Source organism: Rhodococcus sp. DT1, from assembly GCF_049844875.1.
Taxonomy (GTDB): Bacteria; Actinomycetota; Actinomycetes; order Mycobacteriales; family Mycobacteriaceae; genus Rhodococcus.
Window position 1 is genome coordinate 127394 of record NZ_JBNCLW010000003.1, and the last position, 113710, is coordinate 241103.

The 113710-nt window shown below is 67.2% G+C and carries 107 protein-coding genes and 1 pseudogene (1 of these 108 only partly in view); 52 read left to right on the top strand and 56 right to left on the bottom strand.

The window, feature by feature from the left end; translation table 11 throughout:
* Positions 1–101 precede the first annotated feature (101 nt).
* The gene (locus tag ACLQ3J_RS08340) at positions 102–302 is read right to left on the bottom strand and encodes a CsbD family protein (RefSeq protein ID WP_425902810.1); all 201 of its coding nucleotides are present in this window, start codon (positions 300–302) and stop codon (positions 102–104) included.
* Between the two features lie 137 nt (positions 303–439).
* On the opposite strand from ACLQ3J_RS08340, the gene ACLQ3J_RS08345 reads away from it, so the two are divergent.
* Positions 440–601: a hypothetical protein gene (locus ACLQ3J_RS08345; RefSeq protein ID WP_169621528.1), complete on the top strand. Its 162-nt coding sequence runs from the start codon at positions 440–442 to the stop codon at positions 599–601.
* Positions 602–627: 26 nt separating this feature from the next.
* Here ACLQ3J_RS08345 and ACLQ3J_RS08350 read toward each other — a convergent pair whose 3' ends face one another.
* Together ACLQ3J_RS08350 and ACLQ3J_RS08355 are read right to left on the bottom strand one after the other, a co-directional pair.
* A complete protein-coding gene (locus tag ACLQ3J_RS08350) occupies positions 628–1647 on the bottom strand; it encodes a magnesium transporter CorA family protein (RefSeq protein WP_425902811.1) in 1020 nt (339 codons plus the stop codon).
* Between the two features lie 115 nt (positions 1648–1762).
* Positions 1763–5248, bottom strand: a complete 3486-nt coding sequence (locus ACLQ3J_RS08355) for a protein kinase domain-containing protein (RefSeq protein WP_425902812.1) — start codon at positions 5246–5248, stop codon at positions 1763–1765.
* Between the two features lie 161 nt (positions 5249–5409).
* On the opposite strand from ACLQ3J_RS08355, the gene ACLQ3J_RS08360 reads away from it, so the two are divergent.
* The 7 genes from ACLQ3J_RS08360 to ACLQ3J_RS08390 all read left to right on the top strand — a co-directional run bounded on the left by ACLQ3J_RS08360 (position 5410) and on the right by ACLQ3J_RS08390 (position 14050).
* Positions 5410–5769, top strand: coding sequence for a hypothetical protein (locus ACLQ3J_RS08360; RefSeq protein ID WP_240952338.1), 360 nt, complete (start codon positions 5410–5412; stop codon positions 5767–5769).
* A complete protein-coding gene (locus ACLQ3J_RS08365; RefSeq protein ID WP_425902814.1) occupies positions 5763–6890 on the top strand; it encodes a class I SAM-dependent methyltransferase in 1128 nt (375 codons plus the stop codon). The genes ACLQ3J_RS08360 and ACLQ3J_RS08365 overlap by 7 nt, the downstream gene beginning before the upstream one ends.
* Positions 6891–7008: 118 nt before the next feature.
* Positions 7009–7860 carry a Bax inhibitor-1/YccA family protein gene (locus tag ACLQ3J_RS08370; RefSeq protein WP_169652512.1) on the top strand — a complete coding sequence of 284 codons (852 nt, stop codon included), beginning with the start codon at positions 7009–7011 and terminating at the stop codon, positions 7858–7860.
* A gap of 110 nt (positions 7861–7970) precedes the next feature.
* Positions 7971–9356, top strand: coding sequence for a cystathionine beta-synthase (locus ACLQ3J_RS08375; RefSeq protein WP_425902815.1), 1386 nt, complete (start codon positions 7971–7973; stop codon positions 9354–9356).
* Between the two features lie 14 nt (positions 9357–9370).
* A complete protein-coding gene (locus tag ACLQ3J_RS08380; protein ID WP_169652511.1) occupies positions 9371–10522 on the top strand; it encodes a cystathionine gamma-synthase in 1152 nt (383 codons plus the stop codon).
* 108 nt (positions 10523–10630) lie between these two features.
* On the top strand, positions 10631–12541 hold the full coding sequence (locus tag ACLQ3J_RS08385; protein WP_425902816.1) for an SEC-C domain-containing protein: 1911 nt from the start codon (positions 10631–10633) through the stop codon (positions 12539–12541).
* A gap of 150 nt (positions 12542–12691) precedes the next feature.
* Entirely contained in the window at positions 12692–14050 is a 1359-nt protein-coding gene (locus ACLQ3J_RS08390) for an NlpC/P60 family protein (protein WP_169621535.1), read from the top strand.
* A 75-nt stretch (positions 14051–14125) separates the two neighbouring features.
* On the opposite strand, the gene greA is transcribed toward ACLQ3J_RS08390, so the two are convergent.
* Together greA and ACLQ3J_RS08400 are read right to left on the bottom strand one after the other, a co-directional pair.
* Positions 14126–14620, bottom strand: coding sequence for a transcription elongation factor GreA (greA, locus tag ACLQ3J_RS08395; protein WP_072700355.1), 495 nt, complete (start codon positions 14618–14620; stop codon positions 14126–14128).
* 225 nt (positions 14621–14845) lie between these two features.
* The gene (locus ACLQ3J_RS08400) at positions 14846–15274 is read right to left on the bottom strand and encodes a DUF4307 domain-containing protein (protein ID WP_169621536.1); all 429 of its coding nucleotides are present in this window, start codon (positions 15272–15274) and stop codon (positions 14846–14848) included.
* Between the two features lie 180 nt (positions 15275–15454).
* Here ACLQ3J_RS08400 and mca point away from each other — a divergent pair, with 180 nt between their 5' ends.
* Genes mca through ACLQ3J_RS08415 form a run of 3 tightly spaced genes read left to right on the top strand, consistent with a single transcriptional unit; the run spans position 15455 to position 18682 of the window.
* Complete coding sequence (mca, locus tag ACLQ3J_RS08405; protein WP_169621707.1) at positions 15455–16315, top strand: mycothiol conjugate amidase Mca; 861 nt, start codon at positions 15455–15457, stop codon at positions 16313–16315.
* Positions 16312–16653, top strand: a complete 342-nt coding sequence (locus tag ACLQ3J_RS08410) for a hypothetical protein (protein ID WP_240955116.1) — start codon at positions 16312–16314, stop codon at positions 16651–16653. Before mca ends, ACLQ3J_RS08410 begins: the two co-directional genes overlap by 4 nt.
* Before the next feature lie 34 nt (positions 16654–16687).
* Positions 16688–18682, top strand: coding sequence for a thioredoxin domain-containing protein (locus ACLQ3J_RS08415; RefSeq protein ID WP_425902817.1), 1995 nt, complete (start codon positions 16688–16690; stop codon positions 18680–18682).
* A gap of 19 nt (positions 18683–18701) precedes the next feature.
* Here ACLQ3J_RS08415 and ACLQ3J_RS08420 read toward each other — a convergent pair whose 3' ends face one another.
* The gene (locus ACLQ3J_RS08420) at positions 18702–19397 is read right to left on the bottom strand and encodes a TetR/AcrR family transcriptional regulator (protein WP_425902818.1); all 696 of its coding nucleotides are present in this window, start codon (positions 19395–19397) and stop codon (positions 18702–18704) included.
* 145 nt (positions 19398–19542) lie between these two features.
* Here ACLQ3J_RS08420 and ACLQ3J_RS08425 point away from each other — a divergent pair, with 145 nt between their 5' ends.
* Positions 19543–21627: an ABC transporter permease gene (locus tag ACLQ3J_RS08425; RefSeq protein WP_425902820.1), complete on the top strand. Its 2085-nt coding sequence runs from the start codon at positions 19543–19545 to the stop codon at positions 21625–21627.
* Positions 21628–21675: 48 nt separating this feature from the next.
* On the opposite strand, the gene ACLQ3J_RS08430 is transcribed toward ACLQ3J_RS08425, so the two are convergent.
* Positions 21676–22605 carry a mechanosensitive ion channel family protein gene (locus ACLQ3J_RS08430; protein WP_169652507.1) on the bottom strand — a complete coding sequence of 310 codons (930 nt, stop codon included), beginning with the start codon at positions 22603–22605 and terminating at the stop codon, positions 21676–21678.
* A 75-nt stretch (positions 22606–22680) separates the two neighbouring features.
* Complete coding sequence (trhA, locus tag ACLQ3J_RS08435) at positions 22681–23352, bottom strand: PAQR family membrane homeostasis protein TrhA (RefSeq protein WP_425902821.1); 672 nt, start codon at positions 23350–23352, stop codon at positions 22681–22683.
* Between the two features lie 159 nt (positions 23353–23511).
* Here trhA and ACLQ3J_RS08440 point away from each other — a divergent pair, with 159 nt between their 5' ends.
* A complete protein-coding gene (locus ACLQ3J_RS08440) occupies positions 23512–24279 on the top strand; it encodes an isoprenyl transferase (protein WP_378527258.1) in 768 nt (255 codons plus the stop codon).
* Between the two features lie 18 nt (positions 24280–24297).
* Here ACLQ3J_RS08440 and coaA read toward each other — a convergent pair whose 3' ends face one another.
* Positions 24298–25230, bottom strand: a complete 933-nt coding sequence (gene coaA / locus ACLQ3J_RS08445) for a type I pantothenate kinase (RefSeq protein WP_169621542.1) — start codon at positions 25228–25230, stop codon at positions 24298–24300.
* Positions 25231–25404: 174 nt separating this feature from the next.
* Here coaA and ACLQ3J_RS08450 point away from each other — a divergent pair, with 174 nt between their 5' ends.
* From ACLQ3J_RS08450 to ACLQ3J_RS08460, 3 genes are all read left to right on the top strand, one after another.
* Complete coding sequence (locus ACLQ3J_RS08450; protein ID WP_169652506.1) at positions 25405–26595, top strand: DUF885 domain-containing protein; 1191 nt, start codon at positions 25405–25407, stop codon at positions 26593–26595.
* A 94-nt stretch (positions 26596–26689) separates the two neighbouring features.
* Positions 26690–27985: a serine hydroxymethyltransferase gene (gene glyA, locus ACLQ3J_RS08455; protein ID WP_169652505.1), complete on the top strand. Its 1296-nt coding sequence runs from the start codon at positions 26690–26692 to the stop codon at positions 27983–27985.
* A gap of 248 nt (positions 27986–28233) precedes the next feature.
* Positions 28234–29595: a PhoH family protein gene (locus tag ACLQ3J_RS08460; RefSeq protein ID WP_425902822.1), complete on the top strand. Its 1362-nt coding sequence runs from the start codon at positions 28234–28236 to the stop codon at positions 29593–29595.
* 87 nt (positions 29596–29682) lie between these two features.
* Here ACLQ3J_RS08460 and ACLQ3J_RS08465 read toward each other — a convergent pair whose 3' ends face one another.
* The 3 genes from ACLQ3J_RS08465 to ACLQ3J_RS08475 are packed head-to-tail and all read right to left on the bottom strand — an operon-like array spanning position 29683 to position 32225.
* Positions 29683–30102, bottom strand: a complete 420-nt coding sequence (locus ACLQ3J_RS08465) for a carboxymuconolactone decarboxylase family protein (RefSeq protein ID WP_425902824.1) — start codon at positions 30100–30102, stop codon at positions 29683–29685.
* Positions 30103–30153: 51 nt separating this feature from the next.
* Positions 30154–30597 carry a limonene-1,2-epoxide hydrolase family protein gene (locus ACLQ3J_RS08470; protein ID WP_378527263.1) on the bottom strand — a complete coding sequence of 148 codons (444 nt, stop codon included), beginning with the start codon at positions 30595–30597 and terminating at the stop codon, positions 30154–30156.
* A complete protein-coding gene (locus ACLQ3J_RS08475) occupies positions 30594–32225 on the bottom strand; it encodes a serine hydrolase (protein WP_169652502.1) in 1632 nt (543 codons plus the stop codon). Before ACLQ3J_RS08475 ends, ACLQ3J_RS08470 begins: the two co-directional genes overlap by 4 nt.
* Positions 32226–32413: 188 nt before the next feature.
* On the opposite strand from ACLQ3J_RS08475, the gene ACLQ3J_RS08480 reads away from it, so the two are divergent.
* Complete coding sequence (locus tag ACLQ3J_RS08480) at positions 32414–33013, top strand: LGFP repeat-containing protein (RefSeq protein ID WP_169621547.1); 600 nt, start codon at positions 32414–32416, stop codon at positions 33011–33013.
* 21 nt (positions 33014–33034) lie between these two features.
* Here the strand turns inward: ACLQ3J_RS08480 and ACLQ3J_RS08485 are convergent, their stop codons facing one another.
* Positions 33035–34453 carry a class II fumarate hydratase gene (locus tag ACLQ3J_RS08485; protein ID WP_425902827.1) on the bottom strand — a complete coding sequence of 473 codons (1419 nt, stop codon included), beginning with the start codon at positions 34451–34453 and terminating at the stop codon, positions 33035–33037.
* An 84-nt stretch (positions 34454–34537) separates the two neighbouring features.
* Complete coding sequence (gene glpX, locus ACLQ3J_RS08490) at positions 34538–35575, bottom strand: class II fructose-bisphosphatase (protein WP_169621549.1); 1038 nt, start codon at positions 35573–35575, stop codon at positions 34538–34540.
* Positions 35576–35758: 183 nt separating this feature from the next.
* Here glpX and ACLQ3J_RS08495 point away from each other — a divergent pair, with 183 nt between their 5' ends.
* Positions 35759–36328 (top strand): DUF4245 domain-containing protein, encoded by a 570-nt coding sequence (locus ACLQ3J_RS08495; RefSeq protein WP_169621550.1) that lies wholly within the window; start codon positions 35759–35761, stop codon positions 36326–36328.
* Between the two features lie 6 nt (positions 36329–36334).
* Here ACLQ3J_RS08495 and ACLQ3J_RS08500 read toward each other — a convergent pair whose 3' ends face one another.
* The 3 genes from ACLQ3J_RS08500 to ACLQ3J_RS08510 are packed head-to-tail and all read right to left on the bottom strand — an operon-like array spanning position 36335 to position 38543.
* Entirely contained in the window at positions 36335–36619 is a 285-nt protein-coding gene (locus tag ACLQ3J_RS08500; RefSeq protein ID WP_422423898.1) for an exodeoxyribonuclease VII small subunit, read from the bottom strand.
* A complete protein-coding gene (gene xseA, locus ACLQ3J_RS08505) occupies positions 36616–37863 on the bottom strand; it encodes an exodeoxyribonuclease VII large subunit (protein WP_425902829.1) in 1248 nt (415 codons plus the stop codon). The genes ACLQ3J_RS08500 and xseA overlap by 4 nt, the downstream gene beginning before the upstream one ends.
* Positions 37860–38543, bottom strand: coding sequence for a lipid droplet-associated protein (locus tag ACLQ3J_RS08510; protein ID WP_425902830.1), 684 nt, complete (start codon positions 38541–38543; stop codon positions 37860–37862). The genes xseA and ACLQ3J_RS08510 overlap by 4 nt, the downstream gene beginning before the upstream one ends.
* A 78-nt stretch (positions 38544–38621) precedes the next feature.
* Here ACLQ3J_RS08510 and ACLQ3J_RS08515 point away from each other — a divergent pair, with 78 nt between their 5' ends.
* Entirely contained in the window at positions 38622–39620 is a 999-nt protein-coding gene (locus tag ACLQ3J_RS08515) for a 4-hydroxy-3-methylbut-2-enyl diphosphate reductase (RefSeq protein ID WP_169621554.1), read from the top strand.
* Between the two features lie 33 nt (positions 39621–39653).
* Here the strand turns inward: ACLQ3J_RS08515 and ACLQ3J_RS08520 are convergent, their stop codons facing one another.
* Both ACLQ3J_RS08520 and ACLQ3J_RS08525 read right to left on the bottom strand, forming a co-directional pair.
* Positions 39654–40577 carry a DUF6542 domain-containing protein gene (locus ACLQ3J_RS08520; RefSeq protein WP_425902831.1) on the bottom strand — a complete coding sequence of 308 codons (924 nt, stop codon included), beginning with the start codon at positions 40575–40577 and terminating at the stop codon, positions 39654–39656.
* Between the two features lie 24 nt (positions 40578–40601).
* Complete coding sequence (locus ACLQ3J_RS08525; RefSeq protein WP_169652497.1) at positions 40602–41765, bottom strand: DNA recombination protein RmuC; 1164 nt, start codon at positions 41763–41765, stop codon at positions 40602–40604.
* Positions 41766–41843: 78 nt separating this feature from the next.
* On the opposite strand from ACLQ3J_RS08525, the gene ACLQ3J_RS08530 reads away from it, so the two are divergent.
* On the top strand, positions 41844–43028 hold the full coding sequence (locus ACLQ3J_RS08530) for an exonuclease SbcCD subunit D (protein ID WP_425902832.1): 1185 nt from the start codon (positions 41844–41846) through the stop codon (positions 43026–43028).
* Complete coding sequence (locus ACLQ3J_RS08535) at positions 43025–46003, top strand: AAA family ATPase (RefSeq protein ID WP_425902833.1); 2979 nt, start codon at positions 43025–43027, stop codon at positions 46001–46003. Before ACLQ3J_RS08530 ends, ACLQ3J_RS08535 begins: the two co-directional genes overlap by 4 nt.
* Positions 46004–46019: 16 nt before the next feature.
* Here the strand turns inward: ACLQ3J_RS08535 and ACLQ3J_RS08540 are convergent, their stop codons facing one another.
* The gene (locus ACLQ3J_RS08540; RefSeq protein ID WP_169621559.1) at positions 46020–47264 is read right to left on the bottom strand and encodes an AI-2E family transporter; all 1245 of its coding nucleotides are present in this window, start codon (positions 47262–47264) and stop codon (positions 46020–46022) included.
* A gap of 139 nt (positions 47265–47403) precedes the next feature.
* On the opposite strand from ACLQ3J_RS08540, the gene ACLQ3J_RS08545 reads away from it, so the two are divergent.
* Positions 47404–47859: a hypothetical protein gene (locus ACLQ3J_RS08545; RefSeq protein WP_425902835.1), complete on the top strand. Its 456-nt coding sequence runs from the start codon at positions 47404–47406 to the stop codon at positions 47857–47859.
* Positions 47860–47895: 36 nt separating this feature from the next.
* Positions 47896–48975, top strand: a complete 1080-nt coding sequence (gene ychF / locus ACLQ3J_RS08550) for a redox-regulated ATPase YchF (RefSeq protein ID WP_296549473.1) — start codon at positions 47896–47898, stop codon at positions 48973–48975.
* A gap of 6 nt (positions 48976–48981) precedes the next feature.
* Here the strand turns inward: ychF and ACLQ3J_RS08555 are convergent, their stop codons facing one another.
* The 3 genes from ACLQ3J_RS08555 to ACLQ3J_RS08565 form a co-directional block, all read right to left on the bottom strand.
* On the bottom strand, positions 48982–49584 hold the full coding sequence (locus ACLQ3J_RS08555; RefSeq protein ID WP_425902836.1) for a YdhK family protein: 603 nt from the start codon (positions 49582–49584) through the stop codon (positions 48982–48984).
* A 430-nt stretch (positions 49585–50014) separates the two neighbouring features.
* Positions 50015–50965: a pseudouridine synthase gene (locus ACLQ3J_RS08560; RefSeq protein WP_425902838.1), complete on the bottom strand. Its 951-nt coding sequence runs from the start codon at positions 50963–50965 to the stop codon at positions 50015–50017.
* Positions 50966–51027: 62 nt separating this feature from the next.
* Positions 51028–51816, bottom strand: a complete 789-nt coding sequence (locus tag ACLQ3J_RS08565) for an alpha/beta fold hydrolase (protein ID WP_425902839.1) — start codon at positions 51814–51816, stop codon at positions 51028–51030.
* A 197-nt stretch (positions 51817–52013) separates the two neighbouring features.
* On the opposite strand from ACLQ3J_RS08565, the gene ACLQ3J_RS08570 reads away from it, so the two are divergent.
* Positions 52014–53279: an alpha/beta fold hydrolase gene (locus ACLQ3J_RS08570; protein WP_425902841.1), complete on the top strand. Its 1266-nt coding sequence runs from the start codon at positions 52014–52016 to the stop codon at positions 53277–53279.
* A 136-nt stretch (positions 53280–53415) separates the two neighbouring features.
* On the opposite strand, the gene ACLQ3J_RS08575 is transcribed toward ACLQ3J_RS08570, so the two are convergent.
* The 3 genes from ACLQ3J_RS08575 to ACLQ3J_RS08585 all read right to left on the bottom strand — a co-directional run bounded on the left by ACLQ3J_RS08575 (position 53416) and on the right by ACLQ3J_RS08585 (position 55696).
* Positions 53416–53688 carry a hypothetical protein gene (locus ACLQ3J_RS08575; RefSeq protein WP_169621565.1) on the bottom strand — a complete coding sequence of 91 codons (273 nt, stop codon included), beginning with the start codon at positions 53686–53688 and terminating at the stop codon, positions 53416–53418.
* Positions 53689–53782: 94 nt separating this feature from the next.
* On the bottom strand, positions 53783–54589 hold the full coding sequence (locus ACLQ3J_RS08580) for a hypothetical protein (RefSeq protein WP_425902842.1): 807 nt from the start codon (positions 54587–54589) through the stop codon (positions 53783–53785).
* Between the two features lie 201 nt (positions 54590–54790).
* Complete coding sequence (locus tag ACLQ3J_RS08585) at positions 54791–55696, bottom strand: LysR substrate-binding domain-containing protein (RefSeq protein ID WP_425902844.1); 906 nt, start codon at positions 55694–55696, stop codon at positions 54791–54793.
* 94 nt (positions 55697–55790) lie between these two features.
* Between ACLQ3J_RS08585 and mqo the strand changes: the two genes are divergently transcribed.
* Positions 55791–57245 (top strand): malate dehydrogenase (quinone), encoded by a 1455-nt coding sequence (mqo, locus tag ACLQ3J_RS08590; protein WP_425902846.1) that lies wholly within the window; start codon positions 55791–55793, stop codon positions 57243–57245.
* Positions 57246–57298: 53 nt separating this feature from the next.
* Here the strand turns inward: mqo and ACLQ3J_RS08595 are convergent, their stop codons facing one another.
* Together ACLQ3J_RS08595 and ACLQ3J_RS08600 are read right to left on the bottom strand one after the other, a co-directional pair.
* A complete protein-coding gene (locus ACLQ3J_RS08595) occupies positions 57299–57823 on the bottom strand; it encodes a CarD family transcriptional regulator (RefSeq protein ID WP_169621569.1) in 525 nt (174 codons plus the stop codon).
* 221 nt (positions 57824–58044) lie between these two features.
* A complete protein-coding gene (locus tag ACLQ3J_RS08600; protein ID WP_169621570.1) occupies positions 58045–58599 on the bottom strand; it encodes a TetR/AcrR family transcriptional regulator in 555 nt (184 codons plus the stop codon).
* A 150-nt stretch (positions 58600–58749) separates the two neighbouring features.
* Here ACLQ3J_RS08600 and ACLQ3J_RS08605 point away from each other — a divergent pair, with 150 nt between their 5' ends.
* The 3 genes from ACLQ3J_RS08605 (at position 58750) to ACLQ3J_RS08615 (ending at position 61517) form a co-directional block, all read left to right on the top strand.
* Positions 58750–59799, top strand: coding sequence for an ABC transporter permease (locus ACLQ3J_RS08605; RefSeq protein WP_206037049.1), 1050 nt, complete (start codon positions 58750–58752; stop codon positions 59797–59799).
* Positions 59800–59882: 83 nt separating this feature from the next.
* Entirely contained in the window at positions 59883–60371 is a 489-nt protein-coding gene (locus ACLQ3J_RS08610) for an FBP domain-containing protein (protein WP_169652484.1), read from the top strand.
* Positions 60372–60545: 174 nt separating this feature from the next.
* On the top strand, positions 60546–61517 hold the full coding sequence (locus tag ACLQ3J_RS08615) for an alpha/beta hydrolase (protein ID WP_296549479.1): 972 nt from the start codon (positions 60546–60548) through the stop codon (positions 61515–61517).
* Between the two features lie 27 nt (positions 61518–61544).
* Here ACLQ3J_RS08615 and ACLQ3J_RS08620 read toward each other — a convergent pair whose 3' ends face one another.
* Both ACLQ3J_RS08620 and ACLQ3J_RS08625 read right to left on the bottom strand, forming a co-directional pair.
* Positions 61545–62249, bottom strand: coding sequence for a type 1 glutamine amidotransferase domain-containing protein (locus ACLQ3J_RS08620; protein ID WP_169621572.1), 705 nt, complete (start codon positions 62247–62249; stop codon positions 61545–61547).
* A gap of 141 nt (positions 62250–62390) precedes the next feature.
* Positions 62391–63347, bottom strand: a complete 957-nt coding sequence (locus ACLQ3J_RS08625; protein ID WP_169621573.1) for a ferritin-like domain-containing protein — start codon at positions 63345–63347, stop codon at positions 62391–62393.
* 304 nt (positions 63348–63651) lie between these two features.
* Between ACLQ3J_RS08625 and ACLQ3J_RS08630 the strand changes: the two genes are divergently transcribed.
* The 6 genes from ACLQ3J_RS08630 (at position 63652) to ACLQ3J_RS08655 (ending at position 74434) form a co-directional block, all read left to right on the top strand.
* Entirely contained in the window at positions 63652–63930 is a 279-nt protein-coding gene (locus ACLQ3J_RS08630; protein WP_169621574.1) for a hypothetical protein, read from the top strand.
* A gap of 117 nt (positions 63931–64047) precedes the next feature.
* Positions 64048–64239 carry a hypothetical protein gene (locus ACLQ3J_RS08635; RefSeq protein WP_169621575.1) on the top strand — a complete coding sequence of 64 codons (192 nt, stop codon included), beginning with the start codon at positions 64048–64050 and terminating at the stop codon, positions 64237–64239.
* 159 nt (positions 64240–64398) lie between these two features.
* Positions 64399–67689 carry an exodeoxyribonuclease V subunit gamma gene (gene recC, locus ACLQ3J_RS08640; RefSeq protein ID WP_425902848.1) on the top strand — a complete coding sequence of 1097 codons (3291 nt, stop codon included), beginning with the start codon at positions 64399–64401 and terminating at the stop codon, positions 67687–67689.
* Between the two features lie 14 nt (positions 67690–67703).
* Positions 67704–71033, top strand: a complete 3330-nt coding sequence (locus tag ACLQ3J_RS08645) for a UvrD-helicase domain-containing protein (RefSeq protein WP_425902850.1) — start codon at positions 67704–67706, stop codon at positions 71031–71033.
* Entirely contained in the window at positions 71030–72925 is a 1896-nt protein-coding gene (gene recD / locus ACLQ3J_RS08650; protein ID WP_425902851.1) for an exodeoxyribonuclease V subunit alpha, read from the top strand. The genes ACLQ3J_RS08645 and recD overlap by 4 nt, the downstream gene beginning before the upstream one ends.
* 75 nt (positions 72926–73000) lie before the next feature.
* Entirely contained in the window at positions 73001–74434 is a 1434-nt protein-coding gene (locus ACLQ3J_RS08655; protein WP_296549485.1) for a lipase maturation factor family protein, read from the top strand.
* Positions 74435–74480: 46 nt separating this feature from the next.
* Here ACLQ3J_RS08655 and ACLQ3J_RS08660 read toward each other — a convergent pair whose 3' ends face one another.
* Both ACLQ3J_RS08660 and ACLQ3J_RS08665 read right to left on the bottom strand, forming a co-directional pair.
* On the bottom strand, positions 74481–74981 hold the full coding sequence (locus tag ACLQ3J_RS08660; RefSeq protein WP_425902852.1) for a hemerythrin domain-containing protein: 501 nt from the start codon (positions 74979–74981) through the stop codon (positions 74481–74483).
* A 129-nt stretch (positions 74982–75110) separates the two neighbouring features.
* The gene (locus ACLQ3J_RS08665) at positions 75111–75536 is read right to left on the bottom strand and encodes an ATP-binding protein (protein ID WP_169621580.1); all 426 of its coding nucleotides are present in this window, start codon (positions 75534–75536) and stop codon (positions 75111–75113) included.
* 282 nt (positions 75537–75818) lie between these two features.
* On the opposite strand from ACLQ3J_RS08665, the gene ACLQ3J_RS08670 reads away from it, so the two are divergent.
* The 4 genes from ACLQ3J_RS08670 (at position 75819) to ACLQ3J_RS08685 (ending at position 78961) form a co-directional block, all read left to right on the top strand.
* Positions 75819–76292 (top strand): VOC family protein, encoded by a 474-nt coding sequence (locus tag ACLQ3J_RS08670; RefSeq protein WP_169621581.1) that lies wholly within the window; start codon positions 75819–75821, stop codon positions 76290–76292.
* A 58-nt stretch (positions 76293–76350) separates the two neighbouring features.
* Positions 76351–77682: an MFS transporter gene (locus ACLQ3J_RS08675; RefSeq protein ID WP_296549482.1), complete on the top strand. Its 1332-nt coding sequence runs from the start codon at positions 76351–76353 to the stop codon at positions 77680–77682.
* Between the two features lie 74 nt (positions 77683–77756).
* Entirely contained in the window at positions 77757–78368 is a 612-nt protein-coding gene (locus ACLQ3J_RS08680; protein ID WP_169621583.1) for a ClpP family protease, read from the top strand.
* Positions 78365–78961, top strand: coding sequence for an ATP-dependent Clp protease proteolytic subunit (locus ACLQ3J_RS08685; RefSeq protein ID WP_296549483.1), 597 nt, complete (start codon positions 78365–78367; stop codon positions 78959–78961). Before ACLQ3J_RS08680 ends, ACLQ3J_RS08685 begins: the two co-directional genes overlap by 4 nt.
* A 1-nt stretch (position 78962) precedes the next feature.
* Here ACLQ3J_RS08685 and ACLQ3J_RS08690 read toward each other — a convergent pair whose 3' ends face one another.
* Positions 78963–79337 (bottom strand): helix-turn-helix domain-containing protein, encoded by a 375-nt coding sequence (locus ACLQ3J_RS08690; RefSeq protein ID WP_169652475.1) that lies wholly within the window; start codon positions 79335–79337, stop codon positions 78963–78965.
* A gap of 224 nt (positions 79338–79561) precedes the next feature.
* Between ACLQ3J_RS08690 and ACLQ3J_RS08695 the strand changes: the two genes are divergently transcribed.
* The 6 genes from ACLQ3J_RS08695 (at position 79562) to ACLQ3J_RS08720 (ending at position 85162) form a co-directional block, all read left to right on the top strand.
* The gene (locus tag ACLQ3J_RS08695) at positions 79562–80959 is read left to right on the top strand and encodes a uracil-xanthine permease family protein (RefSeq protein WP_425902855.1); all 1398 of its coding nucleotides are present in this window, start codon (positions 79562–79564) and stop codon (positions 80957–80959) included.
* Entirely contained in the window at positions 80940–81995 is a 1056-nt protein-coding gene (locus ACLQ3J_RS08700; RefSeq protein WP_425902856.1) for an isopenicillin N synthase family dioxygenase, read from the top strand. Before ACLQ3J_RS08695 ends, ACLQ3J_RS08700 begins: the two co-directional genes overlap by 20 nt.
* Positions 81992–82753 (top strand): alpha/beta fold hydrolase, encoded by a 762-nt coding sequence (locus ACLQ3J_RS08705; protein WP_169652473.1) that lies wholly within the window; start codon positions 81992–81994, stop codon positions 82751–82753. Before ACLQ3J_RS08700 ends, ACLQ3J_RS08705 begins: the two co-directional genes overlap by 4 nt.
* A 73-nt stretch (positions 82754–82826) precedes the next feature.
* Positions 82827–83762, top strand: a complete 936-nt coding sequence (locus tag ACLQ3J_RS08710) for an ABC transporter ATP-binding protein (RefSeq protein ID WP_169621589.1) — start codon at positions 82827–82829, stop codon at positions 83760–83762.
* A 30-nt stretch (positions 83763–83792) separates the two neighbouring features.
* The gene (locus ACLQ3J_RS08715) at positions 83793–84593 is read left to right on the top strand and encodes an ABC transporter permease (RefSeq protein ID WP_169621590.1); all 801 of its coding nucleotides are present in this window, start codon (positions 83793–83795) and stop codon (positions 84591–84593) included.
* Positions 84590–85162 carry a TetR/AcrR family transcriptional regulator gene (locus ACLQ3J_RS08720; RefSeq protein ID WP_169652583.1) on the top strand — a complete coding sequence of 191 codons (573 nt, stop codon included), beginning with the start codon at positions 84590–84592 and terminating at the stop codon, positions 85160–85162. The genes ACLQ3J_RS08715 and ACLQ3J_RS08720 overlap by 4 nt, the downstream gene beginning before the upstream one ends.
* On the opposite strand, the gene add is transcribed toward ACLQ3J_RS08720, so the two are convergent.
* The 6 genes and pseudogenes from add to ACLQ3J_RS08750 all read right to left on the bottom strand — a co-directional run.
* Positions 85159–86175, bottom strand: a complete 1017-nt coding sequence (gene add / locus ACLQ3J_RS08725; RefSeq protein ID WP_425902858.1) for an adenosine deaminase — start codon at positions 86173–86175, stop codon at positions 85159–85161. The two genes, ACLQ3J_RS08720 and add, sit on opposite strands and share 4 nt — an antisense overlap.
* 4 nt (positions 86176–86179) lie before the next feature.
* A complete protein-coding gene (locus ACLQ3J_RS08730; RefSeq protein WP_296551742.1) occupies positions 86180–87205 on the bottom strand; it encodes a BMP family protein in 1026 nt (341 codons plus the stop codon).
* A 60-nt stretch (positions 87206–87265) separates the two neighbouring features.
* Positions 87266–88228: an ABC transporter permease gene (locus tag ACLQ3J_RS08735; RefSeq protein WP_169621593.1), complete on the bottom strand. Its 963-nt coding sequence runs from the start codon at positions 88226–88228 to the stop codon at positions 87266–87268.
* Positions 88225–89304: an ABC transporter permease gene (locus ACLQ3J_RS08740; protein ID WP_425902860.1), complete on the bottom strand. Its 1080-nt coding sequence runs from the start codon at positions 89302–89304 to the stop codon at positions 88225–88227. Before ACLQ3J_RS08740 ends, ACLQ3J_RS08735 begins: the two co-directional genes overlap by 4 nt.
* Entirely contained in the window at positions 89301–90104 is an 804-nt protein-coding gene (locus ACLQ3J_RS08745) for an ATP-binding cassette domain-containing protein (protein ID WP_425903154.1), read from the bottom strand. The genes ACLQ3J_RS08740 and ACLQ3J_RS08745 overlap by 4 nt, the downstream gene beginning before the upstream one ends.
* Before the next feature lie 213 nt (positions 90105–90317).
* Positions 90318–90728: pseudogene (locus ACLQ3J_RS08750) on the bottom strand (ATP-binding cassette domain-containing protein); the annotation flags it as partial.
* A gap of 279 nt (positions 90729–91007) precedes the next feature.
* Here ACLQ3J_RS08750 and ACLQ3J_RS08755 point away from each other — a divergent pair.
* A complete protein-coding gene (locus ACLQ3J_RS08755) occupies positions 91008–91586 on the top strand; it encodes a helix-turn-helix domain-containing protein (protein WP_169652587.1) in 579 nt (192 codons plus the stop codon).
* Positions 91587–91675: 89 nt separating this feature from the next.
* The gene (locus ACLQ3J_RS08760) at positions 91676–92632 is read left to right on the top strand and encodes an isopenicillin N synthase family dioxygenase (RefSeq protein ID WP_169652588.1); all 957 of its coding nucleotides are present in this window, start codon (positions 91676–91678) and stop codon (positions 92630–92632) included.
* 46 nt (positions 92633–92678) lie between these two features.
* Here the strand turns inward: ACLQ3J_RS08760 and ACLQ3J_RS08765 are convergent, their stop codons facing one another.
* The 11 genes from ACLQ3J_RS08765 to ACLQ3J_RS08815 all read right to left on the bottom strand — a co-directional run bounded on the left by ACLQ3J_RS08765 (position 92679) and on the right by ACLQ3J_RS08815 (position 103622).
* Positions 92679–94172, bottom strand: a complete 1494-nt coding sequence (locus ACLQ3J_RS08765) for an aldehyde dehydrogenase family protein (protein WP_169652589.1) — start codon at positions 94170–94172, stop codon at positions 92679–92681.
* Entirely contained in the window at positions 94169–95059 is an 891-nt protein-coding gene (locus tag ACLQ3J_RS08770) for an aromatic ring-hydroxylating dioxygenase subunit alpha (protein ID WP_425902862.1), read from the bottom strand. The genes ACLQ3J_RS08765 and ACLQ3J_RS08770 overlap by 4 nt, the downstream gene beginning before the upstream one ends.
* Entirely contained in the window at positions 95056–96609 is a 1554-nt protein-coding gene (locus tag ACLQ3J_RS08775; RefSeq protein ID WP_346765144.1) for a GMC family oxidoreductase, read from the bottom strand. The genes ACLQ3J_RS08770 and ACLQ3J_RS08775 overlap by 4 nt, the downstream gene beginning before the upstream one ends.
* Complete coding sequence (locus tag ACLQ3J_RS08780; RefSeq protein ID WP_240955133.1) at positions 96596–97219, bottom strand: thiamine pyrophosphate-dependent enzyme; 624 nt, start codon at positions 97217–97219, stop codon at positions 96596–96598. Before ACLQ3J_RS08780 ends, ACLQ3J_RS08775 begins: the two co-directional genes overlap by 14 nt.
* A complete protein-coding gene (locus ACLQ3J_RS08785; RefSeq protein ID WP_169621600.1) occupies positions 97216–97716 on the bottom strand; it encodes a thiamine pyrophosphate-binding protein in 501 nt (166 codons plus the stop codon). Before ACLQ3J_RS08785 ends, ACLQ3J_RS08780 begins: the two co-directional genes overlap by 4 nt.
* Positions 97717–97736: 20 nt before the next feature.
* On the bottom strand, positions 97737–98321 hold the full coding sequence (locus ACLQ3J_RS08790) for a glutathione S-transferase family protein (protein ID WP_425902864.1): 585 nt from the start codon (positions 98319–98321) through the stop codon (positions 97737–97739).
* Positions 98318–98974 carry a Rieske 2Fe-2S domain-containing protein gene (locus ACLQ3J_RS08795; protein ID WP_425902865.1) on the bottom strand — a complete coding sequence of 219 codons (657 nt, stop codon included), beginning with the start codon at positions 98972–98974 and terminating at the stop codon, positions 98318–98320. Before ACLQ3J_RS08795 ends, ACLQ3J_RS08790 begins: the two co-directional genes overlap by 4 nt.
* Positions 98971–99225: a hypothetical protein gene (locus tag ACLQ3J_RS08800; protein WP_169621603.1), complete on the bottom strand. Its 255-nt coding sequence runs from the start codon at positions 99223–99225 to the stop codon at positions 98971–98973. Before ACLQ3J_RS08800 ends, ACLQ3J_RS08795 begins: the two co-directional genes overlap by 4 nt.
* A 370-nt stretch (positions 99226–99595) precedes the next feature.
* Positions 99596–100630: an ABC transporter substrate-binding protein gene (locus tag ACLQ3J_RS08805; protein ID WP_425902867.1), complete on the bottom strand. Its 1035-nt coding sequence runs from the start codon at positions 100628–100630 to the stop codon at positions 99596–99598.
* Between the two features lie 11 nt (positions 100631–100641).
* Positions 100642–102225 (bottom strand): ABC transporter permease, encoded by a 1584-nt coding sequence (locus tag ACLQ3J_RS08810; RefSeq protein ID WP_425902869.1) that lies wholly within the window; start codon positions 102223–102225, stop codon positions 100642–100644.
* 41 nt (positions 102226–102266) lie between these two features.
* Positions 102267–103622, bottom strand: a complete 1356-nt coding sequence (locus ACLQ3J_RS08815) for an 8-oxoguanine deaminase (protein ID WP_425902871.1) — start codon at positions 103620–103622, stop codon at positions 102267–102269.
* A 429-nt stretch (positions 103623–104051) separates the two neighbouring features.
* Here ACLQ3J_RS08815 and ACLQ3J_RS08820 point away from each other — a divergent pair, with 429 nt between their 5' ends.
* Together ACLQ3J_RS08820 and ACLQ3J_RS08825 are read left to right on the top strand one after the other, a co-directional pair.
* Positions 104052–104798, top strand: coding sequence for an ABC transporter ATP-binding protein (locus ACLQ3J_RS08820; RefSeq protein WP_425902872.1), 747 nt, complete (start codon positions 104052–104054; stop codon positions 104796–104798).
* Between the two features lie 119 nt (positions 104799–104917).
* Positions 104918–105304, top strand: coding sequence for a hypothetical protein (locus ACLQ3J_RS08825; protein ID WP_425902874.1), 387 nt, complete (start codon positions 104918–104920; stop codon positions 105302–105304).
* A 72-nt stretch (positions 105305–105376) separates the two neighbouring features.
* Here ACLQ3J_RS08825 and ACLQ3J_RS08830 read toward each other — a convergent pair whose 3' ends face one another.
* Positions 105377–107074, bottom strand: a complete 1698-nt coding sequence (locus tag ACLQ3J_RS08830) for a fumarate hydratase (RefSeq protein ID WP_169621609.1) — start codon at positions 107072–107074, stop codon at positions 105377–105379.
* A gap of 242 nt (positions 107075–107316) precedes the next feature.
* Between ACLQ3J_RS08830 and ACLQ3J_RS08835 the strand changes: the two genes are divergently transcribed.
* On the top strand, positions 107317–108096 hold the full coding sequence (locus ACLQ3J_RS08835) for a CPBP family intramembrane glutamic endopeptidase (RefSeq protein WP_425902875.1): 780 nt from the start codon (positions 107317–107319) through the stop codon (positions 108094–108096).
* Between the two features lie 50 nt (positions 108097–108146).
* On the opposite strand, the gene ACLQ3J_RS08840 is transcribed toward ACLQ3J_RS08835, so the two are convergent.
* Together ACLQ3J_RS08840 and ACLQ3J_RS08845 are read right to left on the bottom strand one after the other, a co-directional pair.
* Positions 108147–108362, bottom strand: a complete 216-nt coding sequence (locus ACLQ3J_RS08840; RefSeq protein WP_169621611.1) for a maltose regulon activator MalT — start codon at positions 108360–108362, stop codon at positions 108147–108149.
* Positions 108363–108457: 95 nt separating this feature from the next.
* A complete protein-coding gene (locus ACLQ3J_RS08845; protein ID WP_425902876.1) occupies positions 108458–109237 on the bottom strand; it encodes a helix-turn-helix domain-containing protein in 780 nt (259 codons plus the stop codon).
* An 85-nt stretch (positions 109238–109322) separates the two neighbouring features.
* On the opposite strand from ACLQ3J_RS08845, the gene ACLQ3J_RS08850 reads away from it, so the two are divergent.
* A complete protein-coding gene (locus ACLQ3J_RS08850; RefSeq protein ID WP_425902877.1) occupies positions 109323–109673 on the top strand; it encodes a DUF1330 domain-containing protein in 351 nt (116 codons plus the stop codon).
* On the opposite strand, the gene ACLQ3J_RS08855 is transcribed toward ACLQ3J_RS08850, so the two are convergent.
* Both ACLQ3J_RS08855 and ACLQ3J_RS08860 read right to left on the bottom strand, forming a co-directional pair.
* The gene (locus ACLQ3J_RS08855) at positions 109645–110232 is read right to left on the bottom strand and encodes a mismatch-specific DNA-glycosylase (RefSeq protein ID WP_425902878.1); all 588 of its coding nucleotides are present in this window, start codon (positions 110230–110232) and stop codon (positions 109645–109647) included. The two genes, ACLQ3J_RS08850 and ACLQ3J_RS08855, sit on opposite strands and share 29 nt — an antisense overlap.
* Positions 110233–110258: 26 nt before the next feature.
* Positions 110259–111647 (bottom strand): carotenoid oxygenase family protein, encoded by a 1389-nt coding sequence (locus ACLQ3J_RS08860; RefSeq protein ID WP_425902880.1) that lies wholly within the window; start codon positions 111645–111647, stop codon positions 110259–110261.
* A 188-nt stretch (positions 111648–111835) separates the two neighbouring features.
* Between ACLQ3J_RS08860 and ACLQ3J_RS08865 the strand changes: the two genes are divergently transcribed.
* Both ACLQ3J_RS08865 and ACLQ3J_RS08870 read left to right on the top strand, forming a co-directional pair.
* The gene (locus tag ACLQ3J_RS08865) at positions 111836–112768 is read left to right on the top strand and encodes a winged helix-turn-helix domain-containing protein (protein WP_296551734.1); all 933 of its coding nucleotides are present in this window, start codon (positions 111836–111838) and stop codon (positions 112766–112768) included.
* A 112-nt stretch (positions 112769–112880) separates the two neighbouring features.
* The gene (locus tag ACLQ3J_RS08870; RefSeq protein WP_425902881.1) at positions 112881–113603 is read left to right on the top strand and encodes a DUF1906 domain-containing protein; all 723 of its coding nucleotides are present in this window, start codon (positions 112881–112883) and stop codon (positions 113601–113603) included.
* Here ACLQ3J_RS08870 and ACLQ3J_RS08875 read toward each other — a convergent pair.
* Positions 113590–113710 carry the final stretch of an MFS transporter gene (locus ACLQ3J_RS08875; RefSeq protein WP_425902883.1) on the bottom strand. 1319 nt of this gene lie beyond the right edge of the window, so the window shows 121 of its 1440 coding nt (coding positions 1320–1440); the start codon falls outside the window, past its right edge; it ends in the stop codon at positions 113590–113592. The two genes, ACLQ3J_RS08870 and ACLQ3J_RS08875, sit on opposite strands and share 14 nt — an antisense overlap.

Sequence of the window (113710 nt, forward strand, 5' to 3'; positions counted from 1 at the left end):
GCTTCCCCGACCCCTCGGCCGCGCCTTGTGGGTTCCCCCCGCCACCGGGGCGGGGCCCCGCGCCCGCGGCGCCCCCCCCGGCCCGGATGTTGTCAGGGATGTCAGTCCTGTTTGAACGACCTCTTGACGTCCTCTGCGGCGTCGGTGACCTTGTCGCCGGCCTGCTTCATGCCGCCCTTGGTCTGCTGCCCCTTGCCTTCGGCTTCGAGGTCACGATCATTGGTGGCCTTGCCGCCGTGCTCCTTGGCCTTGCCGGCCAGTTCTTCTGCCTTGTGCTTCGCCTTGTCGATGAAATCGGCCATAGTTCGGTCCTCCTTGTTTGACGGACGGTTCTCTGTCCGGGTACCCGGGCGGCACGCAGCGAAACCACGAACCCGCAACCGGCGCCGAATGCTGCCGACCGTGTAACACTGCCTGGGTAGACCCATGAGGAGGAGAAATGTCCGACCCGAACAGCGGCGACCCCATCGGCGATGCCCCCGATGCCGATCCCGAACTGACGCGCAACCGATCCGGTGGGGGCGCAGCGGCGGTGTGGCGCGTGGTCACGGTGCTGGTGATCATCGCGCTGATCATCGCGCTGATCATGGTCTTCCTCTAGCGATCGCCCGAGCGGAGAGCGGTCACCTAGAGCCAGTCACGGCGTTTGAACAGCACGTACAGCACGGTCGCGGAGAAGAAAACGATGACAGCGACCGCGAGGACACCCATTTCCTCTCCCGAGCCGGGAAACGGCACGTTCATCCCGAACCAGCCGGTCACAGCCGTCGGCACGGCGATGATTGCGGCCCAGCCGGTCAGCTTCTTCATGACGGTGTTGAGACGGGCATCCTGCAGCGACAGATTCGTCTCGAAGACGGTCGTCACCATGTCACGCAGCGATTCGGTCCATTCCGTGGCACGGAGAACGTGGTCGTAGAGGTCGGTGTACCAACTGTCCAGCCCGGGCGCGATACCGTGCTCGGTGCGAAAGTGCATCACCGCGTTGACCACCTCGCGCATCGGCAGCACGACCCTGCGCAGCTGAACCAATTCCTTGCGGAGCCTGTAGACAGCCCGCTGGATCTGCTTCGGCTGGGCCTCGTCGGCGAACAAGCCGTCCTCGATCTCCTCGATCGCGTCGTCGAGGTCACGGATGGTGTCGAATTGCCCGTCGACGACTACGTCGAGCAGGCCGTGCAGCAACGCAGCGGTGCCGAGTTTCAGCAGGTCGGGGTTTGCGTCCCAGCGGGTCACCACATCGTCCATGTCGAACGGGCCGCGGCTACGAACGGTGACCAGACACCCGGGCAGAAGGAATGCCGAGATCCGCGTCGTGCTCAGGCGGGATTCGTACGCCTCGACCGCGGGATCAGGGCCGGTCGCGAGGTGCGTCGCGTAGACGGTGAGGAAAGTGTGCGTCGTGTAGCGCGTAGCTTTGGTGCGTTCGCCGCGCGCGAGCGCATCTTCCACCGCATGCGGGTCGAAGCTCAGCTCCTCCGCCAGCGCGAACAGCCTCTCCGGTTTCGGATCGAGAAGATCCACCCACACGAGACAGTCGGGGTCCTGCAGGTGGTCCGAGATGTCGGCGAACGGGAAGTTTTCACCCTCGACTTTTCCGCTCCGCCACACCCGTGTGCGGACCTGCCCGTCGTGGATGGTGGTCATTCTCGCAGTCTGCCCGACTCGCTCCCGGTGTGTGCGGGGTCGAGCGCGTGTTCTCGAACCCGTTCGTCGCGGGAGATGGCAGGGCGCGTGTCCCTGCGTGCAGCCGTTCCGGCCGTCACATTCGGGTGCCGACACCTCCGGCGTCGGCCAGTCGGAGCATTTCGGCGAGGAATGCCTCGTCGACGATGGGCCACCCTCCGGGCAGCGTGCCGGTGCGCACCCTGTCCTGCAACGACTGGAGCACCGCGACCACGTGCGGGCCACCGTCGATGAGATGCCGCACCAATCCGCGCTCCCCGCACAGCGCGACGAGCGGCGCAACGGTTCGCTCCGCTTCCTCGTACCGCCCGGCGGCGTGGAGGCATGCCACGACGAGCCGGGTGTAACTCATGTGAGTCCGCGGGCGACGGCCTGCGGTCCGGCGTTGCCACCACCGCGCCCACTCCACGGATTCGGCCACGGCGGCCGGCTCGCCGGTGCGGTAGAGCAGACGGATCGCGGTAGCGTCCTCGTATTGCGCGGTGACCTCTTCCGGTCCCACCGCGAGGGGCGTATCGGGATCCGGCATCGTTCGGTGCGGCGGTACCTCGGGGTCGAAACCCAAACGCAGACGTTCGTTCTCGATTCGTGCTCGCAGGCGCGGAAGTTCGTGTGTCGACGCCGCCCGAAGTCCTTCGTCGAGCAGTTCGAGGGCGGCATCCCTGTCTCCGCGCAGTAACTTCAGCCGAGCTGCGGTGGCAAAGCGAGCCATCATGAAATCGGCTATGCCACCCTCGATTCCGAGTAATTTGCTCTCGTCGAGCAAGGCTTCCGCCTCAGTGATTCGTCCCTGCTCGTACATCATCTCGCCGAGCATCGCAGCCGACAGCCGACCCGCGTGGCTGTGGATTCCGCTGCTGTTCCGAGCCGCGCGCAATGCCCTGCGGAAGTACTCCTCGGCGCCCGCAACGTCGAGTTGTTCGTTCGCGGCCATGCCGCACAGGCACATCCCGTAGATCGACGCGAACTGCCCGCGTGCGCGCTCGTGGTAAGGCCGGGCCCACTCCTGACGGCGCCGCGCACTGTCGAATTCGAAACACAGGAGGTCCGCGTAGGACGCGAAGACGGACGCGGAGCCTACCGCCCAGGGACGGGCATCCTGGGGTTCGGCGAGGACCGGTTCCACCAACTCTGCGATCCCCCGGACCTGATCGGCGTTCATCAGGAGCGCCGCTTCGGCCACGCGGGTCTCGACGAGGAGCGCATCGAGTTCGGACGAGGGGAGAGTGCTTCGGGCGCATGCGGCCGGAATGGCGGCAAGCGCCCCCCGTGCCTCCGAGAACCGCTGCAGCGCAGCGTCGGCCCAGCTTCGACTCAACAGCAGACGGGGGTCGTCGGCGACCGCCCGAGGTGGCAGCTTGTCGATCTGGGCCAGGAGAGTGCCCATATGCCCCTGCTCCATCAGGGACATGCCGTCCGTGGCCACCAGATCCACCGCGAATGCCGTGTCACCGGCGGCGAGCGCGTGGTCGACGGACTCGCGGATCAGGTGGTGCCGCGCGCACCACTGCGCGGCGGCGCGGTGCAGTGCGGGGATGCGCTCGGGATGGTCGCGTTCGAGGCGTCGGCGCAGGAACTCGCGGAACAGGTGATGGAAGCGGAACCAGACGCGTTCGTCGTCCACCGGACGAAGGAACAAGTCGCGTTGTTCCGCGTCCTCGAGCATCGCCTGGCTGTGCGGCTCGCCGGACAGTGCTGTGGCGAGTCCGGCACAGATGGAGTGCGTGACCGAAATCGCCGTGAGGAACTCGTACATCTCCGGCTCGAGCGTGGAAAGTACGTTCTCGGCGAGGTATTCACCGATCGCGTGGTGGCGACCGCTCAGATTCTCGATCATGGCCGACGGATCGTCGCTGTCCCGCAACGACAACGACGCGAGCTGCAGGGCAGCGGCCCAGCCTTCGGTGGTGTTGTTCAATCGCTGTACGTCGTCGGGAGACAGATGCAGGCCCCCGACGTCGCGAAGAAACGCCTCGGACTCCTGGTCGTCGAAACGCAATGCGGCCGAGTCGACTTCCAGCAGCTCGTCGCGCACGCGCATGCGGCTGAGCGGTAATCCGGCCCGGCTGCGGCTGGTGACGACGACGTGCAGGTTCGGCGGCCCTTGCTCGATCAGAAGTTCGAGAGCCGCAACGGTTTCCTGTGAGGTGACACGATGCCAGTCGTCGACCACGAGGGTCGTCGGCTCACCGGTCCGGAAGATCTCGTCGATGAGCGTACTCAGGACGTAACGGGTCGCCTCGTCACCGTGCGCCTGCAGAATCTGCGCGAGGTCGCGGGCGAGCGCGGGGTGGAGTTGCTTGACGGCTTCGATCAGGTGCGCGAGAAACCAGGTGACGTCGTTGTCGTCGCTGTCCACGGTGAGCCACGCGACGGGAACACCTTCGGCTGTGAGCACGTCCCGCCATTGCGCCGCGAGAGTCGACTTCCCGAAACCGGTCGGGCCGTGGATGGCAGTGAGCCGCCGACTCTGCCCGGAGCGGAGCAGGCGAAGCAAGCGGGTTCGGTGGACGAGCGGCCGGGCAGGCAGCGGAGGACGGAAACGGGTGGCGGGGGCAGTCGACCGCGGCGTGACGGCAGCGGTAGGCGGGTGGCCCGTCTCCGGAGGTGCGTCCGCCCGCGCGTCCGTGAGATCCGCAGGCGGCGACGAGGGCAGCGCCATGTCGTCGACCTTCAGACCGTGACGCCACTCGATTGCACGGAGAAGCTCACCGAACTCCGCGGCGGACGCCGGACGATCCTCGGGGTCGGGCGCCATTCCGCTCTCGAGGGCGACGCACAGATCATCCGGGATACCGGAGCCCCGAAGGTCCGGGACGGGCTCGGACGTCATCCGCACGAACTGGGCGACGACCCGCTCACCCTCCTTGCGTTCGAAGGCCGCGTGACCTGTGATCGCGCAGAACAAGGTGGCGGCGAGCCCGTACAGATCCGACGCCGGTGTCGGCTGCCCGCCGCGCAGGACCTCGGGGGCGGTGAACGCGGGCGATCCGGTGATCATCCCGGGTGTCGTGCGGAAGCCGCCCCCCACGTGCGCGATGCCGAAGTCGGTGAGCTGGGGCTCGCCGTATTCGGTGATGAGGATGTTGCCGGGCTTGACGTCCCGGTGCAGGACGTCTGCACGGTGGGCGGTCTCGAGTGCCCCGGCGACTTTCACGCCGATCCGTATCGCCTCCGGCCACGGCAACGGGCCGTGCTTGCGGATCCGCGTGTCGAGCGAGTCGTGCGGGTGGTAGTGCATCACCAGGTACGGCTGGTTCGAGTCCGTGGTCCCGGCCTGCAGCACGTTGACGATGTTCGGGTGGCCCGAGAGCCGGCCCATCGCGCGCTGTTCCCGCAGGAATCGTTCGAGGTTGTCGGGATCGAGGGTCGTGCGGAGCACCTTCACCGCGACCGTCCGGTCCAGCGACTCCTGTCGGCAGCGGAAGACGATTCCGAAACCGCCGCGGCCGATTTCTTCGGCGTCGGTGAATCCCGCATCGGCCAGCGAACGCACGATTTCGGCAGTGTCCACCGTCGGCGCCGGGGCGCGCTGGGTGGAGATCAACTCGTAATCGGGCATCGTTTCGATCACCTCGCGGGGCCGTTTCTTCAGCGTAGTCCCGAAATGTGCACTCCCGACGCGGATCGTTCGCACGCCCTCGTTTACCGTGATCCGACCGGACCCTGGCAACGATGCCAACGGACCGGTCCAACAACACTGCTATCAGAAGTGGGACATCAATGAAGAAGACTGTCGCGGCGCTGTTCGGCGCAGGCGTGGTCCTGCTCGCGTCGGCGTGCGGATCCTCGGACGGAACCGCATCGGCCGACGAGACCACCACCACGACCACCACAACCACCACGAGCGCCTCGTCGGCGCAGGGTGGTGCAGGTGTGCAGCTCGGCAACAGCTACGACGAGAACTGCGACGCTCTCGTTCCGTACCTCGACGAGCTCGAGGAATGGGGACAGGATCGTGCCCAGGCAGCGCAGGCCGTCGCGGATGCGCAGCAGCAGCTCCCGCAGTGGCAGGAGCTCGACGTAGAGCAGCAGGCAGACACGCTCCGCGCCATCGAGAACGCCGGCAAGGGCGAGTGCTGACAGACCCGCTGTTCGACAGGTTGCGGCGCTTCCCGGATGTGGAAGCGCCCAATCTGTTCGCTGTCGATGCCGCGGACCGGCTGATCCTCGACGAAGCCGGCCCGGCCCTCGAGGCGGCTCCCGACGGCACCGTCGTCGTGATCGACGACCAGTACGGTGCCCTGACCCTCGGCGCGGCGGTCCGCTACGAGATATCCGGCCTGCGCGTCCATCAGGATTCGATCGTGGCCGAGCGCGCCCTGGCCGCCAACGCTTCCCGTGAGAACCTCGCGGACCGGTACGCGTCACACGGTCTGGACGAACAACTCCTCCGCGGCGCCCGCGTCGTGCTCCTGCGCCTGCCGCGTTCGCTCGGTGCGCTCACCGAGACAGCCGAAGCGATCGCCCGGCACGCCGACCCGGAAGTCGTCGTCTTCGCCGGTGGCCGGGACAAGCACATCACCGTCGCCATGAACGACGTGCTCGCACGATCTTTCGCCGAGGTCCGGGCGTCACGGGGGAGGCAGAAGTCGCGCGTGGTCACCGCGCGCGGGCCGATCCCGGGCCCGAGCACCTATCCGGTACGGGAAACCCTCCCCGAACTCGCCCTGGTCGTCGTCGCGCACGGCGCCGCGTTCGCCGGCCCGCGACTGGATATCGGCACCCGCTTCCTCCTCGACTTCCTGCCGCGAACGGCACCGGACGCATCCGTCGCCGTGGACCTCGGATGCGGCACCGGCATCCTGGCGACCGTGCTCGCGCGGCAGCACCCGGACATGCGGGTGATCGCCACCGATCAGTCGGCCGCCGCGGTGGACTCGGCCGCGGCGACCGCATCCGCGAACGGCGTCGCCGACCGCGTCGATGCGCTGCGCGACGACGTCGCAGGCTCGCTGCCCGACGCCTCCGTCGACCTCGTGGTGTGCAACCCGCCCTTCCACATCGGTGCGGCCGTCCACACCGGCGCCGCGGAGAAGATGTTCGCCGCGGCGGGTCGCATCCTGCGTCCGGGAGGAGAGATGTGGACGGTGTACAACTCGCACCTGCGCTACCGCCCCATCCTGAAACGGGTGGTCGGCGCCACGAGCGTCGAGGGCCGCAACCCCAAGTTCACCGTGACTCGATCGGTGCGCACCCGGTAGAGTCCGATTCGTCCGGGGTCTGCTCTGCGGCGACCGTCACAGCGGTCGGAGGGAGGGAACTTCTGCCCCGGCTTACGCGTTGAGCGGACAGAAGCGACCACCAGAAGGGAAGTGCACGGTGCGCACCACCAGTAACCCGGTGTTCCGTAACCTGCCCAAGCAAGAGGGCGGCGGATACGCCAGTTTCGGCTCTGCGTCGGCAGGCGCCGCGCAGGTCACCCAGCAATTCGGCCAGCCGCAGTATTCTCCTACGGACCCGTGGGCGCGGCCCACGACCGAGCGGTCGATGACCATCGACGACGTCGTCACGAAGACCGGTATCACGCTCGGCGTGCTCACCGTCTCTGCGCTGATCTCCTACGTCCTCGTCACCATGAACACCGGCCTGGCCGCACCGTTCGTCATCGGCGGCGGTCTCCTCGGTCTCGTCCTGGTGCTCGTAGCCACCTTCGGCCGCAAGATGGACAATCCGGCGATCGTGCTCGCGTACGCCGTGGCGGAGGGCTTCTTCCTCGGCGCGCTGTCGTTCATGTTCACCGACATCACGTTCGGTGGCGCCGGTGGCTCGACACTCATCGCTCAGGCCGTCCTCGGCACGTTCGGTGTCTTCTTCGGCATGCTCGTCGTGTACCGCACGGGCGCGATCCGGGTCACGCCGCGTCTGACCAGGATGATCGTCGGCGCTCTCGTCGGTGTCCTGATCCTCGCGCTGGGCAACATCATCGCGGGCTTCTTCATCGACGGCGGCCTCGGGCTGCGTGACGGTGGCCCGCTGGCCATCATCTTCAGCCTCGTGTGCATCGGCATCGCGGCGTTCAGCTTCCTGCTGGACTTCGACTCCGCCGATCAGCTGATCCGCGCTCAGGCTCCGGAGAAGGCCGCGTGGGGCGTCGCCCTCGGCCTCACCGTGACCCTGGTGTGGCTCTACGTCGAGATCCTGCGTCTGCTGAGCTACTTCCAGAACGACTAGCAACAACCACGAACGAAGGCCCCGGGCGATGCGCCCGGGGCCTTCGTTCGTATCGGGCATCCCCGCGACCGTCCCCGCAGCGCCGGAGGCGGCCGTGGGATCATGGGGACATGCGCATTGCGGATTCGGTCGTCGACCTCATCGGAAACACCCCACTCGTCAAACTCAACTCCGTGGTGAAACCGGGGTCCGGCCTGGTGGCAGCGAAAGTCGAATATCTCAACCCCGGCGGTAGCTCCAAGGACCGCATCGCGGTGAAGATGATCGACGCTGCCGAAGCCTCGGGCGAACTGAAGCCGGGCGGCACCATCGTCGAGCCCACCTCCGGTAACACCGGCATCGGCCTTGCCCTCGTCGCCCAGCAGCGCGGATACAAATGCGTGTTCGTGTGCCCCGACAAGGTAGGCGAGGAGAAGCGCAACGTGCTCCGCGCGTACGGCGCAGAAGTGGTCGTGTGCCCGACCGCTGTGCCGCCGGAGCATCCCGACAGCTACTACAACGTCTCCGACCGGCTCGCCGCCGAACTGCCGGGAGGCTGGAAGCCCAACCAGTACTCCAACCCCGCCGGCCCGGAAAGCCACTACGAGAGCACCGGCCCCGAGATCTGGGCCGACACCGACGGCAAGATCACGCACTTCGTCGCGGGCGTCGGTACCGGTGGCACCATCTCCGGTGCGGGCCGCTACCTCAAAGAGGTCTCGGACGGCAAGGTCAAGGTCGTCGGCGTCGACCCCGAGGGCTCGGTGTACTCGGGCGGAACCGGTCGCCCCTACCTCGTCGAGGGCGTGGGCGAAGACTTCTGGCCCAGCGCGTACGACGCGTCCATCCCCGACGAGATCATCGCCGTCTCCGACGCGGACTCGTTCGAGATGACTCGCCGGCTCGCCCGGGAAGAGGGTCTGCTCGTCGGTGGCTCGTGCGGCATGGCCATGGTCGCCGCGCTGCAGGTCGCCGAGCGGGAAGGCCCCGACGCGGTGGTGGTCGTGCTGCTGCCCGACGGCGGTCGCGGTTACCTGGCGAAGATCTTCAACGACAAGTGGATGGCCAGCTACGGCTTCCTGCGCGCGCCGCTCGACGGCAAGCCCGACGCCTCCACCGTCGCCGACGTGCTGCGGGGCAAGTCCGGTGACCTGCCCGATCTCGTGCACACCCATCCCTCCGAGACGGTCCGCGACGCGATCGAGATCCTCCGCGAGTACGGCGTGTCCCAGATGCCCGTCGTCGGCGCGGAGCCGCCCGTCACCGCCGGTGAGGTCGCCGGGTCCGTCAGCGAGCGGGAATTGCTCAGCGCCGTCTTCGAAGGTCGTGCGAACCTCGCCGACCCGGTCGCGAAGCACATGAGTGCGCCGCTGCCCAACATCGGCGTCGGCGAGTCCGTTGCCGACGCGACGAAGGCGTTCGGCGACACCGATGCGCTCATGGTCATCGACGACGGCAAGCCCGTCGGCGTCATCACGCGGCACGACCTCCTCGGATTCATCTCCCAAGGCCGATAGGAAACAGATACTCCATGACCGATCAGAATCAGCACGGTTTCGCCACCCGCGCCATCCATGCGGGCTTCGAACCCGACCCGCAGACCGGTGCCGTCAACGTCCCCATCTACGCGTCGTCGACCTTCGCGCAGGACGGCGTCGGCGAGATGCGGAACGGTTTCGAGTACGCGCGCACCGGTAACCCCACCCGCCGTCCCCTCGAAGCCAATCTGGCGGCGCTCGAAAGCGGCACGTACGGGCGGGCTTTCGGCTCGGGTATGGCCGCCACCGACTGCCTCCTGCGGTCGGTGCTGCGCCCCGGCGACCACCTCGTGATCCCGAACGACGCCTACGGTGGCACGTTCCGGCTCATCGACAAGGTGTTCACGCAGTGGGGCATCGAGTACACGCCGGTCTCCGTCAACGACGCGGACGGCGTCCGGGCCGCACTCCGTCCCGAGACGAAGCTGGTGTGGCTCGAGACCCCGACCAACCCGTTGCTCAACATCGGTGACATCGAGGCTCTCGCCGGTGTCGCACACGAGGGCGGCGCCAAGCTCGTCGTGGACAACACCTTCGCCTCGCCGTACCTGCAGCAGCCGCTCACGCTCGGTGCCGACGTCGTGCTCCACTCGACAACCAAGTACATCGGCGGTCACTCCGATGTGGTCGGCGGCGCCCTGGTCACGAACGACGAGGAACTCGACACCGCGTTCGCGTTCCTGCAGAACGGTGCGGGCGCGGTGCCCGGTCCGTTCGACGCGTTCCTGACCCTGCGGGGCATCAAGACCCTTGCCGTCCGCATGGAGCGGCACTGCGACAACGCCGAGAAGATCGTCGAACTGCTGTCGGGTCACAAGGCCGTCACCAAGGTGCTCTACCCCGGTCTAGACGACCATCCGGGTCACGAGTACGCGGCCGCTCAGATGCGCCGTTTCGGCGGCATGATCTCCGTACGACTCGCCGGCGGCCGACAGGCGGCCCTGGACTTCTGCAAGCGCACCGAGATCTTCACGCTCGCCGAGTCGCTCGGCGGGGTGGAATCGCTCATCGAGCACCCGGGTGCGATGACGCATGCGTCGACCGCCGGTTCCGCGCTCGAGGTGCCGGACGATCTCGTCCGTCTCTCGGTCGGTATCGAAGACGCCGCCGACCTGCTGGCCGACGTCGAGCAGGCTCTCGGCTGATCCTGCTTCTCCCGGCATCACCACGACGAAAGGCGCCCTTCGGGGCGCCTTTCGCCGTCGATACCGACGTGGCGCCGACCAGGTGGCCGACCCCGTACGATCACGAACGTGACGGACAGTGCAGCCCCCGAAGACGCCCTGATGCACGCCGCTCTCGAGGTACTGAGGATGAACGGTCCCCTCGCTACCGAAGAGCTGGCCGAGCACCTCGAGGATGCGGGTCTGGGCCAGGCCGACGCCCTGGTTCAGGACCTCGAGGAGCTACCCCCGCATCCCCTCGTCCTGTCTCTGCCCGACGGCCGGTTCGCGGCTCTCGATGCGTTGTTCGAAGGACGTGTCTTCACTCATCGGCTCTCGGCCGACGAGATCACCCGTGACCTCATCGCTGTCGACGACGTCGAACCGTTGCTGCTGCTCGTCTCCGAGGACGACGACTTCGAACTCGTCGCGGTGGACGAGCAACGCGACCGCCTCGCCGAGCGCGGCGTGACCTACGACGATCCGCTGCCGCCGGAAGTCCTGCTGTTTCCGCGCGGGACGTTCGCGGGCCGGTCCCCGGGTGATCTCGTGGCGCTCACCGCCGGTGGTGGCAGGCTCTCGCTGGTGCCGGTTGTCGCCGATCCCACTCCCGTGCCCGCTCTGCTCGCCGTCCTCGGACGCCGGAGCGCCGACGGCGCCGCCGCGAGTCTCGACGACGAGCTTCTCCAGGTGCTGGCCGACACCCCGTCGGCGTTCACCGAACCGGCCCCGCCGTTGACCGAGGCGATCGAAGCGGCCGGTCTGGAGCGGTCGGGTGACCTCGTTGCTCCCGAAGGGTTCGATTTCGAGGGGTACATCAGCAGGACGATGTTCGACGAGTACGCCGACCAGCTCGGTATCCCCGTCGACGCGGTCCCGGGTGTCGCTCTGTTCGCATCGCTCGTCGACGCGATCGACTCCGGTGACGATGCCGATCTCGAAGAACGTTTCGCAGAGGGCAAATCCGGTTTGTTCGCGGTCCTGGCAGACCCCGAGATCGCCGAGACCGTACTGGACGAGTTGATCGGCGAGGAGTTCGCTTCCGCGTCCATCGAACAAGCCGCGTTGTGGCTGCTCGATCATGCGCCCCGCCGATCGGCCGCTGCCGCGTACTGGTTCGCCGCGCGTGCGGCCGAGGCCGATGGCCGGATCACGGACGCCGAGCGACTGTACGAGAAGTCCGCCGACGAGGGCGGCGAGTTCGACCTCGCGTTGTTCGATCTGGCTCGCTATGCGTCGGATCGGGGGGACGCGGTACGCGGCCTGTCGCTGCTCTCCCGGATTCCGGGAGGGGACGAGCATCCGCTCTACGACGTGCTCCAGCACTTTCAGCCTGTCGAGCGACCCGGCCTGGGGCGCAACGACCGGTGCTGGTGCGGGTCGGGCCGGAAGTACAAGGTGTGCCATCTCGGCAAGGCGGATCATCCGCTCTCGGAGCGGGCGGAATGGCTGTACGTCAAGGCGACCATGCACGCGCTCGATCCGTCGTGGGCCGACGAACGGGTCGCGCTGGCGGAGGCGCGCGCCGGATACGGAGACGACGACGCGGTCGCCGATGCCGTCCACGACCCGTTGGTCGACGACGTACTCCTCCACGAGGCGGGAGCTTTCGCGGACTTCGTCGAGCGCCGGGGTGTGCTTCTTCCCGAGGACGAGGCGGAGCTGGCGCGGCGATGGACCGGTGTCGCGCGGTCGGTGTTCGAGGTGCTCGACGTCCGTCCAGGCGAGGGCATGACCTTGCGAGATGCCCGGAGCGACACGGTAACCGAGGTCCACGTGCCGACGATCACGGGCGAACTCCCGGCCGGGACGCTGCTGTGCGCGCGGGTCCTTCCTGCCGGCGAGTTGCACGTGATGCCGGGCGGCGCGGAGGTGGTCACGGAAGAGCAGCGCGAGGTGCTGCTCGAGATGCTCGGCGACGATCCGGTGGACGCGGTGGACCTCGTCGAGTCCCTCACCGGGGCCGATGCGGCCGACTTTTTCGCCTCCGTGGACGAGTAACTTTCAGCCCTCCCGTCCCAGTGATCTCACCAGCCCCAAAACTGAAACCTGTTCTCGAATATATGTGATATGAAGTAGCAGTATTCGTACCGGTGACGGGCGTCACAAGTACGGTGAGGGTGTTCGGTCATCGGGATGTGGGGGTTGTGGATGTCAGTCGACCCGTCTGCGGTCATCGTGGCGGTGGCCACGGCAGCAAGCGCACTCGTGCAGGGAGCCGACATACCAGCGGAAGTAAAGGACCAGGCCACACAGGTAATCGAGTCTTTCGAAGCTGCGGCTCCGGCAACGGATACAGGTGTTCAGGACTTGGTGGCCGCGCTGCCCGAGCCGATGCAGGAGAGTGCGCAACAGGCCGTCGCAGACGCAACGCAGTCGGTCGCGGAGGCCATCGAGCCGCACCTTCCCGCCGAGGCGGCAGCCGCACTGGAACCCGCGCCGCCACTCGTACCGGCACCGCCTGCCGCTCGGCCGACGCCGTTCGGAGTGACACCGTCCCTTCCGCTTCCGCCTCCGCCTCTCGCGCCGAATCCCGGTCCGGGCACGGGATCCGCGGCTCCCGGAGGTGGCGGCGGGGTCACCCTCCCGTCGATGCCGGCGACCCTCCCCGGCACGACGCTCGCCCCGATCGGCGCGATCGCGGTATTCGCTCCGTGGCTGAAGAAAGCAGGTGCGCTCTGTGACGGTGTCACCGCACCGGTGCTGGCCGCGCTCTACTCGGCGGAGAACGGATTCCGGTACGGGTCCACCGCACCCGTCTCACCGGTGGGCGCCAAGGGGCCCGGGCAGTTCATGCCCGGAACCTGGGATCAATACGGCAAAGATGTCGACGGCGACGGCAGAGCCGACATTCTCGGCATCGCCGACCCCGTGATGGCCTCGGGCAACCTGCTCTGCGACAACTACAAGCTCATCGACGACTGGAAGCGGCGCGGACTCGTCCAGGGCGACACCCTCGACCTGACGCTCGCCGCCTACAACGCGGGAGTCGGCGCCGTGCGCCGATCCGGGGGTATGCCGTCCGGGCATCCCGACTACGAAAATCAGACCAAGCCCTACGTCGCGAAGATCCGCGCGTCGGAACCGGTCTTCGCGCGCATGCTCTCGCCGTTCCTGGGGCTGGGGATCGGTGGCTCGACCGACACCGGCAATCGCATCGTCGACCTCGCGTTCAAGTTCCTCGGCCTTCCGTACGTCTGGGGCGGCGGCAACATCCACGGCCCGTCGGGCGGCGGGTTCGACTGCTCGGGACTGACGTCGCACGCGGTGTTCGCGGCGACCGGAATGACGCTCCCGCGTACATCCGAGACGCAGTGGCGCGTCGGCACCGAGATTCCGCTCCAACTCGCGCAGCCGGGCGACCTGCTGTTCGGAAACTGGCAGGCAGGCGGTCCGGGACACGTGGCGATCTACATCGGTGGAGGACAGATGGTGCACGCACCCACCACCGGAGACGTCGTCCGCGTCGGCGCGGTCTTCCCGGATATGAAGGCACGCCGCATCATCTGAGAGTCGGCAGTTCGCCGGAAACGACAAGGACCAGGCCGGAAAATCCGGCCTGGTCCTTTTTGTGCGACTCAGGGATCAGCCCTGGTACGGCTCCGCGCTGACGAGCGTCACCTTCATGGTGTTGCCGTTGGGCAGCGTGTACTCGCGGGTCTCGCCGACCTTGGCCGAGATCAGCGCGCCACCGATGGGCGAACCGGGGGAGTAGGTCTCGAGGTCGCCGTTGCGGGCGCCTTCTTCGCGCGTCGCGATCAGGAACGTTTCCGTGTCGGTCTCGTCCCCGTCGTAGTAGACGGTGACGACCGAACCGGGGAGTGCGACACCGGACTGAGTCGGTGCCACTCCCACCTTGGCGGCGCTGAGCAACTCCTGGAGCTGACGGATGCGGGCTTCCTGCTGGCCTTGCTCTTCGCGCGCCGCGTGGTAGCCGCCGTTCTCCTTGAGGTCACCCTCTTCGCGACGCTCGTTGATCTCGGCCGCGATGACGGGACGATTGGCGATGAGCTGGTCAAGTTCGGCCTTGAGTCGGTCGTACGACTCCTGGGTCAGCCAGGTCACCTGGGTCTCGGTCATCTCGATCACTTCCTTCGGGTTGGAGCCCCCGGCTCCGTGGACAAGTCGTGCACGTGCAACGACTACGAGCACGACCCTCGCAATCCCCCCGGTATGCAGGTGAGCAGGGCCGCACTGTGCTTCTATGCAGCAATACACGGCCCCAATGGGTGGAACCGTGTATCCCGATATTCTAGCACCATCGCGGTGAGGTGCCGGGAAAACCGCTGCTGAGAGCGATGAAACTCAGGGCGCGCGCAGGTAGTCCGGGGCGTCCGTGCTGCAGCCGTACTCGTCGGCCATTCCGGGGCGTTGTGTGGTGGTGATCCGCGACGTGAGGACGACGGTGGGGGAATCGGATGCGGGGATCAGAACCTCGCGCCGGCCCGTCTCGCTGCCGTCTTTCGACCGCGCGCGGATGACGCACACCGCGTCCTGCGTGGGATCGTCGCGGGTGACCTTGAGTTGCACGTCGATGGCGTGATCGTCGACGACATCGAACGCCACGATCTCCGACTCGATCGGCGCCGAGTTGTTCTGGAACAACACGAACGCGAGCAGCAGGCCCGCGACGAGACCCGCCGCGGTGAAGCCCCAGCGTCTGCCCCGCATCGACCCCTTCTTCGAGGGGTAGCGATCGGAGGGGTAACGGTCGGTCGTGGTGGTGTTGCTCATCACTTTGCCTTCGAGCCCGTGCAGGCGGGCGGGCGGTGCCGCGGGGTCACGGCTGACGGAGGGATTATCAGGTGGAACTATAGGGGAAGGACCCGAACGGCCCGCGAGGCGGTCGCCGGTGCGGTCACGACCATGCACAAGACGTGAGGTGGAGGAAAACACGTGAGCGGACTACGGCTCATGGCCGTGCATGCCCATCCCGATGACGAGTCGAGCAAGGGTGCGGCCACGATGGCGCGTTATGCGGCAGAGGGTCACGATGTTCTCGTCGTCACGCTCACTGGCGGCGAACGCGGTGACATCCTCAATCCGGCGATGGACGTCGCGGGCGTCCGCGACCGGATGAGCGAAGTGCGACGCGAGGAGATGGCCGAAGCCGCCCGCATCCTGGGCGTTCAGCAACTCTGGCTCGGCTTCGTCGACTCCGGGCTGCCCGAGGGAGACCCCAAGCCCCCGGTGCCCGAAGGCAGCTTCGCGGCGATCCCGCTCGACGAACCGGTACGCAGGCTCGTCAAGGTCATCCGCGAGTTCCGGCCCCACGTGATGACCACCTACGACGAGAACGGCGGCTACCCGCACCCGGACCACATCCGGTGCCACGAGGTGTCGGTCGCCGCGTTCGACGCCGCAGCGGACCCCGAGTTCCATCCCGAACTCGGTGAGCCGTGGGAAGTGGCCAAGCTCTACTACTCGCACGGCTTCATCCGCAAGCGGATCGAGCTCTTCCGCGACGAGTACGTGCGTCGCGGCGAGAAGTTCCCGATGGACGAATGGCTCAGCCGGTGGAAGACCGAGCAGGGCGACCTCATGGCCCGGGTGACAACCCAGATAACCTGTGGTGACTACTTCCCGCAGCGTGACGATGCGCTGCGGGCACACGCCACGCAGATCGATCCCAATGGCTCCTTCTTCGCGGTGCCGTTGGACATCCAGCAGAAGGTCTGGCCGACGGAGGAGTTCGAGTTGGCCAAGACCCGCGTGGTCACGCAGATTCCCGAGACGGATCTGTTCGCGGGCATCGAGGACGGACGGGTGAAATGACGGTAGACACGCTGGCGGTCGCGGTCCTGGCACAGGACCCGACCGGTCCCGAGTTCGGCAAGGCGTCGCCTTTCGGTCTCGCGCTGGTCGTGGTGCTGCTGATCGCGACGGCCCTGCTGATCTGGAACATGAACAAGCGTCTCGGCAAGCTGCCCGAGACCTTCGAGCCGGAGAATCCCGAGCCCGACCAGCTGGTGGACGACGGCACCCTGCCGGGCGTCGTGCAGGCCGGCGATGCGGCATCTCCGTCCACCACGACGGGAGCCACCGCCGTCGAGCTCGGAAAGACGGAGTCGCCGGCGGATCCGGAGCGCACGCCTCCCACCGCGTCGAACTGACGTCGTCGCCCGCGCTTCGACGTAACGTGGGGGAATGGCGAATCTCCTTGCGGATTCACTGAGTCCCTACCTGCGGCAGCACGCCGGTAACCCGGTCGACTGGCACGAGTGGGGCGAGGCAGCACTCGCGGAGGCGCGTGAGCGCGACGTGCCGATACTCCTGTCCATCGGCTACGCCGCGTGCCACTGGTGTCACGTCATGGCGCACGAGTCCTTCGAGGACGAGGCGACCGCTGCGGTCATGAACGAGCACTTCGTGTGCGTCAAGGTCGACCGGGAGGAACGTCCCGACCTCGACGCGATCTACATGAACGCGACCGTCGCGACCACCGGGCAGGGCGGATGGCCGATGACGTGCTTTCTCACTCCCGACGGTGCGCCGTTCTATTGCGGCACCTACTACCCGAGCACGCCGCGCGGGGGGATGCCGTCCTTCCAGCAGCTGCTCCACGCGATCACCGACACGTGGCACCAGCGACGCGACGACGTCGGAAAGGCCGCGGCCGCGATCGTCGGGGAGTTGCAGCGCAGCAGCGGTGGACTGCCACCCGGCGCGGGCAGAGTCGACGCCGCACTGCTCGACGCCGCCGTGTCGGCGGTCGCGCGTGACGAGGACCGCGAACACGGCGGATTCGGGGGAGCGCCGAAGTTTCCGCCGTCGAATCTGCTCGAAGGTCTCCTGCGGGGGTACGAGCGCACGCGCCGCACCCACACGCTCGATCTCGTCTCCCGTACCGCGGAGGCGATGGCGCGCGGCGGTATCTACGACCAGCTCGGGGGCGGATTCGCGCGCTATAGCGTCGACGCCGGCTGGGTGGTGCCGCACTTCGAGAAGATGCTCTACGACAACGCGCTGCTGCTGCGGTTCTACGCCCATCTCGCCCGGGTTACCGGTGCGGTGCTCTTCCGGCGGGTAGCGGAGGAGACCGCCACCTTTCTCCTGCGCGACCTGCTGACCGCCGAAGGCGGCTTCGCCTCGGCGCTCGACGCCGACACCGACGGCATCGAAGGCCTCACCTACGCGTGGGCACCCGCGCAGCTCGCCGAGGTGCTCGGGCCGGACGACGGCGCCTGGGCGGCGCACGTCTTCTCCGTGACTCGGGAGGGAACCTTCGAAGCCGGCACCTCCGTGCTGCAGTTGCGCGACGATCCCGACGACGCGGAGCGGTTCGCGCGGGTGCGCGAACGGCTGTTCCTGTCGAGGCAGACCAGGCCGCAACCAGCCCGCGACGACAAGGTCGTCACCGTCTGGAACGGTTTCGCCGTCACCGCGCTCGCCGAGGCGGGAGTGGCCTTCGGCGTCACCGAGTGGATCGAGGCCGCCGCGACGTGCGCCCGGACGCTGCTGGACCGGCACCTGGTGGACGGCCGTCTGCGACGGGCATCGCTCGGTGGGGTGGTGGGTGAGCCTGCCGGGGTGCTCGAGGATTACGGAGCATTCGTCACCGCGCTCGTCGCGCTGCACCAGGCAACCGGCGATGCGAGCTGGCTCGCTCCCGCCCGCGGGCTCGCCGATACTGCTCTGGCCGCCTTCGCCGACCAGGAGAAATCGGGTAGCTGGTTCGACACCGCACACGACGCCACGACACTCGTCGCGCGGCCGCGAGATCCGATGGACGGCGCGACTCCGGCGGGCGCGTCGCTGATCGCCGAGGCGTTGCTGTCGATGTCGGCACTCGAGGACGGTGACGGCCGGTACGCCACCGCTGCCCATGCGTCCCTGGCCGCCGCGTCGATACTGCTCGAGCGTGCCCCCCGGTCGGCGGGCCATTGGCTGACCGTGGCGGAGGCGGCCGTTCGAGGGCCTCTCCAGATCGCCGTCGCCGGCGGCGGCGACCTCCTGCAGGCCGCACGGCACGCCGCACCCGGTGGCGCGATCGTCGTGGGCGGTGATCCGGGCTCGTCACCGCTGCTCGTGGACAGGCCGCTCGTCGACGGCGTAGCCACCGCCTACGTGTGCCGGGGGTTCGTGTGCGACCGTCCGGTGACGTCGGTGCCCGATCTCCTGGACGTACTCGCGGCCTCGTGAACGACGCGCGACGCGCTCGTCATGCCCAGGTGGACTCGGCTCGGGAGCCGAGGAAGTCGCCTTCGCTGGTCACGGGTGCCTCGAGCATGCCCGCGCACGCGTCGACGAGGAAGTAGGCGAAGCCGGTCCAGTTCGGCTCGAGGGATTCGCGCTCGAGACGTTCTTCGTACTCGGCGCACGCGTCGATCACCATGTGCCCGAGAAGCCACGACCGGCCGGTGATGACCGACGCGGGAAGATCCGACACGGTCGCGCGCGCCCGGCCGATGAGGTGGACGATGTCCGGGTCCGCCGTCGTGTTCGCGGCCACGGTCGCGACCATGGAGGGCACCGTGCGCAGTTGCCGGAGAAATCGCGCTCGCCAACTCGGGGAGGGAAGCGAAGCCAGCTGGTCCGTCAACGGAACGATGAGGCAGCTCAACAGGTCTCGTAGTCCCGGCTCCGGACCGAGCAACTCGACGAGTTCCCGCCGCCGACGTCGCGCGTCCTCCGAATACCGCATCATCGTCGCGCGCACGAGAGCGTCGCGACTGCCGAAGTGGTAGCTGACGGCGGAATGGTTCGCGTTGCCGGCGTGCTCGGCGATGCGCCGGTTCGACACCGCGTCCACTCCGAACGTGGCGAAGAGTTCCTCGGCCGAATCGAGGAGCGCCTGTCGTGCCTGGTCGCCGTATGTGCCCACGGTCGTTGCCGCCGCCTTTCTGTGTCGGGTCACCAGTGTGCCCACTGCCGATGGGACGAAGGTCACCAACGTTCGGCTTGTCGAGTTTAAGACATGCCGCGTAACTTTTTAAGTCGGGCAGCGTATTTCTGGAGCACACCGGGAGCCGCGTCAGCCCGGACACCCGAGGAGATACGAATTGACCGACACACTCGCGCCCGAGAAGAGCGGCCCGCCCGGAGGTGACGCCGACGAGGCCGACCTCGCACGTGCTCGCAAGGAACACATCGGCCGCTACGTCGCGATGATCCTGCTGCCGTTCGTGATGGTCTCGATGATGATCACGGGCTACCTGGCCGCGATGCACTCGCCTGCCCCCAACAACATGCCGATCGCCGTGGCCGGGCCGGCCCAGCAAGCGGAGCAGTTCGCTCGCGCCCTCGAGGACGCCGACCCCGACGCTGTGGACGTCCGTGTCGTCTCCGGCGCCGACGCCGCTCGCGATCTCGTTCTGGCCCGCGAGGTGTCGGGCGCGGTGGCACTCGCCGAGAACGGCACCGCGACGGTGTACACGGCCGGTGCCGCCGGTGCCTCGCAGTCCTCCATGGTCAGCGGCCTGCTCGCACCGCCGGTGCTGGGACAGGGCCTCGATCTCGTGGTGGAGGATCTCGCCCCGCTGCCTGCGCACGACACCGCCGGACTGGCGGCGATGTTCATGGCCACCGCACTCATGCTCGCGGGCTACATGCCGTTGAGCGTCATGCTGTCGAACTCTCCGGAACTCCTGCGGATCCGACGTGTGGTCCCGTTGCTGGCGGGATGGTCCGCCCTCATCGCCTTCCTCGTGTGGCTCGTGGCCGGCCCGGTCCTCGGCGCGGTCGAGGGCAACACCGCCGCAGTCCTGGGCATCTCGTGGCTGTCCGTCTTCGCGGTCGGTGCGGTGCAGTTGTTCCTCACCCGCATCCTCGGACCGATGGCCGTCATCGCCGGCATGTTGTTCCTGATGGTCCTCGGCGTTCCGGCATCCAACATGGGCATGTCGGTGCATGCGCTGCCGGGGCTGTACGCGACGCTGCACGGTTTCCTGCCGACCGCGGCCACCGGTGAAGCGCTGCGTTCGGTCCTGTACTTCGGAGGTGACGGCCTCGGCGGTCACTTGCTGGTTCTCGCCGTCGGAGCCCTACTCGCGCTCGTCGCGACCGTGGGCGTCGACGCGCTGAAGCGTCGTCGCAACCCTGACGCGGGCGACCCCGAGATCACGCTGCCGTCGCTGACCGCCGGACCGCGTCCGGCCAGCAACCGCGTCCGCTATGTGACGCTGGCGTTCTTCCCGCTGGGCATGGTCGTGATGATGCTCTCGTTCATGCTGGGTGCGATGTACCAGCCGGCTCCGCGCGACATGCCCGTCACGGTGGTGGCCGCGACCACCGAGCAGGCCGAGCAGGTGGTTGCGGGTCTGGAAGAGAACATGACCGGCCTGTTCGCCCTGGAGGCATCCGACTCGGTGGACGCGGCACGCGCCGCCGTCCAGGACCGGACGGCCGTCGCCGCCTACGTCCTCCCGTCCGCGACGTCGCCCACCGCGACCCTCGTCACCAACGAAGCCGCGGGTGTGAGTCAGCAGCAGGTCGTGACGACGGTCTTCGGTCAGGTGGCCGCCGGTTCCCAGATGCCGCTCACCGTCGAAAACCTCGCGCCGCTGCCGGGTGCCGACTCCATGGGGACGGTGACGCTCTACGTCGCGATGGGCTGGATCATGTCCGGGTTCATGCTCGTCGTGGTGGCGAGCAGCGCGCAGCCCGCCGCGATGCGCCTGCGTCGGCTTCTGCCCATCGCCGCCGGGTGGTCGGTGTTCATGTCGACTGTCATCTGGGTCATTGCCGACCCGATCGTGGGAGCCGTCGACGGCCACTTCTGGCAGCTGTTCGCCACGGGTATCGTCGCGATCTTCTCGACGGCGCTGTTCACCGCGGTTCCGGCTCGACTGTTCGGGCTGCTGGCGGTGCTCCCGGCGGTAGCCATCCTCATGTTCCTGGGTGTCCCCGCGTCCAACGGTGCGCTGTCGGTGTACATGACGCCGGAGATCTTCACGACGCTGCACGCGGTGCTGCCGATGCCGGCCGCCGTGGAGTCCGTCCGGTCGATTCTCTACTTCGGCGGCGACACGGTCGGGGGCCACCTCGTCACCTTCGCGATCTGGGGCGCGGTCTCGCTCGTGTGCGTCGTCGTGATCGACGCCGTGCGGGCGCGGTCGGCCGCACGGAAGCAGGCCGTCGACGCCTGACCCCGGTTGTCCCACCCCGGCCGGCGATGCGCACCCGCGCGTCGCCGGTCAGGTGTGTGCGGGCGTGAGCATCACCGACGCCGAGTCGATGTCCTCCTTATCGAACGCCTCGAGTACGGCACGGGTGAGCGAGCGACGTACGCCCCACTGCTTGCCGGCACGCACCCGCACCGTCAGCCGCAGCGTCACGACACCGGCGCTCACAGAGTTGACCCCGAGCAATTCGGGCTTGTCGAGCACGTCGGCCACGATGTCGTCGCCCTCGACCCGGTCGAGCACCGCACGCAGCGCCACCTGACAGGCCCGGTGCACGTTGGCCGTCGGCGCGATCGGGATGTCGACCACGGCGACCGCGTGTCCCTGGCTCATGTTGCCGACCCTGAGGATTTCGCCGTTGCGGCAGAACCACAGGGTGCCGTCGATGTCGCGGATCGTGGTCACACGCAGACCCACCGATTCCACCGTGCCCACGGCGTCGCCCACGTCCACCACGTCGCCCACGCCGTACTGGTCCTCGAGAAGCATGAACATTCCGGAGATGAAGTCGCGGACCAGGTTCTGTGCACCGAAACCGAGCGCAACGCCCGCGATGCCGGCGGAGGCGATGAACGGTGCGACGTTGAAGCCGAGACTGTCGAGCGTCTGCAACACCGCCCAGACCAGCACGATGATCGACACACCCGATTTGAAGACCGAGCCGATGGTCTGCGCGCGCTGCGTCCGGCGTTCGCGCGCGTGCGGGTCGCCGACGGCCTTGCCTGCGCGTTGCTGCAGCGGCTTGAGGATCGAGAGCCGTGGCCCCTTCGAGGGGTCGCGAGGCTTGGTCATCCGGTCGATCAGGCGGTGCAACACGAAGCGGAGCACGATCGCCGCGACGATGTAGCTTGCGATCGCCAACGGGCGTTCGATGAGCCACTCGCGGTTGGTCTCGGTCAGTTCGAAGGCCAGGCTCCAGCCGGGCAGGTTCGGCATAGACATTGTTCGCGAGTGTACAAATCTGTGACTTGTGGGGCGCCTGCTGTGAGATGTGACACGTGAGCCCAGCGGGAGCGCTCAGCCGAACACGACGAGCCACACCGCGACGGCATGACAGAGCGCGGCGAGCACCGTCGCGGCATGGAAGAACTCGTGATACCCGAACGTCGAGGGCCAGGGATCCGGCCATTTCGTCGCATAGAGAACGGCTCCCGCGCTGTAGAGCAGACCGCCTGCCAGCAGGAGCAGCATCGGCACCAGTCCCGCCTCGGCGACCAGGTCGCCCGCGACCGGCACGATCGCCCAGCCGAGCAGCAGGTAGAGGGGAACGCCTACCCATCGGGGCGCGGTGGGCCAGAGCATCTTCAGTGCCACGCCCGCGAGCGCTCCCGCCCACACCACGACGAGGAGGGTCCGGCCGGTCTCGGCGGGCAACGCCAGCACGGCGAACGGCGTGTAACTCCCGGCGATGAAGACGAAGATCATCGAGTGGTCGGCTCGCTTCATCCACATGCGCGCGCGGGGATCGGCCCAATGGACCCGGTGATAGAGCGCGCTCACGCCGAAGACGCCGCAGACCGTCGCGCTGTAGATCGCGGTCGGCCACACCGCGTCCGGCCGATCGGCGAGGAAGACCGACGCGAGGACGAGGGTGATCCCTGCGACCACGGCGATCGTGAAAGCCCACAGGTGAATCCATCCCCGCATACGGGGTTTGACCGGCAATTCTTCGATGCCGAAAGCCGTCATGAGGACGCCCCACCTTCTCGACTCGCAGGTAACCTACGGTGCCGTAGGTCGAGTTCGAGGTCACGATACCGCCTGTGGAAGCGTCGCGACCGGCAGTGTGACCACCGCCGCGACCCGTCATTCGGGTGGGCGTAATGTGACCCACGTGGTGATGACGGGGTGAGCGCTCGAGGCGTGTTGTACCGACTCTACGAGCGCCGGTTGCTCAGGCAACTGGAGGGCGCACAGCGCCCGTGTCATGTCGCGGTGATGTGCGACGGGAACCGCCGGTGGGCACGGGAGAACGGGTTCACCGATGTCAGCCACGGTCATCGCGAGGGCGCGAAGAAGATCGCCGAACTACTCGGCTGGTGTGACGCGGCCGGGATCGACACGGCGACGATCTACCTGCTCTCGACCGAGAACCTGCGCCGCGACCCGGAAGAGCTCGACGTCCTTCTGGAAATCATCGCCGACGTCGTCGAAGAGATCTCGGCGCCGGGCCAGAACTGGAGCGTGAAGATCGTCGGCGCGCCCGATCTGCTGCCGGAGGACCACGCGAAGAGGCTTCGCGACGCGGCCGCCGGTACCGCCGGGCGTACCGGGACGCATGTCAACGTGGCCGTCGGATACGGCGGCCGGCAGGAGATCGTGGACGCAGTGCAGTCTCTGCTGCGCACGAAGAATGCAGAGGGTCTCACCGGCACCGACCTCATCGAATCGGTGACCGTCGAAGCTGTCGACGACCACCTCTACACCTCCGGGCAACCCGATCCCGATCTCGTCATCCGCACCTCGGGGGAGCAGCGCCTCTCGGGCTTCCTGCTGTGGCAGAGCGCCTATTCCGAGATCTGGTTCACCGAGGCGTACTGGCCGGAGTTCCGGCGCGTCGATTTCCTTCGCGCACTGCGCGACTACGCGGCCCGGCACAGGCGTTTCGGCATCTGAGTCCGCGGCCCGCGGCCGTCACAGCTTGCGCAGTCGCAGCCTGTTGATCGAGTGGTCGGAATCCTTGCGCAGCACCAGTGTCGCGCGGGGACGGGTCGGCAGAATGTTCTCCACCAGGTTCGGCAGATTGATCGAGTGCCAGATCTCTTTCGCGGCGCTGATCGCATCGCGATCGGAGAAGTTCGCGTAGTGGTGGAAGTGCGCCTGGGGATCGGCGAACGACGTCTTCCGGAGCGCGAGAAACCGCTCTACGTACCACTGTTCGATGTCTTCGAGGCGGGCGTCGACATAGATCGAGAAGTCGAAGAGGTCGGAGACCATCAGCCGGGGCCCGGTCTGGAGCACGTTGAGGCCCTCGATGATGAGGATGTCGGGCTGCCGGACGATGTGGTACTGGCCGGGAATGATGTCGTACGAGATGTGTGAGTAGATCGGCGCCGTGACTTCCTCGGCACCGGATTTGACCTCGGTGACGAACCGAAGGAGTTTGCGCCGGTCGTAGCTCTCGGGAAAGCCCTTGCGGTGCATGATGTTGCGCCGCATCAGTTCTTTCGACGAATACAGGAATCCGTCGGTGGTCACCAGGTCCACCCGCGGATGGTGTTCCCAGCGCGCGAGCAGCGCCTGCAGCACGCGCGCGGTGGTGGACTTGCCCACCGCGACCGATCCCGCAACACCGATCACGAAGGGCACCTGCTGGTCCGGGTGCTTCTCTCCGAGGAAGGTGGCGGTCGCGGCGAACAGCCGCTGACGCGCGGCCACCTGCAAATGGATCAGGCGGGCGAGGGGAAGATACACCTCCGCGACCTCGGCGAGGTCGATCTGCTCGCCGAGTCCCCGGAGCCCGATCAATTCGTCCTCGGTGAGGACGAGCGGCGTCGACTTCCGCAGTGTGCGCCACTGCTTCCGATCGAACTCGATGTAGGGGCTGGGTTCGCTCAGGCGAGCCATCGGCACCGTCCCTCGACGACGGGTGACTCGTCGGTACCTCCCACGGAGCAGGAGCGGCGATGCATGTCCATGGAACGAATTGTGCTCGCAGACACAGCGCGATGCCTCGTCGGGGTCCCGTCGTGCGCCCCGGACCGCCTCCGGAGGACGAGTGGGGGACTAGGGTTGCACGTTATGCGAACGGACGACGTCGTTACCGAATACCTGCTGCTGGGGCTGTCTTTCGACCGCCTCGAGGAGGGATTCGTCGATGCGTATACCGGGAATCCGGAACTGCGCCGGCGGATCGAGAACGCCCCCCGGCCCGATCCCCGTGACCTATCCCACACGGCACGTCGTCTGCGCGAGGAACTTCCGTCGGCATCGTTGCCGGAGGAGCGCACCCGATTTCTCGAGGTGCACCTGCGCGCGATGGAGTGTTCCGCCCGCAAGTTCGCAGGTGAGGACATCGGATTCGTCGACGAAGTCGACGCGTACTTCGACGTGCGGATCGCCCCCGGCAACGAGGACGACTATCGCGACGCGCACCGGCGCCTCGACGCCCTTCTCCCCGGCCCGGGGCCGCTGGCCGAACGTCTCCAGGCACACCGCGCATCCGAGGTGGTGCCCGCCGATCGCCTCGCAGAGTGTGTGGAGGCTTTCTCCGGTGCGCTGCGCGAGAAGGTGCGCGCGGTGTATCCCCTGCCCGACACCGAACGAGTCGAGTACGAGGTCGTCGGCGACAAGCCGTGGTCCGGATTCAACTACTACCTCGGCGACTACCGGTCGCGGGTGGCGATCAACTCCGACCTCGAGCAACATATGCCGCACCTGCCGCACCTGATCGCCCACGAGTCGTACCCGGGGCACCACACCGAGCACTGCCGCAAGGAGGCCGGACTCGTCGCGGCCGGCCAGGCCGAGCAGACGCTGTTCCTCGTCAACACCCCTCAGTGCCTGATGGCAGAAGGTCTCGCCGACCTCGCGCTCGACGCGATCGTCGGACCGGGCTGGGGCAAGTGGGCGCAGGACATCTACGCCGATCTCGGCCTTCGGTTCGACGGCGAACTCGCGGAACAACTGCACGACGCGTCGGCGGGCCTGCTGTCGGTGCGGCAGGACGCGGCGCTTCTCCTGCACGACCGTGGCCGCGACGTCGACGAGGTCGCCGGGTTCCTCGAGCGCTGGTCGCTGTCGAGCCCGCAACGTGCCCGGCAGGCGCTGCGATTCCTGTCGTCTCCGTTGTGGCGTGCCTACATCAGTACGTATGTCGAGGGATACCGCCTGCTGGGCGGGTGGCTCGACCGGGCTCCTGCCGGAGCGGACCGTGCCGAGCGGTTCCGCCGGCTTCTCGACGAACCTCTCGTGCCCAGCAGCCTGCGGTGACCTGCGTCTCGACCGGGGTCCGCCGTCCGGCGGGGTCGACGGGGTTCGTAGACTGGAATACGTATCCTGCCGCCCTTCGCTTGGAGAATTCTCGATGACCGCTGTGCCCGGCAACGACATGAACACCGCCGCACTCGCCGACCTCGATCCCGAGGTCGCCGAGGCCATGGCAGGGGAGTTGTCGCGCCAGCGCGACACCCTCGAGATGATCGCGTCGGAGAACTTCGTGCCGCGCGCCGTACTGCAGGCTCAGGGCAGCGTCCTGACCAACAAGTACGCCGAGGGCTACCCCGGCCGGCGCTATTACGGTGGCTGCGAGAACGTCGACATCATCGAAGACCTCGCCCGCAACCGCGCCAAGGAACTCTTCGGTGCGGAATTCGCCAACGTGCAGCCCCACTCGGGCGCCCAGGCCAACGCCGCGGTGCTCATGGCCCTGATGACCCCCGGAGAGAAGCTGCTCGGGCTCGACCTCGCGCACGGCGGTCACCTCACGCACGGCATGAAGCTGAACTTCTCCGGCAAGCTGTACGACGTCGCGTCCTACGGGGTCAGCAAGGAAGACCACCGCATCGACATGGACGAGGTGCGCGACATCGCCCTGCGCGAAAAGCCGAAGGTCATCGTCGCCGGCTGGTCCGCCTACCCCCGCCACGAAGACTTCGCCGCGTTCCGCGCGATCGCCGACGAAGTCGGTGCCTACCTGTGGGTGGACATGGCGCACTTCGCGGGACTGGTCGCCGCAGGCCTGCACCCGTCGCCCGTGCCCTACGCGGACGTCGTCTCCACGACCGTGCACAAGACGCTCGGCGGTCCGCGCTCGGGCCTGATCCTCGCAAAGAAGGAGTGGGCCAAGAAGCTCAACTCCGCGGTGTTCCCCGGCCAGCAGGGCGGACCGCTCATGCACGCCATCGCCGCGAAGGCCGTCTCCTTGAAGATCGCCGCGAGCGACGAGTTCAAGGACCGCCAGCAGCGCACCCTGTCCGGCGCGCGGATCCTGGCCGACCGCCTGTCGCAGCCCGACGTCGCCGACAAGGGCATCTCCGTGCTCACCGGAGGCACCGACGTGCACCTGGTGCTCGTGGACCTGCGGAACTCGCAGCTCGACGGCCAGCAGGGTGAGGACCTCCTCCACGAGGTCGGCATCACCGTCAACCGGAACGCCGTGCCGTTCGACCCGCGGCCCCCGATGGTCACGTCCGGCCTGCGCATCGGAACCCCCGCGCTCGCGACCCGGGGCTTCGGCGACGCGCAGTTCACCGAGGTTGCCGACATCATCGCGCAGACGCTCGTCGGCGACGCGGACAAGGACGCGTTGCGGGCTCGCGTGAGCAAGCTCGCGCAGGATCTGCCGCTGTACGAGGGACTCGAAGACTGGAAGCTCGTCTGACCGGTTCCGCGTTAACGTAATTTTCATCGACACGCCCCCTCCGCTACCCGGCGGAGGGGGCGTGTCGGGTTTAGCGTCGGGGGTGTAGTCGGCGCAGGTGCCGGGTACGCGGGAGGTCCCTGATCGTGTGGCTGACACAGTCCGAGCGAGGGGGCCGGCACCAGGCTCTCGTGGTCGTGACGACACCAGGGACTACCGGCCCACCGAACGACGTCTGCCGCGGTGCCGTGCAGACCGAGGAGCCTCACGTGAACGCAACACGCTCCGTCTCCCCCCGCTCCGAACGCCCGAGTGCGTCCCCAGCGACGAAACCCCTCGTTCGTACCTACGTGCTGGACACATCGGTGTTGCTTTCCGATCCCTGGGCGGTCACCCGGTTCGCCGAGCACGAAGTGGTGCTTCCACTCGTCGTGATCGGCGAACTCGAGGGGAAACGTCACCATCACGAACTGGGATGGTTCGCCCGCGAATCGCTCCGGCTGCTCGACGACCTGCGACAGCGATACGGCCGGCTCGACCAGCCGATTCCCATCGGGGAGTCCGGCGGAACCCTGCACGTCGAGCTCAACCACACCGATCAGGCGGTCCTGCCCGCGGGCTTCCGCACCGACACCAACGATTCGCGGATCCTGGCGTGCGCGCTCAATCTGGCGGGTGACGGCCGGGAGGTGACGCTGGTCAGCAAGGACATCCCGCTCCGCGTCAAGGCCGGTGCCGTGGGGCTGACGGCCGACGAGTACCGCGCGCAGGACGTCGTCCCGTCGGGGTGGACCGGCATGACCGAACTCGACGTGGATCGGACGGTGATCGACGAGTTGTTCGCCGAGGGCGTCGTCGATCTCGATGAGGCTCGGGACGTGCCGTGCCACACGGGAATTCGTCTTCTGGGAGGTTCGTCGAGTGCGCTGGGCAGGGTGACGGCGGACAAGCGGGTCCAGTTGGTGCGCGGCGACCGGGAGGCATTCGGGTTGCACGGGCGTTCCGCGGAACAGCGGGTCGCGCTGGACCTGCTGCTGGACGAGTCCATCGGCATCGTCTCGCTCGGCGGCAAGGCGGGCACCGGGAAGTCCGCGCTCGCGCTGACCGCAGGCCTCGACGCGGTGCTCGAGCGTCGCTCGCACCGCAAGGTGGTGGTGTTCCGGCCGCTGTACGCCGTGGGCGGCCAGGAGTTGGGGTACCTGCCGGGATCGGAAGCGGAGAAGATGAACCCGTGGGGTCAGGCGGTGTTCGACACGCTCGAAGGTCTCGCGAGCCCCGCGGTGATGGACGAGGTCATCAGCCGCGGCATGCTGGAAGTGCTTCCCCTGACGCACATCCGCGGCAGGTCGCTGCACGACTCGTTCGTGATCGTGGACGAGGCCCAGTCCCTCGAACGCAACGTTCTGCTGACGGTGCTGTCGCGGCTGGGGGCGGGATCACGCGTCGTGCTTACCCACGACGTCGGCCAGCGCGACAACCTCCGTGTGGGACGGCACGACGGTGTCGCCGCGGTCATCGAAAAGCTCAAGGGTCACCCGCTGTTCGCGCACGTGACCCTGACGCGCAGCGAGCGGTCGCCGATTGCGGCACTCGTGACCGACATGCTCGAGGAGTTCGCGCCGGGAGTGTGAAGACGGCGTGCGGTGGCCCTGCGGCGCACCGCACAGGTGACCGGCCCGATGCCCCGTTTCCTCCTGCCGAGGGAACGGGGCATCCGGCTATCGGGTCTCGTCGGTGTCCGTCAGCGGTCCCAATTCGGCTTCGAGGACTTCTTGGACCACGCGCATCGCGGCCAATCCCGCGGGAGCGCCGCAGTACGCGCTGCAGTGGATGACCGATTCGACGATCTCGTTGCGGGACAGACCGTTGCGCAGGGCGCCGCGAACGTGCCCGCGCAACTCGTTCTCCGCGCGCAGGGCGATGAGCATGCCGAGGTTGAGCAGGCTGCGGCTACGTCGATCCAGACCGGGCCGCGACCACACCGCGCCCCACGCGTGTTCTGTGACGAACTCCTGCATCTCCTCCGAGTCGGTGCCGCGAGCGCGGTCGAAGGCCCGCTCGACGAAGTCGTCTCCCATCACTTCGCGCCGGATCTCGAGTCCCGCTGTGAAACCCGGGGTGTACTCGGCGTCGGTCATGGCACTGCTCCTTGTCGGCCTGTCACCGACCGGTTCGATGACCGCAGAATTCTATGCCGCGACCGCCCGGCGACCGGTCGCAGCACGGACGAGCCCGCGGAGTGCTCCCAGCGCCATGTTGCCGGGGGAGAAGTGGTCGTCCCACACGGCGATCCGTCCGTCGCGCAGATGGAAGGTGCCGCACACCCAGAAACCGATCTCGACCGGCCCCAATCGGAAGATGTCGGTCCGTTCGGTGAGGACGACGTCCCCGTCCGTCGCGATGTGGTGGGTCACGACCTCGAACCCGACCCACGGACGTGCCATTCCGTGGAGCATTCCGCGTACCCGGCTGCGGCCGCGCACGGTCGGGAGGGATGTGTTGTGCCATGCGATGTCGTCGGTGAGCAGATCCGTCGCGGTGTCGAGTTCCCCCGACGCCAGCGCGTCGAGGAAACTCTGGACCGTGACGATGGAGCTACCCGAAGTCGGGATGGTGGTGCTGTCCTCGCTCATGCGTCTCCTTTGCGGAATGTGCCCAGGCCGTTGGTGTCCCAGTACTCGAATGTGACGTCGTCCGGTGTGAACACAGCTTTCGACATCGTGCCGTCGGGAGCGTTCTCGTTGCTGAGCGGGAAAGTGAACACGTCGCCGTCCCAGTGCGTCAACGGGTACGTCCGGTCGTCGGGGCCGATCACCAATGCCAGCTCACCGTCGTTTTCCTCGATCCGTGCCGGGCCGAAGTACTCGTTGTCGTAGACGCCGGTGTAGTCGGCGAGCGGCTTGGGCGGCTCCGGATCGGCCGGTGGCGACTGACCGACGAGTGACCCGACCGGATCCGCGAAGGACGACAGCGCGTCGGTATACAGGCCGGACCAGTCCTCGCGGACCTCCCCGAACTGCACCAGGTCGGCGAACTCCGCCGCGAGAATCTCCGGCACCCCGATGGGGGCGGCGTTCGTCAGGACGACGATCGCGACGTCGGCGGACGGAATCGCGGTGAACACGGTCGCGGCACCGGATGCGAATGCTCCCGAATGGCTCAGCGTCACCCGACCGGAGGAGCTCGTGCCGACATCGAATCCGTAACCGTAGGATCCCGTCCGGCTGTCCGGGGTCTCGGGTGGCGACGACGTCGACTGGGGTGTGAACGCTGCTTGCAGCGCCGCGGGCGATGCGATGCGTCCACCCTCGTACTCGCCGTTCGCGAGAAGCATGGTCAGCCACTTCGCGACGTCCTCGACCGACGAGCTGATTCCGCCGGCGGGGGACTGCTCGTCGGGCACCCGCACGTCGCGGGCCACATATTCCCCGTCGACGAGGATGTGCCCGGTGGCGCGATTCTCCCGCGCCGCGAAGTCTGCGAACCGGGAACTCGTCGACGTCATGCCGAGGGGTTCGTAGAGAACTTGCTCCGACAGGTCGGCCCAGCCCTCCCCGGAGGCCACCGCGACGGATTCGGCAGCGGCGGTGAGTCCGAAGTTGGTGTAGTCGTAGGTGATTCGATACGGCGCCAGCGGCAGATAGCGGAGACGTTCGATCACGTCGGCGCGGTCGTAGCCGATGTCTTCGAGGTCGTCACCCGCGTGCTCGGGAAGGCCGGAGCGGTGCGAATACAGGTCCCCGACGGTGACATGGGAACCGACGTACGGGTCGGCGAGGGTGAATGTCGGGAGGTGCTCGACAACCGGAGTGTCCCAGGCGACCACGCCTTCGGCGACCTGGTGCGCCACGACGGTCGAACCGATCGGTTTGGACATCGAGGCGAGTTGGAAGACGGTCTCCGCGTCCACCCGTTCGTCGGACCCGGCTCGGCGTACTCCGAAACCCTCTGCGAAGACGGTCTCGCCGCCGTGCACGACCGCGACGGCCATACCCGGGATGCCGGAACTGTCCATGAGCCCTCGGGCCAGATCTCCGAGCTGGGAGACCGCGTCGTCGATCTGTCCGTCCGGGATGTCGACGCCGGCGACCTGGGGTGGTGACAGGTTGCGGGTGGGATCTGCCGTCGCCGAGGCTTGCGCGCCGGGTGACGGCGATTCGCTGCTCTCGGTGTTGTCGGTGCTCGTGGATGCGCAGCCGGCGGCGACGAGCACCACGACGGTGACAGCCATGGTCGAACGATGACGGCGTGAAACTCGCATGTCGGCCTCTTTCGCTGCCGCGAATCCTATCGGCAGGCGAGACGCAGTGAGTCCTGATCCGGGTTCGCGTGGCGAAACAGCAGAAATGCCAATTTCGTCGTCGGGATCGGGCACCCTGGAACTCGGTGTGAGTCCGAACTTCCGGCAGTGCCGAGTATCGGGGCTGCGAGCCTTCGAGGAGCGACGCCATGAGAATTCCACGACGAAGTGCGTCCATCGCTGCGGCAGTTGCTGCCGTCGGACTGGTAGCCGTCGGTTGCGGGGACGACAACTCCGCATCGGACGTGGTCGGGAGCGCGACCAGTGCCGTCGGATCCGCAGCCGAAAGCGTCGGGTCGCAGGCGCAGAGCGCGGTCGAGTCGATCACCGCCGGCGAGGATGCCGAGAGCACCGGTTCCGGCGAACCGTCCGAACCGGCCGCCGACCAGTCGAGCGCCGTGCCCGGACCGAACGGCGAGGAGGTCGAACTCAGCGGACCGATCCTCGCGAAGTACATGGAGGTCGGAGGCGCGGAGAGTCCGCTCGGCAATGCGACCGGTAACCAGGAGGAGGTCGGTGACGGCTACGTCGCCGAGTTCGACGGCGGCATCATCGCCTGGAGCCCGGACACCGATGCCCACATCGTGTGGGGCGAGATCCGTGTCGCGTGGGAGGCAGACGGCGGCGCGGGCGGCGTACTCGGCTTCCCCATCAGCGACGAGGAAGTCGTTCCCGGAGGGTTCCGCAGCAATTTCCAGTTCGGCTACATCACCTACATCGACGGTGCCACCGAAGTCGTCCAGGAATGACGCGCGCCCGCGCCGGCGGGGTCAGTTCTCGCGTTCGACGCGCGCCATCGCGAGGACGTCGAGGCGGCGGTCGAGTTCTTCCTCGCTGAGGCTCTCACCGATCAGGCCGCGGTCCACCACGGCTTGGCGGATGGTTTTGCCTTCCTTCAGTGCCTCCTTCGCCACGGCCGCGGCCTCCTCGTACCCGATCGCGGAGTTGAGCGGCGTCACGATCGACGGTGACGACTCGGCGAGGGTGCGCAGACGCTCGACGTTGGCGGTGAGTCCTTCGATGCAGCGGTCGGCAAACAACCGGGAGACGTTGGCGAGCAGGCGGATCGACTCGAGCAGGTTGCGGGCCATCACCGGGATGTAGACGTTGAGTTCGAACGCGCCACCCGCACCGCCCCACGCGATTGCGGCATCGTTGCCGACCACCTGCGCGGCCACCTGCGTAACCGCTTCCGGGAGAACCGGATTGACCTTCCCCGGCATGATGGAACTGCCCGGCTGCAGATCGGGAAGGCGGATTTCTCCCAGACCGGTCAGCGGGCCGGACCCCATCCAGCGCACATCGTTCGCGATCTTGGTGAGTGACACCGCGACCGTGCGAAGCGCGCCCGACGCCTCCACGAGTCCGTCGCGTGCCGCCTGCGCCTCGAAACTGTCGAGTGCGGGCCGGAGCGCCTCGACGCCCGTGGCCTTCACGAGTTCCGCGACCACACGTACACCGAAGTCCTCGGGTGCGTTGAGGCCGGTGCCCACCGCGGTACCGCCGATGGGCAGTTCACCGAGCCGCGGCAACGTCGCTCCGAGTCGCTCGATTCCCGCTTCGATCTGGCGGGCGTAGCCGCCGAATTCCTGCCCGAGTGTCACGGGCACGGCATCCATCAGGTGCGTGCGACCGGACTTGACGACGGTGTGCCACTCCTCGGATTTCGCGGCCAGTGCAGCGCGGAGGTGTTCGAGTGCGGGAATCAGATCCTTCACGACCGCTTCGGTCGCCGCGACATGCGTCGCAGTGGGAAAGGTGTCGTTCGAGGACTGCGACATGTTGACGTCGTCGTTGGCGTGCACGTCCACCCCGGCCCGGTTCGCCAGGGACGCGATGACCTCGTTGGTGTTCATGTTCGAACTGGTGCCGGACCCCGTCTGGAACACGTCGATCGGGAACTGGTCGTCGTGCTTGCCCGCGGCGATCTCGTTCGCAGCGGCGATGATCGCGTCGGCCTTCGCGGGATCGAGCAACCCCAGATCCTTGTTGACCTGGGCGCACGCGCCCTTGAGCAGGCCCAGTGCATGGATCTGCGCCGGTTCGAGTGCGCGACCCGAAATCGGGAAGTTCTCGACGGCACGCTGAGTCTGGGCCCGCCACAGGGCATCCACCGGAACCCGGACTTCACCCATCGTGTCGTGCTCGATGCGGAACTGCTGGGAAGACTGTTCGGATGTGTCGGTCATGAATCCACCGTATGCCCGGCACAGTCGCGATGCGGGGCGGCACGACGACACACTCCGTCGAACCGCCCCGCACCACAGAACAGATCAGGGCATCGGAGGCGCAGCGCCCTCGACTCCGTGGAAGTCGATGGACGAGAACTCACCGAGCTTCTCGAGACGGTGGTACGCCTCGACCATCCGGACCGTGCCGGACTTGCTTCGCATGACGATGGACTGCGTGGTCGCGCCGCCACCGTAGTAGCGCACGCCCTTGAGCAGGTCGCCGTCGGTCACGCCGGTCGCGCAGAAGAAGATGTTCTCGCCCGTGACGAGTTCGCGGGTCGTGAGGACCCGGTCGAGATCGTGGCCGGCATCGAGGGCCTTCTGGCGCTCGTCGTCGTCGGTCGGAGCGAGCTGCCCGTGCAGTTCGCCGCCCATGCAGCGGAGCGCCGCCGCGGCGATGATGCCCTCGGGGGTACCGCCGATCCCGAGCAGCATGTCGACGCCGGAGTCCGGCCGTGCCGTCGCGATCGCGCCGGCGACGTCGCCGTCGGAGATGAGCCGGATACGCGCGCCGGTTTCCCGGGTCTGACGAATGATCTCGGCGTGCCGCGGGCGGTCGAGGATGATGACGGTGGTGTCGGAGACCGCGCGGTTCTTCGCCTTCGCGACCCGGCGGATGTTCTCCGCGACGCCGGCGGACAGATCGATCACATCGGCAGCCTCGGGGCCCACGGCGATCTTGTTCATGTAGAACACCGCGGACGGATCGAACATCGAGCCGCGCTCGGCGACCGCGAGTACCGCGATCGAGCCCGGCGCGCCCTTCGCCATCAGCGTGGTGCCGTCGATCGGGTCGACCGCGACATCACAATCCGGGCCGTCGCCGTTGCCGACCTCTTCGCCGTTGTAGAGCATGGGCGCTTCGTCCTTCTCGCCCTCGCCGATCACGACGACGCCCTGCATGGACACCGAACTCACCATGTGGCGCATCGCGTCGACGGCGGCTCCGTCGCCGCCTTCCTTGTCGCCGCGTCCCACCCAGCGACCCGCAGCCATCGCCGCTGCTTCTGTCACACGCACCAACTCGAGTGCGAGGTTGCGGTCCGGAGCTTCGCGACGAGATGGGGTGCTGGCCGTCATGGGCTACTGCCTCCTGAAGATTTTCGGTCGACGCGGGGCGCCGGCACGTGGGCGGCCGCCGTTCGGCGCCCGCACGATCCGATACGTGTATCGCGTCCTGATTGTCTCACCACCGCCGGTCGCGCAGGCTGCCGGACCCGGGCGGCGTCGGCACGCCCGGCATCGGGCTGTCAGACTGGATGCGTGGCATCCGACAAACCCCGCATCCTGAACGACTCCCGCGACATGGCCTGGTCGCTGATTCCGTTGGTCGCGCTGTGTCTTCTCATCGCTGCGATCGCCAGCCAGTGCTCGTTCAGTCCGGGTGGGCCGACCGCCGGTCCGGTGCCGTCGTTCGACGTCGATGCAGGTCTGCAGTACGACGCGCAGGAACTCGGCTTCCCGATCCGTCAGCCGGAGGTCCCGGACGACTGGCAGGCCAACTCGGGTAGCCGCAGCATCATCTCCGGCGCCGAAGGCGGCGACTCGAGCACCGTCGGGTACATCACGCCGGCAGGCCGGTACGTCAGGTTCACCCAGTCGAACGCGGGCCAGACCGAACTCGTGTCGTTCGTCGCCGGAGGCTCGCGCGCCGTCACCGACCTCCGCGAGGTCGACGGACGCGAATGGGTCGTCTACGGCGGCGAAGGCGTCGAACCGTTGTGGGTGTCCGACTTCGGAGATGTCCGCATCCTGATCGGCGGATCAGGCGACGAGGCCGAGTTGACTGCCCTGGCCACCGCCGCGGGTCAGGCCGAGCCGATCGTGCCCTGAGCGGGCCTACTCCTCGTCGTACTCGTCGGCGTCCTCGTCCGAGTCGAGGCCGTCCGCGTGGGCGAGCGCGCTCTCGACACGTTCACGGGCACCGGCAAGATGCTCCTCGCAGCGCTTGGCGAGCGCTTCGCCGCGCTCCCACAGCTGAAGGGATTCGTCGAGATCGAGTCCGCCCTGCTCGAGCATCTTCACGACGCCGACCAGTTCGTCTCGCGCCCGCTCGTAGCCGAATTCCCGCACGTCGGCGTTGGCGTCGTCCACAGTTCTTGCCTCAGTTCTCGTATTCGTCATTTTTCGTGTCCCATGACCGCAGCCCGGGCGGCGCCGTCGGCCACCCGCACCCGGAGCTGGGTGCCGATGGGCATCTCGTCCAGCGAACGCACCACCTCGGGGGTTCCGCCGGGCACGACCCGCTGCACGACGGCGTACCCGCGTGCCAGGGTCGCAGCCGGTCCCAGCGTGCTCAAGCGGGCGCGCATGTGTTCGAGCGTCGACGACGCCATCGCGATCGTCCGCCCGATGTCGCGCCGCCCGGCCTCCCGCAGCCTGTCGATCTCCTCGTGCCGGCGATCGAGGGCGCGGAACGGGTCGGCCAGCACCGGTCTGTCACGCAGTTGCGCGATCACGTGTTCTTCCCGCCGCACCCAGCTGCGCAGCGCCGACGCCGAGCGGGCCCGCAGTTCGTCGACCAGCATTTGCTCCGCGACGGCATCGGGGACCACACGCTTGGCCGCGTCGGTGGGTGTCGCGGCTCGCAGATCGGCGACGTGATCGGACAGCGGGCTGTCGGGCTCGTGTCCGATGGCACTGACCACGGGGGTCGTGCAGGCCACGATGGCCCGGCACAGCGCCTCGTCGGAGAAGGGCAGCAGATCTTCCACGCTGCCTCCGCCGCGGGCGAGGATGATCACGTCGACGGCAGGGTCCGCGTCCAGCGCCTCGAGCGCGTCCAGGATCTGCGGTACAGCGGTCGGGCCTTGCACGGTGGTGTGCCGTACGTCGATCTGTACCGCGGGCCAGCGTCGCTGAGCCACCGACACCACGTCGCGTTCGGCGGCGCTGGCCCTGCCCGTGATCAGACCGATGCGCCGGGGGAGGAACGGCAGCGGCCGTTTGAGCCGCGGATCGAACAGTCCCTCGGCTGCCAGCAGACTCCGCAGCCGTTCGATGCGGGCGAGCAGTTCACCGATTCCGACGGCGCGGATCTCCGTGACCCGAAGCGACAGGGTGCCGCGGCCCGCCCAGTAGGTGAGCTTGCCGAACATGATGACGCGGCTGCCCTCGGTGACCGGCACCGGTGAGTCCTGCAGCAACTGAGGGGAGCACGTCACCGGCAACGACATGTCGACGGAGGCATCGCGCAGGGTCAGGAACGCTGTCCGGGTGCCCGGGCGCGCATTGATCTGGGTGACCTGGCCTTCGACCCAGATGGTGCCGAGCCGATCGATCCACCCGGCGACCTTCTGCGAGACGGTGCGGACCGGCCACGGATTCTCCGGAGAATTGGGCCGCGCCGCGGATTGCGCCGCCGTCACTTGTCACGCACGGTCGTGACCCGGTTCGACAGCATCGTCATGAACGGGGCGCGCGCCGCGTGTGCGGTCTCGTAGTCGAGCAGAGCGGTGAGATCCTCGGCCGAGAGGGTACGAAGACGCGCGCGCAACTGCGCGAGCGTCAGCGAGTCGTAGTCGAGATACTCGACGATCTCGGGAACGTCGGCGGTCTTGGTGGCGGCGGTCTTCGTGGCGGTGGATTTCGCAGCGGCAGACTTGCCGGCGGCCTTCTTCGCCGCACGCTTCTTCGGCGCCGGTGCCGCCGTCTCGGACGCGGGCTTCTCGGCGGCGGAGGGGGCTGGTTCGTCGTCGGCAACCGGTGGCGGTGTCGAATACAGGGCGAAGCGGCCGGGGGTGGCCGACCCCTCACCGTTCGTGCCGGTACCTGCGCCGGTGCCGGTGTGCGTGTCCGATGGAGCGGACTCGTCGAACACCGCCCACTCCGGGTTCTCCTCGGGGCGTGCGCCGAGAGATTCGAAAAGATGATCGCCCTTGATCGCCAGCGACGTCAGCACCTGCTGAAACCGCATCGTCGTCTGAAGGATCTGGCTCACCGTCGTCATCGGAAGCGAGACAGCGGTACTCGGGAGTTTGAGGGTCTCTTCGTAGGCGGTGACGGCCATGCCGGCGGCCACCCGTGCCATGAACGGTGGACGGATCATCCCTCAAGCCTGCCCGATGAACCGCATGATTGGTAGCCGAGCCGGGCCCGGGGATCACCCGGCCCGTACTCTGGTGGTATGTCTGCGTCTGTTCCACTCGAAGTCGGGATCACTCGATCGGCCCATAGCGCGGCCTCGGGCAAACGAGTGCTCCTCGCCGAACCGCGCGGTTACTGCGCCGGTGTCGACAGGGCTGTCGAAACGGTCGAGAAGGCCCTCGACAAGTACGGAGCACCCCTGTACGTCCGCAAGGAAATCGTGCACAACCGGCACGTCGTCGAGACTCTCGCTGATCGTGGTGTGGTCTTCGTCGACGAAACCGACGAGGTTCCGCCGGGATCGGTGCTGGTGTTCTCGGCACACGGTGTGTCACCGGCAGTGCACCAGTCCGCCGCAGAACGTGAACTCCGCACCATCGACGCGACCTGCCCCTTGGTGACCAAGGTCCACCAGGAAGCCAAGCGGTTCGCGCGCGACGACTACGACATCCTGCTCATCGGCCACGAGGGCCACGAAGAGGTCGAAGGCACCGCCGGCGAGGCCCCCGAGCATGTTCAGCTCGTCGACGGACCCGACGCCGTGGATTCTGTGACGATCCGTGACCCGGAGAAGGTCATCTGGCTCTCCCAGACCACGCTCAGCGTGGACGAGACGATGCAGACCGTGCAGCGACTCCGGGAGAAGTTCCCTCAGCTGCAGGATCCGCCGAGCGACGACATCTGCTACGCCACCCAGAACCGGCAGGTCGCGGTGAAGGCCATGGCCCCCGAGTGCGACCTCGTCATCGTCGTCGGGTCACGCAACTCCTCGAACTCGGTGCGTCTCGTCGAAGTGGCGCTCAATGCCGGTGCGCGTGCGGCCTACCTGGTCGACTACGCCCGCGAAGTCGACCCGGCATGGCTCGAGGGCGTCGAGACGGTGGGCATCACCTCGGGTGCGTCGGTGCCCGAGATTCTGGTGCAGGGCGTCGTCGATCTGCTCGACGAGCACGGTTTCCACGACGTGCGGTCGGTGACCACGGCCAACGAGACGTTGGTGTTCGCCCTGCCGCGCGAGCTGCGCGCGGCGCGCCACTGACCGTCGGCCGGTCCGCGTAGCGGTCCGCCCGGATCAGTCTTCGTAGCGGTCGCGGTACCGCACCTGCGGCGGCTCGTACGCCGGCGCGGGATGCGGTGCGACGGCCGGACGCGGCTCCCTGCGGACCGGCTCGGCTGCCGGCGGACGGCGGCGCGGGGCGCGCTCGTCGGCCGGCGGCACGAAATCTGTGCGAGGCGGACGCGGCCGCCGCGGCGTGCGTGTGACGGGCGGCGCGGGGTCGACGGCGCGCGCACCGTCGCCGACCGGGGCCGGGCGGCGTCTGGGCGCGGGTTCGGCCCGGCTGTCGGTGACGTCGCGTACCGATGCGGTCGGCGGCGGTGCCTTGCGCACGGGCGCGGCGCCCGCCGCAGCCGACGGCTTGGCGGACCTGGGAGTCGTACGCGGAGCGCTGCGTGTCCGTCTCGGTTCGCTGTCGCGATCTGCCGTCCGGCGACCTGCGGCACGTGTCCTCGATGCCGAACGTGCGCGCTGCCGCGGGGCACGCGAACGTGCTCCTCCCGCGCTCTGCTGAGCGGCGTAGATGCGGAAACCGCCGATCAGGAGCGCGACGACCGTGGCGAGAAGCATGGCCGGGAACCTGTTCACCAGCGGGTACGCGACGTTGAGCAGGAGGTCTTTGAGGCCCGACGAGCTTCCCGTCGAAATGATCTCCTGGCCCAGCGGGACCGCCACCATGAGAAGCAGCGGCGGTTGTGCCATGGCGGTGAACAGCCCACGATGGCGCACCGCGACGACTGCCGCGATGCATCCGAGCACGTAGAAGGCGGTGAACGCGGAAGTGAGTTCGTTGCCACGCGCGGCGTCGATCAGAATCCCGACGGCGGTGGACCCCGCCGCGATGGCGAGCGCACCCCACCACGGCACGCCCGGCACCGTCGAAATCAACGACCGCGTGTCGAGCGGCACCGCCGAGCGGGCACGTTGGGTTGCAGACACGAGCTAAACACTAGCGCGGCGGCGTCAGCTTGCTTCGTCGACAGGACCGTCGGATTCCGTTCTGCCCTGCTGCGTGCTCCGGCGCGGCCAGGCGTCGACCCGTCGTATCTCGGGTACGTCGCCGTCGAAGATCTCCAAGTCGTGGAGCTTGCGGGCTGTGACTCCCACTCTCGTCTCCATCGACGACACCGTGACATTGAAGGTCTCGACTGCCTTGCCCAGCTGTGACCCGAGGCGGTCGAGATGGGAACCGACCGCACCGAGACGCTGATACAACTCGCGGCCCAGCCGGTGGATCGTCGCGGCGTCGCGGGACAGCGCCTCCTGCCTCCAGGTATGCGCGATGGTGCGCAACAGCGCCACGAGCGTCGTGGGGGTCGAGAGGATGACATTGCGCGCGAAGGCGTACTCGAGCAGATCGGGATCGGCGCCCAGCGCGGCATCGAGAAACGGATCGCCCGGGACGAACAGCACGACGAACTCGGGGCTGGGGTCGAACGACTCCCAGTAGGCCTTGGCGGACAACTGGTCGACGTGGGTGCGCAACTGCCGCGCGTGGCGGGTCAGGTGCTTGGTGCGCTCGGCGGGATCATCGGCTTCGGCGGCATCGAGGTAGGCGGCGAACGGCACCTTCGCATCGACCACGATCTGTTTGCCGCCCGCCAGGTAGACGACGAGGTCGGGGCGCACACCGTCCTTGCCGACCTGCGTGTCGAAATCGCAGTGGCGGACCATCCCGGCGAGTTCGACGACGCGCTCGAGCTGGATCTCACCCCAGCGTCCGCGAACCTGCGGTGCCCGGAGCGCGGTGACGAGCTGTTGCGTCCGGGTGGAGAGCAGCTGCGACACCCGGTGCATCCCTTCGACCTGCTCGGAGAGCCCGGCATACGCGTGCACGCGGCTCCGCTCGACCTGCTCGACCTGCCGGGCCAGGGCGCCCACCGCGTCGTGCAGCGGATCCACCAGACGCGACACCTGCTCGCCGATCGCACCGGACTGGCGCCGTGCGGCGTCCTCGCTCACCGCGGCCAGCGACTGCCTCAGCTGTGCTTCGTTCCCGCGCAACGCGGCGAGCTCGGACTCGGCCCGCGCCGCACGTTCACCGTCGCGCGAAGCGCGGGCGAGCCACCCGAGAACGGCGCCCAGAACGAGGGCCACGAGCAGTCCGAGTGCCGTGAGTGCGGTCATGTGGCGCATGATGCCGCATCCGTCCGACACCCGCCCGGAACCCGGCGGTGTCGGAACGCTGCTCTACCGTCGGTGTCCATGCGCATCCTGCACACCTCCGACTGGCACATCGGGCGCACCTTCCACGGTGTCGACCTTCTCGCCGACCAGCGTCGTGCCCTCGACGCGATCGCAGGCCTCGTCGCCGCGCAGGACATCGATGTGGTCGTCGTGCCCGGCGACGTCTACGACCGTTCGATCCCGAGTTCCGACGCGGTCGCGGTGTGCAATGCGGGCTTCGAGGCCATCCGCGCGGCCGGTGCGGTCATCGTCGCCACCTCGGGCAACCACGATTCGCCGGTGCGGCTCGGAGCCGGAGCAGCGTTCGCCGCGCACGGCGGTCTGCACCTGATCACCCGGGTGTCGCAGATCGAGCACCCCGTCGTCCTGGAGGACCGGCACGGGCCGGTCGCGTTCTACGGCCTTCCGTATCTCGAGCCCGAGATCACCCGCGCCGAACTCGGTGTGCCCACAGCGCGTTCGCACCAGGAGATCCTGGATGCCGCGATGCGCCGCGTGCGGGAGGACGTCGCGCAGCGTGGAGGGCGCACCGTGGTGCTCGCGCACGCGTTCGTGGTCGGTGCCGAGCCGACCGGGTCCGAACGATCGATCTCCGTCGGCGGTGTCGAGACGGTTTCGGCCGCGTCGTTCGCCGGCGCCGACTACGTGGCACTCGGGCATCTGCATTCGCCGCAGACCGTCGCGGAGCACGTGCGGTACTCCGGATCTCCGCTGCCCTATTCCTTCGGTGAACGCACCCACCGCAAAGCGGTGTGGATCGCCGACCTCGACGAGACCGGTCTCCGGTCCGTCGAACGCATCGAACTGCCGGTGGTCCGGCCGCTGACCAAGTTGACAGGCACGCTCGACACGCTGCTCGGCGATCCCGCCTACGCCGAAGCGACCGAGCACTACGTCTCGGCCACACTCACCGACCCGGTCCGTCCCCTCGACGCGATGCGCAAGCTGCAGGAACGTTTTCCGCACGCCGTACACGTCGAGTGGCAGCGTCCCGCGTCCTTCTCCGAAGGCACCTACCGAGACAAGGTGCGCGGTCGCAGCGACGTGCAGATCGCCGAGGCGTTCCTCGGCGACGTGCGCTCCGCACCGTCGGCTCGTGAGCTCGGGTGGATCGGCCAGGCGTTGCGCGACGCCGACCGCAAACAGGGCGTCGGCGACGCACTGCCCGGCGCCGACCGCGCTCGGACGGATGTGCCCGCGTGAGGCTCCACACGCTCGAGGTCACGGCGTTCGGCCCGTTCGCCGGCACCGTCGAGATCGACTTCGACGAACTCGGCTCCGACGGCTTGTTTCTGCTCCACGGACAGACGGGCGCGGGCAAGACATCGATCCTCGACGCCGTGGCCTTCGCCTTGTACGGCACCGTTCCCGGGGCCCGCGCCGACGGCCGGCGCCTCCTCTCCGACCACGCTCCGGCCGGTGTCGCACCGCGGGTGCGGCTCGAAGCCACCATCTCGGGTCGGCGGATCGTCCTCGAACGCAGTCCCGAATACGAACGTCCCAAGATGCGGGGCACCGGCACTGTCAAGCAGCAGGCCAAGGCGACATTGACCTGGCTCGACGGGCAGGGCGAGAACCTGTCCCGGATCCCCGACATCGGTGACGCCGTCAAGGGCTTGCTGGGGATGAGCGCCGAACAGTTTTTCCAGGTGGTGCTTCTGCCGCAGGGTGAGTTCGCGAAGTTCCTGCGCGCGGGCAGCGACGAGCGCGGCAAGCTGCTCGAGCGACTGTTCGACACGACGCGCTTCGGGGATGTCGAGCAATGGTTCCGCGACCGCCGTGGCGCGGGCGGCAAACTCCTTGCCGAACAACAGAAAACGGTCGATCTTCTGGCCGCGAAGGTAGCCGCCGCCGCGGGTATCGAGGCGGGAGCCGACGCGGACCCGGTCGAGTGGGCACACCGGCTGTCCGCCGAAGCCGCCGACACTCGCGATGCCGCCGCCGCGGTCCTCGAACGCGCCCGCGAAGTCGACGCGGAGAACCGCCGCGCGCTCGACACCGCCCTCGCGCTGGAACAGAATCTGCACCGCCGCACCGGCGCCCTCACAGTGCTTGCCACCCTTACGGCCTCCGAACCCGATTGGCAGCGATTGCGCAGCGAGCGCGACGCCGCGCGACGCGCGGTTCCGGTCTCGGTCGTCGATCTCGATGCGGCGCGGGCCGTCGCGGACGCGGAGGCTGCTGCCAGGGCCGCGCGCGCAGCCCGCGCTCCGCTCGAGGAACACGATGAAGGCCGGGCACTGCTGGCAGAGGTCGGTGACGTTCCCGCAGACACCGACCGCGCCGTGATCCGGCCCCGGTGCGAACAATGGTCGGCGGAGGTTGCGCGGCTCGACGATCTGCTCGAGCAGCATCGGCATGTGGCAACGATCGAGGCGGACCTGGGCCGAGTGGCCCAGCGCCGCCGCGCCCTCGGCGACGACCACACGACACGGGTCGCCGAGCGCGCTGCACTGCCCGACCGGCTCGCTGCCGCGGTCGCCGCGGTGAGCGAGTCGGAGCAGGCCGCCGCGTCCCTCCCGGGACTTGTCGCCGCCCGCGACCGCGGCGCGGATTCTCTCGGTGCCGCAGTCGAACTCGCCGCGCTCGGCACCGACCTCGAACGAGCACAGCAACGGGTGCTGACGTTGCACTCGGCATTCAACGACGCCCGCGACAGGCATCTCGACATCCGGCGTCGCCGTATCGAGGGGATGGCCGCCGAACTGGCGGCCCGGCTCACCGCCGGCGAGCCGTGCGAAGTCTGCGGTGCCACAGAGCATCCCGCTCCCGCCGTCCCGGCGCCGGACACGGTCACGAAGAACGACGAGGCCGCCGCACAGGCTGCGGAACAGCGCGCGGAGCGAGCGCTCGCCGACGCGCGGACCGCGGCAACCGAGATCTCCGGGGCCGTTGCGGTGCTGCGTCAGCGTTGCGGCGACGTTCCGGTCGAGGATCTCACCGTCCGTCACGCCGACGCGGTTTACGCACACGACGCGGCGAAAGCGCTCGCCGAACATCTGGTGCGGCGTCGCGCCGCGGTCGACGAACTGCACCGTCTCGCCACCGACCTCGACGAACGAATCCGCCGCGTCGAGGCCGAACTCGCAGACCTGGACCGCCGCACCGCGGTGCTCTCCGCCGAGGCCGCGGAGGTCCGCAACCGCATCACCGCTGCGGTCGGTGATGCCGACTCCCTCGCGCCGCGGCGTCGCCGGGCGGCTGAGCTCGCCGCCGCCGCGACCGCGCTGCTCGATGCGCGCTCGACGGCCTCCCATGCCAGGAAGGTCGCCGAGCAGCGGTCCGCGGCGGCGCTCGCCGCCGCGACCGAGGCCGGTTTCGCCGACCTCGACGCCGCACGTGCGGCACTCCGGCCGGGGGAGCGGATCGACGAGATCGATCGTGTGCTCCGAGCGGCCGACAACGAACGGGCGGTCGCGCAGGCCACGCTCGCCGAGCCTGCGATAGCCGTTCTCACCGGAGACGAGACGGCCGATGTGCCCGGGGCGCGGGCAGCGGTCGCCGCGGGCGCTGCCGCGCTCGACCGGGCGCACGCTGCCGCCACCGAGGCGGCCCGCCGGTACCTCGACATCGACGCCTACACGGCGCGTCTCGAGCAGGCGTACGCGAAACTCGTCCCTCTCCGCGACGAGCAGGCCGAACTCGCCGACCTCGCGGACGTCGTGGCCGGTGGCGGCTCCAATGCCAAGAAGATGTCGCTGCGCTCGTATGTGCTCGCGGCGCGTCTCGAGGAGGTGGCGGAGGCCGCGTCGGAGAGACTGCGCAGGATGTCGGGCGGCCGGTACGAGTTCGTGCACTCCGACGCGGCCGACACCCGTGGTCGACGTGGTGGCCTGGGGCTCGACATCCACGACGAATACACCGGCGTGGTCAGGTCGACGAAAACCCTGTCCGGCGGCGAGTCGTTTCAGGCGTCGCTGGCGCTGGCGCTCGGGCTCGCGGACGTCGTCGCAGCGGAAGCCGGCGGAGTGGTTCTCGACACGATGTTCATCGACGAAGGGTTCGGCACCCTCGACGCGGACTCTCTGGATGCGGTGATGGGGGTGCTCGACGAATTGCGCGCCGGCGGCCGGGTCGTCGGGGTGGTGAGCCACGTCGACGAGATGCGGCAGCGGATCCCGAGCCGGCTGCACGTCATCCGCGGCCGGTCGGGATCCACTGTTCAGGTCGCGAGCTGACCCGCAGGAGCGTCCGTCACTTCTGATCCGGCTCGGGCTCCGGTCCGGTGGAGGCGTTCGGATCGGGCGCCGAGGCGTCGCCGGGAGCGGGCAGGGCTTTCGTCGCGTCGTCCGGATCGACTTCGGCCGAGCGACTGTCGATCTGCTCGCCGATGTAGCGGATCACGACGGCGGCGACCGCAGCCACCGGCACCGCCAGGAACGCACCGACGATGCCGAACAGCGACGATCCGGCAGTGACCGCGAGCAGCACCACGGCCGCGTGCAGATTCATGCTCCGCGACTGGAGAACGGGCTGCAGGACGTTCCCCTCGATCTGCTGCACCGCAATGATGAGTGCCAGCACGATGAGAGCCGTGGTGAAGCCGTTGGCGACGAGCGCGACCAGCACGGCCAGGGCACCGGCAACGAAGGCACCTACGATCGGGACGAATCCACCGATGAACGTGAGGATCGCCAGCACCGGCGCGAGCGGTACACCGAGGATCACCAGGCCGATGCCGATGAACACCGCGTCGATGAGGCTCACTACTGCCTGAGTGCGAATGAACCCGCCGAGCGTGATCCACATCCGGGTCAGGACCTCTTCGAGGTGCCGCCCGGCAGTCCTGCCGCTGACCCGATGAAGCCAGGGGAGGAAACGCGGTCCGTCCTTGATGAAGAAGAACGACAGCACCAGGACGAGTGCGAACGTGATGAGCAGCGACCCGGCGGTGGTGACCCCGGAGAACACGCCCCCGGCGATGGAGGCAGCACTGCCCTGGACACGTTCGACCACCGCGTCCACGGCGTTGTCGAGTTGCTCGTCCTGCAGGTTGATGGGCGGGCCCTTCACCCAGTCCTGGACCGTGTTGATGCCTTCGGTGGCCTTGTTGGCCAGATCGGGCACCTGGTTGACCACCGACGGCACGATGCCGGCGATGATGCCGCCCACGATCGCGAAGAACAGCACGAGCGTGATCGACGCGGCCGGTGCGGGTGGGAGCCCGCGTTTGGTCATCGCCCGGGTCGGCGGCCACAGAATCGTCGAGACCACGATCGCGAGGGCGACCGGCAGCACGATCACCCACATTTTCTGGATGATCCAGCCGAGCACGAGGGCACCCGCAGCGATCACGACAAGGATCGCGGACCACTTCGCGAGCCACATTCCGCCGGCACCGATGAGGGTGGCCCGATCAGGAGTCTTCGACGATGTCGAGGCGGGGTTCGTACCCCATGGGCTGGATTTCGATTCGGTCAACGCTGGTCCTTCCGACATGTCTGTGCGAGTCGACGTGCCCGACGTCCGTAAATCTACGGTCACCACGCCCGGAATCCGAGCATGAGCGGGTTGTCGGATTTGCCCGACCGAGAGTCCCCGTTCGTGGCACTCTCGAAACGTGACGAATGGAACGGGCATGTCCCGGAGAACTCGGGCATCGATCATGCTGGTCGCGGTGGCTGTCGCCGGTGCTCTCGCCGCGTGCAGCTCGGACGACGCGCCGACGGCGGACGGGGCGCGGACCTCGGCGAGCGACGCCGCGACGAATGTGCAGGAACAAGCCGGCGGGGTCCTGTCCTCGGTTCAGCAGGCAGCCTCCGATGCCGCCGACAAAGCCGGAGAAGCGTTCGACGATGCCAAGATGAGTGCGTTCGTAGCGGCGTTCCGTGCCGGCTACCCGCAGTTGTCCGCCGACCGGGAAACCTCGTCGATCGAGTCGATCGTCAGCGAGACGTGCCCGTTGATCGAGGACGGCACCAGCGATCAGGAAGTCAACGAGAAGGTCGGCGAACTCGCCGCCGACGGGACGTCCGTGCCCGACGACGAGCAGGCCGCGCGGATCGCGCAGTTGGTGCGGGTAGCGTGCGGATGAGGCGACCGCGCGGAGTCTGCGTAGAATATTGAACCCGTGAGCCTTACCCTCGGAATCGTCGGTCTTCCCAACGTCGGCAAGTCGACGCTTTTCAACGCGCTGACCAAGAACGATGTGCTGGCTGCGAACTATCCGTTCGCCACCATCGAGCCCAATGTCGGCGTGGTCGAACTGCCCGATCCGCGGCTGAATCGCCTCGCAGAGATCTTCGGTTCGCAGCGCATCCTGCCTGCCACCGTGTCGTTCGTCGACATCGCCGGCATCGTCAAGGGAGCGTCCGAGGGCGCAGGCCTGGGCAACAAGTTCCTCGCCAACATTCGCGAAGCGGATGCGATCTGCCAGGTTGTGCGCGTGTTCGCCGATGACGACGTGATCCACGTCGACGGTCGCGTCGACCCGCTCGCCGACATCGAGATCATCGAGACCGAGCTGATCCTCGCCGACATCCAGACCCTCGAGAAGGCGCTGCCGCGTCTCGAGAAGGAAGCGAAGAAGAACAAGGACCTCAAGCCGCAGTACGAGGAGGCCGTCAAGGCGCAGGCCGTCCTCAACGAGGGCGCGACCCTGTTCTCGAAGAAGGACACCCTCGACTACGCGCTGCTGCGCGAGCTCAACCTCATGACCACCAAGCCGTTCCTCTACGTCTTCAACGCCGACGAGACGGTGCTGACCGACGACGCGAAGAAGCAGGAACTGCGTGAGGCCGTCGCTCCCGCAGACTGCGTGTTCCTCGACGCCAAGGTCGAGTCCGAGTTGATCGAACTCGAGCCGGAAGAAGCTCAGGAACTGCTCGACTCGATCGGTCAGGACGAGCCCGGCCTCGCCTCCCTCGCGCGGGTCGGCTTCCACACCCTCGGCCTCCAGACCTACCTCACGGCGGGTCCGAAGGAGGCGCGTGCGTGGACCATCCACCAGGGCGACACTGCACCGCAGGCCGCCGGCGTCATCCACTCCGACTTCGAGCGTGGCTTCATCAAGGCCGAGATCGTCTCGTTCGACGACCTCGACGCCGCCGGTTCGATGGCTGAGGCCAAGGCCCGGGGCAAGGTCCGGATGGAAGGCAAGGACTACGTCATGGCCGACGGCGATGTCGTGGAGTTCCGCTTCAACGTGTAGCGGCTGTTACCGCGCGGGCGTGATCTCGCTTTCGACGACCCACTTGTGGTTTGTCATCTCCATGCCATCGGCTTCGAGATCGACCATGTAGACGGTTTCGTCGGTGGAACTGTCGATCGTCGCCCGGGCGCCGTTCATTCCTCCCATGTGCTCGGCCTGCAGTCCCACTTCGGTCCCATCGGCGAGCGGCGCCGGGCCGGGGTTGTCGAGTTCTTCGTGGACGACCCATCGGTGGTCGACCACAGGCTCGCCGCCGGTTGTCGGGGTGTAGCTCACGGAGTAGGTCGTGGTGTCGAACGCTCCGGAGATGGTGGCTTGCGCGCCGTTCATGCCGGGCATGTGATCCGCGGTCAGTAGCACCGTCGTGCCGACCGGGTACCTCGGGTCGATCGCCGTTCGTATACCCGGCGGTGGTGCGCCGCCGTCCGCCGCGTGGTCGTGACCGGTCGCACCGCCGTCATGTTCTCCGTGGTGCTCGTGCATATCGCTGATGTTCGTGCCCGACCCTGCCACGTTGTCGGAACCGACGACCCTGGCAAGTCCGAGGACCGCACCGACAGCCACCACCAGTCCGGCCCCGAAGAGCGCGAGCTTGATTGGGGTCTTCATCAGAGCCTCCTCGGTGTGTAGCCGGCTTCTCGACAGCGGCGAGGACCTTCTCGTCGTCGATCGGGCTGTCCGCGTTCACAACGAGCCTGCCGGTTCGGGCGAGGACCTCGATGCCTGCGACACCGGCGATCTCGCCGATCTTCTCACGCACGGACGTTTCGCGGTGCCCGCACGCCATATCGGTCGCCTGGTCTCGCTGACGGTCATCGTCGTCCCTCTGCCTATACCCGCCGGGGGTATGTGGCGCAATCCAACGTATACCCCCTACCGGTATCGCTGCAAGGGTGCACATCGGCTCGCTCGGGCGCGACGACCGTCCGCGCCCGACGCAGAAACAGATGACTTCCACGAAGTCGGTCCGCAGCCGAAGGGGGGTCGCCGGCTCGACGCGGTGCGCTTCAGCCGGTCGGTCGAATCGGGACGCGACCTTCTAGCGAGGCGCTTCGCTCAGCGTGCGGCGCGTAACGAATCGGCGTGGGGCGCCCGTCAGCGGATCGGTGAATTCGACTTCCCGCGCGAGTAATTGGAGAGGCTGCGAATAGTCGTCCGGTGCCTCGGGCAATAGTTCGGGATACCAGCGATCGCCCAGGATCCCGATCCCGAGCGCCGCGAGGTGCACTCGCAACTGATGCATCCGTCCGGTGCGTGGACGCAGAATCGTATGCAGCACAGCGCGTCCGGAGACGCCCACCCCGGATCCGAGCACGTCGATCAGCGTCTCGGCGTTGGGTTCACAGGCGTCGTAGACCACGCACCGAAGCTCCCCGCGCAGGACGGAGATGTGGTTGCGGTAGAGCAGAGGAAGCGTGTGTTCGCCGAGCGCCGGTGCGTCGGCGTCCCACCACGTCGGCTGGGTCGACACCGCCTCGTAGACCTTTGTGACCTGACGCTTCTCGAACATGGATTGGTACGCACCGCGAGTGTCGGGCCGGGCAGAGAACATCACCACGCCGGCCGTCGCGCGGTCGAGACGATGGATCGGAGTCAGGTTCGGGTTGTCGAGACGGAGCCGCAGGCGGACGAGTGCTGACTCGCGCAGGTACCGACCGCCCGGGGTGGTCGGAAGAAAGTGCGGCTTGTCGATCACGACGAGGTTGTCGTCGGTGTGCAGGATCTCCTCGTGAAAGGGAATCGGCTCCTCGGCCGGCAGGTCGCGGTAGTACCAGACGAAAGGATGCACACCCAGCGCGGTGTGACGGCCGATCGGGTGGCCGTCGCGGCCCACGATCTCGCCCGCATCGAACCGCCGGTACAGCTCGTCGGGGTCCAGATGGCCGAATCTCGTCACCGTGTACTCGGCGATCGTCTCCCACGGCCCTGAAATCGGTACTTGCAGCCGCGTCGGTCCCACGCCGTCTCTGACGGGGAGCGGTGAGGGCATCGGCACCTGGTAATGATCCCACCGTCGGTCGGGCTCACCGCGATGCGGGTCGAGACCCGCCGTCAGGGATTGGGGCGGGTGGTCTCGTCGCCCGCTTCCCGTTCCCCGGTCTCGGCGAATGTGCGGAGGACCGTGGTGAAGAGGTCCGGATCTTCGACGTTCCACGGATGGTGCATCCCCGGCGCTACCCACGTCTGCAGTTGAGGGAGCGCTTTCCCCAGGGCGGGGAAGGCGTCACGCACGGAGCGCTGTTCCTTCTCGCCAGCGACAGCCAACATCGGTCCGGAGTACGCGAAAGGCTCTGAAGGAACCTCGCTTTCTGCGACCTCACGGAATATGCGCCGGTTGGTGTCCGGCGCAACACGGACGGCAGAGTCGACGTACAGGTCCCTCCCATCGGCCGGAACCCCGAACGCCGCAGCCTGTGCTCGCCAGTACCAACGTTTGCGCCACAACGGGATCTGAGGCGGGATGAGGAAGCGTTCGAGCGACGTCAGCCCGGTGAACGCAACGCCTGTGATCATGCAACTGCGAACGAGCTGGGGGTGACGATGCACGAGATGAACGGCGACGAACCCACCGAGTGACAGGCCGACGACGTGCGCGGTTCCGCCGATTGCGTGTTTGCGGATGATCTCGGCGATGTCGTCGGCGGCAGCGCGCATCCCCGGCCACCGCAGCCCGTAGCGCTCGCCGAGCGCCGGTAGATCCGGGGTCAGCAGATGACGCTCGGGGAGGCGTTCGATCTGCGGGCCCCACATCCAGCCCCCGGCATTGTTGCCGTGGAGTAGGACGATCGTTTCGCCCGTTCGGGGGCCGTGTTCCAGACCCCAGTGGCCGGAGCCCGTCATCGGACGAGATCCGTCCCGATGCAGCGCAGTCCCAGAGTCGAACAAGAGGTACGCGACTTCGTCGAAACGTCGGCGCAGGGGAGAAGTCTCGGGCGCGGCTTCACGGGCGCCACTGTATTGGTCGCACAACGGACATGTCGAGTATTGATTCGGAGCACTTCTGTTCGCACGGCGGTCCGTCGTGGTTGAGTGGGCACATGGCTTCACTCCAGGCGACCGTGCTGAAGAGGGCGGCCCGCAAGATCGCCGGTAGCCACGGGCACGAAGTGATGCGACCGGTCGGAGACGGCACCGAGACACAATTTCCGCTGGCCTACGTCCGGACCGGCCCACGCGGGAAAGTTCCCGTGCTCATGGTGCCCGGCGGACCGGGACTTGCTTCCGTCCTGCCCTATCGCAGTTTGCGCCGTCGAGCAGAGCATGCGGGACTCGACGTCCTGATGATGGAGCATCGCGGTGTCGGGTTGTCGCGCCGCGATGTGCACGGCAACGAGCTGCCGAGCGAAGCGGTCACGGTCGACCACGTGGTCGAGGATCTCGCCGCGGTCCTCGATGATGCGGGGGTCGAGCGTGTGATCGTCTACGGCTCGTCCTACGGCACGTACCTTGCACAGGGCTTCGGGGTCCGGTATCCGGATCGGGTGGTGGGAATGGTCCTCGATTCGCCGATGCTGTCCGTTGCGGATGACATCGAGGGTGCACGCTCGTACCGGCGCGGACTGTTTCTCGAAGCGACCGATCCGGATCTGGCGCCGGTAGTCGAAGCCTTGCGTACCGCGCTCGCGCGTGGGGTGCCGGAGCCGGAGATCAACGTGGTCGTGCAGATCGCATACGAGTACGGAGGTCCGGACCTTCTCCGGGAGTTACTCGTCCAGCGGAGCAACGGACGGTTACGGCGCATCTGGAATCGGATGGCAAACGCCGGCTCGGCCGAGATAGACGGGGGAGGAGCACCGTTCTTCTTCGAACCCGATCTTGTTTCGCGGATTGCTTTCCGCGAGCTCGGATATGGGCTACCGCCCGACGGTGAACTGCTCGACCAGCAGGAGATTTTCGCGGCTGCCGCGGCGCGGCATCCGGAGTTCGTAGGGGAACCCTTCGACTTTCCCGCGCAGATCCCGGCATTCTCGTGGCCGACCGCGGTGATCTCCGGAGGCCGCGACCTGCGGACACCACCTCCGATCGCAGAAAAGATCGTAGATCTGGTACCCCGCGCGGTGCTGGTGTCGATACCGATCCTGGGTCACAGTGCCATGGATTCACACCAGCTCGCGGCTGTGTATGTGACAAAGATGCTGGCGGACAACAGGTCCGAGTCTCCGGCGACGATGGAGCATCATATCGCCGGGATGCCCCGGCGTGGGGCGGCGAATCTGATGCGGCGAGCGATCATCGGCGCGGTCGTCGTCGGTCGGTGGACGGCCACGGTCGCGTCCCGGCTTCCGTTTCGCGCTGGATCCTAGCGGCGTCGGGAGGCTTCGGAGAGATCGCCGGTGGCGGCGGACGAACCTCGGGCTCACGGTGTCCGTTCGCTCCCGTTGCGGCACGGCCCCGGGTCGGCCGTTCAGGGACCTTCCGGGACCGTGCGCTCGGCCGGGCTCAGGTGTTGCCGAACAACTCTTTCAGACTGTCCGCGATCCGCACGGGGCAGTCGTCACGCAGTGCGAAGTCCACGTCGGTACCGGCGAGTTCGACGGTGATCCGGGTGATCGGCGCGTTGTCTTCTTCGATGCTCAGGTGATGGGTGATGCGCGTGAGAACACCTGCCGCCAGGGTCTCGTGCTCGGTGACCGTGTTCTTCAGGTCCACGCGCACGTACTTGCCGATGTGGGAAAGGTTGAGATCTTGGTGCGGTATTTCGTTCTTCGCCATGATGAGAAATCTACTTGACCCACCGGCGCCGTTTGTCGGTTACTACCGACCACTACCGGTTCCGGAGATGTGAGAACGAATACGTGGCACAGCGCTACCGGGTCCAGTATTGGAGCATCGGTTCCTCGCCGAGCAGCGACGAGCCCTCGGTGATGACAAGGGCGTCGGGTGAGATGCGGTACTGCACACCGTCGTTGGTCGCGGTGAAACCGTTCCCCGACGCCACGGGATCGTCGATCTCCAGGGCAGCTCCGTCGCTGAGTCGGACCCCTTTGTAGTACAAGCGTCCCACTCCGGTCTCGCAGACCACAACAAGCGACTCGGTGGTCTGTCCGGCGAAGACGGCGGCGTTGGTGTGATTGCAGCGTGCCTGCGGCACGCCGACGAAACCTTGGCCGTCCGTGTTGTCGAGCGGGGGACTCGACGGTGCGGGTCCCGCGGCCGGAGGCGCCGCGGGCGGGGGTGCCGTGCCGGGGGCGGGATTGCCCGTCGCAACGAGTTCGAGGCCGTCGATCCGCAGTGCGACATCTCCCGGAAGCACGACCACGTAGCTGTCGCCCTCCACGTTGTCGTTGGCCAGCAGGCAGGTGAAGTCCCCCGTCAAGCACGACAGGCGCTCCCAGTAACCGCCGTAGGACCGGGTGGGACGTACTGCGTATTCGCCCGGTGCGATGTCCACTCCGACTTTCAAGATCCCGTCGGTCGGCAGTGTCTGTGGCTCCGCAGTCGCAGACTCGGTTGCTGCCGGCGGTGGCGCGGACGTGGTGGGCGAGTCGGCGGTGACGGTGACCGTGCGTGCCGGCGAACCGGCAGCCGCCGTGTCCTCGGCCTCGGAGGCCGAGTTGCGAACGAGCACGACGGCGAGGCCGGCGAGAGTCGCGATGAGTGCAACGACGATCACTCCGCCCACAACCCATGGCCACTTCGGCCGCCGGGGTGGCTGTTCGAACGGGGGCGGTCCGTACCCGTACCCATACCCATCGGGGGGAGGTTGCGTCGACATCCGTATTCCTTCGGTCGGGCGGGTGCTGTCCTTTCCGGGATATCGGTGTCCGGGTGGGGCTGTTACGGCCGCGCACGACGCAGTTCGGTTCCGGTCGGGCTACGGTCCCGGCGGCCACTGTGCCCGCGTCGTGACATGTGTGTGCAGCCGAAGGGCCGCGGGGGAGGGATGGCGTGTGCCCGTCGCCAGTCCGATCGGGCGGTCGGCGATGCCGCTGACCTGCACGGTCGCGACACCGGGCTGTGGGATCTCCGCTCGCGGCAGGAGCGCAATGCCGAGGCCTTGTGCGACCAGTGCGCGGATCGTGTCGAACTCGCTGATCTCGAACGCGATGTAGGGATCGAATCCGGCTGCACGGCAGTAATTGTCGAGTTCGGTGCGGACGTGGTATGTGGGTGGGCCGGCGATGAAGTGTTCGTCGGCGAGTTCACCGAGGTCGACGCGGTCTCGCTCCGCGAGCGGGTGGGTGTCGGCGACATGCAGCAACAACGGTTGACTGCCGAGGACGGTGACGACGAGATCCTCCGGTGGCGGGATCATCACAGCCAGATCGAGCCGGCCGTCTCGGACCATCGCCGCCAGTGCTTCACCGTGTGCCTGAACGAGGTGGAGGCGAATGCGCGGGGCGTCGCGATGAAATTCGGCGAGGAGCGACGGGACGCTGACCGGGCCGAGTGTCAGGGGGAAGCCGAACCGGACGATCCCACTGTCGGGATCGGCGTGGCTGCGGACGGTGTTGATCGCGTCGTCGAGTTCCCGGATCGTCTCCCGGGTGCGCGCGTGCAGTTCACGCCCGGCCGTTGTCAGCGCCACCCCGCGTCCTATCTGCTGGAACAGCGATACGCCCATCGTGTGTTCCAAGGCTTTGATGCGGCGACTGACCGACGACTGCGGGACGCCCAGCCTGTCCGCGGCGTGCGTGATGTGCCCCTCTCTCGCTGCCGCGTCGAACGCAGCGAGCAATGGCACTACCGAGGCCGTCTCGTCCGAGAGAAATCGATCCATATCCGGATCATATTCCAGCGACGATGTCATTGGACGGAATGGTCACCTGGCGCGCACTCTGGAAGGACCTCGATACGGAAGCAGGTGTGCAGACGTGCAGGAGATTCGCGCCACCGGTGGGCCGACACAACCGGAGATCTACGACGCCGTACTGATCGGCGGCGGCATCATGTCCGCGACGCTGGGGGCGTTGCTCACCCGGCTCCAGCCCGACTGGTCGATCCTCGTTCTCGAACGCCTCGACGACACGGCGTCCGAAAGCAGCGCCGCGTGGAACAATGCCGGAACAGGCCACGCGGGATTCTGCGAACTCAACTACATGCCCGATCCCGGCGATCCGTCGCGCGCCGCAGAAATCGGGCGGCAGTTCCGGATCTCTCGTCAGTTCTGGGGGTCACTCGTCGAATCCGGTGATCTCGCAGCGTCGTTCACGAATGCGACGCCCCACATGAACGTGGTGTTCGGGGAGCAGGACGTGCGCTATCTGCGACAGCGATACGAAACACTGCGCCGGTCGCCGCTGTTCTCGGACATGGAGTACACCGAGGATCCCGACATCATCGCGCGATGGGCACCGCTGCTGATGGACGGTCGAACCGGGTCCGGAGTTGTCGCGGCCACCCGCGACGAGCGCGGCACCGACGTCGACTTCGGCGCCCTGACACAGGGTTTGCTCCAAGGAATGCGCGAGTCCGGCGCGGAAGTTCGGACCGGCCACGAGGTGACGCGGCTACGCCGCGATAGAGACGGACGATGGACCGTGTCGGGGCGAGGCAACACCGGGGACCACCGATTCACGGTGCGGTCCCGGTTCGTCTTCGTCGGGGCAGGAGGGTACGCACTCAAACTCCTCCAGAAGGCACGCATCCCGGAGGTTCGCGGTTACGCGGTCTTCCCGATAGGAGCGCAGTTCCTCCGCACCGACAACCCCGATCTGGTGGCCCGTCACGACGCGAAGGTCTACAGCCAGGCGGACTCGGGCGCCCCGCCGATGTCGGTGCCGCACCTCGACAAGCGGGTGGTCGATGGCCACGGCGCGTTGATGTTCGGCCCGTACGCCACCTTCAGCACGCGTCTGCTCAAACACGGGCGGCTTACCGACCTGCTCACGACGATTCGACTGCACAACATCTGTTCGCTTCTCGCGGTGGGCCTCCAGAACGTGTCGCTGGTTCGCTACCTCGTCGGACAGCTTCTGGCGACACCGGAACGGAAGTTCGGCCAGTTGCAACGGTTTCATCCGGCAGCGTCGCCCGGCGAGTGGTACTCGATCGACGCGGGTCAGCGCGCACAACTGATCAAGCCGGATCGGCGCAAGGTGGGAGTGCTGACGTTCGGAACCGAGATCGTCACCGGCGCGGACGGTTCCATCGCGGGTCTGCTGGGGGCGTCACCCGGCGCGTCCGTCGCGCCTGCCGCCATGGTCGACGTGCTCACGGCGTGTTTCCCGGACCGGGCTCGCCACTGGGAGGCGACGCTGCAGCAGCTGATGCCGGGACTCGCGCTGCCCGGGAGCGCCGGCGACGAACCGTCGGAGAGCCGAGTATGAACGGACGGCGGTCGGGAGGGCGCGCGCCGGACGCGTACGTGTTGTCCGCCTGTTCAGCCGGCGGCAGCGAGAGCTTGCTGTTCCAGGGCCGGCCGGGGCGCGAGGATGGCGGAGTCCAGCAGCGTCTCGGCCTGTTCGTCCGGGATGGACAGCGCCAGGCAGAGCTCGGTGAGCACGCCGTTGCGGGCAGACCGGAGCATCTTCTTCTCACCCAATGAGAGGCCACACCGGTGCTCACGGCGAGTCAGGTCCCGGACGACGCCTGCGGTGACGAGGAGGTCGCCGAGCCTCAGCTTGTCCTGGTGGTCTTTGAACCTGCGCGACCAGCCGTTGTCTTCGGGGGGTGTGGGTGCGTGGAGAACCTCGAAGAGATCTTTGAGTTCCGTCGTGTCGTAGATTTCCCGGAGCCCGAGTTCCTCCGCCTTGGCGACGGGTACGTCGATCGTGAGATCGGACCGGTGGATGGCGAGCCGGAGATAGGACAGCCGAGTGGTCTTGATCGTCCGGTCGAAGATCTCGGTGACGGTTGCTGGGCCGTGGTGGGGATGGACAACGATTTGACCGGTCGAGAACTGCATGGGGACTGCTTTCTTGTGCACGCGGGTGTCGGAATCGACCGTCCGGTGGGCGTTATCGCGGCACCGAGACGATTGTCGTGCCATCTGCGGGGGAACGCAGTGACGCAGACACGGGGCGCCGCACCCATACGGATGGACGTGCCGGAGCCCGCGAGCCGACTCTTCTATTGTCCCACTTGTCCGACGTGTCGTGGCGGGTGAGATCTCTCACGCGGTGTGTGTCACGGCCGCATCCCCGCCAGAAATATCGAAACGAGTTGCGGCACAAGGCCGGGCGTCGCCCGGCGAATCGCGTCGGGCTGGGGGCGGGTGATCATACCGATCGCGAGGACGAGTTCGAGTGCGCCGAGATCCGGGCGGACGAGTCCTTCGGATCGCGCGGCGGCGAGCAGATTCTCGACCCCGGCGAGCGTTCGCGCCTGTGAATCCCGGACGGGCCCGGAGATCTCGTCTGCGACGAAATCGGCCAGTGCCGCGGCGAGGGCACCCAGATCCAAATCCACGAGCCGGTGGACGAAGTCGACCCATGCGGTGTCCGGAGCGCTGCCGATCAGATCGAGTGCCTCGTCGGCGGCGTCCTGGATCTCGCCGAGGATGGACAGCGAGACCTCGTCGGCCAGGGCGGCCCGCGAGTCGAAGTTGCGGTACAGAGTGGCGATCCCCACTCCCGCGGCCTCCGCGATGTGCTCGAGTGCGACGTCGCTTCCTTCTGCCGCGAACAGGCGCCGTGCTTCCCGGATTATCGCCTGGCGACGCTTGGCGGCATCGGAACGCATGAGTTCTCTTTCGTCGGGTGCCGGTGATGGCTGCACGAGGGACGGGTCGTGTTCCATTTGACACCAGATCTCCAACCGGAGGGTTATCTTCCGCTATAATCGGAGGAATGTCATCCGGTTATAGCCGGGTTCGTTGTGAAAGAAGAGTCGATGTCCCACCTGACCGCCGATACGCCCGCTCGTGACGCGGACCCGTCCACCGTCGTGAACAAGCGCACACCTCACTCGGCGTTCATGCTGCTGGGTATGACCGCCGGCCTCGGCGTGATCCTTGTTCTCCTGCTGATGGTCTTCATCATGCCGTCGCTGAAGAGCGGGGCGCACGACCTGAGCGTGGGCCTGGCCGGGACGTCGGGGGTCGTCGACGACTTCGAGCAGGCCCTCGTGACCGCCGCTCCCGACGCCTACACACCCCAGCGGTACGACTCGGAACAGGATCTGCGCGACGCCATCCTCGACCGAGAGATCGTCGGAGGGTTCGTCGTCGAAGAGTCGGGTGTGCACGCGCTGGTTGCCAGTGCCGGTTCGGCCACGATCTCCGGCACACTCGCCGGTACGGCCAACGCTGTCGGCCAGGTGACGGCCTCGCCGGTCACGGTGGAGGACGTGGTCCCGCTGCCTGCGTCGGACCCCACCGGTGTCGGAATCGGCGGACTGGCCTTCCCTCTCGTGTTCGGCGGCATCGTCCCGGTCGTCGCGTTCCGCAAAATTCTCCCGCGCAGCAACGGCTGGTATCTGGCGGGGCTGTTCACCTTCGCCGCCGTCGGTGGGACCATCGTCGCCGCCGTTCTCACCTACGCGTTCGGCAGCGTGGACACGGGATTCTGGGCAGTGGCAGGTTCTATCGCCATGGGGATTGCGGCACTGGCGTTCCCGCTGGCCGGGCTCCAGAAACTGTTCGGGGCCAAAGGTTTCACCATCGGTGCGATGGCGATGATGTTCCTCGGAAATCCCCTCGCCGGAATCTCCACGACCTCTGCATGGCTCCCGAGCGGGCTCGGCACGTTCGGCCAGATCCTTCCCCCCGGCGCAGCCGGGACCCTCGTGCGCTCCGCGGCCTACTTCCAGGGAACGGGCGGGCTCGTGGCGGCGTGCACTCTCGCGGCATGGATCGTCGTCGGACTTGCGCTGTACGTGATCGGCATGCGTCGCACCCGGGTGGACGCTCCTGTGGCCGCCTCCGCCGTTCCGGCAGCCTGAGGACCGAAAAACGTTTGTCCCCGCTCGGCCTCCGCGCGTACCGTCCCTTCGGTTAGCCGTGCAAACGATTGAGGAGACACCGCATGGACGCGATCACCGAGCGGGACATCAGAGCCTCGTTCGTCAACTGCTCCAAAGGGGAGGCCAAGCGGCTGCCGGCGCCCCGCGACCTCGCCGACCGGCCCTGGGAGGATCTGGATTTCCTGGGATGGACCGACCCCGCGTATCCAGGCCGCGGATACATCGTCGTACCCCGCGAGACCGGTCTCGTCGGGATCGCGATGCGATTCGAACCGAACGGTTCCGGTAAGTCGCAGATGTGCACGGTGTGCCTGACCACCCACACGCGAGGCGGGATCGCCTTGATGAGTGCCGGGAAGGTCGGTGACGCGGGTCGCGCAGGCAACACCCTCGGCACCTACATGTGCATCGACCTGGCATGTTCGCTGTATGCGCGGGGCAAGAAGAAGCCCGCACTCGGAAGCCGGTACCGCGAGGATCTCGGCCCCGAAGAAAAGATCGCGCGCGTTCGCGAGAATCTCCACGCCTTCGTGGACAGGCTTTTTCACTGACGGTGGCGTGCAGCCTCGCCGACAGCCGTGTTCCGGGACGCCGCCGCATTGTTTGGCATGATCGGTGGGGTCCCGGACGGTGCGGGTTTCCACGGTAACGACGAGTAGGAGCCACGGGTGTCGCAAGCAAAAACGGATACGGCCCCTACTCCGCGTCGCGGCGCCGGACCACGGATGGTCGGGGCTATCGCCGACGCGGTCGCCCGGGGTTACTCCGCGCTGGCCCTGACGCCGGTTCCCGGCGCATTCGTGGTCCGGGCCGTGTTCGAGCGCGACGCGAAGCGGCTCACGGCGAAACTCGACGAGGGAGCCCCCGAGACGCAGTTCGTCGGCGGTCTCCGGTATCGGGACGGGGACGTGGACGCCTGCCTTGATGTCTACAGTCCCACCGGGGCAACCTCGGCGCTCCCGACGATCGTGTGGGTGCACGGCGGAGCCTGGATCGCCGGTAGCCGCGCCGACTACGCCGGCTACTACCGGCGCCTGGCGGACGCCGGGTTCACCGTCGTCTCCGTCGGCTATTCACTCGCGCCGCGACACCGTTATCCCGCTGCGGTCGAACAGCTGGCGGACGCGCAACGCTACCTGCTCGACCACGCCGAAGAACTCCACATCGACACCGAGCGCATCGTTCTGGCGGGAGATTCGGCCGGCGCTCAGCTGACGGCCCAGCTCGCCCTGGCTGTGACGGACCCGTCCTATGCCGCCAGGCTCGGTATCAGTCCCCACTTCGCGTCCGGCCAGGTCAGGGGGGTGGTTCTCAATTGCGGAATCTACAACGTGGCTGCCCTGGGCGGCGGCAGTGACCTGATCCGCTGTGGCGTCGAGCAAGCGATGTGGGCCTACCTCGGGGAACGAAAGTTCGCGGAGTCGGAGGCCGCGCGGCAGATGTCGACTCTCGATCTCGTCACCGCGAACTTCCCACCCACCTACATCACCGGCGGCAATGGCGACCCGCTCACCGCGACGCAGTCCCGGCCGTTCGCGGAGAGGCTGACCGGCCTCGGCGTCGAGGTGGATTCGCTGTTCTACCCGGACGGCCACGAGCCGGAATTGGAACACGAGTACCAGTTCGACCTCTCCACCCCCGACGCTCGGGACGCGCTCGCGCGCACGATCGCCTTCGCCCGGAAGGTGACCGCCTGAGCGGTCACCGCCCGAACGGCGCAGCGCTCACCGTGCAGCGAGGTCGCTCACCACACGTTCTGCGAGCGGCCGCGACGAGGCCGGGTTCTGGCCCGTGTACAACGTGCGGTCGACCACCAGGTGCGGCTGCCATGCGTCTCCCGAGGAGAACAGGGCGCCGGCTTCCTGAAGCCGGTCCTGCAGAAGCCACGGTGCCTTGCCGGCCAGTCCGGCCTGTACTTCCTCGATGTTGGTGAACCCGGTCAGCTTGTAGCCCTCGAACAACCAGCGGCCACCGGAGGCGAACGCGGGCAAGAGTGCGGCGGGGGCGTGGCACACCATCGCGACGACCTTCCCCGATTCCGTGAAGTGACGTACGAGTTCACCGAACCGCTCGTCGACGGCGAGGTCCTGCATGGGTCCGTGACCGCCGGGGACGAACAGCAGGTCGTAGTCGGCGGCGTCGACGTCCTCGAGGACTGCGGCGCCGGCCAGCGTCGGCTGAAGCTCCTCCAATGCCTTTTTCAGCTCCGCGGCGCGGTCCTCGCCGCCCGCCGCATCGGGCTCGAGACTGGCCTGGTCGACGACCGGCGTACGTCCGCCCGGCGTGGCGACCGTGATGTCGTAACCTGCCTGGTCGAACACGTTGTACGGCTCGACCAGCTCTTCGGCCCAGAACCCTGTGGGATGCTGCGTGCCGTCGCTCAGCGTCCAGTGGTCGGCCGCGGAGACCGCGAAAAGCAACTTGGTCATGATGGTCCTCTCCGGTTGATTCCTCGTCCTGCCGCGTACCCATTCGGGGTGCGGTGGACACGAGGTACTGCACGAACGGAAATCGCCGGGCCCGGAGACTCCGGACCCGGCGACTCGCTCGGGTGTGCGCCCTGGTGCGGGCTAGCTGAGCACCTCTTGGGCGATGGCCGCGAGGCGCGTCTGGGCGGCGGATACGACGCCGTGACGATTCTTGTGTGCTTCCTCGTACGCAACGATTGCGCGGATGTCGGACGCTTCGGTGAGTTCCTTCACCGCTGCGACGGCGCTGCTGACGTTGAGCTTGTCGTAATCCTCGATCGGCAACTCGTCCGCGGCGAGGACACCCGATGCGGTGCGCACCCGGTGCAGGGCTTCCGCCGTGCCGTCCGCACCCTCGCGTCGGCTGACCCGTTCCGCAGTCTCGAGAGCCGAATCGCGGCTGGCTCCGAGGGTCTTGGCCGCGACGTCACCGGCATGTGCGCCGCGTGTCAGGATCGACTCGATCCGCGGGCGGGTCGAGCGGGCTGCGTCGATGGCACGGTCGAGGCCGCGGGTGGACCAGTTGACCGGGGTATTCACCAAGCGCACGGCCGCGCCGGCTGCCGCCTGGAGCGGTGTGCGCCGCAAGGCTGCGGGCCCACCGAGTGCCTCTTCGGCGATCACGGTGGTCAGCCACTCGACAGTCGCGCTGTGAGCCTTGATGAGCTTGTTCGCGAGCGACACGATCGACGAGTTGCCGTCCGCCGTCGCCAGCGCCTTGACGTAGCGGGCGCGGTCGAGCAGCTGGTGTTCGAGAGCGAGGTCACCGAGCAGTGCCTCGTCGAACGGCTGCGCCTGTTCGGTCAGTGTCTTGACGGCGGTGGTCGCGCGGCCGAGGACCGGGCCGATCACGTCGGGCAGCCCGCCGAGCTCGCGGATGGCTTCCTCGATCGCAACGGCGCGGACGCGGCAGTTCTGAGCGTTCTCGGTCAGCTCCCGCCGCACCGCTTCGGTACGGGCCTGTGCGACACGGGTCTCTGCCACCTGGGTTTCGGCGTGGGTGAGCTGGTGCAAGGTGCGGAGCTGGGTGAGCAGCGCCGCGGTGTTGGTCTGGGTCATCGTGTGTTGCTCCTTCGCACTTGGGGTCGATGGGCTCCAGCGATGTCACTTGTAACGGCTACCCGACGAGATGGATCCCGAACATCGCGTGACGCAGGACACAATCGAGTATTCTTGACCCAGCAGAAATTTCCTTTCACGGTCCGGTCTCCCGGGCCAGGGGCGTGCGCGCGTTGTTTAGGGGTGCGACGTCCGGGGCATAGCTCCCAGCACGTCGGTGAGCCAGAGAATCTACGAGATCGAGCCGCAAGGCCTCTCCGGGTTCTGCTCGGCACTCGAGTGAGACGAAAGTTGGAGACAGCGAATGACGACCGTAGTACCCCCTAACCCATTGGCAGGCCCGAAAAGTCCCAATAGTCCGGGTTCTTGGGCGCAGCCGAGTGTCGCCGGTACGCGTCGCAGCGCGTCGGACCTGTCGGAGACCGCGTTCGTCGAGCACTCCTGGGCCGGCCCCGCACTGTTCGCGTGCCTGGTACTGCTGGGGGGTATCGCCGGAGGTGTCCTCATGGGATCCCTCGGTGCGGGCATGGCATTCGCCGCCATGATCGGCGGTCTCGCAGCAATCCTCGTCGCCTGCCTCTGACCCGCGTCGTCGTCGCCGCACGACGGGGAGGTCCCGGTTCACGGGCCCCGGACATGCACGACACTTTCGTTCGGAATTTCCGCTGCGGTCCGGCGTGCGCACGTGCAGTATCTGTTCATGTCGGCGCCGTGGGACGAGGACGGCGGCTTCGCGTGGGAGCGCCGCGAAGCCGGTCACAGCTGGGAAGAGATCGGTAGCGAGCTGGGATGCCCGCCGCATGTCGCCGAGGAACTCGGCGAGAGATACCGGGCGGAGATCGATCGCCTGACGATGCGCGACCAGATTCCGCTGTTCGACCTTCCCGAGTGACCTCTTCCACACTGCACCCCGTCCTGCGAGCCAGGTCCCGCCTCGGGTCTCGTATGTGCGCTCAGGCGGTCCTCGCGTTCGACCTGCACAATCGTTGCGGTGTCCGTCGCGTGTGGTAAGCCGTAGCGACGACCGAGTCGACCACGAGGGGGCCCACGCGTGCTCACGCTGCACCGTGCCGAACGCACCGACATCCTTGCCGACGCGCTCGGCGAGTTGCTGACGGCGCCGCTCGACGACCCGTTCGCACGCGACATCGTCGCCGTGCCCGCTCGCGGCATCGAACGCTGGCTCACACAGCGTCTGTCCACGGTGCTGGGCACAACACACGGCGACGGCGTCGCCGCCAACATCGATTTCCCGTCCCCGTCCCGGTTGGTCGCGGAGGTGCTCGCCGCCGCGTCGGACACCACCGCCGAAGACGACCCCTGGCTCCACTCCCGAGTGTTGTGGACCGTGCTCGACGTCATCGACGACTCCGTCGGAGAGCCGTGGTGCGCCGCGCTGGCCCGGCACCTCGGCCACGGCGCCGACGACCATCGGGCGGGGCGCCGGTATGCGACCGCCGCACATCTCGCCGACCTCCTGCGCAGTTACGGACTGCAACGTCCGGACATGATCGCCGAGTGGGCGGCCGGACGGGACACCGACGGAACGGGCGCCCCGCTCGCCGACCACCTCCGCTGGCAGGCCGAACTGTGGCGTCGCGTGCGCGACCGCATCGGCACCGACAGTCCGTCCCAGCAACTCGGCACCCTGTGCGCGCGGTTGCGTGCCGAACCGGAGATCGTCGGCCTGCCCGGCCGCGTGTCGCTGTTCGGCCCCACCCGTCTCGACGCGGTGCAACTCGCGGTGGTCTCGGCGCTCGGTGCCCACCGCGACGTGCACCTGTGGGTTCCGCACCCGAGTCCTGCCATGTGGACTGCGCTCGCGGACGGAAAGACCCCGCTGTGTCGCGCCGAGGACGACAGCGCGCTCCGTGTCCGTCACCCGCTGCTCGCAGCGCTCGGACGTGACGTGCGCGAGTTCGAAAGGCGGTTGTCGGGCCTCGAGGCCACCGAGATCACCCACGCGGCCCCCGAGCCGCCCGCCACGTTGCTCGGCCGAGTGCAGTCGGACATCCGGGCGGACCGCGCCCCGGAGCCGGGCTCCGCGCAGGCGGACGGCACCGTCGTGATCCACGCATGTCACGGACCGACCCGCCAGGTCGAGGTCCTTCGTGAATGTCTGCTGCACCTGTTCCAGGACGATCCCACCCTCGAGCCGCGCGATGTGGTCGTGATGTGCCCGGACGTCGAGACCTATGCCCCTCTCGTGCACGCCGCGTTCGGGCGGGGAGTGGGCGAGCACGCGGGGCACACGCTGCGGGTGCGACTCGCCGATCGTGGGCTGCGCCAGACCAATCCGGTCCTGTCGGTGCTCGACACCCTCCTCGGCCTCGCCGACGCCCGCGTCACGGCCAGCGAAGTGCTCGATCTCGCGGCCGCGGCCCCGGTTCGGCGCCGGTTCGGGTTCGACGACGACGATCTCGAACGGCTCCAGGAATGGGCTGCCGAGACCGGAGCACGCTGGGGACTCGGCACGTGGCAACGCCGCCCGTTCGGTCTTGCCGACTTCCCGCAGAACACCTTCGGGACAGCCCTCGACCGGATTCTCCTCGGCGTCGCCGCCGACGAGTCCGGCGGTGAATGGCTCTCCCTCGCACTGCCCCTCGACGACGTCGACAGCAACGACATCGATCTGGCCGGCAGGTTCGCCGAGTACATCGACAGGCTCACGGTGTCGCTGCTGGGGATCCGCGGTCCGCACCCGGCCGAGAAGTGGTCGGCCGCGCTCATGCAGGCGCTCGATCTGCTCACCGATGCCGCGCCCGCCGACGCATGGCAGCTCGCGCAGGCCCACCGTGAGATCGGTGCCGCTGTCGAGCACGCGGGCGGCGCGGAACTGCGGCTGGCCGATGTGCGCGCCATGCTCGCGAGCCGCCTCGCAGGACGCCCGACCCGAGCCAATTTCCGCACGGGTGAACTCACGGTGTGCACGATGGTGCCGATGCGGTCGGTACCTCATCGCGTGGTGGTGCTGCTCGGGCTCGACGACGACGTCTTCCCCCGCAATGCGCACATCGACGGCGACGATGTGCTTGCGCAGAATCCCTGTGTCGGAGAACGGGATTCCCGCAGCGAGGACCGTCAGCTGCTTCTCGATGCCATGATGTCCGCGACCGAGCGGGTTCTCTTGTTCTACACCGGCGCGGACGCGGTCACCGGTGCCGCACGGCCACCGGCTATTCCGCTCACGGAGATTCGCGACGTGATCACGACGATGGCCGGCACGACCGCCGACGACGAGGCGATCGTGCGCCGTCATCCGTTGCAGCCCTTCGATCCCCGCAACTTCCGGGCCGACGCCCCGTTCGGTTTCGATGCTGCCGAACTCGCGGGAGCCCGAGCAACACAACGGCATTCGCGCGATCCTGTAGCGCCGTCCGGTTTGGCGGTGGAGACGCTCGCTCCTCCGGTGCTCACGGACGTCGACCTCGACGACCTCGTCGCGTTCCTGGTTCACCCGAGCCAGGGCTTTCTGCGGCAACGCCTCGGCGTACGAATCCCCGAGCTGGACGAAGGCATCGTGGATGCTCTCGATGTCGAACTCGACCCGCTGGCAAAGTGGAACCTCGGCGACCGCATGCTCGAAGCGCGGCTGGCGGGAATGTCGGCCGCGGATTTCCGGGCAGCGGAGTGGCGCCGCGGCACGCTGCCACCGTATGCGCTCGGCGAGAAGGTGCTCGACGATGTGACGTACGAGGTCGAAGGCCTCGTCGCGGCATGTGCGCCGGTCCATGCCGGACGCGCACAGACCGTCGACGTCGTCTTCGATCTCGGGGACGGGCGCAGATTCACCGGCACAGTGGGCGGTGTGCACGGCACGGTCGTCGCCCGGAGTACGTACTCCAAGCTCGGTCCCAAACATCGACTCACCGCGTGGGTGCAGTTGCTTGCCGTTGCGGCGTCCGGCCGGCCGGGGCAGTGGAAGGCCGTCACCACCGGGCGAAGCCGCTCGCGGCTGCCGGCGTGGCGGTCCACCTTGCTCGCCCCCGCCGACGCCGCGGAACAACTGAGGCGCCTCGTAGACCTGCGCGACCGGGGACTGCGGACACCGTTGCCGATGGTGACCGGAGCGTCTTCCGAATACGCCGAGCGGCGGCACCGGGGCGACTCGGTCGAGATGGCGATCACCGCGGCGAGCCGGGCTTTCGGCGGTGCATTCGGCGACGGGCAGGATCGGCACGTGAGCTACCTGCACGGATCGGGAGTGACGCTCGGTGCTCTCACGGACCCGAAGCCTCTCGACGACGAACGTTCCTGGTTCGACGATCCCAGTCGTTTCGGTGTCCTCGCGCGCCGGTTGTGGGAGCCGTTGCTCGCGTCGGAGAATCAGGCCAGGCCGTGACGGAAGGAAATCTCGTGTCCGTATCGTCGTCGGCGACATCGAGCGTGTCCACCGCGAGTTTCGATCTGCTCGCCCCCCTGCCCGAGGGCACCACCGTCCTCGAAGCCAGTGCCGGTACGGGCAAGACCTACGCCATCGTCGGACTCGCGACGCGTTTCGTGGCCGAGGGTGTGGTCGACCTGTCCCAGCTTCTGCTGGTGACCTTCAGCCGTGCCGCAACCCAGGAACTGCGCGAACGTACCCGTAACCGGTTTGCGGAGGTGGCGACTGCTCTCGCGGACCCGGACACGGCCCGGGGGAGCGCAGATCCGCTGATCCGCTACCTCGCCGCCGACGACGTCCACGACCGCCGCGCGCGACTGCGTCAGGCGTTGTCGGATTTCGACGCGGGCACCATCTCCACCACGCACGGATTCTGTCAGAGGATGCTCGGTGAACTGGGTATCGCCGGCGAACGCGAGCCGGACGTCACGGTGGTCGAGAACGTCGACGACCTCACCGCCGAGGTGGTCACCGATCTGTACCTGCGCCGCTACGGGCGGAGCGAGGCACCGATCCGTTTTGCGGAGGCGAAGACCGCAGCACGCGCCGCGATCTTCGATCCCCAATCCGAACTGGCTCCCGAGGGCGCCGACGGCACTCCCGCGGGCGAGCGGGTGGACTTCGCGCGCGAGGTGCGGAGCGAGGTCGAGCACCGTAAACGGCGTATGGGGTTGCGTGACTTCGACGACCAACTCGCTCTCCTGCACCGCGTTCTGCTCGACCCCGACCACGGCGAGGACGCGTGTCGCCGTGTGCGCGACCGGTTCGGTGTCGTGTTGATCGACGAGTTCCAGGACACCGACCCCAAGCAATGGGAGATCCTGCGGCGGGCGTTCCACGGGCACTGTCGGCTCGTGCTCGTCGGCGACCCCAAGCAGGCGATCTATGCCTTCCGCGGCGCGGAAGTACTGAGTTACCTCGACGCAGTGTCCTCGTCGGACGCGCATTGCGAGCTGACCACCAACTGGCGCAGCGACGCCGACCTGGTGGCAGCGTGCGAGTACGTGTACGGCGGTGCCGCGCTGGGAGATCCGCGAATCGTCGCGAACCGCGTCGATGCCGCACAACCCAGATCCCGGATGACCGGTCTCGCCCCGATACGGCTGAGGCATCTGCCGCGTGCCGGCGCGGGCCCCCTCAACGACTGGGGATTCCCCAGGAACCTGGACGGGCTCCGGGCGCGTGTCGCCCAGGATGTCGCGGCAGATATCGTCAAGATCCTCGACAACGACGACGTCACAGTCGATCTCGGCCGTGGTCCGGAGCGTGTCGAGCCGGCTCACATCGCGGTGTTGCTGCGCAAGCACAAGCAGGTGTCCCTCGTCCACGACGCACTCGTGGCCGCCGGCGTGCCGTGCGTACTGGCCGGGGGGACGAGTGTGTTCTCCACCTCGGCGGCCAGGGAGTGGTTGTGGGTGCTCTACGCGCTGGAGCAGCCGCACCGGGCCGATCGCGTCCGGCTCGCGGCACTGACCCCGCTGCTCGGGCGCACCGTGTCCGACGTCGACGAACGCGGCGACGAACTGGTCGCCGAAATCGGCGGCTTGTTGCGCGAGTTGTCCGCGGTGTACATCCGATCGGGTTTCTCCGCGGTATTCGAACGCATCGGAGCGTACGGTGCGCTCGAGGCGCGACTGCTCGAGGAGCCGTCGGGCGAACGCCGGCTCACCGACCTACGGCACGTCGCACAGTTGCTCGAACATGCGGCGGCCGGTCAATCACTCGGTCTCGCGGCACTGACGCGGTGGCTCGAAGACAGGATCAACGACCCCGACGGCGGGTCGGCCGACCGCATCCGGCGTCTCGACAGCGACGCCGCGGCCGTGCAGATCCTGACCGTGCACGGCAGCAAGGGCCTGGAGTTCCCGGTCGTCTACGTTCCGTACGGCTGGGACGCCGCGAAGAATCCCGAGCCCGACAGACTCCTGCTCCACGAGAACGGACGTCGCATCCTCGACGTGGGCGGCAAAGGCAGTCCCGGCTACGCGGAACGCAAGCGCACGCACGACGAGGAAGAGGCCGGTGAAGAACTGCGACTGCTGTATGTCGCGGTCACCCGGGCGAAATGTCAGCTCACGCTCTCCTGGGCGCCGTCGACTCCCACGTCGCGCTCACCGCTGCACCGGTTGCTGTTCGCCCGCGAACCGGGCTCACCGGAGTTGGCCGCGGAGGGTCGAGTGCCCCACGACGAAGCGGTGGCGGAGGAGTTCCACAGGTGGGCTGCCCCGGCGGGCGGACTGATCGCCGTCGAACCCGTGGGACAGTTCCCGATTCCCCACCTCACCTGGTCGGCGCCCCGGGAAGAATACGGCCGCCTGGCCGCGGCGAAGTTCGACCGGGTGATCGACGAAACATGGCGTCGTACATCCTATTCGGCGCTCACCGCCGCGGCGCACGACGAGCCGGGCGTGGGCAGCGAGGTGGAACAACCGGAGAAGGACGACGAGCCGGAAGAGGCTCCGCTCGTCGCCGCGGACACGGCCACCGGGGCAACGGCCGCGGGTATTCCGTCCCCGATGAACCATCTCCCCGGCGGCACGGTGTTCGGCACCCTCGTGCACGCGGTGCTCGAAGTCGTCGATACCTCGGCTGCCGACCTGGAAGCCGAACTTCGTGCCTGCTGCCGGGAGGTCGTCGCGCAACGGTTGTCGCAGATCGACGCCGACGAACTGGCCGGCGCGTTGCTCCCGGTGCTGCGCACCCCGCTCGGCCCGCTCGGCCGGACCCTCGCCGACTTCCGTCCCGCCGACAGGCTCGCGGAACTGGATTTCGAATTGCCGTTGACCGGCGGTGACACCCCGGCGCCGATCACGGTCACGCTCGAGGGCGTGGCGAGCCTGATGCGCCGGCACCTCGCCCCCGGTGATCCGATGCTGCCGTATGCCGATGCGGTGCGACACCTCGAGCCGGTGCCGCTGCGGGGCTACCTCACCGGCAGTATCGACGCGGTATTGCGCACCCCCGAATCCCGTTTCGTCATCGTGGATTACAAGACCAACCGTCTCGCGCGGGTCGACGAACTGACCACCGCGCACTACACCCGTGAGGCGATGGCCGCCGAGATGATCCGTGCGCACTACCCGATGCAAGCCTTGCTGTACGCGGTGGCACTGCATCGATACCTGCGCTGGCGTCTGCCGGGATACGACCCCGAGGTGCATCTCGGCGGGGTGCAGTACCTGTTCGTCCGGGGGATGGCCGGACCGGAAAGCCCACCCGGCAGCGGTGTCTTCGACTGGCAGCCTCCGGCCGCCCTCGTCACCGATCTGTCGGACCTGCTCGCCGGAAAGGCCGTGTCGTGACAGATGCGCGAATAGCCCAGCGCGGCAAAGGCGCCCTCCGGACGTTCAACGAGGCGGGCGCCCTCGCTGCCGCGGACGTGCACGTCGCCGTGCGTCTCGCCACCCTCGGCGGGGAAACGGACACAGACGTGCATCTCGCTACCGCACTCGCGGTCCGCGCGGTGCGTGCCGGTTCCGTATGCCTCGACCTGACCCGCCTGCGTGATGTCACCGTGGAGGAGGACGAAAACGGGAACCCCCTGGTCGCTCCCGAAGACCTCCCGTGGCCGCGAGACGAGGACGTCCTCGCCGCCCTGCGCCGCAGCCCGCTCGTCGTGGGCGGCGGCCCGGGCGCACTGCGTCCACTGCGTCTAGTCGAGACCGCCAACGGGCCGCTGCTGTACCTCGACCGCTACTTCCGGCAGGAGCAAACGATCCGGCGGGTCCTGGCCGAGCGTGAAGGCCGCTTCCCCGAGGTCGACGAGGAGCAACTCCGTTCCGCTCTCACGAACCTGTTCCGGGACCAGGCGGACCCGTCGCTTCCCGCTCCTGCCCCCGACCGGCAGCGTATCGCCGCCGCGCTCGCGGCCACCCATCTGACGACGGTGATCGCGGGTGGCCCGGGCACAGGCAAGACCCACACGGTCGCACGCATCCTCGCGTTGCTCACCACACTCCACGGGCGCGACCTGCGAATCGGCCTCGCCGCTCCCACCGGAAAGGCCGCGGCCCGCCTGCAGGAATCGGTGCGCGAGCAGGAAACCGAGCTGAAACTTCCTCCGGACCTCACGGCGATGACCCTGCACCGGATGCTCGGATGGCAACGCGGCCGCACCCGCTTCCGCTATCACGGCGGCAACCACCTGCCGTACGACGTGATCGTGGTCGACGAGACGTCGATGGTGTCGCTGACGATGATGTGCCGCCTGCTCGAAGCCGTACGTCCCGACACGCGGCTGGTGCTGGTGGGCGATCCCGATCAGCTCGCGTCCGTCGATGCCGGTGCGGTGCTCGCCGACCTGGTCGGCCGACCCATCACCGGCACCCTCAACCCGGTGTTCGAGCGTGCGGTCCCGCACGACCTCGCCGTCCCGCGCGATCTTGCCGCCCCCGGAGATCTGGCGGAGCGCGGGCTGAGCGTCAGGGAACACGCACGGTTGCGCGGCGGTGTGGTGCGTCTGAGCCGGGGACGACGCTTCGGCGGCGCAATCGCAGAGTTGGCGACAGCGGTCCGGCAGGGCGACGGCGACAAGGTCATGCAGATCCTCGGGAGCGGCAGCCCCGAGGTGTCGTTCGTGAGCCCGTCGGATCTCACCGCACTCCGGGCCGATGTGGTCCGGTCGGCCGAGGAGGTGACGGCGGCAGCAGAGCGCGGCGACGTCGCCGCAGCACTCGAGCGGTTCGAGAGCCATCGGTTGCTGTGTCCGCACCGCGACGGCCCGGCGGGCGTGAAACGGTGGGCGCGCCAGGCCACCGAATGGATCGGGGCCGCCACCGGACGCTATCTCGATCCGGAACGCTGGTATCCCGGACAGCCGTTGCTCGTCACGGCGAACGACCACGACATGCGCATCTACAACGGTGACACCGGCGTGGTCGTCCGGCGCGGAGACGAACTCGTCGCGGCTTTCGCGCGAGGGGAGGAGCCCTATCTGCTGCACCCCAGCCAGTTGTCCGCCGTGAACACGGTCTATGCGATGACGATTCACCGCAGCCAGGGCAGTCAGTACGGCACGGTGTCGGTGGTGTTGCCCGAAGCGAAGTCCGCGCTCCTCACCCGGGAACTGCTCTATACCGCGATCACCCGGGCTCGCGTCCACGTCCGGGTCATCGGTACCGAGGAATCGGTACGCGCCGGCGTGGCACGGCAGGTGCTGCGAGCGAGCGGTCTACGTCGGGAAATCCCGGCGTAGTCGTCCCGCCCGGCTCCGGCGGTGCCATGCTCGTACAGGTGGACGGGGACACCGGAGCGGACACGGGCTGACGTGATGGAGTGGGCGGCGGCGGACGGTTACACGATCGGGCGGCTTCTGGTCACCCGCGGGCTCGCCGCGCTGTACCTGGTCGCATTCCTTGCCGCACTTCTGCAGTTCCGGGCGCTGATCGGTACGCGAGGACTGCTTCCGGTGCCCGACTACCTGGCCGCACGCAGTTTCAGGAGTTCGCCGAGTCTGTTCCATTTCCGGTACTCCGACCGTCTTTTCGCGACCCTCGCCACGGTCGGCGCGATCCTGGCGGCGCTCACGCTCGTCGGGTTCACCGAGCGGATGCCGTTGGTCGTGTGCATGGGCGTCTGGTTCGTGATGTGGGCGTTCTATCTGTCCATCGTCAACGTCGGCCAGGCGTGGTATTCGTTCGGCTGGGAGTCGCTGCTGCTCGAGGCGGGTGTGCTGGCGATCTTTCTCGGCAACGCCGACGTCGCACCGCCGTTTCTCGTGCTGATCCTCATGCGCTGGGTGCTGTTCCGGGTGGAGTTCGGGGCCGGGCTGATCAAGATGCGCGGCGATCCGTGCTGGCGCGATCTGACCTGCCTGTACTACCACCACGAGACACAGCCGATGCCCGGACCGCTGAGCCGCTGGTTCCATCTGCTGCCCCGGCCCGTGCACAAGGTCGAGGTGGCCGGAAATCACGTCACGCAACTGGTGGTTCCGTTCGCGCTGTTCCTCCCGCAGCCTGTGGCCGGAATCGCGGCCGCGGTGATGATCCTGACCCAGTTGTGGCTGGTGGCCAGCGGCAACTTCGCCTGGCTCAACTGGATCACCATCGTCCTGGCGTTCTCCGTACTGCCGGACGAGTTCTACGCCCGGTTCATCCCCGTGGAAACGGATTACCGGCCGACCCCGCTCCCGTTCACGGTGGCGGTGGTGGCCCTGACGGTGGTGACGGTGGTGCTCAGTTACCGCCCGGCCCGGAACCTCGCGTCGAAGCGGCAAGCGATGAACGCGTCGTTCAATCAATGGCATTTCGTCAACGCCTACGGGGCCTTCGGGAGTATCACCCGGACCCGCCGTGAGGTGATCGTGGAGGGGACGGCGGACCGGGTGGACACGCCCGCTACCGAATGGCGGGAGTACGAGTTCAAGGGAAAACCGGGGGATGTGCGGCGGCGGCCCCGCCAATACGCTCCGTACCACCTCCGCCTCGACTGGCTGATGTGGTTCGCCGCGATCTCGCGGGACTACGCCGCCGTCTGGTTTCCCCGCTTCGTGCGCAAGCTACTCGAAAACGATCGGGATACTCTGAAGCTGCTGCGGCACAACCCGTTCCCTGATCAACCGCCGGTTCGTGTCCGGGCGCGGCTGTTCCGGTACCGCTACGCCACTCGAACGGAGCGCAGGGCGACCGGAGCGTGGTGGGTGCGCGAGCCCGTCGCAGACTTCATGATGCCGATGGCGTTGTCGGACATGCAGATGCCGTGACGGGACGGGATACGGTCCGCGCGCCGCGTGCCAGGAGACGACTGCGCTAGGAGGCGACCGCGTCCACGGCTTTCTTCAGTGCCGAGGGCTGCGCGGGTGATGTGGGCGCCTTCTCCTTGCATTCGAGAAGTTCCGCCCCGATCTCCTGCAACGTCTTACGGCCGAGGCTCTCGCGTACCTGCGGGAACCACTCGTCCTCTTCTTCCTCGATGTGGTGCTCGACGTTCTCGATCAGCACGGTGGTCTTGGCATCGAAACGTTCGTCGTCGGGCGACATCGCAGCGAGTTCGGAGATGAGCACATCGGCGACGTGGTGTTCTTCGTACGACTCGAGGACGTCGTCCCCGAGGTCGGGGACGAGGTCACGAACCCGCGGATACAGCACCTCGTTCTCGATGTAGGTGTGGACCGTCAACGCTGTGATGATCTTGTCGACGATCGCGGATTTGGTCTTGACCGCGTTGTCGCCGGCGCTACGGAAATCGCGGAACAACTTCCGGATCTCCTTGTGGTCGTTCTTCAGGATGACGAGCGCATCGGTGGACATGGACACCTCGTAGGATCGGGCCCGCCGGTGGGTCGGCAGTGGCGCAGTACCGGCCGATATACCCGAGCTCGACTGGGCGCAAACACTTCCCACCGAGGCCGACCGGACGTCGCGGTGACGAGACCCGCGCTACAGCGACCAGTGGATGGTGACGTGCGTGCCCTGCGGGCTCGGGGTGATGACCACGTCGGTCGCAAGACCGCGTATCAAGGCAAGACCGTGGCCTCGCGAGCTGGGGGACCCGTCGGCGTCGTGCCAGCAACCGTGGTCTGCAACCCGGACCTCGAGAACATGATCGAGGGGCAGATATGTCGCCTCGAAGTCGAGGGAAGCGGACGCGTCACCGGGGTCGTATGCGTGTTCCACCGCGTTGGCCAAGGCTTCGTAGCTTGCCAGCACGACATCGTGCTTGCGGTCGTCGTCGACATCGAGCTGTTCGAGCCATTGCCGCACGGCACGACGGAGATCCGAGATGTAGGCGGGATCGGCGCGGACACCCCGGAAGAAGATCCCCCCGGACGCGAAGGATGCAGTGCCGTTGCTGTCCGTCAGCATCGGAGACCCACTCGGACGGCGGACAGCGGTCCGGCTGCCGGCACACCGGGTTTCCCCTGCGTACACACTGCGAAGCCGGCTGATTCGGAGGCACTCTTGGGCAACTGCACGCAGCAGGCATACCCCACCGGATGCATGAATCCACATCCTGATGATCACGAAAGAAACATTGTTGTGACTCCGGTGATGATTTCCGTCGCCGTTCCGGGTCGTACTCCATGAATGGTGGCCACAGCGGACCACCGTCGACACCGAAGACAGACCGTCCGGGAAGGAAACACCATGCCCAAGATCACGCCGTGGTTGTGGTTCGACATGAATGCCGAGGACGCCGCACAGTTCTATACGACGGTGTTCCCCAACTCGCGGGTCGGAGAGATCACGTACTACGGGGAAGGGGCTCCGGTGCCCGAGGGCACGGTGATGTCCGTGGAGTTCGTCCTCGACGGCCAGGTGTTCTACGGGCTCAACGGCGGCCCACAGTTCCCCTTCAACGAGGGGGTGTCCTTCCAGATCGACTGTGCTTCCCAAGACGAAGTGGACCACTATTGGACCGCCCTGACCGCCGACGGCGGAAAAGAGTCGCAGTGTGGCTGGCTCTCGGACAAGTACGGATTGTCCTGGCAGGTCGTGCCGCAGCGGCTCGACGAACTGCTCGGCTCCTCCGACCGGGCCGCGGCCCAACGCGTGACCGACGCGTTGCTGACGATGCGGAAGATCGACGTGCCGACGCTCGAGGCCGCAGCGCGGGGATGAGACCCCGTAGGTGCCCGACCGCGCCTGCCCGGCGCGGTGCCGTGTAATTTTCGCGGTTATGCCCACACGCACGCAGCGCCTGGATGATTTGCCGTTCACCGGCAGGCACGGCCGTCTCCTCGCCGGTTCCGGCACCGGCTGGGCGCTCGACGCGATGGATGTCGGCCTGATCTCGTTCGTCATGGCCGCGCTCGCGGTGCAGTGGGATCTGTCGTCGACGCAGTTGTCCTGGATCGGGTCGATCGGCTTCGCCGGGATGGCCATCGGTGCGTCGGTGGGTGGACTGCTCGCCGACCGGATCGGCCGTCGTCAGGTGTTCGCTACGACTCTGCTCGTGTACGGGCTCGCGACCGGCGCGGCCGCGCTGTCGACCTCGGTGGCGATGCTCATCGCCCTCCGGTTCGTCGTGGGTCTGGGGCTGGGCGCCGAACTTCCGGTCGCCTCCACACTCGTCAGCGAATTCGCGCCCCGCAAGATCCGCGGCCGGGTGGTCGTCGCGCTCGAAGCGTTCTGGGCCGTGGGCTGGCTTCTCGCGGCGCTGATCGGGTACTTCGTCGTGCCGCTGAACGACGACGGGTGGAGGTGGGCGCTCGCTGTCGGCCTCGTGCCCGCAGCGTATGCGCTCGTCGTCCGGTTCGGGATGCCCGAATCGGTGCGGTTTCTCGAGAGCAAGGGCCGATACGACGAAGCCGAAGCGATCGTCCGTGACTACGAAGAGTCGGCCGGCCGCGCCACCACCGCCCGGGATCCCGGAGTCTCGCCCCCGCCGGACTCCGGCGAACCCACCGCACCGACGGATACCGGCCGGGTCTCGATCTGGGCTCCGAACCTCCGCGCGCGCACCGGCGCGCTGTGGATCGTCTGGTTCGGCATCAATCTGTCGTACTACGGTGCGTTCATCTGGTTGCCGAGCCTGCTGGTCGCCCAAGGGTTCGACCTCGTGACCTCGTTCGGCTACACACTGATCATCACGCTGGCGCAGTTGCCCGGCTACGCCGTGGCCGCATGGCTGATCGAGGTGTGGGGACGGCGCGCAACCCTCGCGACCTTCCTCGCCGGTTCCGCAGTGGCGGCGGCACTGTTCGGTCTCGCCGAGACGCCGGGGACCGTCATCGCGGCAGGGATGGCGCTGTCATTCTTCAACCTCGGTGCGTGGGGCGCACTGTATGCGATCGGCCCGGAGCTGTATCCGACATCGGTCCGCGGCTCGGGCACGGGTTCGGCGGCCGCATTCGGGCGACTCGCATCGATCGTCGCGCCGCTGCTCGTGCCCCTGTTGCTCGATTCCGGCGGCAACGCATTGGTGTTCGGTGTGTTCGCGGCGTCGTTCGTCGTGGCGGCATGTGCGGCGATCACACTTCCCGAAAAGGCCGGAACCGTTCTCGAATAGGGTTGCCCCGGTGCTCGTCTGCCGTGAGCGGACAAAGGCGCTGCCGCGGTGCCCGATCCGGCGAAGGTGGATCCATGACCATTCCACCGCCCCCACCGACCAACTACCGCGACCAGCTCGCCGACAGGCTCCTCCGTCAGCGCATCGTGCAGATCACCGGCGAAGTGAACGACGAGACGACCGAGCGTGTCTGCTCGGAGCTGGTCCTCCTCGCCTCCGCCGACGACCGCCGGGACATCGTCCTGCACATCAACTCACCCGGCGGGTCCGTGCACGCCGGGCTGGCGATCTACGACACGATGATGCTCGTGCCCAACGACGTGGCAACCGTCGCCGTGGGCTTCGCCGCCAGCATGGGCCAGGTCCTGCTGGCTGCCGGAACCAAGGGCAAACGGAGTGCACTGGCGCACAGCCGCATCATGATGCACCAGCCGTCGGCCGGATTTGCGGGCACTGCCGTCGATATCGAGATCCAGGCCGAGAACCTCGAATACATGAAGCGCCAGTCGCAGCAGATTCTCGCCGAGGCCACCGGCCGATCCGTGGAGGAGATCGAGCGGGACAGCGACCGGGACCGCTGGTTCACCCCGGATCAGGCACGTGAGTACGGGATCATCGACGCCGTCGCCGCGTCGTTCGCCGAACTCGCGCCGTTCGGCGCGGGCCGACCGATCGGACTGTCATGAGCACCTACACGATCCCCAGCGTCATCGAACGCACGCCGGCGGGGGAACGCTCGTTCGATGTCTTCAGCCGGCTCCTCAACGAGCGAATCGTCTTTCTGGGAACCGAAATCGACGACGGTGTCGCCAACGTCGTGATGGCACAGCTGCTGCATCTCGAAGCCGAGACCCCCGATCTCGAGATCGGCCTCTACATCAATTCTCCGGGCGGATCGTCGACCGCGATGCTCGCGATCTACGACACCATGAAGTTCGTGCGGGCACGCGTCGCCACGTACTGCATGGGCCAGGCGGCTTCGGCGGCGGCGGTGCTTCTCGCGGCCGGTGCACCGGGACGACGGCACGTGCTCGCCCACTCCCGGGTGCTGCTGCACCAACCGTCGGCGCAAGGGCAGGGCACCATCTCCGATCTCGCACTGCAAGCCGCAGAAGTGATGCGCGTGCGGGCGCAGACCGAGAACATCCTTGCCGCGCATACCGGACGCGACGTGGAGCAACTGCGCCGAGACACCGACCGCGACCGCATCTTCTCGCCCGAGGAAGCCGTGTCGTACGGGCTGGCCGATCACGTCCTGCTCGAGCGGGACGGCTTCTAGCTCACGCCGCGCACAGTTCGATGCCGCCGCTCCGGGGCGCCCGGAGCGTGCGGTGTGCGGTCATCCGGCGGATCCCACGGCCGAGCAACTGCTCTATCGGCAGTTCCAGCGCGTCACACACCGACCGAAGGATCTCCGATGACGCTTCTTTGCGGCCGCGCTCGACCTCCGACAGGTACTGCTTCGACATTCCGACGGCACGGGCGACATCGTCGAGGCTGCGATCCTGGTCGCGGCGCTCGTCACGCAGGATCTCGCCGTAGATCTGCCGGAGCAGTGCAGGTTGCGGCGCCTTGGCGCGCGGCTCGGGCCGCCGGGACGTGCGCGTGGCGCGGGCGGCGGCCAGATCGACGACCGAGTCCTGCTTCGGATCCATGGCGTCATTCTGCTCCCACGACCGCCCGTGCGTTCCGGGTTCAGCTGTCGATGAACACTCTCCGCGGCCGGACACTGTTCGTCGTGCCCGAGCGTCGGGCCGGTATTTCCGCGGTGAGATTGTCCTTACCTACGCGAAACATGAGGACTCGAGCCGGAAAACTTCGGGCCCCAGGATGTATCCGGCAGCGTATACAGCCCCGCATACGAATTGGGAGCGAGCAGATGACCTCACCGCACCCCGTAGACACGAGACTTCCGTTCTTCCGGCAACTTGCCTTCGGTATCCAGCACGTCCTCATCATGTACACCGGTTGCATCACCGTCCCGCTCGTGTTCGGCGCGGCGGTCGGACTCGACAGCGACACCATCGCGATGCTCATCAGCGCTGATCTACTCATCGCCGGTCTCATCACCATCGTGCAGAGCCTCGGGGTGGGGAAACTCGCCGGCGTGCGGCTTCCGATCGTCTGTGGCGCCACCTTTGCGGGTCTCACTCCGATGATCCTGATCGCCGAGGAATACGGGCTTCAGGCGGTCTACGGTTCCATGCTGGTCGGCGGCATCATCGGTCTCGCACTGGCCTGGCCGTTCGCCACGATCATCCGGTTCTTCCCGCCTCTCGTGACCGGTGCCGTGCTCACTGTCGTCGGGATCTCACTGATCGGTGTCGCCGGTGGGCTGATCGTCGGCAGCGATCCCTCTGCTCCGTCGTACGGTTCGCCCGCGGGCATCCTGCTCGCCGTCCTGGTCATGGCCGTCGCCATCGGATTTCTCTGTCTCGGCCGCGGCATCTGGGCCCAACTCGGTGTGCTGATAGCGCTCGTCGTCGGTACAGCGGCCGCCGTACCGCTGGGAATGATCGACCTCAGCGGCGTCGCAGGCTCGTCCTGGGTGGGCCTGCCGTCACCGTTCCACTTCGGGGCGCCCGAATTCCCGATCACCGCAGTCGTCGCGATGAGCATCGTCATGGCGGTCGTGTTCGCCGAGTCCACCGCGAGCATGCTCGCCGTCAGCGAGATCACCGGCAAACGAGTGTCGAAGGGGGACATCGCACGCGGCCTCGCCGGCGACGGCGCATCTGCCGTGCTCGGCGGTATCTTCAACGCCTTCGTCGATACCGTCTTCACCCAGAACGTCGGTGCCGTCGCCACCACACGGGTGTACAGCCGCTACGTGACCGCGACGTCGGGAGCGATCCTGGTGGTTCTCGGCGCGCTGCCGAAGGTGAGTGCGGTCGTCGCGGGCCTGCCGAAGCCCGTGGTCGGCGGTGTGGGTCTGATCCTGTTCGCGACCGTCGCCCTGGTCGGCATCAACACCTTGCGGTCGGTGGACCTGTCCGACCGCATCAACTCCACCATCGCCGCGGTCGCGGTCGGCGTGGGTCTGCTGCCCGAACTATCCGAAGGACTATTCAGCAGGTTCCCGTCCGCAGCGCAGATCCTGCTCGGCAGCGGTATCACCCTGGCTGCCATCACCGCCTTCTCGTTGAACCTGCTCTTCAACCACACGCGGCTCGGGCGCATGGCACGTGCCGCGTCCGGCCCTGGTACGCCGGCCCCCGAGACCTCGGCCGATCTTCCTTCACCCGTAGGAGTGGTACGTGAGCCCGCAACCGTCTGAGCCGTTCGAGGTTCCCGCCGTCGACATCGACCCGTATGTGAGGGGTGGCAGCGCCGACGAGCGTGCCGCCGTCGCCCGTGCGGTCGACGACGCATGCTCGCGGGTCGGCTTCATCCAGATCCTCGGGCACGGCATTCCGGATACGACGATCGCCGGACTCACCTCCGCCGTCGACGACTTCTTCGGTCTCTCGATGGAGGTCAAGCGCGAGTATCGGGTCGAAGGAGCGAACCGCGGCTACAGCCCGCCGAAGAGCGAGTCGCTCAGCCTGAGCCTCGGTGTCGAGTCCGCGAGTCGCATGAACGACTTCTTCGAGGCATACAACGTCGGAACCGAAGCCCGGTCCTTCCCGGACCTGGACCTGTCCGAAGACGACTACGGACTCAACCTCTGGCCCGACGTGCCCGGCTTCGAAGACCGGGTGCAGGCGTACTACGCCGAGGCCGGCCGGGTCGCCCGCACCCTCACGCGCATCTTCGCCGACGCGCTCGGCCAATCGCCGGACTTCTTCGCCGACCTGACCGATCACTCGATCGACGTGCTGCGGATGAACAACTACGCCCTGCCCGAAGGCACCGTGAACCTCGACGGCGACCTCACGGGCATGGGGGAGCACACCGACTTCGGGATCGTCACCGTGCTGTGGGCCGATCGGGTTGCGGGTTTGCAGGTGCTGGGCAGCGACGGCATCTGGCACGACGTGTCCCCGTCGCCGGGAGCGCTGCTCGTCAATCTCGGCGACCTCACCGCCCGCATCACCGACGATCACTGGATGTCCACGTTGCATCGGGTCAAGCCTCCCGTCGTGGACGGTCGCATTCAGCGTCGTCGTTCGGTGGCCTACTTCCACGACGGCAACGTCGACGCGGTCGTCTCCACCTTGCCGGAGTATGCGGGTCCCGATCCGTACGAACCCGTCGTCGTGCGGGACCACATCAAGGCGAAGCTTGCCGGCTCCCGGCACGGCACGAAGAACACCGCGGCAGAGCGGGAAGCGGCGCGGGTGCTCGCCGCAGCGGGGGAGAACCGATCGTGAGCCATGTCGTCCTCGTTCACGGGGCGTGGGCGGGTAGCTGGGTCTGGGACACGGTGACGGAACCACTGACCGCGGCAGGGCATGCACCGCACGCGTTGTCGCTGCCCGGGGTGGGCCGGTGGGCCGACCGCGATGTCACGCTCGACGACGTTGCCGGACACGTCGCCGAGTACGTGGCCGGACTCGAAGGCACCGTGTTCGTCGTCGGGCACTCCGGCGGTGGCATCGTTGCGACACAGGTCGCGGAGATGATGCCCGACCGTGTCGCCGGAGTCGCGTACGTGGCGGGAATGATGCTGCCGTCCGGCGTCGACTTCGGGCAGTTGTGCGACGGTCTGGGACTCGAACCGCCGGTGGGGATTTCGAAGTGGTTGCAGGTCACGGCCGACGGTCGCGGAACCGTGGTGCCGCCCGAAGCCGCTGCCGCAGTCTTCTTTCACGAGGCCGACGCCGTCGATGCGATGGAGGCGGCGCGCAGACTGCGTCCGCAACTCGAGGCTGCGCGGCTCATGGCGCCCATCTGGACGGCGGATCGATTCGGATCGCTGCCGAGGCTGTACATCGAGGCGCTACGCGACCGTTCGGTCCCACTCGCCGCGCAGAGGGAGATGCAGCGGCTCGTTCCGGGAGCGACGGTCGTGAGCCTGGACACCGACCATGCCCCCCAGTTGTCCGCGCGCACCGAGCTTGCGCGGGCACTCGTGGAGTGGTGTTCGGCCGTGCTACCTGCAGCAACCGTGTCAGTGGGGTCGCGGTAGGACGGCACTGCCCGGTTTCGGTTGCAGGGGCCGCTTGTTTGCTGCCCTACCTTCCGGTAGGTAGTCTGGTTTCGTGCCGACTTCACCCGCGATCGAAATCCACGCCCTGACCAAGTCCTACGGTGACCGCGTCGTCCTCGACGACGTGTCGGTCGATGTTGCCCGCGGTAGTCGCACGATCGTCCTCGGCCCCAACGGCGCAGGAAAGTCCACCCTGCTGGAGATCATCGCGACTATCCGTACCCCGACCTCGGGAAGTGTTCGCATCGAAGGCCACGACTCCCGCGAACACCTGCGGGACGCACGACGTTCGATCGGACTCACACCCCAGTCGAATGCGCTCGATCCCCTTGCCACCCCGACGGAGATCTTCGAGTTCCAGGGCTTCGCGCTCGGAATGGGCCGGCGAGGCGCACGCGAACGCGCGCGCGAACTCGTCGAACTGTTCGGCCTCGGAGAACACAGCCGCAAACGAATCGCGCAGCTGTCGGGCGGCACCCGGCGCAAGGTCGATCTGGCGGTCGCGCTGATAGGCGAACCGCCCGTCATCGTTCTCGACGAACCGACAACCGGACTGGACCCACTCGCCCGTCTGGATTTCTGGAACGAGTTGACGCGACTGAACGACAGCGACCCGAACCGCACTCTTCTGATCTCGACGCAGGACCTGCACGAAGCGGAGGTCCTCGCCACGGACATCGTGGTGCTCCGGGAGGGCCGTGTCGTCGCGCACGACACGCCCGACACTCTCAAACGACGGGTCGGTGAGCGCACTCTCACTCTCGGATTGGCGAACCGGGCCGCCGCGCAGCACCTGATCACTAAGTCTCGTACGGCATTTCAGGCGGAGCCTCGAGCGGAAGACCTCGTTCGCCTCGCTTTGCCGGAGGATTCGAACGTGCTCGAGACCGCCCTGGAAGACATCGGTGCCATGGCGGGAGCGGTACGTGAAATCAGGCTGTCGGAACCATCTCTCGACGATGTGTTCGTTGCACTCGCATCTCGCTGACACGTCGGCTTCTCTGCTCGAAGGACACGAATGATCTCCACTGCAACATCTCCCGTTCACACCCCGGCCGCCATCCCGATCACGGTCGTCACGGCAGCGACGATCCGCTCGCTCCGGACGCTGCTGCGTTCCCCGGCGTTGTTGGTCAGCCCCCTTGCACAATCGCTGTTCTTCCTGCTCGTCTACACCGGTCAGTTGAGCACCGTCGGAGAGACCTATCTGCCCGGCGGTAGCTTCATCGCCTTTCTCCTGCCACTGATTCTCGTCACCGGAGTCGCGACCGGTGCCGGAGCGGCGGGCACCCTGGTCCATCAGGACGTGTCGAGCGGATATCTCGACCGGCTCCGCATGGCGCACGGAACGTCCGCGCCTTTTCTCGCGGGGACACTCGTCGCGACCCTCATCGTTGTCGCATTCCAGCAGGTCGTGACCGTCGCAGGCGCCGTACTGGTCGGTTACCGCCCGGGGGCGCTGCCGGGAGTGGTTGCCATGCTCGGTCTCATGCTCGTTCTCGGCCTCGCGGTGGCATTGTTCACGGTGGCACTCGCCGTGCGCGGAGCCTCGACATCGAGCATCAACCTGGTCACCCTCGTAGTGTTCGGCATGTCGTTCTTCACGGGATTCTTCGCTCCCGTCGAACAGCTTTCCGGGTGGATGCGTGCGGTCGCCACCATCAACCCGATCACCTACCTCGTGGAGACCGCGCGCCATCTGGAAAGCGGAGCCGCCCTCGAGGCGGCGCCCCTCGCGACCGCCGTGCTCGTTACGCTCCTGGTAGCGGGTGCACTTGCCTGTGTCCTGTCGTCGAACCATGCCCGGAGGAACCGATGATCGACGGAACCGATACCCGGACGCAGATCATGAGGGCGTTCGCCGACCAACTCGCCGCGACCGGTTACTCCGGCATCTCGCTCGTGGGGGTGGCCGACGACGTCGGGATCCGCAAACCCTCGATCTACCACCACTTTCCCGGTGGGAAGGAAGACCTCTACCGGGCAGTGGCGCAAGAGTTCATCGAAGGTCTCCACGTGCACATCCTGGAGGCGCTCGGAAGCGACGGACCGTTGGACGATCGTCTGACCGCGCTCGCCGTTGTCTCCTCCGAGCACCACCGGTCCACGATCACGTTCGAGCAACGGATCTACGACGCCCTCGACCAGGTGGGCGAGACGACCCGCGAGGAGATTTCCGGACTCTATGTCCGCAAAGTCCTCGACCCGGTGGTCGCCCTGTTTGCCGACGCCGTCGACAGGAACGAACTCACCGGGGAACCCGAGTTCTTGATGAACGCCTTCCTTCACCTCGCACGCGCGACGGAGTCCGGCGGAGCTGCCGTTGCACGCCGGATCACGGAGTTGTTCCTGAACGGCGCACGGCCACGCCCCGACGGGGTCGGCTAGAACGCGGTGCCCCAGGCGGCACCGAGTCGTGCGCGGAGCGCGGCCTTGTCGTCGTCCGGTAGCCAGCAGGCGTCGACGGAGCCGATCGCGATGTCGCACAACTGTTCCGGCGTCACCAGTCCTTCTTCGACGACCGTGACGTACTCGTCGCTGATATCGCGGCCCAGCATCGCGGGGTCGTCGCTGTTGACGGTGACGTGCAGCCCGGCCTCGAGCATGCGCGGGAGGGAGTGGTCACGCACCGACGGGTAGACCTGGGATATCAGGACGTCCGAACTGGGGCACAGCGTGAACACGATCCCGCGATCGGCTGCTTCTGCGGCCAGCGCAGGATCCTCGACGACGAGTGGACCGTGGTCGATCCGTTCGCAGCCGAGCACGCGGATCGCGTCGGCGACGCTCTGTACCCCGAACTCGCCGGCGTGGTAGGTCCGGCGAAGCCCGCGTCGGCCGGCCTCCGCGAACACGGGGGCCAACGCGGCGTCGTCGACGCCGGCTTCGATGCCGTCACCCCCGATCCCGACGAGGAACCCGTCGGGATCGGGCAGTGAGGTCAGAAGGTCGAGTTCCAGCAGCGCGAGGTGGGGACCGAGAAACTTGGTGCAGTCCATGATCATTCGGACGCCGATCCCGGTCTCTGCGATTCCGTCTCGCAGCCCCGCGGTGATCCCGTCCCACAGGTGCGCGGCGGGCACACCTCGGGAGAGATGCACGTGCGGGGTGAAGAACATCTCGGTGTAGACGATGCCTGTGGCGGCTGCGTCGAGCACCGATTCGTACGCGATGCGGTGGAAGTCCGCGGCGGAGACGAGTGTGCTGCATACCGTGTCGTACACGTCCAGGAAGTGCCGCAGGTCGCGGTACGTGTAGAGCGTGCGCATGTCGTCCACGGGCAGCGGCGTGCCGTTGGCTGCGGCGAGTGCGTGCACCGTGTCGGGGCGGACGGTGCCCTCGAGGTGGCGGTGCAGTTCGATCTTGGGCAGCGCCCGCACTGCCTCGAGGGTCACCGTCATCGGGTTACGCTCCGCCCTTGTATTCGACCTCGAACTCGCCGGACTTGATCTTCTCCCGGTACTCCTCGAAGAGCGCCATCGCCTCGGGGGAGATCTTGTCGGCGAACGCAGGGTTCACCGCGACGTCGACGCCGCCCTCCGCGAAGTCCACGTCGTAGTACTTGGCGGGATCGATGTTGCCCGACTCGACGTCTGCCACCATCGCGCGGAGGACCTCGTCGAGATTCCACACGATCGAGGACACGACGTTCTCGGGGGCGAGCGGCGTCTGGTCCATCGCGTAACCGGCGACACCCACGCCGCGCTGCTTGGCACCTTCGATCGTGGCCGCGTCCACGCCGCACGTGGTGAACTGATCGGCGCCCTGGTCGACGAGCGCGTTGACAGCCTCGAGGGTCTGGGCCGCAGCGTCGGACCATCCGCCGATGTAGGACGGCCGGAGCTGGATTTCGCCCGGTCCCTTGTAGCTCAGGCGGGCACCGTCGGCGAACGACTCGATCTGCGCCTTGCACACCGGGATCTCGAAACCGGCTGTGCCGGCCAGAATTCCGGACTTCGTCAGGTCACCGGCGAGAATGCCCGACAGGAAGGAGCCCTCGTAGAACGGTTGGCTGTAGTCGGCGAGGTTGGCAGTGATGTCACCGAACCCGCCGGCGTAGGCGAACAACACGTCTGGGTAGTCCGCGATGACACCCTTGATCGGCTCGCCGTAGTTGAACGAGTGTCCCACGACGAGGTCGTGGCCGTCCTCGGCGAGGTCGGTCACGATCTGGGCGATCTGTTCGGAGGTGGCGCCCGAATCCTGCTGCACCACGGTCAGATCGATGAGTCCCTCGGCTTCGAGTTTCTCGGCGCCTTCCACCATGCCCTGGTTCCACCCGAGGTCGTTGACCGGGCCTGAGGTGATGATGGCGGCTTTGACGACGCCGTCGGACGACGACGATGCTCCGGACTCCGAACTCGACGAGCATCCGGAAACGGCGACTCCGGCCGCGGCGATCACCGCAACAGCGGTACCCAGTTTCTTCACGTGTTTCTCCTAGGGGAACGGAGACTCGTGTACACGAGCCTGTCTCGGGGGGGGGGGTAGTTATCTGGCAGGAACGAAGGGAACGCCGAGTGCCTTGGGTGCGTTGTTGCGGGCGAAACCCACGGTGGTCACGACAACGGCGACGAGGGTTACCGCGTACGGCATCGCCTGGAAGAGTTCGTACGGCACCGAGGTCGCTTGACCACCGGACGCTGCTTGCACGCGCAACTGGAAGGCATCGACGAGGCCGAACATGAAGCCGCCGGCGATGGCGCCGAGCGGGTTCCACCTGGCCAGGATCACCACACCGAGGGCGATCCAGCCTCGGCCGCCGGTGATGCCGTCCTGGAAGAAGCCGAGTCCGTCGATCACGAGAGCGCCGGCCATGCCCGCTGTTGCGCCGGAGATCAGAAGGGTGATCCAGCGGGTGCGGGGAACCGAGACGCCGACCGAATCGGCAGCCTCGGGACTCTCTCCCGCCGCGCGCACGGACAGTCCGAACGCGGTGCGCGAGAGCACCCACCACAGCGCCACCACCAGCAGCAGTGCCGCGTAGACGAGGGGCGACTGGGAGAAGACGATCTGGCCGATCGCGGGAATGTCCGAGAGCACAGGCAGGTCGACGGGCGTGCTGCCCTGAATGCGCGGGGGTGTGCCGGTCATCCCGAAGACCTGGAGGTAGAGGAACGACGCGAGTCCGGTCCCGAGGATGACCACCGAGATTCCGGTGATGATCTGGTCGACTGCCATCGTGATCGTCAGGTAGCCGACGATCGCAGCGGTCAGGAGGCCGGCGACAGCGCCGGTGACGGCCCCGAACAGAGGGTTTCCGGTGTAGTAGACGGTCACGAATGCCGTGATGGCACCGACCATCATCTGGCCTTCGATACCCAGGTTCATGAGGCCGGAACGTTCGGCCAGGCAGGCTCCCGCAGCAGCGAGGATGATGGGCACCGCGAGGCGCAGCGCGGCCGTGAGCAGGGGGACGAGCGCTCCGGCGCCCAGGACGTCGGACCAGTTCATCGGGCACGCTCCACGATTCGATTGGCGAGCAGCACCGTCAGGATCATCACGGCCTGCACGACGGTGCCGATGGACGCCGGGATCTCCTGGGTTCGCTGAACCGCCTGGCTGCCGAGCGTGAGGCCCGAGACCAGGGCCGCCGCGAGGACGATGCCGAACGGATTGCGTCGTCCGAGCAAGGCCACCACGATCGCGGTGAAACCGATGCCCGAGGAGACGGCGAGCGACAGGCGGAACTCGCTGCCGAGCAACATGATCGCTCCGGCGATGCCACCGAGCGCGCCGCTGACAAGTGCGGAGGTGACGATGGTCCGCGCAACCGAGATGCCGTTTGCCGCAGCCACGCTGGGGCTCTCACCGACGATCTGAGACGAGAATCCGAACCGGGTCGAGCGCATCAGCCACCAGACCAGCGGGACCGCTGCGACAGCGACGAACACGCCGATGTGGATCCGCGTGCCCGGAATGGTCGCCAGGGCCGCCCACTCGGGGATGCGTTCTGATTCCGGGGTGAACCCGTTGGGATTGGCGAGGGGTTTGCGCACCGCCCAGGCCAGGGCATAGAAGACGAGGTAGTTGAGCATGAGCGAGGAGATGATCTCGTTCACGCCCAGTCGTGCCTTCAGCACGCCTGCGATACCGCCGATGCACGCGCCGGCGGCGGCCGCGGTGACGGCCACGACCGGGATCGCGACCCAGCTCGTGCCGAGCGGGATGCTCAGCACCACTGCCGCGGCGGTGATGGCTCCGACGTCGTAATGACCCTGCGCGCCGATGGTGATGAATCCCGTGCGGTATGCGATCGCGTAGCCGAGGCCCATGAGCACCAGCGGTGTCATGCCGGTGAGCAGACGTCCGAGCTGGGTGTCGCCGCCGAGTGCGGCGTTCAGCATCGTCGCGTAGGCCTGTCCGGGGTTGCCCCCGGCGAGGACGATCAGTACCGCGCCGACAGCGAGACCCACGACCACTGCGAGGAACGGAATCCCGACGGTGGTCAGGTGGCCGCGCAGGCGCGAACTCGTCGCCGGGTCCGGGGTCGGTGCCGCCGTCGGCGGACTCAGCATGCCGGTGCTCATGCCGCCACTTCCTGGAATCCGCCCATCGCGGAACCGAGAGCCTCGCGGTCGAACGGGCCCTCGTCGAATTCCGCGACGATCCGCCCGCGATACAGGACGACGACACGGTCTGCGAGACTGCAGATCTCGTCGAGGTCAGAGGAGATCAGCAGGATCGCGGCACCACGCGCCCGGTGTTGGACGAGGGTGTCCCACACGAATTCCGTTGCGCCGACGTCGAGACCGCGTGTCGGCTGGGCCACGACCAGCACGGCGGGAGCGCCGTCGAGAACCCGGCCGAGCACCACACGCTGGGCGTGGCCGCCGGAGAGCGTGCCCGCGAGCGTGCGGGGGCTCGAGGCCTTCACCGACAGGGCAGCGATGATGCGTTCGGCGCGTTCACGGATGGCGCTGCGGGACAGTCGGCCCCCGCGCCGCGCGAGGGGAGGGGTGGTGTAACTGTCGACCGCGAGATTCGTGTCGATGCCGAGCGATTTCACCAGGCCGCGGGTGTAGCGGTCGGAGGGAACGATGCCGACCCCGGCATCGCGGAGAAAGCGCGGACTCGAGATGTCGACCTCCCGGTCGGCGATGCGCACCGCACCGGACGCATCGGCAGCGAGGCCGGAGAGGACGTCCTCGAGCGAGGACTGCCCGTTGCCCTCGACACCGGCCACCGCGACGAGTTGCCCGGCCCCGACCCGCAGGGTCACCTCGTCCAGCTTTCCGGGCACCGAGACCCCGACGAGTTCGAGCATGCGTCCTCCGGACGGTTCCGCAGCGGCGCGGCGAATGCCGAGACCGACGTCGCGTCCGACCATGTCGCGGGCGAGTTCGGCGGTGGTGACCTCTGCGACCGGTTTCTCCGCGACCAGCCGTCCGCCGCGGAGCACACCCACCCGGTCTGCCGCTTCGAGCACTTCTTCGAGGTGATGCGTGATGAGCACGATGCCGACCCCCCGCTCGACCGCCAGATCGCGGATCTGTGCGAGCAACGAATGAACTTCTGCCGGAGCCAGATTCGCGGTGGGCTCGTCGAGCAGTAGATATCGGGCTCCGAGATGCAGTGCCCGCAGGATCTCGACTCGCTGCTGCTCACCCACCGACAACGAATCGACGCGGGCCGTCGGGTCACAACCGAGTCCGGTGTCCTCGGCCAGTGCGGCGATCTCGTCACAGGTGCGACGCAGCCGTCCGCGTCCGACCACACCGCGGGAGCGACCGAGCAAGAAGTTCTCGGCAACCGTCATGGTCGGGACCAGCATGAAATGCTGGTGGACCATGGCGATGCGGTCGCGGCCCCCGGCGTCGAGCGACAGGTCGTCGACGGTGATGGTGCCCGCATCCGGAGGCAGCAGTCCGGTGAGAATCCGCATCAGCGTGGACTTTCCGGCACCGTTCTCGCCGAGGAGTGCGTAGACCTCGCCGGGCCGAATGTGCAGCGAGACGTCGCGGAGGACGATGTTGTCTCCGAACGACCGCGCGATGCCCTGCATCACGACGCCGTCGTCGGCGCCGGAGAGTTCGGCCGCCGGTGCGGTGGTGATGCGGGATGTTGAAGCTGGTGTCACCATTCGGTGTGACCTTCCGAGTAATTCGCTATTTGTTAAGGCGAGACGATCCAGGGTCCGGGTTGAGAGACCATGTCCGATCCGTGACGTTTGTGTTTCGGGGTTCGGAAGACGGTTTCGTTTGTGCGGAACCTGCGACGTGGAGGGGGAGATGTGACACCGGAAGAACACGATCGGGTTGCCCGGGTCGGACGGGCTGTTCGCATTGCCCGCAGACAGGCGGGACTCAGCGCTCGGACGCTGGCGACGCGCGCCGGGATCAGCCAGGCGTTCCTGAGTCAGGTCGAGCGAGGACTCAACGTGCCGTCGCTGGCGACGCTGTACAAGATCGCAGATGCGTTGGAGTGCTCGCCGTCGCACTTTCTCGACGCGGCACCGGAAGGAGACGTGCTGGTGGTGCGGGCGGAACGGCGCGTCGCGCAGGCTGTGACCGGGGCCCCGACCACCCCGACGACGTGGATTGCACAGGGCAACGGAGCGATCGGCGAGGTGTACCAGTACGTCATCGCCCCCGAGGACGATGTCAGCGGGTGGTTTCGCCGCCCGGACGACCTCGTAGTCGTGATCACCGATGGTTGCCTCGAAGTGCGAATGCGGGACCGTGAATCCGTCGTCCTCGAAGAAGGGGACTGCCTGTTCGCCGTCGCCGGCACCGAAATGCAGTGGGAGCACCGGGGAGTGGAACGCGCGCGGGTGGTGCTGTGCGTGGGCGCGCCGCGGGAACCGTCGTAACACGCACCTCACCGGAACGAGACGGCACGGCAGCATCGCAGGAATTAACTGATAGCGATCACTTGCCGACCCTCTTTCCAGGAGCACCCATGGACGCACTGCCCGTCATCGACCTCCGGCCGTTACGTGACGGAAGCGACCCGCACACGGTCGTTCGCGCGCTCGACGCCGCGTGCACCGACCTCGGGTTCTTCGTCGTGACAGGACACGGCCTCGAGCCGGGACTCCGCGCCGAGACGATGGAGCAGGCGCGCCGGTTCTTCTCGTTGCCGTTCGAGGAGAAGATGGAGATCTCTATCGCGAAGTCGCCGTGCCACAGCGGATACGTCCCGCCGAAGGCCGAGACTCTCGACGCGGCGATCGGAGCCGATGCCAAGGAAGCGCTCGACATCACCTACGACCGTGGCCCCGACCACCCGGAGGTCGTCGCGGGCACACCGTTGCACGGGCCGGCGCAGTGGCCGGCCGCACTCATGCCCGAATTCAAGAGCGTCGCCGACGAGTACGCGCACGCCTGCCTCGAGATCAACACGCACCTCATGCACGGACTCGCCCTCGCCCTCGGCCTGACCCGCGAGGCGTTCGAGCCCATGTTCACCGATCCCATCGCCTCCCTGCGCATGCTGCACTACCCACCGGTCCCGGAGGGGGACACCGCGCCCGGCGCGGGAGCCCACACCGACTACGGGTCCCTGACGCTGCTCGCACAGGACGATGTCGGGGGGCTGCAGGTCGCGGCGCGCGGGGGAGGATGGATCGATGTCGTCACCCCACCGGATGCGCTCATCGTCAACCTCGGCGACATGATCGCGCGGTGGACCAATCACCGATACGTGTCGACCCGCCACCGGGTGCTCAACCCCGTTGGGAAGGACCGGTATTCACTGCCGTACTTCGTGGCCCCGGATTTTCATGCGGTGATCGAGGCGATCCCCACGTGCGTGGAGCAGGGGGCGGAGCCGATCTACCCGCCCATCACGGTCGGGGAGTACATGCTCTCGCGTTTCGACGCGACGCACGACTACCTCAAGAAGGAGGCGTCATGAGGTGTCGGCCCCGATCCGGAATGGTTCGGGATACGGGTCCGGATCGTCAGACGGTAAGACACACGGTCTTGGTCTCGAGGTAGTTCTCCAGTCCTGCCGCACCGTTCTCGTACCCCCACCCGGACTGCTTGTGGCCTCCCTTGACCAGTTCAGGGGAGAAGTACGAGTGGCAGTTGATCCACACTGTGCCGGCGCGGATCGCGCCGGCCATCCGGTGGGCTCGGGAGAGATCCGCTGTCCACACGCTCGCGGCGAGACCGTAGTCGGTGTCGTTGGCCCAGGAGATCACCTCGTCGGTGTCGTCGAACGGGGTGACGGTCACGACGGGCCCGAATATCTCCTCGCGCATCATGGGTAGATCCGGTGCGGCGTCGACTACGACCGTCGGCTCGTAAAAGCTGCCGGACTCGCCCACCGCGCGGCCACCCGTCACGACAGTCGCGCCCCGGCGCACACCGTCATCGACGTAAGCGGCCACAGTCTGCCGGTGCCGCATGCTCACCAGCGGCCCGAGGTCGGTACCACTGTCGAGTCCGTGTCCCAGTCGGAGTCCGGCGGCAGCCTCCGCAAGACCGTCGACCACCTGCTCGTAGACGGCACGCTCGGCATATACCCGCGACCCTGCGACGCATACCTGCCCGCAGTTGGCGAAGATGCCGCGAGCGAGACCGGGCACAGTCTGCGCCAGCTCTGCATCGCCGAACACCACCGCGGGCGACTTGCCGCCGAGTTCGAGGGTGAGCCGCGCAAGGCGGCCCGCACCGGCCGATGTCACGAGTTTCTTGCCCACTTCGGTCGACCCGGTGAAAGTCACCTTGTCCACGCCCTGGTGCTCGGCCAGCATCCGCCCCACCTCGGCGCCGCCGGTGAGGATGTTCACCGTCCCGGCGGGAAGCCCCGCCTCCGCGAGCAGTTCCCCCAGTCGCAGTGCGGTGAGCGAGGTGTCCTCAGCCGGCTTGAGTACCACCGTGCACCCCGCAGCCAATGCCGGTGCCAGTTTCATGGCAGCCATCAGCAACGGCGAATTCCACGGCACGATCGCAGCCACCACACCTACCGGTTCACGGAGCGTGTGAGCGATGACCTGCTTGCCCAGCGGCTGATAGGTGATCGACGGTGTCACCGTGGTCCCGGTGATCTTCGTTGCCCAACCCGCGTAGTAGCGGAACTGTTCCGCGGCAGAGGGTATCTCCGCGAAGCGGGACGTTCCCCAGGATTTGCCCTGGTCGAGGGTTTCGAGCTCGGCGAGTTCGTCTGCATGATCGTCGATCGCTTCCGCGATCCGCCACAACACCCGTGCTCGAGCCGAGGGGGTGAGTGCCGCCCATTCCTCCCTGAGCGCCCGGCGGGCAGCGATGACGGCGGCGTCCACTTCGTCCTGGCCGGCGCAGGAGAGGACGGCGAGAGGTTTTCCCGTAGCAGGATCGATCGTTTCGAACGGTGTGCCCGATCCCGAGACCCATTCGCCGTCGACCAGTAGACGTTTGTCGCCGCTGGTGAGGAAGGTTGCGCTGTAGCGCGGCAGGACGGCGGTGGTCATGAGTCGGCTCCTCGGGAGTGGACGGGGCGGAACGGCAGCGCACCCCAGCGCAAGCCCTTGGCTTTGAGCCAGCGCCGATAGGTGACAGACGACGCGTCGGCCCGGGTAGGGATCTCGTCGCGGGGATCGAGGGGCAACAGCAGGGGACGTTGGTTCTCGACGATGATGCGGTCCTGAAGGAAAATAACCTGCTCGAACTGCACAAGGTCGGTGTGCGGCGAATCCGGGTCGACGAGATACATCACCGGCTGTGCACGGCAGAGTGTTTCGTCGATCGGCTGGATCAGCAGTGCGATCGCGTCTAGGCGGGTGGGATCGGACGGTGAGACCCGGTACAGCATCACCTGATACGGCGCAGGGACACGGTATGTCAGGTGTGCGAAGGACCCTTCGGACGTGGCGGAGACCTGCGGTTGGAAGAACGTGCAGTCCGTAGCCCACACTTCGTCCGTCTCCTTGCGGATCTCCCACTTGTAGCGCGCAACCTCGGTGGCAGCCTCACCGCCGAGGATGCCGGTGTGCACGAACGGGAAATGCGCCATGTCCAGGAAGTTCTCGACGACACGGCCGGGTGAGGTGCGCATGGTGACCCAGCCGCAGGGCACGTAGCGGCGGTCGGGCTCGTCCGCCTCGTCGATGGTGAAGACGTCTCGCTCCGGGGCGCCGAGAGTGGTCCACACGAACCCGAACCGCCGCCGTACGGGCAGGTGTCGACCGTAGGCCAGCACCGTGGGCTCCCCGTCGCTGCCCACGCTGATCTCGACTTCGGCACCGAGCAGCCGCGTCTGCACAGCTGCACCGGAGACTTCGTTCTCGGCGCACACCGGATACCACTGGTCGAGCACGACGGGGTCGTCACAGATCGGCGAGGGCACCGGACCGGTCACGAGGTACTCCCTTCTGTTCCGGAGATGATGGCTGCCGCCCGTTCGGCGAGCGCGATGACGGGGGCGTTGGTGTTGCACGACGGCAGGACCGGAATCACAGACGCGTCCACCACCCGCAGGGCTGTCACGCCGTGGACCCGGAGATCCGGGTCCACGACCGCGTCGGGGCCCGAGCCCATCGCGCAGGTGCCGGCGGTGTGGAAGAACGTCGCGCAACTTGCGCGTACGAATGCTTCGGCCTCTCGGCGCCCGAGACGCCGGTCGGGTGCGACCGGTGATTCGATCAGTGCCGCGAGGGCAGTGGTCTCGGCCAGGTCGAAGACACGATCGAGCCCGGCGACGAGCGCGTCGCGGTCGCGGGGATCGGACAGGTACCTGGGGTCGATGCACGGCGACACCTCCGGGTCCGGCGACCGCAGCGTCAGCTCCCCGGTGCTGTGGGACCGCATGAGTCCCGGTGAGATCGCGAATACGTCTCCGGTGACATCGAAACGGTCGGCGATCTCCGGGGTTGCGTGACGTCCCTGGACGACGAACGCGTGCAGATCGGGGAGGTCGAGGGACGCGTCGGAGCGCCAGTTGAGAATTGCTCCACCGCCGTTGTCCCGCACCGGTCCCAGTGGCTCACGCGCGCGGAAGTTCACGCCCATGAGCAGCGGATGGTCCTGTAGGTTGCGTCCCACCCCCGGCAGCGCAACGCGGACGGGCACATCGTGCGAGCGCAGTTGCACGGGATCGCCGATGCCGGAGAGGAGCAACAGATGAGGACTCGAGATCGCACCGGCGCACAGCACGGTCTCGATGTCGGCGTGGATCTCGGTCGCGTGTTCGCCCCGGCCTACGCGCACGCCGGTGCACCGCTCACCGTCGAACACCAGACCGGTGACGGTCGAGTCGGTACGGATCGTCAGGTTGGGACGGGACAGCACCGGTTCGACATACGCACGGGCGGTGCTCGCGCGGTGCCCGTCGTCGTCGACAGTGAGATTCGCGAGCGCGGCGCCCTCGATCTCGGGGCCGTTGCAGTCGTCCAGCACAGCCATGCCGAGTTCTGCTGCGGCTCCCAGTAATCCGAGTGCGACGGGGTGCGGATCCGAGGGGCGCGTGATGCGGATCGGTCCTCCGGACCCCCGCAACAGGGTGGCTCCGCCTTCCCAGTCCTCAGCCCGGCGGAAGTAGGGGAGCAGGGACGCGAAGTTCCAGCCCTTCGCGCCCGCTCCCTCCCAGGCGTCGTAGTCGGACGGGTGGCCGCGATACCAGAGCATCGCGTTGATGCTGCTCGACCCACCGAGCACCCGTCCGCGTGGAATGAGGACGGCACGGCCGTCGAGCAGGGGGTTCGGAGCGTAGCTGTGCCCCCAGTCGTACTCGCTCCCCAGGAGATCCGCCCACGTTCCGGGGTGGTCCAGCGCGGCTGCGCCGGTGTGGTCCGGACCGGCTTCTACGAGCAGCACGGTGGTGTCCGGGCTCTCGGTCAGGCGGGCGGCCAGCACGCACCCGGCCGACCCGCCTCCCACGATGACGTAGTCGTACCGGTCAATTGTGTTCACTGGGCCCCATAATCGTGATGCCCTCCGTCGCCTCCACGTGGCGGACGAAGATGTACTTGTCTTCGCGTCCGTCGCTGTGCTTGCGTTTGATGCCCGGCTGCACGCTGCTCGAGACCTTGGCGACGAGCACATAGGGTTCGTCGGCGGCGAGTCCGGCAACACAGTGCTTGTCGAACTCCTCGAGCGTCGTTGCTGTATAGGACTTCTCGATTCCACAACCGCGAGAGATCGCCGCGATGTCGACATTGCCGCGGGCCGTATGCGTCGGTGGGCCACCGATGGATTGGTAGCACTCGTTGTCCCACACGACGGTGAACAGGTTGCGTGGCTTCTCGTTGGCCAGTGTGGCGAGGATGCCGAGGTTGAACAGCATGCCTCCGTCGGTGTCGAGGGAGATGATTCTGCGGTGCGGCAAGCCGACGGCGAGTCCGAACGCCTGCGGGGTCACACAACCGAGTTGCTGCTGGAACAGGCTCGCCTGCCGCATGTGTGGAGCGGCGTTGTACCACTCGTCGACGCTGGCGCCGAGCGAGAGGATGACCAGTTCGTCCTCGAGGCGGGCGGCGAGTGCCTGCATGCACTCGAATCGGGTCATGCGCATGGTGGTCATCGGACGAGTCCTCCTCCGAGAGCGATGGCGGAATGGTGGTAGGCCGAGTAGGACCATTCGAATGCGTCGCGGATGGCGCGCTCGATGCCTTCTTCCTCGCGCACGATGCGGTACGGGATGCGCAGAGCGTCGAGGATCGGTTCCATGGTGATCCCGTGCGGTACGGCCCACCAGTTGTTCTCGCCGAGTTCGCCGCGGTAGCTCATGAGCATGATGACCGGGATGCCGGCACCGAGTCCCATCCGGGCGAGGGGTTCGACCGAGGCGCGGAGTCCGGAGTTCTCCATGATGAGCGCGGCTCGCTTGCCGGAGAGGAAGATTCCGCCGCAGATCGCGGCACCTTCACCCTCGTTGGTCACCTGGATGGTGCGGATCCCCGGGTGTGCGTCGAGTGCGGGGTACAACTCTTTGAACAGGGAATCCGGTAGATAGCAGACGGTGCTCACGCCGGCCTGCTCGAGGCCGCGGATCACCGCGTCGACGGTGGATTGCTGCATGTCGGTCCTTCCGGTGGTGGTCAGGGGAAGACGGGGATTCCGGGCATCTCGACGAAGCCCGGCAGGTGTTTGACCTGCCGCATCCAGCGCCGGAGTGCGGGGAACGTGTCGTGGTCGATGCCGATGTCCCGGCTCAGCGCAGCGGCGGGGTACAGCGCCAGATCGGCGACCGTGGGCCGGTCGGCGGTGAACCAGTCGTGGTCGGCGTGGAGAGCGAGGTGGTCGTCCAATGTCTGGAGAACCGTGAGCGCAGCGCGCGTGTCGACGGCGTCGGTGGTGTAGAGCGCGGTGTCGCGGCAGGCGTAGACGTGTTCGAGCGGACCCGACGCGAACGTCAGCCATTCCGGTGTCGTTGGTGCCCAATCGGTTCCAGCTGCCAGGTGTTCGAGAACGGCCACGGTGCCGACGAGTACGGTGGTGCCGGTCTCGAGCACCGGGAGTGCGCCGGACGGCGTGAGTTCGCGGTACCGGCCGCTCAGGTGTGCTCCACCAGGGATCACATCGACGGGCTCGATCCGGTGTTCGTAACCGAGCACCGACGCCGCAAGTCGCACCGAATAACAGCGCGGGTCGAGCGGAAAGTCGTGGAGTACCGGAATCGTCATGATGCGACCACCGGTGCGAAGGCGGTCGCACTCTCGCGGATGTCGTGTATCCGGCGGACCAGCGCACGCACCGTGTCGTCCGGCACCGCCCCCGGAGCGATCAGGTGCAAGGCGGTGGTCTGCGCGTCGACTACCTGAATTCCTGCGAGGATCGCGGTTCCGTCGAGGATGCCCACTGCGACCGTGCCCTTGTCCTGGAAGTCTTCGGTGAAAGAACGCAACCGATCGACGACCTGCTCCCTACCTTCCCGGATCCAGACCGAGCGGACGGGGGTGGCCACGGAGGGGATACGGGAGAGTTCGGTGTCGTCGGCGGGATCCGCCGAACTCACCCAGACGAGACCGCCGCGCTCGAACGCCCGGTACCGCGTCGGCCGGACAGAGCCCGGAGGTTCCATTCGTGGGTGTGCGGGCACATGACGACATGCGCCGTCGCCGTCGAATTGCCAACCGTGGTAAAGGCATACGAGCCGATCGTCGCGGACGAATCCGAAGCTCAAGCGCATTCCGCGGTGCGGGCAGCGGTCGGCCCAGGCGTGGAGCGTGCCGCCGGCATCGCGCCACAGGGCGACGGACGACCCGTCAACGGTGGTGCCGGTCGCGGCACCCGGTTCGATGTCGCGACCGAGCGCGACGGGAAGCCAGACGGTCATGGCAGGACTCTCCTCTCGGTCGATGTGAGGTCGAGGACGACGTTGTCGTCGGGTGCGAGCGCGCACGCTGCCTCGAATGCCCCGACGAGGTCGGGGTCGCCGTGGGTGTGGAGTTCGATCCGGTGTTCGGTCGCGGTCACCACAGTGGCGTGAATGCGGAGAAGCTCGGCTCGGGACACCGAGAACCGGATCATGACAGCGGGATCGAATCGTCCGACGAGCGTGAGCGTGGACGAGATTGCGCTGCTCATGTCAACAGGAGCAGGTGTGCCGGCCGAGTCCGATTGCGGTGGCGGCTGTGTGATTCATGAGTCCTCCGGGAGACGTGTGGTGCTTCGTCTGGGACGGCCCTCGCACCCGTCTCCGGAGATGTCCTCTTCCGGAGGGGAGCTCCGGATCGTTCGCCGGCAGTGCCGGACGGACAGCATCGACTCGATTTGCGATGCGGTTCAAAGTATTACACAGCGTTGGAATGAAAACCGCCGCCGGGGATGAAATTCCCGTTACGGCCGTGTGACTTTCGCGCCCGACAGGTAGACGACGGTAGTGCAGCACGCGGCGGAACGCCTGTACCGGTGGATCCGGTGGGTCGCGGGATGCGTCGCCACCGGATCCAACGCCTCAGAGCGAGTCGAGAACAGAGGTCGTGAACAACTGGTCGGCCGACACGTCGATCCCGGCGGCATTGAGCGTCTTGATGTTCTGTTCGATCAGCACCGGGGGAAGTGTCAGCAACCCGAGCGAGTCCGTGTCCGGCGTGACCATGATCTGTTCGAGAATTTTCGATTCCAGGAGCTGTTGCGCCCGGTCGAATCCCTGGTCCTTACCGAACACGTCGACGGTGAGGTTCGTCCCGAGTTCCGGGTCGGCGAGATTGGCTTCCCATCCGCGCCGTTCTGCTCGGAGGAACGCGGCAAGCTGCTCGGGATTCTCTTGTAAGGTCTGTGCCTTTGTGAAGTAGACACCGGAGAACACCGCGTATCCGTAGTCGGCGAAGAGGAACGTGTGGGTCTCGATGCCCTTGACTTCCAGCTGGGTAGGTTCGTTGATCACGAAAACGACCTGCCCATCGACCTCGCGATTCGCAACGGGTGAGGGATCGAACTGGACCGGCACGACTTCGACGGACCCGGGATCGATGTCGTTGATCTGAAGCAGCAGGTTGAACGCAGTCTCGTTCAAAGCGGCGACACCGATTTTCTTACCGACCATGTCTTGGGGCGAGTTGATCGGATTGTCGGCGCGGGAGAGGAGGCAGAAGGGGCTTTTCTGGAATCGCGTGCCGAAGATTCGCAGATCTGCGCCTTGTACCACCGCTTTCGACACGACGTCGGCGTTGCTGCCGCCGATGAGCGCCTTGTCGGACATCACGACCGTGTCGGGGCTTGTGTTCGGGCCGCCGTTGAGGAAGTTGATCGAGAGCCCGTTCTCTCGGTAGTAGCCGCGGTCGGCGGCGATCCAGCTTCCGGAGTGCTCGGTGGTAGGAAGCCAACTGAGCTGATAGTTGAGGGCGGTGGTCCCGTCCGGCGCGGTGGTTGCGCCGCTCCCGGATGAGCATGCAGACAAAAGGGTGGGCCCTCCGAGGGCCAGCGCACCGAGGCCGAGCCCACGGCGGAGCAGAGTGCGACGCGAAAGGGGATGTTTCGCAGGGGTCATCGTAGAACTCCTTAGTGGAAGCGATTGCGACTGAGCGCGTTCTCGGCTGCGGTGGCGAGAGCGTAGGCAAGAAGTGATACGACCGTGATGAGGACGACCGAGGACCACAGCCGGCCGTAATTTGCGCCGGTAGATGCCCTGAGCATGAGGAAACCGATTCCGTCCCCGGTCGCCAGCCATTCGGCCAGAAGTGCCCCCATCACGGCAGAAGGGGCCGCGATTCGTGCCGCGGCGAACACGCTCGGCAACGCGTACGGAATTCGGGCGCGAACCATCAGGTCGAATCTGGAAGCGCCGTAGGCGCTGAGCAGATCGATTGCGCCCGACGGCACTGAACGTAGCCCGGTGACAATAGTGACCAGCGACGGGAAAAAGGTGACGATTCCTGCGATCACGACAACGGTTGCGACGTCGCGGCCGAAGACCAACGCGATCAACGGCGTCATCGCAACCAGTGGTACGGCGCGGAGAGCTACCGCTACCGGCATCACGGCAGCTTCGACAGCGGGCCACGAGAGTACTGAGACGGCGACGACGAACGCGGCGACAGTCCCGGCCAGATACCCGTAACTCGCGTGAAGTGTTGTCGTGCCGAGCGCCGAGATCAGTTGGTCTCGTTCGCTACCCGGCGTGGCAAGATAACCCCACACGTCCGCGGGTCCTTTTGCGAAGTACGGATTCAGCCCCATGATCGCGACCTGCCACAACACCAGCGATCCGAGTACGGCTCCGGCTGCGGTACCCGCAGTGAGGGCAATCCTCTTGGGGATCGATCCCGATGCTGTCCTCGGGACGGTTCCGCCGGTCATGGTCGCCGACCAGGAGCACACACGGCGTTCGACTGCCGCAGTGGCCAGATACGCCGCACCCGCAAGCATCGTTGCGTACAGCGCCAGTGCCCAGGTGCGTTCCACGTCCAGGGATTGCTGCGCATAGACCATCGCAACGCCGAGTCCTGAGTCCGCGCCGAGATACTCACCGATGATTGCGCCCAGTACCGCTGCCGGGGCTGCAATCCTCAAGCCACCGAAGGTCGCCGGTAATGCAGACGGCAGAGTTACCCGGACGAACTCCTGCCGGCGCGAGCCCCCGGCCGTGCGTACCACATCGATCGCCGCCTGGTCTGCGGCCTTCGCGCCGACCATGACCGCGACGAGCGTCGTGAAGAAGACGCTCTGTGCGGCGATGACGACTTGGGGTCGGTCGCCGTCGAGCACCGCGGTGAGAATCGGAGCGATCGCGATCACCGGGAGGCAATACAAAGCGAGTGCCACCTGGGTCGCAACTCTCTCGATCGGCCGGATGAGAATGAACACTGTGGCCAAGACGAATGCCGCCGCATTACCGAACAACCATCCGCGCGCGGCTTCCGAGGCGGTCTGTACGAGGTTCGGGAAGACCATCGACCAATCCGTCACCGCTTGGGTGACGATCGCAGTAGGAGTCGGTAGGGCGAAGTAGGACGAGAAGACCGTGGCGGCGAGCAATTGCCACACCGCCAGCATCGCGAGGATTCCCGCGACGCGATGGGTTGCTCGCCACTTGTGCTGTTGCAGTGTGAGATTCCCCTGACGGGTGGAGCTGAATATCGACACTGCTTCATACCTCGATCCTGAGTAGGGGAAATGTCTCGGACTCAGTGCGCGAACGAGTGCTGCATCCGCGTCGAGATGCGGCGGTGCTCGACCAGCGCGTCGGCCAGTCCGGCGACACGCAACTCTCCCGACTCCACGAGAACGCGGCCGTTGACCACGGTGATCCACGCGCGCGCCGGCCCGCAACGCAACAGGGCTTCGACCGGATCGGTATGTGCTCCGGCCAGCGACACGGGATCCATATGCCACGCGACGAGATCGGCAACGGACCCCGGTGTGAGTCGGCCGAGTTCGTCGTCCCACCCGAGGCACCGGGCCGATCCGACTGTGGCGATTCCGAGTGCGTCGCGCGCCGTCATGCTGGTCGGCCCCCCGATGAATCGACCGAGGAGCAGCGCGGTACGGGCTTCGAGCCAGAGTGACGCGTGATCGGTCGACGCCGAGCCGTCACAGCCCAGTCCGACTGCCATACCCTCGCTGTGCAAGGCCGCAACGCGGGCCGTTCCGGAGCCGATGAGCATGTTCGAGCTGGGGCAGTGCGCCACGCCGACTCCGGCGGAGGCCAGCCGCCGCGTCTCGCTGCCGGACGGGTGGATGAAGTGTGCGACCCACGAACGGTTTCCGGCCCATCCGACGTCTTCGAAATGTTCGACGGGGGTGCGGCCGTACCGTTCCATGCAGTAGGTGTGCTCGTCGAGATCTTCGGCAAGATGAGTATGCAAGCGCACCCCTGAGCTTTCCGACATTTCTGCGGTGCGGCGCATGAGGGTCTCGTCGACGGAGAAAGGGGAGCACGGCGCGAGAGCGATTCGAGTCATCGCTCCCGGCTGCGGGTCGTGGTACGTGTCGATCAGTCGCTGACTGTCGGCGAGAATGGTGTCGGCATCCTGCGTCACGCTCGCGGGTGGGAGGCCGCCGTCCTCGATCGACAGCGACATCGACCCACGAGTGGGGTAGAAGCGGAAGCCGATATCGCGGGCCGCACGGATCTGGGCGTCGATCAGATTGGGCCGGGGATGCACGTAGAGATGGTCGGTGGTGGTCGTGCAGCCGCCCAGCAGGAGTTCCGCGAGTCCGACATACGTCGAGACGTACACGGCCTCCTCGTCCAGGTTCTCCCAGATCGGATAGAGGCCGGTGAGCCAGTCGAACAGCGATCCGTTCACCGCCGGCCCGTAGGACCGCGTGAGGTTCTGATACATGTGGTGATGCGTGTTGATCAGTCCCGGGGTCACCGTCCTCTGCCCCGCTGAGATAGTCTGCCGGGCAACAGGTTCGGTTCCTCTGGCCCCGACTGCGGCGACACGTCCGGCGGAAATTGCCAGCCAGGCGTCCGCGATCTCGGATCCGGGCTCGAGTACCAGATAGCCGATATCGCGCACAAGCAGATCGTGCATGGTTGTTCTCCCTCTCCTGGCAGACCGGACCTGTCTGTGATGGCCCTCGCACCCATCACCGGAGAGGGTGTCCTCCTCTGGAGGGGAGCTCCAGATCGTGTACCGGTCGCGCCGGACGGACGGCGGGCTCGTTCTCTGATGCCCTATGGCGCAAGAAGTTACGAGTACTCTTGGACGATAGCTTTGCGCGGATGTAAATGATGGGTTACTCGTCGGCCCTCTTGACACGCGATGGTGGGCGCGGCACCGTAGAGATCCTCTCGGGCATCGCGATCAGCAGCCCGTCGGCGGTGTCTGTCGTGACACGCTCGTCAATGCATCTCCTACGGATCGGAGTTCGGCACCGTGACTTCTCTCTCCTCATCCGTTGTCCCGCCGGATTCGGCGGGCGCACTTCGCCCTCCGGGTACCGGCCTGGATATCAGCGGTTTGACCCGGACGTTCCAGTCGGGACGATCGCGCGTCACCGCGCTCGACGACGTCGACATCCGAACCTCGGAGGGGCAGTTCCTGTCGTTGCTCGGTCCGTCCGGATGTGGCAAATCCACGGTTCTGCGGATTCTGGCGGGTCTCGACCGCCCCGACGCCGGCCGTGTCCTTGTCAACGGCATGAGCCCGCAGGAGTTGCGCGAGGGTCATGAACTCGGTGTCGCGTTCCAGGATTCCGCGTTGCTGCCGTGGCGCAGCGTCGAAGCGAACATCTCCCTTCCGCGCCAAGTCGCCGGGGTGCGGGCGGATCCCGACTTGGTCCGGCAACTCATCGGCCTGGTGGGGTTGAGCGGGTTCGAGAAGGCCAAGCCTGCGCAACTGTCCGGGGGAATGCGCCAGCGTGTGTCGATTGCGCGTGCTTTGGTGTTGCGGCCCTCTGTGCTCCTGCTCGACGAACCGTTCGGTGCCCTTGACGACATGACCCGGCAACGCCTGAACCTGGAGTTGCAGCGGATCTGGACCGAACGGCGCGCCACCACCTTGATGGTCACGCACGGGATTGCCGAAGCTGTCCTGCTCTCCGATGTCGTGGCTGTCATGAGTGCACGCCCCGGCCGAATTATCGATGTGGTGCCCATCGATCTCCCCAGGCCGCGCACCGCTGAGACGATGCGGAGCGCCGGATTCCACGGCTATGTGGATGCCCTGAGCAAGTTGCTGTTCAGTGGCGAATCCGGCGAGGGGTGAACCCGGGCGTACGAGGGGTCATGGGTTGCACCTCCCTCCTTTTCCTGTAATAATTCCAAAACTGGATTAATTACAGAAAAGCCGGATCATGTGGGGCCGGGGGAGAAGGAGAGAGTCACATGTTCAGTGTCGACCGATCGGTCGCCCTGCCGCCGCTGGTGCTCGGTGGGCTGCGGCCGCTGTATCGCCAGATGCTGCGCAACGGGGTACACAGCGCCTCGTTCGAGTACCTCGCGCCGGGTGCCGTGCTCGATGTGTGCGTGATCGCGGGCGCACACGGTCCCGAGTTCAACATTCGTTCCCGTGAACACGGCATCGACTTCACGCTCGCGATGACCACGCACTTCCGCGCCGTGCCGGTGCTGGATGCCGACACCTATCGCGCGCTGTGCGAGGTGATCGCGCCGGGTGCCGAGCCCACGCCCGCGACCATCGTCGACTTCCTCCTGCGGGTGGTCGCCCAGTCGCCGGCGGTGCTTTCGCGGACGCACGCCTGCGCGGCCTGAGAGTCGAACCCGAGCAATCGGCCCCGGTGGGAGAAACTCCCACCGGGGCCGATCACGCTGTGGCGCCGGGTCTTACAGTCCCGGACGCTTGCCGACGGTGAGCGTCACTTCGCCGGTGTGGGCGAAGAAGTCGTTGCCCTTGTCGTCGACGACGATGAACGCCGGGAAGTCCTCGACGTCGATCTTCCAGACCGCCTCCATGCCGAGTTCTTCGTATTCGACGATCTCGACATTCTTGATGCAGTCCAGTGCCAGGCGTGCCGCGGGGCCGCCGATCGAACCGAGATAGAAACCACCGTGCCTGTGGCACGCATCGGTCACCTGCTTGGACCGGTTTCCCTTGGCGAGCATGATCATCGAGCCGCCGGCAGCCTGGAACTGCTCGACGTACGAGTCCATGCGACCGGCTGTGGTCGGGCCGAACGACCCGGACGCGAGACCCTCCGGAGTCTTCGCCGGACCGGCGTAGTACACGGGGTGGTCCTTGAGGTACTGCGGCATCTCCTCGCCCGCGTCGAGACGCTCCTTGATCTTCGCGTGCGCGATGTCCCGGGCGACGACGAGAGGACCCGTGAGCGACAAGCGCGTCTTGACGGGGTGCTTAGACAGTTCGGCGAGGATCTCGGGCATCGGACGGGTGAGATCGATCTTCACGGCCGCGCCCTTGCCGGTCCCGGAGACACCGGACGTTTCCGCGTCGAGCGCGCTGTCGGTGATCTCGGGCAGGAAGCGGCCCGGGTCGAACTCGAGCTGCTCGAGGAACACGCCCTCCGGGGTGATCTTCGCCTTCGCCTGGCGGTCGGCCGAGCACGACACGGCGATCGCGACCGGCAGCGACGCACCGTGGCGCGGCAGGCGCACCACGCGGACGTCGTGGCAGAAGTACTTGCCGCCGAACTGCGCGCCGATCCCGATCTTCTGGGTGAGCTCGAAGACCTTCTTCTCCAGTTCGTGATCGCGGAAACCGCGACCCGTCATGGCGCCCTCGGTCGGCAGTTCGTCGAGGTAGTGGGCGGAGGCGTACTTGGCGGTCTTGAGTGCGAACTCTGCCGACGTACCGCCGACGACGATCGCGAGGTGATACGGCGGGCACGCTGCGGTGCCGAGCGACCGGATCTTGGCCTCGAGGAACTGCATCATCGAGTCCGGGTTCAGGATCGCCTTGGTCTCCTGGTACAGGTACGACTTGTTGGCCGACCCGCCGCCCTTGGCCATGAACAGGAACTTGTAGGAGTTCTCGTGGCCCTTCGCGGTGTCCGCGTACAGCTCGATCTGTGCGGGCAGGTTGTTGCCGGTGTTCTTCTCGTCCCACATGGTCAGGGGAGCGTTCTGCGAGTACCGCAGGTTGAGCCGGGTGTAGGCGTCGTACACGCCCCGTGCGATCGACTCCTCGTCGTCACCGGGGGTGAGCACCTGCTGGCCGCGCTTACCCATGACGATCGCGGTGCCGGTGTCCTGGCACATCGGCAGCACACCTGCCGCGGCGATGTTGGCGTTCTTCAGGAGATCGAGCGCGACGAACTTGTCGTTGTCCGATGCCTCGGGATCGTCGAGAATGCTCGCGAGCTGCTTCAGGTGATCCGACCGCAGATAGTGCGAGATGTCGTGCAGCGCTGTCTCGGTGAGCAGGCGCAGCGCCTCGGGCTCGACCTTCAGAAAGGTGCGGCCGTCGGGGCCTTCGACGGTGGACACCCCCTCGCTGGTCAGCAGCCGATACTCGGTGGGGTCTTCCCCGATCGGCAGCAGGTCCTCGTAGAGGAAGTCGGCCATTGTTTCTCCTGGAAGAGGGGGTGGTGTTCCGGAGACAGATTAGTCGCGCAAGATCGTGACCTCGACAACGGGGCATGTGACGCAGGCGTCACATGCAGGTGGTGTGGCCCGCATCTCCGGAACATCGGGGAGTTTCGGGATGTGGGGCTGCGGTCATCCCAGGTCCACAGGCCCGTGCCCGATCTCGCAACTCGGAGGTGACGCGCGTCATGCAGTCTGCCGGTCGAAATCCTTACACTGGTATGGATGCACGAGAAATCCCGGGAGAAGACCGCGTGACCGCTGAAGCCTCACCATTGCCCTCCTTGGCCTGGCTGCCCCGCTTCCACGCATGGATAGATGTCGCGGTAGTGGTTTGCGTCCTGATCGCAACCAATGTGATCGCGCACTTCACGACCGTATGGGCGTCGATCGCCACCGTGCCGGTCTCCGCCGCGATCCTGGTCGTCCTGATGCGGCGCCGAGGTATGCGGTGGTCGGAACTCGGCTTGTCGCCGCGCCACTGGAAGCGCGGCACGCTCTATTCGGTGGCCGCAGTCGCGCTCGTTCTCACAGTCGTGGCGATCGGCATCGCGCTCCCGTTCACCCGGCAGTTCTTCCTGTCCGAGCGCTACGCAACACTGTCCGGCGCGCTCGTCGCATCGATGATCATCATTCCGCTACAGACCGTGATTCCCGAAGAACTCGCTTTTCGCGGCGTGCTTCACGGCACCCTCGAACGCGTATGGGGTGCTCGCGGAGTATTCGCCGCCGGGTCGTTGCTGTTCGGTCTGTGGCACGTCGCGTCCTCCCTCGGTTTGACCGCGGGCAATGCCGGCCTGGCGGCGATCTTCGGGTCCGGCGTCTTGGGGCAGGTCGCAGGCGTCACCGGTGCGGTGATTGCGACCGCCGCCGCAGGGTTCGTCTTCACCTGGCTACGCCGGCGCAGCGGGAGCATCCTCGCTCCGATCGCATTGCACTGGTCGCTCAACGGCGTCGGGGCGCTGGCGGCAGCCCTCGTGTGGCAGATCTCGATGGGCTGACGAGCCTTCCCCTTCAGGCGTGCCGCTCCCGTCGTGTCACTTCCGTGACGTCACTCTTCCGGGTTCTCGATCCAGGAGCCATAGGGCGGAGGCCCGTCGCTCTGAATCTGCAAGCCGAAACTCGGGGAGTGCTTCCACACGTATCCCGGCAGCACATGCTCTTCCGACGTCGCGTTGTTCATGATCACGATGTCCCCGGTGGCACGCTGCTCGAGAGCGAAACCGTCGTCGCGTCCGTCGACGACCCACCATTTCGTAGTGCTCATGACGAAGCCTTTCGGATCTGCTCGAACACAGTTTCCGTCCCAACGGTAGCGCGCACGACACCGCCACGACACCGCTTCGGCAACCTCTCCGGTGCCTACCCGGCGCGCAGCGCCGAAGCCGTCCAGGCGTCCGCGGGATAGAACGCTTCGATGGCCAATTCCGACACCGTGACGTCCAGGGGGGTCCCGAACAGCGTGGTCGTGCTCAGGAACGACAACACGCCGGTGTCGACCCGTAACTGCAGCGGCACGACCAGCGCGTGGGGATCCGTGGCCGAGACCGGGTCGTCGCACGGATACTGCTCGAGTTCCCGGTGCAGGAGCGCGAGCACGGGATCGCCGGTCGCCGCGATCTGATGGCGCAACCGTGCCAGCAGGTGCGCGCGCCACTGGCCGAGATTGGCGATACGCGGCGCAAGTCCCCGCGGGTGGAGTGTCAGCCGCAGCACGTTGACGGGCGGTTCGAGCAGGTCCGCCGCACAGTCCGAGACCAGCGCCGTGATGGCGTCGTTCGCGTCGACCATCGTCCAGTGCCGGTCGACGACCAGCGCGGGAAACGGCCGGTGCAGTTCCAGGATCCGGGTGATGGCATCGGCGACCGCACTCAACGGCACGTCGTCGAGCCGGTGCTCCGGATAGGCGGGCGCGAGTCCCGCGGCGAGCAGAATCGAGTTTCGTTCCCGCAAGGGAATATCGAGATGCTGGCTCAGTTTCACCACGATGTCCCGGGACGGCTGCGACCGCCCTGTCTCGACAAAGCTGATGTGCCGCGACGAGATGCCTGCCCGATGCGCAAGGTCGAGTTGGCTCATTCCCCGGCGTTCCCGCCACGCGCGCAGCAACGCCCCGGGCCGGACCCTCTCGACGACCGTCATGTTGTCGAGAATAGAGCCGCCGGGAACGGCCGCCATTACCTCCGAGGTAATCGACCGGCGCCGCCCGGCACGGCACGCTCGAGGCATGACCGCATACGCAGTAGCCCACCTCCGCAGCGTCGACTACGGAGACGCCATCGCCGAATACCTGACGAAGATCGACGACACCGTTCGTGCATTCGACGGCCGGTTCCTCGTCCACGGAACAGACCCCCACGTCCTCGAAGGGGAATGGCCCGGCCACCTGGTGCTCATCGAGTTCCCCGACCTCGAACGGGCACGCGGGTGGTACGACTCGCCCGAGTATCAGGAAATCCTTCCGCTGAGGACCGAGAACTCGGACGGTTCGGCGATTCTCGTGGAGGGGACCGCGCCCGGTTATCGCGCGGCGGGCTACCTCGACAAGATCAGCGGGCGGGTGAACTCGGAGAGCTGAGGATCCCCGCGGCCCGAGCAGGTTCCGCGTAGGCCACCGCCAGCGACTCGACGGTCTCGTGGGCATTGAGTCCGCTCGGGTTGGGTACCACCCACAGCGGCGTGCCCCCGATGGTGTCGTCCTGAAGACCCGTCCGCGCCGTGCGCTTGCCGAACGCCGCCCGGTACGCGGTGATCCCCGCAACCGCGACGACCCGCGGGCGGAACTCGGCCACCTCCGACGCCAATCGTTCGGCGCCCGCACGTAATTCGTCCGACGTCAGCTCGTCGGCGCGGGCGGTCGCCCGCGGAGCCAGGTTGGTGATGCCCACGCCGCGTTCGATCAGGTGGTTGCGATCGGCCGCACTCATTCCTTCCGACGGGGTGATCGGGTGTGTGATGATCCCGGCCCGAAAAAGCGCGGGGTAGAACCGATTTCCGGGTCGCGCGAAGTGGGCACCCGTCGCCGCAGTCCACAGCCCGGGATTGATCCCGACGAACAGCAAGCGGCATCCCGGCCCGACGAGGTCGGGAACCACGGCGTCGCGGAAGGAGTCGAGTTCGGCACGTGTGAAACCCATCGGTCCACAGTAAGCGGTGGCTGCCCCTACCCCGAGGGCACCCACGTGCCGTGCAATCCCGCCGGCACCCGGATCGGTAACCGCACCCGTGCACGCGGTCCGGTGCCGGGATCATCGGCGGAGAACACCAGGAACCAGCTCGTCAGATCGGTGAAGTCGGTCGCGATCGAACCCCAGTAACCGGCGCCGGACGTGCTCGTGAGGTACACCGGCTCGCCGGGGGAGAGCCTGCCCCCGGACCACACCGTGTCGGCGCCGGAATCTACGTCGAACCAGAACAATGCGTCGGCGGAGCCGGACGGCAATCGTTGCGACCCGCTGCGGCCCAGCGTGGCGACGATGCGGTGTCGGTCCGTCGACAGACGCTCGTCGATGCGGGGGAACTCGATGTCGCGGTCGTGGAGTGTCGTGCGGGCGACGCCGTCCTGGCCGATGACTGCGCGGCGCAACAGCGACGGGTTGGGTCCGTCGTGCTCGGTCAACGCGCCGGGATACCGCCACTCGACGTAGTCGACCGCGACGTCTCCTCCGGGGAGGTCGAAGGCATTGGCGGTGTGCCACATCCAGAAGGAGTCGGTGGAGAACCAGCGCACTGCGCCACCGTCGCGGGGGACGAGGGCGATCCGGACCCCGAGTTCGGGTTGCCAGTCCAAGGGCGAGGCGCCCGTGAAGATCTTTTCCAGGTCGAAGACCATCGGCGCCAGGATCAGCACGATATAGGTCTCGGTGAGAGCCATGTCGTGCACCATCAGAGGGCGGTCGGCGCCGTCGACGGGTGTGGCCGCGCGTACGACCGCGCCGTCCGGGCCGAACACCGACCATGTCAGGAACGGCGCGTCGAGCATGTAGCAGAACGCGACCATCTCGCCGGTGCGCGGATCGATCTTGGGATGGGCGGTAAGGCCGACAGGTAACGCCCCGCCGAATGTCTCCCGGCCCAGCGTTTCGAGTTCCGAACCGAGCGCGTACGGCGGCGCGGCCTCGGCCAGCGCGAGCAACCGCCCGCCGTGACGGACCACGTTGATGTCGGGAAGTTCGCGCATGGTGTTCGCGAGATCGGGCCCCACCTCGTCGGCGGACGGAAAATACGGGTCGGTGATGCCGGCCCACAGGGCTCGTCCCGCCTTCTCCTCGGCCACGACCTGCGGGGTCCGCACGAACCGGTTCGTGTAGCGCGCGGTACCGCCGGACAGTTCGACGCGGTGCACCATTCCGTCCCCGTCGATCGGGTAGACGTACTGCCCGATCGGATCGAATCGAGGATTCGGGCCGTTGCGCAGGTAGCTGCCTTCCAGGTCGTCGGGCAGATGTCCCTCGACCACGAGGTCGCGGACGTCCACCTCGTCGCGTTGCGGCGCGAACATGCCGCTCAGGTGCGCGTGGTGGGCCATGTCGACGGGTGCGGGTCGGTTCATGAGGTCACCTCATGCGAAGCGGAGAAAGGGGTGGAGTCCCCGTCTCGCATGGTAGGTCGCCGGCCGGGTGCGAGCGGACGGTTTCGGAGCGGAGCGCGACGGCCGGGGTCCGTGACCCATCGGCTAGGGTATTTTCCGACGTCCAGGACCGAAGCCGCGGCCGCGTGGCCGCAACGTTAGGGGAAGGTGTGCAGCGCCGGAACGCGATCGGTAATTCCGTCCGGAACACCGGAGGCGACGAATCCGCGTTGCCGCCGTACACGGATCTCCTGTGGCCGACGCTGCAGGCCGTGATCGAAATCGGCGGATCCGGGGTCATCGAGGAGATCGACGGGGCCGTGATCGCCCGGGTCGGTTTGTCCGAGGCGGACCGGGCCGTACTGCACGGTGACGGTCCCGGCACCGAAATCGAGTACCGGATCGCCTGGGCGCGCACCTACCTCAAGGGCATGGGCCTGCTGTCGAACACCCGTCGAGGCGTGTGGAGCGTGACCGACGACGGTCGCGCGGTCCGCGAATCCGAGATCAAGCCCATGCAGGTCGCGTACACCGCGGAGAAGCGACGCCGACGCCTGGTCCGCAACTCGTCGCAAGGCGCGCAGGTCGTGCCGCTCGCCGCTGCACCCGAGGATCCCGAACTGTGGCGGGAGCCTGTGCTCGGGGCGGTCGCCGACCTTCCCGCGGAGGGTTTCGAGCGCCTCGTCACCGCTGTGCTGCGGTCCGCGGGCTTCACGACTCTGACGGTCCCCGCTCCGGGTGGAGGTACCGACTCCGACACCCAGGTGGAGGGCACCGGCATTCTGCGTGTCTCGCTGCTCAGCTTCTCGGTGTTCTTCCGGTTCGTCCGCGGACAGGAGCGCGCGGGCGCCGACGTCGTTCGCGAATTCCGTGCGGCGATGGTCGGTCGCGGGGAGAAGGGTCTGCTGGTGTCCACCGGATCCTTCACCGACGATGCACGCGCGGAGGCACACCGGCACGGCGCTCCGCCCATCGATCTCGTCGACGGCGAGGGTCTGTGCGACCTCCTCAAGGAGCACGGACTCGGCATACGCACCACGGTGCGCACCGTCGAAGATGTCGCGCTCGTGCCCGCGTTCTTCGCCGAGTTGGCGGGCCGCTGAGAACCGTTCGCAGCGTAGGTCCGACCAGCACCTTTACCGATGTGCTGCGTGTGGCAGGTGTGAATGTGGTGCAATCCGAAGGCACGATCACACATTCCGGAACGGGGGCGCCATGACGTTTTCTCGTCGAGACATGTTGCGGTACGCGGCGATCGGCTCGGGCGCCGTGGTGGCCTCCGCGGTCATGGCCCCGGGGGCGGCGCAGGCCCGGGACGTCCTCGGCACCATCGTCGACTATTCGGCGGGTGTGCCGTCGGCGGCATCGATCAGGGCCGCCGGACACATCGGGGCGATCCGGTACGTATCCGACCGTCGGCCCGGCGCCGACTGGATGCTCGGTAAGCCGTTGACCCCGGGAGAAGCAGGCGCCCTGCTCGACAACGGACTGGAAGTGGTGTCGTGCTACCAGTTCGGCAAGGCGGAGACCGCCGACTGGCTCGGCGGCTACGACGCAGGACTGAGGCACGCGCGACGCGGTCTGGAACTGCACCGCGCGGCGGGCGGACCCGCCGACCGGCCGATCTACGCGTCGATCGACGACAACCCGAACTTCGAGCAGTTCACCACCCGGATCGTGCCCTACCTTCTCGCGTGGCAGGAGGTAGTCGGCCCCGCGAACACCGGCGTGTACGCGAACTCTCCGACCATCGACGGGGCGTCCGCGGTAGGCCTCGGCGCGTTCTACTGGCAGCACGACTGGGGCACGCCGGCCGGTTACGTCCATCCGCGCGCACACCTGCACCAGAAGGGCGGCGGGACCATCGACGGAATCGGTATCGACGTCAACCGCGTCTTCAGCGCGGATTACGGACAGTGGTCGCTTACACGCCTCTAGCCGGTCCGACCTCGCGTACTCGCGGAGGTGGCGGCGGGATGAACGCGGTGAACACCAGGGCCACGACGGACGCGAGCGCCGCGATGAGGAAGGTGGTGCGGAACCCG

Coding starts and splice junctions, on each gene's coding strand:
- ACLQ3J_RS08340 (WP_425902810.1), bottom strand. CDS start 302: ATGGCCGATTTCATCGACAAGGCGAAGCACAAGGCAGAAGAACTGGCC.
- ACLQ3J_RS08345 (WP_169621528.1), top strand. CDS start 440: ATGTCCGACCCGAACAGCGGCGACCCCATCGGCGATGCCCCCGATGCC.
- ACLQ3J_RS08350 (WP_425902811.1), bottom strand. CDS start 1,647: ATGACCACCATCCACGACGGGCAGGTCCGCACACGGGTGTGGCGGAGC.
- ACLQ3J_RS08355 (WP_425902812.1), bottom strand. CDS start 5,248: ATGCCCGATTACGAGTTGATCTCCACCCAGCGCGCCCCGGCGCCGACG.
- ACLQ3J_RS08360 (WP_240952338.1), top strand. CDS start 5,410: ATGAAGAAGACTGTCGCGGCGCTGTTCGGCGCAGGCGTGGTCCTGCTC.
- ACLQ3J_RS08375 (WP_425902815.1), top strand. CDS start 7,971: ATGCGCATTGCGGATTCGGTCGTCGACCTCATCGGAAACACCCCACTC.
- ACLQ3J_RS08380 (WP_169652511.1), top strand. CDS start 9,371: ATGACCGATCAGAATCAGCACGGTTTCGCCACCCGCGCCATCCATGCG.
- ACLQ3J_RS08390 (WP_169621535.1), top strand. CDS start 12,692: ATGTCAGTCGACCCGTCTGCGGTCATCGTGGCGGTGGCCACGGCAGCA.
- greA (WP_072700355.1), bottom strand. CDS start 14,620: ATGACCGAGACCCAGGTGACCTGGCTGACCCAGGAGTCGTACGACCGA.
- ACLQ3J_RS08400 (WP_169621536.1), bottom strand. CDS start 15,274: ATGAGCAACACCACCACGACCGACCGTTACCCCTCCGATCGCTACCCC.
- mca (WP_169621707.1), top strand. CDS start 15,455: ATGGCCGTGCATGCCCATCCCGATGACGAGTCGAGCAAGGGTGCGGCC.
- ACLQ3J_RS08410 (WP_240955116.1), top strand. CDS start 16,312: ATGACGGTAGACACGCTGGCGGTCGCGGTCCTGGCACAGGACCCGACC.
- ACLQ3J_RS08415 (WP_425902817.1), top strand. CDS start 16,688: ATGGCGAATCTCCTTGCGGATTCACTGAGTCCCTACCTGCGGCAGCAC.
- ACLQ3J_RS08430 (WP_169652507.1), bottom strand. CDS start 22,605: ATGTCTATGCCGAACCTGCCCGGCTGGAGCCTGGCCTTCGAACTGACC.
- trhA (WP_425902821.1), bottom strand. CDS start 23,352: ATGACGGCTTTCGGCATCGAAGAATTGCCGGTCAAACCCCGTATGCGG.
- coaA (WP_169621542.1), bottom strand. CDS start 25,230: ATGGCTCGCCTGAGCGAACCCAGCCCCTACATCGAGTTCGATCGGAAG.
- ACLQ3J_RS08450 (WP_169652506.1), top strand. CDS start 25,405: ATGCGAACGGACGACGTCGTTACCGAATACCTGCTGCTGGGGCTGTCT.
- glyA (WP_169652505.1), top strand. CDS start 26,690: ATGACCGCTGTGCCCGGCAACGACATGAACACCGCCGCACTCGCCGAC.
- ACLQ3J_RS08465 (WP_425902824.1), bottom strand. CDS start 30,102: ATGACCGACGCCGAGTACACCCCGGGTTTCACAGCGGGACTCGAGATC.
- ACLQ3J_RS08470 (WP_378527263.1), bottom strand. CDS start 30,597: ATGAGCGAGGACAGCACCACCATCCCGACTTCGGGTAGCTCCATCGTC.
- ACLQ3J_RS08475 (WP_169652502.1), bottom strand. CDS start 32,225: ATGCGAGTTTCACGCCGTCATCGTTCGACCATGGCTGTCACCGTCGTG.
- ACLQ3J_RS08480 (WP_169621547.1), top strand. CDS start 32,414: ATGAGAATTCCACGACGAAGTGCGTCCATCGCTGCGGCAGTTGCTGCC.
- ACLQ3J_RS08485 (WP_425902827.1), bottom strand. CDS start 34,453: ATGACCGACACATCCGAACAGTCTTCCCAGCAGTTCCGCATCGAGCAC.
- glpX (WP_169621549.1), bottom strand. CDS start 35,575: ATGACGGCCAGCACCCCATCTCGTCGCGAAGCTCCGGACCGCAACCTC.
- ACLQ3J_RS08500 (WP_422423898.1), bottom strand. CDS start 36,619: ATGACGAATACGAGAACTGAGGCAAGAACTGTGGACGACGCCAACGCC.
- ACLQ3J_RS08510 (WP_425902830.1), bottom strand. CDS start 38,543: ATGATCCGTCCACCGTTCATGGCACGGGTGGCCGCCGGCATGGCCGTC.
- ACLQ3J_RS08515 (WP_169621554.1), top strand. CDS start 38,622: ATGTCTGCGTCTGTTCCACTCGAAGTCGGGATCACTCGATCGGCCCAT.
- ACLQ3J_RS08525 (WP_169652497.1), bottom strand. CDS start 41,765: ATGACCGCACTCACGGCACTCGGACTGCTCGTGGCCCTCGTTCTGGGC.
- ACLQ3J_RS08530 (WP_425902832.1), top strand. CDS start 41,844: ATGCGCATCCTGCACACCTCCGACTGGCACATCGGGCGCACCTTCCAC.
- ACLQ3J_RS08540 (WP_169621559.1), bottom strand. CDS start 47,264: ATGTCGGAAGGACCAGCGTTGACCGAATCGAAATCCAGCCCATGGGGT.
- ACLQ3J_RS08545 (WP_425902835.1), top strand. CDS start 47,404: ATGTCCCGGAGAACTCGGGCATCGATCATGCTGGTCGCGGTGGCTGTC.
- ACLQ3J_RS08555 (WP_425902836.1), bottom strand. CDS start 49,584: ATGAAGACCCCAATCAAGCTCGCGCTCTTCGGGGCCGGACTGGTGGTG.
- ACLQ3J_RS08560 (WP_425902838.1), bottom strand. CDS start 50,965: ATGCCCTCACCGCTCCCCGTCAGAGACGGCGTGGGACCGACGCGGCTG.
- ACLQ3J_RS08565 (WP_425902839.1), bottom strand. CDS start 51,816: ATGACGGGCTCCGGCCACTGGGGTCTGGAACACGGCCCCCGAACGGGC.
- ACLQ3J_RS08570 (WP_425902841.1), top strand. CDS start 52,014: ATGGCTTCACTCCAGGCGACCGTGCTGAAGAGGGCGGCCCGCAAGATC.
- ACLQ3J_RS08575 (WP_169621565.1), bottom strand. CDS start 53,688: ATGGCGAAGAACGAAATACCGCACCAAGATCTCAACCTTTCCCACATC.
- ACLQ3J_RS08585 (WP_425902844.1), bottom strand. CDS start 55,696: ATGGATCGATTTCTCTCGGACGAGACGGCCTCGGTAGTGCCATTGCTC.
- ACLQ3J_RS08595 (WP_169621569.1), bottom strand. CDS start 57,823: ATGCAGTTCTCGACCGGTCAAATCGTTGTCCATCCCCACCACGGCCCA.
- ACLQ3J_RS08600 (WP_169621570.1), bottom strand. CDS start 58,599: ATGCGTTCCGATGCCGCCAAGCGTCGCCAGGCGATAATCCGGGAAGCA.
- ACLQ3J_RS08605 (WP_206037049.1), top strand. CDS start 58,750: ATGTCCCACCTGACCGCCGATACGCCCGCTCGTGACGCGGACCCGTCC.
- ACLQ3J_RS08610 (WP_169652484.1), top strand. CDS start 59,883: ATGGACGCGATCACCGAGCGGGACATCAGAGCCTCGTTCGTCAACTGC.
- ACLQ3J_RS08615 (WP_296549479.1), top strand. CDS start 60,546: ATGGTCGGGGCTATCGCCGACGCGGTCGCCCGGGGTTACTCCGCGCTG.
- ACLQ3J_RS08620 (WP_169621572.1), bottom strand. CDS start 62,249: ATGACCAAGTTGCTTTTCGCGGTCTCCGCGGCCGACCACTGGACGCTG.
- ACLQ3J_RS08625 (WP_169621573.1), bottom strand. CDS start 63,347: ATGACCCAGACCAACACCGCGGCGCTGCTCACCCAGCTCCGCACCTTG.
- ACLQ3J_RS08630 (WP_169621574.1), top strand. CDS start 63,652: ATGACGACCGTAGTACCCCCTAACCCATTGGCAGGCCCGAAAAGTCCC.
- ACLQ3J_RS08635 (WP_169621575.1), top strand. CDS start 64,048: ATGTCGGCGCCGTGGGACGAGGACGGCGGCTTCGCGTGGGAGCGCCGC.
- ACLQ3J_RS08655 (WP_296549485.1), top strand. CDS start 73,001: ATGGAGTGGGCGGCGGCGGACGGTTACACGATCGGGCGGCTTCTGGTC.
- ACLQ3J_RS08660 (WP_425902852.1), bottom strand. CDS start 74,981: ATGTCCACCGATGCGCTCGTCATCCTGAAGAACGACCACAAGGAGATC.
- ACLQ3J_RS08665 (WP_169621580.1), bottom strand. CDS start 75,536: ATGCTGACGGACAGCAACGGCACTGCATCCTTCGCGTCCGGGGGGATC.
- ACLQ3J_RS08670 (WP_169621581.1), top strand. CDS start 75,819: ATGCCCAAGATCACGCCGTGGTTGTGGTTCGACATGAATGCCGAGGAC.
- ACLQ3J_RS08675 (WP_296549482.1), top strand. CDS start 76,351: ATGCCCACACGCACGCAGCGCCTGGATGATTTGCCGTTCACCGGCAGG.
- ACLQ3J_RS08680 (WP_169621583.1), top strand. CDS start 77,757: ATGACCATTCCACCGCCCCCACCGACCAACTACCGCGACCAGCTCGCC.
- ACLQ3J_RS08685 (WP_296549483.1), top strand. CDS start 78,365: ATGAGCACCTACACGATCCCCAGCGTCATCGAACGCACGCCGGCGGGG.
- ACLQ3J_RS08690 (WP_169652475.1), bottom strand. CDS start 79,337: ATGGATCCGAAGCAGGACTCGGTCGTCGATCTGGCCGCCGCCCGCGCC.
- ACLQ3J_RS08695 (WP_425902855.1), top strand. CDS start 79,562: ATGACCTCACCGCACCCCGTAGACACGAGACTTCCGTTCTTCCGGCAA.
- ACLQ3J_RS08715 (WP_169621590.1), top strand. CDS start 83,793: ATGATCTCCACTGCAACATCTCCCGTTCACACCCCGGCCGCCATCCCG.
- ACLQ3J_RS08720 (WP_169652583.1), top strand. CDS start 84,590: ATGATCGACGGAACCGATACCCGGACGCAGATCATGAGGGCGTTCGCC.
- add (WP_425902858.1), bottom strand. CDS start 86,175: ATGACGGTGACCCTCGAGGCAGTGCGGGCGCTGCCCAAGATCGAACTG.
- ACLQ3J_RS08735 (WP_169621593.1), bottom strand. CDS start 88,228: ATGAACTGGTCCGACGTCCTGGGCGCCGGAGCGCTCGTCCCCCTGCTC.
- ACLQ3J_RS08740 (WP_425902860.1), bottom strand. CDS start 89,304: ATGAGCACCGGCATGCTGAGTCCGCCGACGGCGGCACCGACCCCGGAC.
- ACLQ3J_RS08745 (WP_425903154.1), bottom strand. CDS start 90,104: ATGGTCGGACGCGACGTCGGTCTCGGCATTCGCCGCGCCGCTGCGGAA.
- ACLQ3J_RS08760 (WP_169652588.1), top strand. CDS start 91,676: ATGGACGCACTGCCCGTCATCGACCTCCGGCCGTTACGTGACGGAAGC.
- ACLQ3J_RS08765 (WP_169652589.1), bottom strand. CDS start 94,172: ATGACCACCGCCGTCCTGCCGCGCTACAGCGCAACCTTCCTCACCAGC.
- ACLQ3J_RS08780 (WP_240955133.1), bottom strand. CDS start 97,219: ATGACCACCATGCGCATGACCCGATTCGAGTGCATGCAGGCACTCGCC.
- ACLQ3J_RS08785 (WP_169621600.1), bottom strand. CDS start 97,716: ATGCAGCAATCCACCGTCGACGCGGTGATCCGCGGCCTCGAGCAGGCC.
- ACLQ3J_RS08790 (WP_425902864.1), bottom strand. CDS start 98,321: ATGACGATTCCGGTACTCCACGACTTTCCGCTCGACCCGCGCTGTTAT.
- ACLQ3J_RS08795 (WP_425902865.1), bottom strand. CDS start 98,974: ATGACCGTCTGGCTTCCCGTCGCGCTCGGTCGCGACATCGAACCGGGT.
- ACLQ3J_RS08800 (WP_169621603.1), bottom strand. CDS start 99,225: ATGAGCAGCGCAATCTCGTCCACGCTCACGCTCGTCGGACGATTCGAT.
- ACLQ3J_RS08805 (WP_425902867.1), bottom strand. CDS start 100,630: ATGACCCCTGCGAAACATCCCCTTTCGCGTCGCACTCTGCTCCGCCGT.
- ACLQ3J_RS08815 (WP_425902871.1), bottom strand. CDS start 103,622: ATGCACGATCTGCTTGTGCGCGATATCGGCTATCTGGTACTCGAGCCC.
- ACLQ3J_RS08825 (WP_425902874.1), top strand. CDS start 104,918: ATGTTCAGTGTCGACCGATCGGTCGCCCTGCCGCCGCTGGTGCTCGGT.
- ACLQ3J_RS08830 (WP_169621609.1), bottom strand. CDS start 107,074: ATGGCCGACTTCCTCTACGAGGACCTGCTGCCGATCGGGGAAGACCCC.
- ACLQ3J_RS08835 (WP_425902875.1), top strand. CDS start 107,317: ATGGATGCACGAGAAATCCCGGGAGAAGACCGCGTGACCGCTGAAGCC.
- ACLQ3J_RS08840 (WP_169621611.1), bottom strand. CDS start 108,362: ATGAGCACTACGAAATGGTGGGTCGTCGACGGACGCGACGACGGTTTC.
- ACLQ3J_RS08845 (WP_425902876.1), bottom strand. CDS start 109,237: ATGACGGTCGTCGAGAGGGTCCGGCCCGGGGCGTTGCTGCGCGCGTGG.
- ACLQ3J_RS08850 (WP_425902877.1), top strand. CDS start 109,323: ATGACCGCATACGCAGTAGCCCACCTCCGCAGCGTCGACTACGGAGAC.
- ACLQ3J_RS08855 (WP_425902878.1), bottom strand. CDS start 110,232: ATGGGTTTCACACGTGCCGAACTCGACTCCTTCCGCGACGCCGTGGTT.
- ACLQ3J_RS08860 (WP_425902880.1), bottom strand. CDS start 111,647: ATGAACCGACCCGCACCCGTCGACATGGCCCACCACGCGCACCTGAGC.
- ACLQ3J_RS08870 (WP_425902881.1), top strand. CDS start 112,881: ATGACGTTTTCTCGTCGAGACATGTTGCGGTACGCGGCGATCGGCTCG.